We start from the raw sequence: 110,612 nt of genomic DNA on the forward strand, positions 1-110,612 counted from the left end.
GTGAACTTGCCGCCGTGGCAACTCCCTGGCCAGAGCGCATTGAGCGGGTTCAGGAGCCGGGAGCTGACGGAAGGTGGGGGCAACAGTGCGGCGGGCCGATCGAATCATCTGATCCTGGACGATACGGCCGAAAAGATCCAGGTGCAGCTCAAGAGCGATCACCAGAGCTCAAGCTTGAGTTTGGGAGCGATCACGCGCATCGAGGACAACGCGGGGCGCAAGGACCCCAGGGGTGAGGGGTTCGAGCTGCGCACGGACGCCCATGGCGTGCTCAGGGCGCAGGACGGGATGCTCATCACGACCGAAGGCCGCCCCGATGCGGCCCGCCACGCCAAGGACATGGGCGAAACCATCCAACGCCTGACGAGCGCACGCGACCAAATCGAAGGCCTGGCCGAAGCGGCCCGCACAGCCGAGGCCCAGGACGGCAACGACGACCAGTCCACCGTCGCCCAGGCCATCAAGCAGCAGAACGACGACCTCCGGGGCCACGGCAGTCCATCGACCGAAGGCTGCTTCCCCGAACTGGCCGCACCGCATCTCGTGCTCGCCAGCCCCGCAGGCATTGCAGCCACGGCGACCACTCACCTGCACGCGCACACCGGCACGCACATCCAGCTCACCAGCGCCGGCCACACCTCCCTGAGCGCCGCCCAGCGCATCCTCGCCAGCGTGACGGAAGGCATGCGCATCTTCACGCTCAAGAGCGGCATCAAGGCCTTTGCCTCGCAAGGCGACATCCGCATCGAAGCGCAAAGCGACGCCATCGAGGCCACGGCCTTGAAAGACATCGACATCGTGAGCACCGAAGACACGGTCTACATCACCGCCAAGAAGAAGGTCACGATCAACGGCGGCACCAGCTTCAGCGAATGGAGCGAAGGCGGCATCCGGCACGGCACGTTGGGCACATGGATCGAACATGCCGCGATGCATGGAACGCCGGGGTCGGACAAGAAGCCGGGGCCCACGGCTCAGAGCGTGTGTTGGGAGTGCCTGGCACGTGCCGCACGTCAGGCCTCGCCCGTGGCGCCCCGCGTTTGACAAGACCGACACCGATGGAAATTCCAGCGTACGAACGCGAGGCGTTCGAGGACGAGATTTCGCAGACCATCGCACAGGACATCGGCAGTTTTTCCCGCCTCGCGCGCCAGACGGGCCAACGTTGTCACGCACTGGTGAACGCAGGCCAATGCGGGGCGGTCGAAGAAAACCGGCAAGAAGATGGGTGGGCGGCGCGTCTGGTGGCGCAATACCAACTCGACGCGATGCCCTTGTTCCTCCATACGCAAGAAGCAGACGCGGCCGGCGTCGGTCCTTGGCTGATTGAACTGCCACCCATGCCCACATCGCCAGGCGCAGCCCCATGGTTGTATGACCTCGCACGCGGTGCAGGTGCCGTGCAGGCACTCAGTCTCGTGGCGTCGCCACTGCGGTCGATCACGCTGGCCGCGCATCTTCGCAGTTGGCTCGACGCCGTGATACCCGCGGACCCGGCTCTCGACGACGACGAGGCCGTCGGCGCCGTGCTTCGCTGGTTCGATCCGCGCATCGGCTTCGACATGGTGGCCCGTTGGCCCGACGACGCTCGACAAGACTTCTTGAGCGCGTTCACCTGGGCAGGATGGAGCGCCGAATTCCATCCGCGTGGTCTTCGGTGCAGCAAACCACATGCGCCTCAAGGTGCCGCACGCACCAAGCCCTTGCAATTGGACAAGGAACTGCTGCTCGCCATGGCTCCGCTCAATCGGGCCGATGGGCTCCTCGCCCATGTGCACGACCGTTTCGGGTCGCGAGCGTTCGAGCACATCGCCCCTGCCTTGCAGCGGTGGATCGCTCTCGATCAGCTTCAAGCCGTGCAGCAACTCGGCCTGACCGATTTCGAGGACTGGGTCACGCTGCTGCACCGGTCATTGAGCCTGCACCCCGAACTGCCGTACTTGCCTGGCCTTGCAGGAAGCCTGGTCGACGCGCGAGCTGCGGGGCGCACGCTCGCCCACGTGCTTGAAGCGCAGCCCGCCAAGTGGTGGCAACAACAACAGAATGCCGCGCCTCACATGTGGGCCCAGTGGACGTCTTGCTTTCTCGCGCCATTGCAGGCGCGACGCAGCACTCCCGATGCCGCCCATGCATTTTCCACGCTGTTTTCGGCCGCGCTGCCCACCGCCTGACGCCGACATCTCCCCACTCGCCTCACCCCAGATCGATCCGTCATGCCCTACCAACCCAAGCCCGGCGTCTGCGACTGTTCCGAAACGCCGCTGCTCGAAGAAGAAGCCGTCATCCTGTTCCCTAGCCTGGGCACACCTTTGCTGTTGGCCCCTGGCCAGGTCAAGGCCAGTATCTTCATCGCCGCGCCTTCCAGCATGCGCAGCAAGGCCAAGGCGGCCGTCCCGACCGGTGAAGCCGTCGAGATGTACAGGCTTGTCGACCAGCATCTGCGTGTGGTCGACCTTGCAAGCAAACAGGAAGCCGAGCAGGCCGAGGGGTCGACACAAACCGGCACTCTTTTCGGAGATGGCACGGCATGTGCTGCCGCAAAACCTTGCATCAAGGCCTGGCTCGTTGGCGCTTTTGGACCTGGGGCGCTCGTCAGCGATCGACACGGCCGTCCCTTCGCCACCATCGCCCCCGCAGCGGCCCAGATCTACACCAAGGTGCAGGACATCTATGAGATCGAACTCGACTTGTCAGCACCGCCCTTCGCCGATCTGCAGACGCCCGGCGCCATGAAAGGCCTCGCCTGGATGATCCGGTTGGGCGCCGAAGACAGGAAGCTTGAGGCCTTCAAAGGCGTCAAGTACGCCGAGGCCCAAGACCTTGCCATCGCACGCTTCCTGCAACAGCAGGCCACGCGTGATCCCTGGCACTTCGACAAGCTCCACGAATTCGCCATGCCGCCGCCCGATGTCCCCTTCAGCTGGAGTAAGCCGGGCCAGAGCCCTGAGCTGGACACCCTGCTCAAGAGCTGGCACCCCGTCAAGCGCATGACCAAGCCGCGGCTCAAGCTGGGGCATCTCTCCGACGTTCATATCAACGTGCGCCAGAACGCCATGGGCCGCAGCGATGCCAAAGTGCTCGAGGAGGCCGACGCGGCCTGGAACCGGCCCGTCGGCAGCAAGGTTTGCAACAGCTTCGAGGCCCTCAAGAAGCTGTTCGAGACGATGGCCACGGGCAGCGACCGGGTCGATGCCGTGCTCCTCACGGGAGACCTGATCGACTACAACCGCAACTTCAATCCCATGGCAGAACCCGGTGGCCCGGGCAGGATCGGCGAGCAGTGGAAAGCCTTCAACCTGCTGGGCAACGTTTTCGACAAGGAAAAAGGCCGCCGCCTCTATCCGAGGGGCCTGGACGACATGATGGTCTTCAGCCTGGTGCGCGAGATGTACCGCAACCCCAAGTACCAGTTGCCCATCATCATGACCAGCGGCAACCACGAGGCCTACCAGGTGCCCTACGGCATCAGCGCACGCGTGGAGGCGGGTGACCGGCACAACTGGGCGTTCATGCTCGGCGTGCTCGAGACGACTACGCCCAACAGCCGCGACGCACGCAAGCGCATGGAAGAGAACGCCCGCACGTCCTGGCCCGACGGCAACGTTCCGGCAGAGGCCCGACGGGCACAACGAGCCCTTGCGCAGCCCGATGCCGTGGAGCGCCACCGCACCCAATTCGAAGCGGCGAGCGCCTGGACGCGCGGCAAGGCCAATGAAGGCATGAGCCGCGACCACAACATGACCATCTACGAGGCTTGTCTCGCCTATGGCCCCACCTACGGTCACGCATTGACGGGGTACAACTTCGACGGCGGCCAGTTCGACTGGTTCTATGCGTTGTTCACGCCGCTCGCGGACGTGGTCTATGCCTACGGCGCGGACAGCACCGACAAGCCGGGCGCCAACGCCGGACAAGTGATTGCAGCGCTGGGCTGGGGCATCGACGAAAACTTCAAGAACCTGCTGGGCGTTGCCGAGGCGGGAGTAGACCGCCAAGGGTCAGGAATACTCCCGCGTGCCACCGAGTCCTTCAGCCATGACCAGCTGAAGCTGCTGACACAGGCTCGAAGCTACAAGGCCGCGAGCGAGAGCACGCTCACCGTTGCCACGCACTTCACCATCGTGAGCTTCGATGAACCCGAGCCCTACAGCAACGTGGCCAAGAAGAAGGACCGGGTCTTCTTCCACCCCCGCGACGGCGCCACCGGTGTCTGGGGCATGAAGGCGGCGCTGAACCACGTCAACGTGGGCACTTGCGAAAAAAACCAGGCCACCTACCTGGCCCAATACGTTCAGCCGATGGGGCAGGCGAAGACCGGCCCCAACCCCAAGGTGGATTGGCATCTGTCGGGCCACAGCCATCGCTCGGGCGTCTACAAGCTCGGTTGGGACCCTCGTGGCATCTACGCGTCAGACGGCTGGCGCGTCGAGGTGCGAGAAGCCAAGGACCCAGGCATCCACAACACCCAAACCGTCAAACCGAACACCGTGACGGCGCTGATCGTCTCCAGCTGCGGCGGACCCATCGGCTACCAGAACCTGGACGGCGAACTCAGCGCCTGGACTGGCCGGCCACCCGCGGGGACCGCGCTCGATCCCGCGACGGGTGAGATCCGGCAGGTGAAGACCGATCGGTGTCACATCCAGGGCGAATTTCAAGGGAAAGGCTTCAACGAAAAGCCGCGGTTGGCGGTGGCACTCGACTACCTGCACGCCATGAGCGGCTTGCCCAAGAAAGGCAACATTCGTGTGCCATTGCGCTTCAAGCCTGAGTACTTCGGCAAGAGCGGTCAGCTGGAACTGGTCTTGAGCGAGCAAGTACGCAAGCTGGGGTGTGTGACAGAAGTGAAGTTGTGGGTGTTCGACAAGAACAACCCAAAGCGTCCCGACGGTTCGCGCGGCGAAACCAAGACCTGGCATCTCATCGCGCCCAGCTTGAAAGGCACCACACTGAGCTTCAAGGATGAAGACACGGCAATGCTGTTGTCGATGATGAGTTCCAAGACGGTGAGTTCCAACGGTGCCTTGGCGATGGCGTGGAGTCCCCGATCAGTGGTCGAGAACCACCCCAATACCGAATACGTGACGCTCCGCCAGCGACTGGTTCAGGCTTTCTGCGAAGTGACGCTGAAAGAACCCAGCCCCACTGACGCAGGCGAGAACTGGGCCAAAGACATGCTCCATGCGGACCCTTGGGTGTTTCCTCTGGACATCGCACTCATTGACGGCAACGTGAACATGGGCGGGTTCAGCCTGGACAAGTCGAACCCGGCGCGTCCGAAGAACGCTGTGTGGCACTTTGGACGACCGATGGGAGAGCGTGGGGAAGTGCCGGATTGGGAATTTCTGTCTGACAACTTTGGAAGCAAGGGATACATCCCTGCCATCAGCGCCATCAGGCTCAATCGCCGATGACCGACTCTCCGACCCGTCGAAGCACCCTTTGCACACTGGCGCTTTTCGCCGCCTCCGCCTTGACCGGATGCAACATGACCTCCAAACGAAACATCAGAACCTTCGGCAAGGCCTTTGCCCACCTCAAGGACCCGGCACTTCGCACCAGGGAGAACGGTCATTCTCTGCTTGTCGTCGACGGCGCTGAATTCAGCGGCGAGAGGTTTGAAGGGATGGATTGGCACAACGTCCTCTTCAAAAACTGCGATTTTGTCGGCGCCTATGAGATCAACCCAAAGACAGCAACCAATGTCCGCTACGAGGACTGCCGATTTTCTGGAATTCTGAGCTATGGCGTGACGACGAACGTGCATTTTCTACGCTGCGCCTGGGTCGGGAACTCGGTCATGTTTGCAGAGAAGGGAAGCAAGTCCACCGTTTTTGAGGAGTGCAATTTCGCAGGGACAAGCGCAAACCGCAATCACCAGGGCGCAGTGGGATCAGACGGCGAAGCGGAATTCGTGCGATGCAGATCGAAGTGGTTCGCGTGGACCGGGAACAAAAGACTCTCGATCACGGACTGCACATGCGAAGACGTCACCATATTGACCGACAGCATCGGCAACAGCGGCGAAGAATTTCTGTACGCCACCGCTCGTATCGAGGGCTCCAAGCTTCGCGGCACTTCTAAGCTGGTGGCGGCCAATCTCCAATCTCTCACCATCCGCGACACCGTCATCGACACACTCGACTTGACCGGCGCCACCATCAAGGAAGAACTGCTGATGGAGCGCGTGCGCGGCGGCAGCGTCGAGGCGATCGTCAAAGGCGCCAAACGCCTCGCCGTGCGAGACAGCCAGTTCACTCCTCCCACATCCGGCGGACGGTTCGTTTTCAGTCTCGCAAGCAACGATGCCCAGGAGGTGCTGATCGAGAACACCGCCATTCTTGGAGACAACATCCTCGTGGACATTGGCGGTGGCCCGCAGACCGAGTCCCTTGTTTTTCGAAAGAGCAAGTTCACCCGGCTTGACCTGCAGTACGCCCATGCGACGCATCTGCTTCTGGAGGAATTCGAAGCGAACTCCGTGCGCTTGAACGACGCACGCATCGGCAAGCTGGAAATGCGCTCGGCTGTCTTTGCCTTGACCCTGGACCTGTCCAACACCCAGGTCCACGAATTCAAGAAGACTGGTGGCACCGACTTGAAGAAGCTGGGCAGTCTCAAGCTCGACGGATCCAACATCAAGCTGCCGCAATGAACCGTCCCCACGCGAGAAAAATAGGCAAGTACAAGCTCGCCGGCTGCCACATCGGACCGACATGACCGGCTGCTTTACAGATCCATTTCTCCTTCTTCTATGCGGCATCCCATGGCTTCTTCTTGGGTTGCTAGTCGGTGGCACCGTGCTCGGGTTCAAGATGGCGCGAAACAAGGCGGGATTTGCGAGTTTTGCAGGCGCTCTGATCTTCATCATCTGCCTGCTTTGTGCTTCTGTTCTTCTTTGGGGCACCCTCCTGATCTTCAGCAAGGATCTGTCGTTCGGCAGCAATTGGATGGGCACTCGATAGCCGGTGCTCTGTGGCCGCACCCACGGCCACGTCTTCCCCGCTGCGTGCCTACGCCGAACGAATTGCCTTCGCAGCACGCGGCGCGTACCCTTGGTTATTTGCTGCACGCATCCTGACCATGACACGCATTGCCGAACGCCTCCACGCTCTGGGTCTCATCCTTCCCCCGCCGGTCACGCCACCTCCCGGCGTCCTCCTCCCCTTCCAATTCGTTCGCCTCATCGGCCGGCGCGCCATCATCTCGGGCCACGGCCCGTTGAATGCAGATGGCAGCATCGCCGCGCCACTCGGCAAGCTCGGCGCCGAGTTGACCGTCGAGCAGGGCTACGCCGCAGCGCGCCTCACCGCACTCGCGATGATCGGCAGCCTGCAGCGCGCGCTCGGAGACCTGGACCGCATCACCGCATGGACACGCGTGTTCGGCATGGTCGCTTCGGCGCCTGGCTTTCAGCAGCAGCCAGCGGTGATCAATGGGTTTTCCGACCTGATCCTCGAGCTCTTCGGCCCTGAGGTCGGTGCGCATGCGCGCAGCGCGGTGGGCATGGCGGAGCTGCCTTTCGGCATCCCGGTGGAGATCGAGGGCGAAGTCGAGTTCGACGCGTGAGCGCCGACGCAACGCGTTGGACCCTGCGCCGCGCAAACGCCGACGACGTGGCGGCCGTCACCGCGTGCGCCGTCGAGGCTTTCCGCACCTACATCCCACGCCTGGGCCTTACACCGAGGCCAATGACACGCGACTACGCCGAGGCCGTCGCGCACCTGCAGGTCTGGGTGGCCGAGCGGCCGGAGCAACAGATCGGCGCGGCACTGCTGCTCGACGTGACCGACGAAGGCTTCCTGATCGACGTGATCGCCGTGCACCCCGACCACCAGGGCAGCGGCGCGGGCCGCGCGCTGCTCGAACTGGCCGAACGCGAAGCGCTGCGCCAGGGCCACGCGTCGATCTACCTGTTCACGAACGAGAAGATGACCGAGAACCTCGCGCTCTACCGGCGCATCGGCTACGTCGAGTACCGGCGCGAATCCCTCGACGGGCGCACGCGCGTCTATCTGCGCAAGCCACTGCCGGCCGCATGAAATCTCAGGCGTCGTCGCCGAAGGTCACGCTCACGCGCAGGCCGGTCGGCTCGGCGGCTTCGAGCCGCAACTCGGCCCCCAACAGCTCGGCATAGCGCGCCACGATCGACAGCCCCAGCCCCGCGCCCTGCCCCAGCTTCTGGCCCGCGGGCCCTTGTGCCCAGCGTTGCATCAGGTCGCGCTGCGCTTCGATCGGAATGCCGGGCCCGTCGTCGATCACGCTCAGCGTGCGGCCCGCAAGCTCGACGGTGATGGTGCGTCCGCCGTAGCGCAGCGCGTTGTCGATCAGGTTGTCGAGGATGCCCTCCACCAGGGCTTCGTTCGCAAGCACCGTCACGCCGCCCTCGTCGAGGCCGCGTGCGCCCAGGTCGACGCCGCGCGCATCGGCACGCGCAAGATGCCGCAGCACGGTCTGTTCGGCCAGCATGTCGAGCTGCACAGGCGTGCGCTGCAGGTCGGTGCGCGCCTCGTCGGCCAGCGCCAGGGCGAGCAGCTGGTCGATCAGGTGGCTCGCGCGCGCCTGCCGCTCGGACACGCGCGTCAGCTGTTCGCGCCACACGCCGGTGTCGTGCTGCGCGAGCCCGTACTCGGCCAGGGCGCGGATGCCGGCCAGCGGCGTGCGCAGTTCGTGCGCCACGTTGCCGACGAACTCACGTTGCGCGCGCACGCTGTAGCGCAGCCGGTCGAACAGCGCGTTGACGGCATCGCCCAAGCGCTGCAGCTCCTTCGAGGTCTGCGCCACGGTCACCGGCGAGAGGTCGCGCACATCGCGCGTGTCGAGGGCGCGCTGCAGTTCGCCGAGCGGTCGCAGGTCGCGCCGGATGCCATGCCAGAGCCACACGGCCAGCAACACCAGCAGCAGCACCTGCGGTGCCATGGCATAGAACAGCAGCCGCTGCACGAGCGCCGCACGGCTGAGCGTGGTCTGCGCCACGATCACGCGGTAGGGCACGTGCAGGCCGGGCTCGGCGTCGTGGTCGAGCACCACGGCACGCAGCACCTGGCCGGCGTAGTCGATGTCGGAGAAGCGGTAGCGCGAGCTTTCGCCCGGCAGGGGCGCCTTCAGGTCGGGATCGCCCGAGATCGTCGTGCCGTCGAGCCGCTGCACCGAGAAGTAGACCTTGTCGGTCTGGTCGAACAGCACGGTCGCCACCTCGCGCGGCGTCAGCAGCAGCTCGATGCCGCGCTCGCCGGCCTGCACGTTGGCCGACAGCGCATAAGCGTCGTCGAGCATGCCACGGTCGAAGGCCTGCTCGGAGAAGTAGTTGGCGATGACCAGCGCGATCACCGCGCCGGTCATCCAGGTGAGCGCCAGCGGCACCAGCACGTTGCGCAGCACGCGCCGCGTGAGCGAAGGTGCAGTGCGCGTGACCGGTGGGGTGGCCTCGCTCACGGGTCGCTTCTCACACCTCGGCTTCGAGCAGGTAGCCGATGCCGCGCAAGGTGCGGATGCCCGCGCCCGAGCCGAGCAGCTTCTTGCGCAGGCGCGAGATGAAGGCCTCGAGCGCGTTGTCGCCCAGCGATTCGTCGAAACCCGAGAGCTTGTCCGACAGCGCCCGCTTGCTCACGGTGCGCCCCGGCGGGCTCATGAGTTCCCACAGCACCTCGAACTCGCGCGCCGGCAGGTCCAGCGGTGCGTTCGCGACCGCGAAGCGCCGCGCCTTGCGGTCAAGCTTGAGCTGGCCGAGCACCACGATGTCTTCGGTGCCCTTGGCGCGCCGCACCAGCGCGCGCAGCCGCGCCTCCACCTCGGCGAGGTCGAAGGGCTTGCCCAGGTAATCGTCGGCGCCGGCGTCGAGCCCGGCGATGCGTTCTTCGGTGCGCCCGCGCGCCGTGAGCACCAGCACCGGCGTGCGGTCGCCGCGCGCACGCGCCTGTCGCAGGGCCGTGAGGCCGCTCGCCAGGCCGCTGGTGGGGCTGGCGGTGGCGGGCAGGTTGAGGTCGAGCAGCACGGCGTCGAAGGGCTGCACGCGCCACAGGTGGTCGGCGTCTTCGACGTTGGTCGACACGTCGACCCGGTGGCCGGCGTCGGCGAGGCTGCGCAGCATCACGTCGCGTAGCACGGTGTCATCTTCCACAAGCAGGATTCGCATGGTGAGTGAATGAGTGGTGGGTGATTTGTTGGTCTGCCCTGGCGATGGACGCGTCAGCGGCCGGTCAGTCGCTCCCCGCGATAAACGCGACATGAGCATACGACACACCTCCCGATGAGTGCACGCGATCCCTCCGATCCCTTGAGCCTGGTGTCCCCCGCCGTGCAGCGCACCGCGGTGGTCCTGCTCCATGGTTTATGCAGCACGCCTGACGAGTTGCTGACCGTGCAATCGACCCTGCAGCGCCACGGGTATGCGGTGCAGCCGCTCTGCATCGCGGGCTACTCGTTCGACGCCGCCGCGCCGCTGCAGAAGGCCGTGCCCTTCGAGCGCTGGCTCGACACCCTCGAAGCGCACGTGAAGACGCTGCGGCGCACGCACGACCGCGTGATGCTGGTCGGCATCTCCGCGGGTGCGTCGCTGGCGCTGGGCGGCGCGATCCGTTGCGGGCGTGAGGTGGATGCATTGGTACTCATGTCGACCACGCTGCGCTTCGACGGCTGGGCCGTGCCGCGCACGCGCTTTTTGCTGCCGCTGGCCTTCTACACGCCGCTGGGCCGCCTCTGGCAGTACCGCGAGCGTCCGCCCTACGGCGTGAAGAACGAGCGCGTGCGCACCTGGATCGAGCGCGAACTGCGCCATCGCCAGGTCTCGCGCGCCGGCAGCGCGGTGATCGGCGTGAGCCACCTGCGCGAGCACGACCGGCTGATCCGCCACGTGCGGCGCCGGCTGGACCAGGTGCAGTGCGAGCAGGTGTTGGCGCTGCATGCGCGCGAGGACGAGGTGGCCAGCCTGTCCAACCTCGACCTGCTGGTGCGCGGGCTGCGCTGCGCCTCGCTGCGCACCGTGGTGTTGAACAACAGCTACCACATGATCAGCATCGACAACGACCGCCAGCAGGTCGTGCGCGAGACCCTCGCCTTCGCCGAGACCGTGGCCCACGGCCCGGTGCCCGAACCCGTGTTCCGCGCCCGCGGACTCGTTCTCCACGCCTGACCCCAGGCCCGACCGAAAGGAACCCGACCATGTCGTCCTCTCCCACCTTCAACAGCATCGCCACCATCCTCGAGACCGACTTCCGCGTGGAACGCGCGAACATCTCGCCGGCCACCGCGCTGTCGGACCTCGGCCTCGATTCGCTGGCGCTCATGGAGTTCGTCTTCGCGGTGGAAGACGCCTTCCACCTGCGCATTCCCGAAGACCGGCTCGACCCGCGCGAAGCAGGCATCACGCTGCAGCGCCTGTGCGAGGTGATCGATGCCGAAGGCGAAGCAGCCGCTGTCCGCAGCGAGCCCATGGCAGCAGCGGCATGAGCAGCGGCGCCGCCCATGCCGTGCTGGCGGCCACCGCCACGGCCCACACCGCCGCCGCGCCCGTGCACGTGAGCGGCCTCGGCTTCGTCACGCCGCTCGGACGCAGCATCGAAGCCTTCGACGACGCACTGTTCGCCGGCCGCTCCGCGGTGCGCGCGCAGACGCTCGAGATCCCCGGCATGGACCCGATGGCGATCGCTGCCGCCACCTGCGACTTCGACGCCAGCGGCGTGCGCAGCGCCTCGCGCCTGCCGCTGGACCGCGGCACCGCGATGGCCCTGGCCGCCGCACAGGATGCCGCGGCCGATGCAGGGCTCGACCTCGACGCCATCGACCGCGACCGCCTCGGCGTCTTCTGGGGCAGCGGCCTGGCCGGCGCCGGCACCTTCGATGCCACCACGCGCGCGCTCTACGGCGAGCAGCGTCGCATGCGCCCCACCACCGTGCTCACCGTGATGCCCAACGCCGCGGTCGCCGAACTGGCGCTGCACTTCGGCGCGCGCGGCGCGGCGCTGGCGTATGCCTGCGCCTGCGCTTCGTCGGCGGTGGCGATCGGCGAAGCCATGCGCGCCATCCGCGGCGGCTGGATCGACATCGCCATCGTCGGCGGCCACGACGCGATGCTCACGCCCGGCGTGATGGCCAGCTGGCACGCGATGCGCGTCATGGCGCCACCGCCGGCCGATGCACCCGCCACCGCCTGCCGACCGTTCTCGGGCGACCGCGCGGGCTTCGCCATCGGCGAGGGCGCGGCGGCGCTGGTGCTCGAATCGGAAGCCCATGCGCGCGCCCGTGGCGCCGGCGCGCAGCCCTTCGTGCTCAGCGGCTACGCCAGCAACTGCGACGGCACGCACATCACCAACCCCGACCCGGCCGGCCAGGTGCGCGCGATGCGTGCCGCGCTGCGCGACGCCGGGCTCGTGCCGTCGGACATCGGCCACATCAACGCCCACGGCACAGCCACGAGCGCGGGCGATGCCGCCGAGGCCGCGTCGATCGGCGAACTCTTCGGCGACGCCGCACCGGTCAGCGCGACCAAGGCGATTCACGGCCATGTGCTCGGCGGCGGCGGCGCCATCGAACTCGTGGCGGCGCTGCGCGCACTGGCCCGCGAGACCCTGCCGCCCATTGCCCACCTGCACACGCCGGATGCCGCATTCGGCAACGTCGACTTCGTGCGCGGCGCGGCGCGCGAGGCGCAGGGGCTGCGCCATGTGCTGTCGAATTCCTTCGCCTTCGGCGGCACCAACGCGGTGATCGTGGCGAGCCGGCGCTTCCCGGAGGGCTGAACTTCGGGGGAGGAAAAAAGCGGGGCGGTTGTCAGCACCGCCTTGCCATGGCTATGCTCGGCCGCATCCATCCTTGCGGACCTCATAGAAGAAGCGCGACATGCCCCTGCACCGCCTCGCCACATCCTCCGATTTCGACACCGTCTTCGATCTCTACATGCACGAGCGGGTCGTGCCCTATCTGGGCTACGACCCGATGCCGCGCGGCGACTTTCGCCCGATCTTCCAGGGCTTGCTCGACAGCGGTGCGTTCTTCATCTTCGAAGTGGATGGCCAGGTCGCCGGCTTCTACCGCGTCACACGCTATCCGGGCCGCGCGCAGCATGTGGCGAGCCTGGGCACGCTCGCGGTCGATCCCACATTGCATGGCCGCGGCGTCGCGCAGACCATGGTGACCGACGTGCTCGCTCGGCTGAAGGCCGAAGGCGTTCGCCGCGTCGAGCTGATGGCCGAGAGCGACAACGCCACGGCCCTGCGTTTCTATGCCCGGCTGGGCTTCGTGCAGGAAGGCACGCTGCGCCAGTTCTACCGCCGGGCCGGTGAAGCGGACTTCGTCGACGAGCACCTGATGGCGCTGCTGTTCGACTGATCCGCGGTTCGGTCAGTGGTGTTGTGGGTGCTTGGGCTTCCAGCGCCGCAGCAACAGCGCATTGGCCATCACGCTCACGCTCGACAGCGCCATCGCCGCACCGGCCACCACCGGGCTCAGCAAACCGAAGGCTGCTAGCGGGATGCCGGCCACGTTGTAGGCAAAGGCCCAGAACAGGTTCTGCCGGATCTTCGCCACCGTGCGGCCCGAGAGTTCGAGCGCTTCGGCCACGAGCGCGAGGTCGCCGCGCATCAGCGTGATGCCGGCCGCTTCCATCGCCACATCGGTGCCGCCGCCCGACGGCGCCATCGCGATGCCCACGTCAGCCGCGGCGAGCGCCGGCGCATCGTTCGCACCGTCGCCGACCATCGCGACCACATGGCCGTTCTTGCGCAGCGCGCTCACCTGCTCGGCCTTGTCGGCCGGCAGCACGTCGGCGCGCACGTCCTCGGCCGGAATGCCCAGGCGCGCGGCCATCGCCTGCGCCGCGCGCAGGTTGTCGCCCGAGATCATCACCACGCGCAGGCCACGACCGCGCAAGGTGCGGATCGCTTCGGCAGCCTGCGGCTTCGGCTCGTCGGCGAAAGCCAGCAGCGCCTGCACATGCGCGGAGCCGGCGTCGTCGAAGCGCAGCAGCGCGGACACCGTGGCGCCTTGCGACTGCAGGCGTTCGATGTCGGCCTCGGCCGGCATCGCATCGAGTTCGCGGCACCAGCGCAGGCTGGCGATGGCCCAGGTCGCGCCGTTCACTTCGCCGCGCACGCCGCGCCCCGGCATCGCCTGCATCGCACCGAGCGGCGGCGCCTGCACGCCGCGGTCGGCAGCGGCAGACAACACGGCGCGTGCGAGCGGATGCTCGCTGCCGCCTTGCAGGCTGGCGGCCGTGGCGAGCAGGTCGTTCTCCTTCGCCAGCGCACCGGCCGCGGGCAGCAGCGCCGTGAGCACCGGGCGGCCCACCGTCAGCGTGCCGGTCTTGTCGAAGGCTACGGTGTCGACGCGGTGTGCAATTTCCAAAGCCCGCGCGTCCTTGATGAGGATGCCGTGCTTCGCGGCCACGCCCGTGCCCGCCATCACCGCGACCGGCGTCGCGAGGCCCAGCGCACACGGACAAGCGATCACGAGCACCGCCACCGCATGGATCAGCGCGGTCTCGACGCCGGCGCCCGCGACCATCCAGCCCGCGAAGGTGACGAGCGCGATCAGCAACACCACCGGCACGAACACCGCCGCCACCTGGTCGACCATGCGCTGGATCGGCGCCTTGGCGGCCTGCGCGTCTTCGACCAGCCGGATGATGCGTGCCAGCACGCTTTCGGCGCCGACCGCGCGCACCTCGATGACCATGCGGCCGTCGCCGTTCACCGCGCCGCCGGTCAAGTTGTCGCCGGGGTTCTTGGCCACCGGCAGCGGTTCGCCCGTGAGCATCGATTCGTCCACCTCGGACTGCCCTTCGAGCACACGCGCATCGGCCGGCACGCGCTCGCCGGGACGCACGGCGAGCCGGTCGCCGACCATCACGTCGGCCAGCGGCACGTCGCTTTCCTTGCCGCGTGCGTTGATCAGGTGCGCCACTTCGGGCCGCAGTTGCTGCAGCGCGCGGATCGCCGAAGTGGCCTGGCGCTTGGCGCGCGCCTCGAGCCACTTGCCCAGCAGCACCAGCGTGATCACCACCGCCGAGGCTTCGAAGTACAGGTGCGGCACCATGCCGTGCCCCGCATGCTCGCCGGTGGCGGCGCGCCACCACAGCCACAGCGAGAGGCCGAAGGCCGCGCTGGTGCCCAGCGCCACCAGCAGGTCCATGTTGCCGGTGCGGGCCTTGGCCGCGTGCCAGCCCGCGCGGTAGAAACGCGCGCCGAGCCAGAACTGCACCGGCGTCGCGAGCAACAGCTGCACCCAGGGCGGCAGCATCCAGCTCTGGCCGATCAGGTCGCCGAGCATCGGCGCCATCAGCGGGATCGACAGCGCCAGGCCGACGGCCACGGGCATGAAGCCGTGCCAGGGCGACATCGCGGCCGCTTCGTCCTGCGCGGTGCTTTCGGCACGCGGTTCGTAACCGGCGGCGCGCACGGCACGGCGCAGCAGCAAGGCCATGTCCTCGCCGCCGGTGGCCACGATGCGGGCCGACTCGGTCGCGAGGTTGACGCTCACGTCCTGCACGCCGGGCACGTTCTTGAGCGCGCGCTCCACGCGCATCACGCACGAGGCACAGGTCATGCCGCCGACCGAGAGGTCCAGCGTGGCGGCGGCCGATGAAGGTTGGGGCTGAATGTGTTCCATGGTCCCGAGGCTAAAGCCTGACACCATGGCAAGGTCAAGCGCGGATTGCTTAAAGCCCTTGGCTGGACATTGACATCGTGAGAGGGTTGAAACTGGCGTTGTCCCCGATTCGGGTGTTCAATCCTTCCACCCTTCATTCATTCCCACAAGGAGCAACGACGATGAGCCAGAAATTCCAGGTCTCCGGCATGAGCTGCGGCCACTGCGTGGACGCAGTGCAAGACGCAGTACAGACGGTCGATCCGCATGCGCAGGTCACGGTCGATCTCGAAACCGGCCATGTGGACGTGTTGAGCCAGCAGCCGCGCCAGGACATCGTGGCCGCGATCGAGAACGCCGGCTACACCGTTCAATGACGACGGCGACCTCCGCCCCCGGCCGCCAGGTCGCCATCGGCGAGGCCGCGCGGTTGTCGGGCGTGTCGGCGCGCATGGTCCGGCATTACGAAGGCCTGGGCCTGCTGCCGGCGGTGGCACGCACCGAGAGCGGCTACCGCCAGTACAACGACGCCGACATCCACACGCTGCGCTTCATCAAGCGCTCGCGCGATCTCGGGTTCTCGATGGAAGAAATCGCCGAACTGGTCGGCCTGTGGCACAACCGCCGCCGCGCCAGTTCGAGCGTGAAGCGCATCGCGCAAAAGCACCTGGGTGAACTGGAACAGCGCATCGCCGACATGCAGTCGATGCGCAGCACGCTCGCGCACCTCGTGCATTGCTGCCACGGCGATGCGCGGCCCGACTGCCCCATCCTCGACGACCTGAGCCAGGTCTAGAGTCCAGGGACTCCCCCAGGCTTCGCGCACTTCGTGTCGCTGCGCCAACCCCCTCGCCGGGGGCGATACCGGTGGCCCGGCAAAGCCGGTTCCACGGTATCCCTGGAAAAAATCAGGCGTTTTTAACCAGCGACAGGACCTGGCTCGTGTCCAGCGTGCGTGCCCGTTCCTTGATCGCCGGCAGGTACTGCGTCTGCAGGCCCTGCCCTTCCTTCACCACGTTCGAGAACGCGTCCTTCAGCATCTGCGTGGAAAGCGTGCGCCCGCCCGCGTAGTAGCGCTTGGCCACGTGGCCCAGCGCATAGGTCGACGCGAAGCTCATGCCCGAGCTCACGGCCTGCTTGCCGAGACCGCCCAAGAGGCCGCCGCCGACCTTGCCCAACAGGCCGCCGAGCAGCTTGCGCCCGGCCTGCTCCAGGTACTGCGAGGTCAGGCCCACGCCCACGGTGGCCAGGAAATCCTTGATGTGGCCGGTGTCCAGCTGGTAGCCGTGCGCCTGCCCGATGCGGTAGACCAGCTTCATCTGCAGCGGAATGATCGCCATGGTCGACAGCGTCTCGGGCAGCAGCTCGAGCGCGCCGTTGAGGATGGCGGCGTTGAGGATCGCGCGGTCGAGCTCGGTGCTGTCGGGCGCCTGCGGTGCCGCGGGGGTTGCCGCCGCTCCGGCCGTCACCGCCACCGCCGCCGGCACCGCGGCGGCAATGTCTTCCGCCCGCTGCGAGAACTGCGCCGCCGAGGCGTCCAGGCCCAGCGAGCTGCGCACGTCCATCAGGAAGAGCCGCTCCGGCTCCGACTGCACGCCGTCGGCGTCGCACATGCACACCGCCATCTCGTACGCGAGCTGGCGCGACTCGGCGCTTTTCAGCTCGCCGGCCACCGACGCCAGCGACACCCGCTTCATGAGCACGTCCTGGTAGATCGTCGGCAGGTTCACGCCGTCGGCCTGCGACAGGCCCTCGGCGATGCGCTTGATCTCGGCGCGCTCGCGTTCGTGCTTTTCGCCGTCGACGAAGGCCGCCAGCAGGCTCAAAGTGACGATCGCTTTTGTTTCAGAAGGTGTCATGTTCGAGATTTTTCGTCATGTGAAGGAGCGGATTGGGTCCGCGCCGCGCCCGAAGGTTCCTCCGTGCGTTCTCCCCACAAAACTGGGGCAACTCTGTGGATAACCCCGGCACTGCTCTGTAGGGGTGTTGCAAGTCATTGATTTGCAAGGGAAATCTACAACCTGCTCAATTAACAGGCAATGAATTTCTCGACCCGAAAACCGTCTTTCGCAGAATTGGCGAAGGCTGTCAAAGGACAACTCTGGGGAGAGTTTTTGCACAAGCCATCGGTTATCCACAGGGCCGGCGGGTTACCCCATGTTGTCCAAGTTGCGGGTACACCACGGAAGCGCGGGTGCGCACAGTGACGCGGGCATGACAAGTCGTTGTCACGTCAAGGAAAAAGTGACCTTTCCACAGACGGGTGCGACCCTTATCTACTACTACTAATTTGAATAAGAAGAATAAGAAGACAGGAAGAGGAAAAGCCGCGCCCGAAAAAAAAGCCGCGAAAGGCCGCGCCGGTCCCCGGCGCCTCGGGCGAAAAACCGGGCACGGGTCGTCCGTGGCCCTCGCTAACATCGCCGGATGAGCTTCAAACCCCGGATCCTGATTGCCGAAGACGAATCGGGCATCGCCGACACGCTCCAGTACGTTCTGAGCAGCGACGGCTTCCAGCCGGTCTGGTGCGCCACGGCCGAAGAAGCCATCGCGCAGTTCGCGCAGGAACGCCCCGCGTTGGCCATCCTCGACATCGGATTGCCCGACCTGAACGGCTTCGAGCTCTTCAAACGCCTCCAGGCGCTGAATCAGTCGATGGGCGGCCCGGAGGTACCGATGGTGTTTTTGACGGCCCGCAGCGACGAAATAGACCGCGTGGTGGGCCTCGAACTCGGTGCGGACGACTACATTGCCAAGCCGTTCTCCCCCCGGGAATTGGTCGCCCGGGTGAGAACCATCCTGCGGCGCAGCGCCAGAAACGGCTCAGGAAGCCCGCCAGCCGCCGCAGCGCCGATTCATGGGGTACCCCATCAAAACGCGCCGGCGCCGCCTCCAGCGGCACCACAGACCCCTGCAACGCCCTTTTCGCTCGACAGCGAGCGCATGCAAATCCGTTACTACGGACGGCTGCTGGAACTCTCGCGCTACGAATACGGCCTGCTGAAACTCATGGTCCAGCGCCCGGGGCGCGTGTTCACGCGCGACGAACTGCTGCAACTCGTCTGGGACGACGCCAGCGACAGCTTCGACCGCACGGTCGACGCGCACATCAAGACGCTGCGCGCCAAGCTCAAGACCATTGCGCCGGAGGTGGAGCCGATCCGCACCTTGCGCGGCACCGGTTACGCGCTGCACGAAGATCTGCCTGCCAGCAAGGAATGACGCGGCGCACGCGGATCTTCATCGGCATCCTGCTGATCTACACGGCGGGCATCGCTTTCCTGCTGTACCGCGTCGTCTCCGACATCGACCCGCGCTACCGCGAGTCGGCCGAGGAATCCTTGGTCGAGACCTCGCAGCTCATGGCCAGCCTGGTCGAGCAGGACGTGATCGCCGGCGCCATCAACACGGCGCGGCTGGAGCCGCTGTTTCGCAGCGTCTACACGCGCGAGTTTTCGGCCCAGATCTACAACCTGCACAAGAGCCGGGTCGAGCTGCGCGTGTACGTCACCGACCGCACCGGCCGCGTGATGTTCGATTCGCTCGGCCGCCACCTGGGCAACGACTACTCGCAGTGGAGCGACGTGAAGCGCACGCTCGGCGGCCTGTACGGCGCGCGCACCTCGCGCGACGTCGACGGCGACCCGCGCACCTCGGTGATGTACGTCGGCGCACCGATCCGCTGGAACGACGAGATCGTCGGCGTCGTCAGCGTCGGCAAGCCGGTGCAGAGCTTCGGCCAGTTCGTCGAGGACGCGCGCGTGCGCACCATCTGGGTCGGCGTGGGGTCGGCGCTGGCGCTGCTGCTGCTCACCGTGATCGTCTCGGTCTGGCTGGTGCGGCCCTTCGGCCTGATCCGCGACTACTGGACCTGGGTGCGCGCACAGCGCAGCCTCAGCCTGTCGCGCATGGCAAGGCGTGCCGTCGACGCGGTGCGCACCGGCTTCGGCGAAATGCGCGACGCGCTCACCGGGCGCAACTACGTGGCCGACTACGTGCAGACCTTCACGCACGAAGTGAAGAGCCCGCTCTCGGCCATCCGCGGCGCGGCCGAGCTGCTGCAGGAACCGCAGATGCCGCACGACCAGCGCGAACGTTTCCTGAAGAACATCGAACGCGAAACCCAGCGCATCCAGGAAATCGTCGACCGCATGATGGAGCTCACCGCGCTCGAGACGCGGCGCACCCTCGACCGCACCGAACCCGTGGCGCTGGGCCCGCTGATCGAAGACATTGCCGCCAGCGCGCAACCCGCCGCGGGCCGGCGCGGCATCCAGCTGATCGTGAACATTCGCGAGCCTGCGCGCGTCGAGGGCGATCCGTTTTTGCTGCGCCGCGCGATCAGCAACCTGCTTGACAACGCGCTCGACTTTTCACCGCCCGACAGCGAGGTGCTGCTGACGCTGGAAACCACAGCGCGCCTGGCGCGCATCAACGTGCGCGACCACGGCCCGGGCATCCCGGACTACGCGCAGGACAAGGTCTTCCAGAAGTTCTATTCGCTCGCCCGGCCGCACAGCCAGAAGAAGAGCACGGGGCTGGGGCTGGCGTTCGTGAAGGAAATTGCGACGCTGCACCGGGGCCGCATCGACCTGGGCAACGCGACGCGTGGTGGCGCTGTGGCGACGCTCACGCTGCCGCTGCTGTCAACGCATCACTGACCCACGAGCACGCGGTAGGCCTCGCGCGTCTCGGGGCTCACGGCCTCGAGCAGCTGTTCGTACGAGGTCTGGTGCCGCGCCAGCATGCGCGCCGAGGCCACGGCCTTCGATTTGCAGAACCAGTGGCAGGTGTGCTGCATCAGGAACAGCTCGGCCGACATCGTGAAGGCCTTCGATTTCGGCGACCGGCCTGCCGCATTTTTCGCCACGCCCGCGATGCCGCGCGCATGAATGCGCAGTGCTTCGCGCAGGTCGAAGCTGGCGGAAGGGAACAGCGTGGTGGCGAACGGCAAGGCCACCGGCAGGCGGCTCACGCGTGTGTCCGCTTCGGGTTCGCGCGCCAGTTCGGCGGCGAAGGTTTCGAACTGGGCGGCGAGTTTTTCCTCGGTGGCGTCGAGCAGGTGCCAGATCTGCTGGCGGCGCTCGGCGTCGTCTTCACCGAGGCAGCGCAGGTAGCCCTGGGTCAGGCTCTCCATCAGCTTTTCGATCTGGTAGCGGCCCAGATGGCGACCGAGCAGCGCGATGCGCTGGCGCTGTTCCTTGGACTTGAGGATGTAGAAGCCGGCGGCGATCAGGGCCACCAGGGTGAGGATTTCCATGGATGCGAAAAAAGGGGAGAGACAAAAAAGAAGCGGGGGCCGCGGTACCAAGTGTAGGCACCGCGCGTCCCCCGCGTCCTTGGGTGATCTCGCCGCTGGCTAGCGGAAGAAATCAAGAATGCGGTTGCGTTCCTCGGGCGGTGGCGGCGCACCGATCGGCGGGCCCGTCAGCACTTCGACCGGCTGTATCGGCTGCTCGGCGCTTTCCAGGCCCAGGCTCGCCACGTTGTGGCCCGGCGTGAAGTCGTCGAAGTACCACTCGCCGTCGACGTTGACCACGCCGGGCGGTTCGGCCGGCAGGGTCACGGGCACGCCGCGCAGCGCCGACTGCATGTAGCCGATCCAGATCGGCAGGCTCAGGCTGCCGCCAGTCTCGCCGCGCACGCCGAGCTGGCGCGGCGTGTCGTAGCCGACCCAGGCGATGCCCACGCGCGTGGGCTGGAAGCCCGCGAACCAGGTGTCGAAGGAGTCGTTGGTGGTGCCGGTCTTGCCGAACAGGTCGTCGCGCTTGAGCGCCTGGTAGGCCTTGAAGCCGGAGCCGCCCTTGACCACGCTCTGCAGCAGCGATTCCATGATGAACGCGTTGCGCGCGGGAATGGCGCGGCGGCTTTCGTCGAGCACCGGGGGCTCGGTTTCCATCAGCACCTTGTCCTTGAGGTCGGTCACGCGGGTCACGAGGTACGGGTTCACGCGGTAGCCGCCGTTGGCGAACACCGAATAGCCCACCGCCATCTGCATCGGCGTGACCGAGCCGGCGCCCAGGCCCATCGGCAGGTTGGCTGGGTGCTTGTCCTTGTCGAAGCCGAACTTGGTGACCCAGTCTTGCGCATAGGGCGCGCCGATCGACTGCAGCACGCGCAGCGTGACGAGGTTCTTCGACTTCATGAGCGCGTTGCGCAGCGGCATCGGGCCTTCGAAGCCGCCGTCGAAGTTCTTCGGGTCCCAGGGCTGGCCGCCGTTGGCGGCGGCGTCGAACACCAGCGGTGCGTCGTTCACCACGGTGGCGGGCGTGAAGCCCTTTTCGAGCGCGGCCGAGTAGATGAAGGGCTTGAAGCTCGAGCCCGGCTGGCGCCAGGCCTGCGAGACGTGGTTGAACTTGTTCTTGCCGAAGTCGAAACCGCCGACCAGCGCCGTGATGGCGCCCGTGCGCGGGTCCATGCCGATGAAGGCGCCCTCCACTTCGGGCAGCTGCGTGATCTCCCAGGTGTTCTTGGGCGTCCTGGCGACGCGGATCACGGCGCCGCGGCGGATCTTGATGTTCGGCGGCGCCTTCGCGGCCAGGCCGGACTGCGCGGGCTTCAGGCCCTCGCCCGAAATTTCGAAGGCTTCGCCGTTGGCGCGCACCACGGTCACTTCCTTGGCGCTGGCTTCCAGCACCACGGCCGAGATCACGTCGCCGTTGTCGGGGTGCTCGGCCAGGGCTTCGTCCACCGCCTCGTCGATTTCCTTCTGGCCGCTGGCCGGCAGGTCGACGAACTTCTCGGGGCCGCGGTACACCTGACGGCGCTCGTAATCCATGATGCCCTTGCGCAGCGACTTGTACGCCGCCGCCTGGTCGGCCGCGATCAGCGAGGTGTAGACCTTCATGCCGCTGGTGTAGATGCTGTCGCCGTACTGCGCGTACATCATCTGGCGCACCGTCTCGGCCACGTACTCGGCATGCAGGCGGTTCGGGTCGGCGGCGTCGCGCAGGTGCAGTTCTTCCTTCTTGGCCTCAGCCGCCTGTTCGGCGGTGATGAAGCCGGTTTCGTGCATGCGGTCGATCACGTAGAGCTGGCGCGCCCGCGCGCGGCGCGGGTTGGCCACCGGGTTGTTGGCGCCGGGCGCTTTCGGCAGGCCGGCGAGCATGGCGGCCTCGGCGATGGTCACCTGCTGCAGCGGCTTGCCGAAGTAGGCCTCGGAGGCGGCGGCGAAACCGTAGGCGCGGTTGCCCAGGTAGATCTGGTTCAGGTAGATCTCCAGGATCTGGTCTTTGCTGAGCTGCTGCTCGAGCCGGAAGGCCAGCACGATCTCCGACGCCTTGCGGCTGAGCGTGCGCTCCGAGCTCAGGTAGACGTTGCGCGCCACCTGCATCGTGATGGTCGAGGCGCCCTGCTTGCGTCCGCCCTTGAAGCTGGCCACGGCCGCGCGCGCGAAGCCCTTGTAGTCCACGCCGCCATGGTCGTAGAAGCGCGCGTCTTCCACGGCCAGCACGGCGTCTTTCATGACCTTCGGAATGTTGGCGAAGGGCGTGAGGTTGCGGCGCTCCTCGCCGAACTCGCCGATCAGCGAACCCTCGGCCGTGTACACCCGCAGCGGCAGCTTGGGCCGGTAGTCGGCCAGCTCGGAAATGTCGGGCAGCTTCGGGTAGATGGCGACCACCCCCACGATGGCAGCGCCCAGCAGCGCAACGGCGCCGGCACCGGCCGCGATGGCGCTCCAGCCGGCGATGCGTTTCCACGGGAGCTGGCGCAGCGCACCGGCGGGTTGGGAAGGGCGAGGTTCTTGGGACATGGGATGGGGGCTAGCGAAGAGGTTGGAGCCGTGGCGCGCGCGGGCGTTCCGTCACCCGGGGATCGAGCGCGCCGCGCCGCACGCCTTCCAGCGCGCAGTGCATGGCATCGAAATACTTGTCGTGGTCGTAGGCGATGAGCAGCAGGTCCACCCCGGCGTCGAGTGCGCCCAGCGTGGCGTTGCAAAGACCTCGGTTGTAGGCCCCGCCCATCGTGAGGTCGTCGGTGACGAGCAGGCCCTGAAAGCCCCATTCGCCTCGAATCACCTGCTGCACGATTTTGCGTGAGAAAGAGACCGGCGCGTCCGCGTCGAGTTCCCCAAGGATGACATGGGCCAGCATGATCGCGGCATCCGAATGTTTCGACACGTCTTGAAACGGCTTCCAGTCGCGCGCGGCCAGGCGGGCCACGGGCGTGCGCAGTTCGGCACCCATGTGGTGCGTGTCCTCGGTCACGCTGGCCAGGCCGGGAAAGTGCTTGAGCGTTCCGCGCACCCCAGCCGATTCAAGGCCTTGCTCGTAAGCGAGCGCCACCTGCGCGGTGACGTCGGGGTCGCTGGAAATGGCGCGTTCCTCGATGCGGGTGTGCAGGTCCCAGCGGCCCGGGGCGCGGCCGGGACGCAGGTCGACCACCGGGCTGAAGTTCAGCGTGATGCCCAGCGCGGCGAGCGCCCCGCCCTGCTGCGCGCCGTAGGCGCGGGCACGTTGCAACAGTTCGTGTGCGGGCACGTCGGCCTCCAGCAGGCTGGCGAGTGCCGGCTGGCGGGGCACCATCGGCGACAGGCGCGAGACGCCGCCGCCTTCCTGGTCAGTCGCGACCACCAGCGGCGGCAGGCCGGCCGCGAGCCGCAGCGCCTGCAGGCTGGCGATTTCCGCGCGCAGGGTGTCGGCGCTGCGGCCCTTCACGTTGCGGCCGGTGACGAAGATGCCGCCGATCAGGCCCCGGCGGACCAGCTCGCGCAGGTCGCTCGCGTCGTCGTAGCCGACGATGAAGCGCGCACCCAGTGCCTGCGCCACCGGGCCCGAGGCTGCGTTCACTTCCAGCCGGTGCTGGCGCGAGGCCAGCTCGTGGCCCAGCGCCGTCAGCGTCGCGCCCACCACCAGGGCCAGCGCCACGACTCGGCGCGCACCGCGTGCGCTGCGCCAGGCGATCGCGGCGGCGGCGCACAGCGCGGCGAGCAGCAGCGGCAGCTCTTCCTCGCGCAGGAAGCGCAGATGCGGGTCCTTCAGGTGCCAGGCCCAGGCGCACAGCACGGCCAGCAGCAGCCAGCCGAGCACGCCGGGGAGGGCGCGCAGCAGTCTCATGCGTCCACCGTGGCCGCTGGCGCCGCCTCGTTGCGGCGCGACAGCGCATACCAGTCGACCTTGCGCGTCACCAGCATCAGCGTGGCCAGCATGCCGAAGATCAGCAGCGCGCCCAGCAGCAGCGCATTGCTTTCCGAGGCCAGCAGGCCGTAGAGCGCGCCGTACAGCAGCGCCACGAAGGCGGCGAACGACAGGCCGCGTTGCCAGCCGCCGAGCACCGCGCTGAAGTACACGGCCAGCAGCGCCACGCTCGCACCGGCCGCGCCCGCGTAGGCCATCCAGAAGGCGAACTTCTCCGACAGCGCGAGCAGCAGCAGGAAGAACAGCGCGATCGACAGGCCCACCAGCCCGTACTGCACCGGGTGCAGGCGCAGCTTGCGGAACAGCTCGAACATGAAGGCCGCCATCAGCACCAGGCCGATGAAGAGCGCGCCGTACTTGCCGGCCCGCGTGCTCATCGAATACACGTTGACCGGCTGCGCGAGCGACACGTCGAAGGTCTGCAGCGGGCCCGAGGCATGGCGTGGCGGGGGCGCCGTGCGCACGACGGCCGCCGCGGCGTTCTGCGCGGCATCGCCTTCGCTACCCCACAGGCCGGCGCGCACCTGCTCGCGCGCCGTGGTCACGAGCGAGGACACGCGCCAGTGCGCGTCGAAGCCCTGCGGCGTCACCTCGCGCTGCGTGGCCAGGAAGCGTCCGCCGAAGCTGGGGTGCGCCCACGGGGAACGCAGGTGCGCGGTGGTTTCCTCGGCGATCGGCACCATCGAGAGCGTGTCCTGGCCCACCAGCGAGAGCTTCATGTCGAAAGTCAGCGGTTTGCCCGTCTGCCATGCGGCGAGCGCGGCGCCCGAGAGCGGCGCGTGGATGCCGTCGGCATAGGTGGCGTTGTCGGGCAGGCCGGGCACGCGCTGGCGAAAGCGCAGCGCTTCGCCTTCGATGGTGAGCGCGGGCGAGCCGTCGAGGCCGCGCAGGTCGCTCACGTGAAAGGCGATCAGCGGCGGGCGGAACTCGATCGACGAATCGCTTTCGCTGTGCGGCACGGCGCGCGGGTCGAAGCCCGCGAAGCCGCCGTCGAGCGCGGCCGTGAGCGTGTAGAACGGAATGCGGAAGATGCCGCGGTAGCGCTCCTGCGTGGCCATGCTGCCTTCGATGTTCAGCTTGTCGGGGAACACGGCGTGCGTCATCTCCTTGCTCTGCGGGGCCTGGCCGATCACCTTGCCCTGCGCGTCGCGCAGCGGCTCCATCCAGCGCTCCACATACGGCACCAGCAGCACGGGGCCGACCATGGTTTGCGGCCCGGCATAGGACGCGGCCAGTTCGCGCGCGGCCTCCTGCTGGCTTTCGCCGCGGGCGTGGTTCAGGTCGTCGATGCGCGCCAGCGGAATGCACAGCACCAGCAGCAGGAAGAACAGGCCGGCCACCTTGACCAGCACCGAAGCCTGCAGGGCCTTCAACAGTTGAAGCATGGGTTTCTCCCCTCTCTTGCGGGTTTTTTCGTGATGAGGCGCCGATGCTCTCCGGCCGATCCGAAGGCCGTATGAAGCCGCCGCGCCGCGCACTTCACACAGACTTCACACAGCGGCGCATCCGGTTGTGGCGACTTCAACGCGCCTTCCAACTGCCTTCTCGCACGCTCACGACAGTGAGGGCCGTGCAAGTTCGCACGCAGAAGGACACCCGCCATGGACACCCCCACCACCCCACGCCCCGGCCGTTGGCTCTGGCTCGCCACCGTGAGCCTGGCCACCGTGGGTTTCATCGCCATGGGCGCCCGCCCGGTCCACGCGCAGGAAGCGCCCGCCGGTCCGCGCCTGAAGACCGAGAGCCCGTACTTCTTCGTCAAGAGCGACGACCCCTCGGTCGATCGCCTGCCGCTGAAGGGCACCGAGGTCTCGGTCAAGATTTCGGGCGTGATCGCCGATGTCACGGTCACGCAGACCTACCGCAACGAAGGCCAGCGCGCCATCGAGGCGAAGTACGTGTTCCCCGGTTCCACCAAGGCGGCGGTGAGCGGCCTCAACGTGCGCCTGGCCGACCGCCTGATCACGGCGCAGATCCGCGAGAAGCAGCAGGCGAAGATCGAATACGACACCGCCAAGAAGGAAGGCAAGACCGCCGCGCTGCTCGAGCAGCACCTGCCCAACGTGTTCCAGATGAACGTCGCCAACATCCTGCCGGGCGACGACGTGAAGGTCGAGCTGCGCTACACCGAGCTGCTGGTGCCGCAGTCGGGCAACTACCAGTTCGTGTTCCCGACCGTGGTCGGGCCGCGCTACAACAGCCCGCAGTCGGAGAACGCACAGGCGAAGTGGCCGGCGCAGCCCACGCTGCGCGCCGGCGTGGCACCGAGCACGAGCTTCAAGCTCACGGCGAGCATCGACACGCCGATGGGCCTGAAGGAAATCCGCTCCGCCACGCACACCATCGACGTGAAGAAGCGCGACGAAGACCAGCACGCCGACATCACGCTCGGTGCCGACGGCCGCCCCGCCGACAACCGCGACTTCGTGCTCGACTACCGCCTGGCGGGCGAGAAGATCGAGTCGGGCCTCATGCTCTACAAGGGCCAGGGCGAGAACGCAGAAAACTTCTTTCTCGCCATGGTCGAGCCGCCCAAGGCCGTGACCGCCAGCGCCATCTCGCCGCGCGACTACATCTTCGTGGTCGACATCTCGGGCTCGATGCACGGCTTTCCGCTCGATACCGCCAAGACCGTGCTCGAGCGCCTGATCGGCGGCCTGCGCCCCAGCGACACCTTCAACGTGCTGCTGTTCTCGGGCAGCAACAAGATGCTGTCGCCGCAGTCGGTGCCGGCCACGCGCGCCAACATCGAGCAGGCGCTCGCCACCATCAAGAACTACAGCGGCAGCGGCAGCACCGAGCTGATCCCGGCGCTCAAGCGCGTGTACGCCGAACCCAAGGCCACGAACGTGTCGCGCACCGTGGTGGTGGTGACCGACGGCTACGTGACGGTCGAGCGCGAAGCCTTCGAGCTGGTGCGCAACAACCTCTCCAAGGCCAACGTGTTCGCCTTCGGCATCGGCTCGTCGGTGAACCGCAGCCTCATGGAAGGCATCGCGCGCGCCGGCATGGGCGAGCCCTTCATCATCACCGACCCGGTGCAGGCACCCGAGCAGGCCGCGCGCTTTCGCCGCATGGTGGAGTCACCCGTGCTCACGAACGTGAAGGCCACCTTCGGCGGGCTGGACGTGTACGACGTGGAGCCGCAGGCGCTGCCCGACGTGCTGGGCGAGCGCCCCGTGATCGTGTTCGGCAAGTGGCGTGGCGAGGCCAAGGGCCGCGTGATCATCGAAGGCCAGGCCGCCACCGGCCCGTACCGCGAGGAAGTGCGCATCACGCCGCAGACGCGCCAGGACACCGCCGCGCTGCGCACGCTGTGGGCACGCCACCGCATCCAGAGCCTGAGCGACCAGGAAGCGCTCGAGGGCAGCGCCGCCTTCAAGGACCGCATCACCGAGCTGGGCCTGAAGTACAGCCTGCTCACGCAGTACACCAGCTTCATCGCGGTGGACAAGGTGGTGCGCAACGTGGCGCCGCAGAACAGCGTGGACGTGAACCAGCCGCTGCCGATGCCCCAGGGCGTGAGCGACCTGGCACTGGGCGCCGAGGTGCCGAGCACGCCGGAGCCGGAAACGCTGGGCGCGATCGCCGTGGTGCTGTCGATGCTGGCCATGCTGCGCCGCCGCGCGCGCCGCAACGATCCGCGCCGCTTTACTGCTTGAACACAGGACGCACGACCATGTCTCTGGCAACCCTGGCCCACCACCATCCGCGCGTCGTGGACTGGGCCATCCGCATCGACCGCACGCCGGCCTTCGGCTGGCTCGCGCTGCAGTGCGCCGCGCTCGCGCCCACCTGGGCCTGGATGGCGCGCCGCCTGCAGGACGGTTCCGACGATCCGCTGGGCCTCGTGGCGCTGGTCACCCTGGCGGCGCTGGCCTGGCAGTGCCGGCGCGAGCTGCGCGCCTCGCCGCGCCTGGGCTGGCTGGCGCTGGCCGGAGCCGGCACCGTGCTCGCCACGCTGCTGCGCACGGGGCTCGGTGGCCTGCCCGCGCTGCCGCCGCTGGCCTCGGGCCTGGTGGCGGTGCTGTCGCTCGCGGCCGGGCTGCTGGCCTTCCTGCCGCGTGGCGTGGCGGCGCTGCCGGTGGCCGGGCTGTCGGTGCTGGCGCTGCCGCTGCTGTCGTCGCTGCAGTTCTACGCCGGCTACCCGCTGCGCGTGGTGACGGCCGAGGCCAGCCGCTGGCTGCTCGCGCCGGGTTTCGAGGTGGCGCGCGAAGGCGCGACGCTGATGGTCGACGGCCGCCTGGTGATCGTCGACGCGCCCTGCTCGGGCGTGCAGATGGTGTGGCTGGGCTATTTCACGGCCTGCGCGGTCGCGCTGTGGGCGCGGCGCAGCGACCGCGCCTTCCTGCGCCGCCTGCCGGCGGTCGGCCTGCTGGTGCTGGCCGGCAACATCGTGCGCAACAGCGTGCTGATCGCCTGCGAAGGCGCCGGCCACGCGCTCGCGCCCTGGGCGCACAACGCGCTGGGGCTGGTGCTGCTGGCCGTGGTGTGCGGCGCCATCGCGCGCCTGATGGTGCCGGCGCGCGTGGCGCCGCGCATCGAGCTCGAACGCCCGCTGCCGGGCCTGATCACCGCCGAAGGAGGCCGCCGTGTCGATACCGTTCGTTGAGCGCTGGTTCGCCAACCATTTCATCAACCGCGTGGGCCACAAGAGCGCGTTCGCGCTGGCGATGCTGCTGTGCGTGCTCTGGTCGGCTGCGGCGGCGCTGCGCGCGCCCGCTGAAGAGGCTGACGCCGTGGGTTCCCACGAATGGCCCAGCCAGTGGGACGGCGTGCCGCTGCGCCCGCTGGCGCTGAGCGAGGTCGAGCAGCGCTTTGCCGATCGCTTTCCGGGCGCCATCGGCCGCATGACCGACGGCCAGCAGACGCTGGTGATGCGCGCCGTGAACCGGCCCACGCGCATGCTGCATCCGGCCGCCGACTGCTACCGCGCGCTGGGCTACCGCATCAAGCAGGCGCGGCTGGAACGCGACGCGCAGGAGCGGATGTGGCGCTGTTTTGTGGCGCAACGGCACGGTACGGCAAATTTCCGCGTCTGCGAGCGCATCGTCGACGCCCAAGGCACGGCTTTCACCGACACTTCGGCTTGGTACTGGGCGGCGGCCAGCGGCCAGTCGCACGGTCCGTGGCAAGCTGTCACCGTGGCAAGACCGATGTGATGAGAACGTGTTTGTGAAGAAGACCCTGAGATTCGTGATTTACGGGCTGCTGGCCCTGGTGCTGACAGCCCTGGTGGCTATCTTCCTGATAGCCAAGATCGCCCTTGCCCCCTCCGCGGGCGAGTGGAGCACCACGGTCAAGGCCGGTCCGCTCGACTTCGAGGTCGGCGTGCCGACTGCGGTGCGCCTGGCCACCTCGTCCTGGTTCGCGCCGCGGCTGAACGGCCACGCGCTGGACACCCGCTTCGGCACCGTGCATTTCACCTGGGACGACAAAACCGGCCAGCAGCAGATGCGCTGCGCGCCGTGCAGCGCCGACGTGCCTGCGCTCGGTACACAGCCCATCAAGGTCGAGCGGCTGGTGGCCACCGTGCGGCGCGACGGCAACACGCTGGCCGGCACCTTCGAGGCCACGCCGCAGGCAGCCGACAGCAACGCCCTGCTGCAGGGCACCTGGACCGGCCGCCTGGCGCCGAAGAACCTGCAACTCGACGTCCGCGTGCAGGACGCGCCCATCGCCCGCTGGTATGCCGTGCTGGTGCCGGCGCTGCCCGAACTGCAGCGCGCCCGCATCGGCGGCACGCTGGCGCTGCAGGCGCAGCTGCTGCTGCCCGACGCCACCTTCGCGGTGCAGCCGGCCATCAGCCAGTTCACCGTCGAGGGGCTTGGCACCGAGGCCATGCTGGGCGCGCGCACCAGCTGCGGCCCGTCGGCCAAGCTGGCCAACGACAGCTGGCTGGCGCGCGCCGTCATCGCGGCGGAAGACCAGCGCTTCTTCAGCCACGCCGGCTACGACCTGACCGAGATCCTCGCCTCGATCGACCACAACCAGAAGCCCGGCCAGACCCGGCGCGGCGGCAGCACGCTCACGCAGCAGCTGGCCAAGCTGCTGGTCACCGGCAGCGACCGCACGGCCGAGCGCAAGCTGCGCGAGCTGCTCTACGCGGTCGAGATGGAACAGACGCTGGGCAAGGCCCGCATTCTGCAGCTGTACCTCGACAACGCCCCGTGGGGCGGCAACCTGTGCGGCGGCGAGGCCGCGGCGCGGCGCTACTTCAAGCGCAGCGCGCGCACGCTCGAGCCGGCGCAGGCGGTCTGGCTCGCGGCCATGCTGCACAAGCCGCAGGCCGTGCTCGAGCAATGGCGGCGCGACGGCCAGATCGATCCCGACCGAACCAAGTGGGTGGCCGAGAGCGTGCGCGGCATCAGCCGCAACCAGCGCGAGGCGCTGCTCAAGAGCGTGGCCGCGGCCAAGTACGCGCCGCCGGAAGCCGTGCAATGAGCATTGCCCCGCACGACATCGAAGCCATCGAGCGCGCCACCGTCGCGGCGGTCGCACCCGAAGCCTGCGAGGAACTCGACGGCTGGCTGCTGCCCTTCGACCGCGGCACCGTCAAACGTGCCCGCTCCGCCGTGCCGCTGCACCGCGACCCGGTCGAGCCCGCCACGCTGGACCGCATCGAAGACCGCTGCGACAGCCGCCAGGTCGCGCCCGCGCTGCGGCTGGCCGACGCTGCCTGCTTCGACACGCTGCGCGCCGAACTCGCCCGCCGGCATTACGTGGCCGACAGCCCGATCTGCGTGCAGACCGGCTTGGCACGGCGCATGCGCGACCTCGTCGCGGCGGACGTGCGGCTGGCCGATGTCGACGCGACACCCGACCCGGCCTGGGCCGCGCTGTTCCTCGGCGAGGGTTTCGACCCGGTCGATGGCGTGCACCGCGTGCGCTCGCTGTCGCGCGCCACGGGTTCGCTCTTTGCGAGCGTGCGCGAAAACGGCGCCACCGTGGCGGCCGGCGCCATGGCCTTCGGCCACGGCTGGGCCAGCGTGCATGGCATGCGCACCGAACAGTCGCAGCGCGGGCGCGGCCTGGCCGGGCGCGTGCTCGCCGGCCTGGCGCAGGCGGCACTGGCGCGCGGCGTCGAGCGCGTATTCCTGCAGGTCGACGCGCAGAACCAGCCGGCGCTGGCCCTGTACCGCCGCGCGGGCTTCGAGACGCGCTGGCAGTACTGCTACTGGCAGCGCCAGCAGTGGCCGCGCTGAGCTGAACCCCACCGGCAGTGGGCGCCCCCACCGGTGGCGCGGTCGGGGCTTTGGTGCCACCATGGGCGGCATGACGAACGTTCATGCCCACCACCACCCCACCGATCCCGTCGCCACCCCGCGCGGCATCGACCACATCGTGGCCGGTGTTTCCACCAGTGACGGCGACGGCGTCAAACTCACCCGCGTGCTGCAGCAGCCGCTGCAGAAGCGGCTCGACCCCTACCTGATGCTCGATGCCTTCGGCAGCGACAACCCGGGCGACTACATCGGTGGCTTTCCGAACCACCCGCACCGGGGCTTCGAAACGGTCACTTACATGATCGCCGGGCGCATGCGCCACCGCGACAGCGCGGGCCACGAAGGCCTGCTCGAGAACGGCGGCGTGCAATGGATGACGGCCGGCCGCGGCCTCGTGCACAGCGAGCTGCCCGAGCAGGAAGAAGGCCTGATGGAAGGCTTCCAGCTGTGGCTCAACCTGCCGGCGAAGGACAAGATGCGCGAGCCCTGGTACCGCGACATCCAGAGCCACGAGATCCCCGAGTTCACCACCGCCAGCGGTGCGCATGTGCGCGTGATCGCCGGCACCAGCCACGGCGTCGTGGGCGCGGAGCAGCGCGCGCACACCCAGCCGCTGTACCTGGACATCACGCTGCCGCCCGGCGCCGAGTTCGCGCAGCCGCTGCCGCCCGACCACAACGCGTTGGTCTACGTGTTCCGCGAGTCGCTGTGGATCGCGGGCAGCGAGGTGCCGACGCGGCGCATGGCCATCCTGGCGAACGACCCCGGCAGCGACGGCACGGTGCTGCGCGCCGGCGCCAGCAACCACAGCCCGGCGCGCGCGCTGCTGATCGCCGGCAAGCCGCTGAACGAGCCCATCGCGCAGTACGGCCCCTTCGTGATGAACACACAGGAACAGATCAAGCAGGCGGTGCACGACTTCCAGAACGGCAAGCTGGGTTGAGCCTGTGGTCGCTCGCCTGCCGCAAGTCGGCGCGACGTTCGGTTCGCGCCGGCAAGCTGCAGGCGCCCGACCGCGGGTTGAAGGCGCCCCGGCCCAAATAAGTCACGCTGCAGGCGGCAGGACCGCGCTGCGGTTCATGCTTCTTTACGCACGCTCACGTTCGGCTCACGGACGCGTTACAGAGACGTTCCACACTTCGTCTCACCCGCTGCCCTTTGGTGGCGGACTTCTTCGAAAGGAAGCGACTCTCATGATCTCTCTTCGCCAACGCATCGTCTGGGCCAGCCTGCTGGGTTCGGCCGCCCTCGCCTCTTCGGGTGCCTTCGCTCAGGCGCCGGCCGCCACCACGCCGTCGACGGCCGCACCCACGGCCGCCACGGCCCCCGCCGACGCCACCGCCGCACCCAAGGCGCAGCACCAGCGCATGGACCCGGCCCAGCGCATGGAGCGCATGAAGGAGCACCGTGCCAAGCGCATGGCCGCGCTGAAGGACAAGCTCAAGCTCACCAGCGCCCAGGAAGGCGCGTGGAGCAGCTTCACCGAGGCCAGCCAGCCGCCGGCCGGTGCCGCCCGCCCGCAGCGCATGGACCGCGCCGAGTTCGCGAAGCTGACCACGCCCCAGCGCCTGGAGCACATGCAGGCCCGCCAGGCCGAGCGCAGCGCCCGGTTCGCCAAGCGCGCCGAAGCGACCAAGACCTTCTATGCCGCGCTGACGCCCGAGCAGCAGAAGACCTTCGACGCCGAGACCGCGAAGTTCGCGGGCCACGGCCATCGCTTCCATCGCGGTGGGCATGAAGGCCACCACGGTGCAGCGCCTGCCAAGAGCTGACGACCGGGCGGCCGGCTGAAGGGAGCCGGCCTCCAGGAAAGGGCAGGAAAAAGCCCGCGATGCCTTGCGCATCGCGGGCTTTTTCGTGGGCGGGCGCGGTGTTACTGCGGCGTGCCCGTCTTCTCGGTCGGGTTGGTCGGCACCGCCGGGCGTTCGCCCGGCTGGCCGAAGCGCGGCTTCACGTGCTGCGCCTCGGCGCGCACCTCCGCGCGCGAGCGCTCGCCGGTGGGCGACGGCATCGCGTTGGGCTGGTGGTTCACGGTGGTGCTGGCCTCGCCCTTGGGCACCACGCTGTTGGCGTTGTTGCGGTTCTGCGCGCGGGCCTCGGCCTTCACGGCCTCGCGCGAGGCGGGCATCGCGCTATCGCCCGCCATCGGTTCAGCAGGTGCCGGCTTCTGGGCCTGTGCGGTGCCGGCGCCCAGCAGGGCGGCGAGCAGTGCGGCGGGGATCGTCAGGCGTTGCAGGGTGGTCATCATGGAATGCTCCTTTCGGGAGATGAAGAAAAGGCAAAGCGCGAGTGCTTGTCCAGTGAGTGGGATGGCATCGGCTTTGAAATCACCGTAGGAGCCTCGTTTCGGGCGCTGTGTGGGGGGGCGGCAGGCCTGCCTGTAGGAGCCCGCCGCCCTTGCGTGAAAGGCACGCGAAGAAGGTGGCGCGTTCCTACAGTCGGCGCGGGCGCGGCCACGTACAACGACAGCACCGATGTCCTCTTCCCCTTCTTCTGCGCTGCCTGAGCCGGCCCTGGCCGCCCCGCCGACCTCGCTCAAGGTCATGACCGTGAACACCCACAAGGGCTTCACGGCGCTCAACCGCCGCTTCATCCTTCCGGAGCTGCGCGATGCGGTGCGCACCGTGGGCGCCGACGTGGTGTTCCTGCAGGAGGTGATGGGCACGCACGCGCGCCATTCGCGCACCGTGAACAACTGGCCCGAGGCGCCGCACTACGAATTCCTGGCCGACACCATGTGGCCGCAGTTCGCTTACGGGCGCAACGCGGTGTATCCGAAGGGGCACCACGGCAACGCCGTGTTGTCGAAGTTTCCGATCGTGCATTTCCGCAACCACGACGTGTCGGTGAGCGGCCCCGAGAAGCGCGGCCTGCTGCACTGCGTGCTGCGCCTGCCCGGGCGCACGGTCGACGTGCATGTGATCTGTGCGCACCTCGGGCTGGCCGAGGCGCACCGTCAGCAGCAGCTGGAACTGCTGTGCCACATCGTGCGCGACGAGGTGCCGGCCGACGCGCCGCTGATCGTCGCGGGCGACTTCAACGACTGGCGCGCCCGCGCGCACGACGTGCTGGCCGAAGGCGCGTCGCTGCGCGAGGTGTTCGTGCATGCCCACGGCCGCGCCGCGCGCACCTTTCCGGCGCGCCTGCCGCTGCTGCCGCTGGACCGCATCTACGTGCGCAACGCGGGCGCGCACGCGCCCGTGGTGCTGCCGCGCCGGCCCTGGTCGCATCTGTCGGACCACGCCCCGCTGGTGGCGGACATCGACCTGTGAGCACCGAGGCCCCCATGCGTGACACCCCCGAGCGCGCCGGCCACTGGACCGGCGGCAACCGCATCGACCTGCTGGAGAACGGCGAGGAATTCTTTCCGCGCGTGTTCGAGGCCATTGGCGCGGCGCAGCGCGAAGTGATCATCGAGACCTTCATCCTCTTCGAGGACAAGGTGGGCCTGGCGCTGCACGCGGCCATGCGCGCGGCGGCGCAGCGCGGCGTGAAGGTCGACCTGATGATCGACGGCTTCGGCTCGCCCGACCTCTCGCGCGAATACCTCGAAAGCCTGGCCACGGCGGGCGTCAAGGTGCGCGTGTTCGACCCGGGCCAGCGCTTCCTGGGCCAGCGGCTCAACGTGTTCCGCCGCATGCACCGCAAGATCGTGGTGGTCGACGGCGAGCGCGCTTTCGTGGGCGGCATCAACTACTCGGCCGATCACCTGCTCGACTTCGGCCCCAAGGCCAAGCAGGACTACGCGGTCGAGCTGGCGGGGCCGATCGTGGCGGAGATCCATCAGTTCGTGCTGCGTGCCATCGCGGTCGGCGGCAAGGGCGTGGGCTGGTTCCGTCGAAGGCTGAAGCAGGCGCCGCCCGTGTCGCAACTGCAGGCCGCGGCGGGCGAGGCCGACGCGATCTTCGTCACGCGCGACAACCGCCGCCACACCAACGACATCGAGCGCCACTACCGCGCCGCGATCCGCGCCGCGCGCGAGCGCATCGTGATCGCCAACGCGTACTTCTTTCCGGGCTACCGGCTCATCAAGGAGCTGCGGCGCGCGGCGCGGCGCGGCGTCGATGTCCGCCTCATCCTGCAGGGCGAGCCCGACATGCCGATCGTGAAGACGGCCGCCGGCATGCTGTACCACCACCTGCTGCACGCGGGCGTGCGCATCTACGAGTACTGCGACCGCCCGCTGCACGGCAAGGTCGCGCTCATGGACGACCGCTGGAGCACCGTGGGCTCGAGCAACCTCGACCCGCTGAGCCTGTCGCTGAACCTCGAGGCCAACGTGGTCGTGCGCGACACCGCGTTCAACCACCTGCTGTGGGAGCGCATGGACCATCTCATGCAGCACAGCTGCAAGCAGATCGGCCCGGACGACCTGGCCAGCGAGTGGAGCGGCTGGCGGCTGGTGCGCAGCTTCTTCGTCTTCCACTTCTTGCGCTGGTACCCGTCGTGGTTCAACCGCCTGCCACGCCACGTGCCGCGTCTCACGCCGGCCGAGGCGACCGACCTGATGGCGCAGCAGAAGAAGCGCGCCGGCGACGAAGGCACGGCGCGCACGGAGACCGCATGAGCGCCTCGCTCGCGCTCACGCACCGGCCCTGGTGGCCATGGGTGCGGCGCGTGGCGATCTGGGCCTTCTTCGGCGGCATCGCCTGGCTGCTGCTGAAGCAGGCGCGCACCATCGACTGGGCCGAGGTGTTCGCTGCGCTGCGCGCGCTGCCGGCTCTCACGCTGCTCGCGGCCGGCGCGCTGGCCGCCGCCAGCTTCGCGCTCTACAGCACCTACGACCTGCTCGGGCGCCACCTCACGAAGCACCGGCTCGGCGCGGGCACCGTGGTTGGCGTGACCTTCATCAGCTACGCCTTCAACCTCAACTTCGGCTCGCTGGTGGGCGGCGTGGCCTTTCGCTACCGGCTGTACTCGCGCCTGGGGCTCGGCAACGAGACCATCACGCGCGTGCTGGGCTTCAGCATGCTGACCAACTGGCTCGGCTACCTCGTGGTGGCCGGCGCAGCGTTCTGCTTCTGGCCGATGGCGCTGCCGCCCGACTGGAAGATCGACGGCGGCGGCTTGCGCCTGCTCGGCGCGGTGCTGCTGATGGTGTCGCTGGCGTACCTGGCGCTGTGCGCGTTCTCCGATGGCCACGTCTGGCGCGTGCGCGGCCATGCGCTGCGCACGCCGGGCTTGCCGATGGCCTTGCTGCAGCTGGCGCTGTCCTGCGTCAACTGGTCGCTCATCGGCGGCGTGATCTGGGTGCTGCTGCAGGGCGAGGTCGGGTATCCGCAGGTGCTCGCGGTGCTGCTGGTCGCGGCCGTGGCGGGCGTGGTCACGCATGTGCCGGCGGGGCTCGGCGTGCTCGAGGCGGTGTTCGTCGCGCTGCTGGCGCACCAAGTGGCGGAAACCCGGCTGCTGGGCGCGCTGCTGGCCTACCGCGCGCTGTACTACCTGCTGCCGCTGGCCGTGGCGCTGGTCGCCTACCTCGTCACCGAGGCGCGTGCACGGCGCTTGCGCGCAGATGCCGGCAACAACCACAACAAACGTTAAATATTGCCCGCAGAAAGCAATCGATCGGTGAAATGACGGTCAGGAATTGTTGCACTGCAACAATTTTCACTTTGCAGGCCTATAGTGCCCCTCTGTTCCCCTACGTGCCCTCTTCCCATGTCGTCCTTCAGTACCACCGCCCGCGTGGCCAGCCCGCTGATGCAATGGGTCGACCTGGCCCTCAAGACCCACGAAACCCTGCTGTCGTCAGGCACGGTGATCCGCATGCGCACCGAGCGCATCGCGAGAGCCGGGCTTACGCCCAGCGCCGCCGATCTCGCAGAATTTCAGCTGATGGGCCACGAAAAGCTCGCCGCGGCGAGCGAATCGGGCCTGGCGATGGCGAAGCAATGGCACAGCAGCCAGGCCTCGCTGGCCCAGCGCGCGTGGCAGCAATGGCTGCAGGGCACCACCGCCCTCTTCTCGCTGGCCGGCAGCTTCACGCCGGCCCAGGCGGCCACGCATGGCGACGCGCTCGTGCAGGCCACGGCGCGCGGCGCCAGCACGGCGGGTCAGCTCACGGGTGTGGCGGTGCGCATTGCGCGCGAAGGCCTGAAGCCGATCCACGCCGCCGCCACCTCGAACGCACGGCGGCTGCTGGCCGAACTGCAGGCCTGACGCCGCTGCGTTTCAGGGTGGCGCCGGGACCAGCGTCACCAGCGTGATTTCCGACGGCGCGCCGAAACGCTTCGGCGGCCCCCAGTAGCCGGTGCCCCGGCTCACGTAGATCCACATGTCGTGCAGCCGGTGCAGGCCGGCCGTGAACGGCTGCTGCATCGGCACGAACAGGTTCCACGGGAAGAACTGGCCGCCGTGCGTGTGGCCCGACAGCTGCAGCTGGTAGCCGGCCGCGGCCGCCACCGGTGCGCTGCGCGGCTGGTGCGCCAGCAGCACGCGCGTGTGGACCAGCGGCGGCGCGTCGTACAGCGCCAGATGCGGATCGCTTGCGTGCGCGGCATCGAAGTGGCCGGCGGTGAAGTCGGTCACGCCGGCCAGCACCAGGGCGCTGTCGAACAGCTCTTCGTCGGTCTGCGCGCCGCGCACGTTGCGCGTCTGCAGCACCACGTGTTCGTTCAGCAGCACCTTCAGTCCGAGGCGGCGCAGCTCGTCGATCCAGGCATGCGCGCCCGCGTAGTACTCGTGGTTGCCCGTGACCACGAAGGTGCCGTGGCGCGCGCGCAGGCCCGCCAGCGGCGCGATGTGCTCGCGCAGTTCGGGCACGCTGCCGTCCACCAGGTCGCCGGTGATCGCGATGGCGTCGGCGCCGAGCCCGTTCACCGCATCGACGATGCGCTGGATGTAGCCGCTGCGGATCGTCGGACCCACGTGGATGTCGCTGAGCTGGGCGATCGTGAAGCCGGCCAGCGCCGCGGGCAGGCCGCGAATGGGCACGTCGACCTGCTTCACGCCGGCCGTGCGACGCGCGTTGACGAAGCCGATGAGCGACACGCCCGTGGCCAGCGCCAGCACCGCCAGCGCACTCCAGGGCCCGACCTTGTCCCAGGGCACCAGCAGGCCGCCGAGCGCGCTCGCGAGCCAGGCCAGCAGCAGGCCGAAGTCGCGCACCAGCGTCAGGATGAACAGCGAGGAGAACCAGCCCATGCTGATCAGGCCGATCCAGTGCAGCGTTTCGCCCGCGGGCTTCGCCTTGCGGCCGGCCTTCTGGCTGCGCGACACGAACGGTAGCGGCATCGTGACCGCCGACACCGCCAGCAGCACGAGCGCGAGCGGCCACGCAGGCGTGAGCGACGCCAGCGCGGGCAGCAGGCGCAGCGCGATGTAGACGTGCAGCAGCGCGGTCAGGACGCTCAGGGGACGGATCGGCATCAGGGCGGGGGAGGCGCGGGCATGGCCCGGGACACGTCATCTGCAAGGCGCATGCCGCGCATTCAAGGCGTCGAAAGCTGCCTGGGTCGCTATTTTTTCTATAGCGCAAGGCAACCGGATAGCGGGCGTTGGGGCGCCGCGGGCGTGACGGTTCGGTGTCCGTTGCGGCGCGGTGCCGCTGTGCTTACCGCACCGTGCGCGTGCCGGCGGAGGCCATGTCGGTGCCCGCCGGCCATTCGAACACGGCCTTGGCCGGCGCGCCCAGCGACACCTGCAGCGTTTGCTTGAGCGTCTGGCCGCCGATGCGAGCCTCCACTTCATAGCGGCCCGGCTCGAGCCGCGCCACCATGAACGGTCCGCCCGAGACCACGTTGTTGAGCAGCGCGGTGCCGTGGCTGTCGCGCACGGTGACATGCACGCCGGCCGCGAAGTCGGCGCGGCGCCCGTCCTTGATCGCGAATTCGAAGCTCGCGGGCCAGCGCGGCGACACGGTTTCCATCAGCTGCGCCTCGTCCCGGCCGATGCCGCCGCTCATGTACTCGACGCCGTGCGCCATGAGGATCGGCGGGTTCACCGCGGCCTGGGCCGGCTGCGCCGAGAGCGCACCGCCGAGCAGCACGAGCAAGGCGGCGCCCGTCGCCGCGGCGATGGGCCGCGCGTGCGAGAACAGAAACAGGGGGGTGGTGGTGGTGAGAGACATCGAAGCCTTCCTTTCCGGGCGGTGGTGGCGACAGGCCACTCAGGAAAGCACTGTGCCGGGCACGACTTAAGGAAAACTTAACGGCGCGCGGGCCGCAGCGGCCCGCGCCGGGTCAGCGCGCGGAAGTCTGCGCCAGCGCCTGCGTCTGGGGCAGCGGCGGTGCGATCGAGGCCATGTCGAAGTTCGACGGCCAGACGAACGAGGCGCGCGCCGGGATGCCGGCGATCACGACCAGCTGCTGCGTGAGCGTGAGCCCGCCCAGCGTCACGTCGACGTCGTAGGCGCCCGGCTCGAGCCGCGCGAGCATGTAAGGCGCCTGGGTCTGCACCTGCATCACCGTCTGGCCTGTGTATTTCTGGCGCACCTGAATGTCCGCCTTGGCCGGGAAGCCGGCCTGCTGCGCGCCCTTGCCGTCGTTCACGCGGAAGTCGATGGTCGCGGCCCATCGCGGCGCGACCATTTCCAGGAAGGCGGCCTCGCCCTTGGCGGCGCCGCCGCACATGTATTCGATGCCCTGCGCGACCTGGATCGGCGGGTTCGAGAACGCATGGGCCGGCGACACGGCCCCGAGGAAGGCCGCGGCGATCGATGCGCCGCCCAGAACCAGTGCCGCCACGGGCTGTTGGAAACGCTTGGGGTTCATTGCTCTGTGTGTCCTCGATCTTGCGTGACAGGAAATCCGTCAGGAATTTTGCTTAGCAAGAGTCGGGCTAGATATAGCGTTTACGAGGAAGCTTCTGCGTTGCGCAGGTGAATGCTATTGTTTTCATAGCTGGTGACGCCCGTGTGACGGGCCTCATTCACACTTTTCGGGAGCCTTTCATCGGAAACCCTGAGACGGGGCTCGAGACCGCCCAGTGACGGACCCCTCACCGAGTCGGCGCAGCCCTCGCGTGGCGTGGGTCCACCGTGGCCCCTGGGTCTGCGAAATCTTCAGCCTCCATTGCTCGTGATGAATCGGCAACAAAAGACGGAAGTTGAGCGCAATTGACTGGGCATACCCTAGCTATTGAAGGCGGTACAAAGAAATTAGGCTCGGCCTTTCCTCCAAAGCGCTCAATCCAAATGCCTCATCCAAATCGCCGATTCATTGTTCTGTTGATGGGTTTTGGACTGGCCGCCCAAGCCGCTGCACAGCAGTCCGCGCCTGCCGCCGCGCCGATCCGCATCGGCGTCATCGGCCCTTTCACGGGGCCATCGGCCGATTTCGGCCTGCCCATGCTCAACGGCGTGAAGATGGCCGTCGACGAAATCAATGCCGTGGGCGGGTACCTTGGCCGCTCGCTCGAACTGGTGATCAAGGACGACCAGGCCAATCCGGACATCGGCCGTTCGCAATCCCAGGCCCTCGTCCATGAAAAGGTGGTCGCCACCATCGGCTTCTGCAACACCGGTGTGGCGATGAATTCACTGGCAGTTTTCAATGACGCGAAATTGCCGCTGATCGTGCCCTGCGCCACCGGCTCGCCGCTGACCTCGACCTATCCGCCGGCCACGAGTTATGTGTTTCGCACCTCGCCCAAGGACAGCATCCAGGCGCCTTTCGTGGTCGACGACCTGCTGGCGCGGGGCTGGAAGCGGGTTGCCGTGCTGCACGACACCACCGGCTATGGCGAGGCGGGCGTGAAGGATGTGGAGAAGGCGCTGGCGACCAGGAACCTCAAGCCCGTGTACGTGGGCCGCTTCCAGCTCGGCGTGAAAGACCTGACGAAAGAGCTGTCGGAGGCCAAGGCGGCCGGCGCGGACGTCATCTTCAGCTACACCGTGGGCCCCGAAAACGCCGTCATCGCACGCGGCCGGCAGGCCCTGAACTGGAAGGTGCCGCAGGTCGGCGCCTGGCCGCTGTCCTTCCCATCGTTCATCGACGGCGCGCGGGAGGCCGCCGAAGGCGCGTTGATGGCGCAGAGCTTCATCGCCGAGCCCAGCAACGAGCGCCGCTCGTCGTTTCTGTCCAACTACGTGCGCAAATTCAACACCAGGCGCATTCCGGTCCCGATGGCCGCCGCACAGGCGTACGACGCCACGTACCTGCTGGCCCATGCGATGTTCAATGTGCCCAGTGGCAAGCTCGAAGGCCCGTTCATCAAGGCCTCGCTCGAGCAGCCCAAGCGGCCGTACTACGGCGTGGTCACGACCTACGACAAGTCGTTCTCGGAAAACGACAAGGACGCGCTGTCGCCCAACATGCTGGTGATGGGCGTGGTGCGCAATGGGCAGATCACCTTCGCGTACCCGGAGGACGCGAAGCGCAACCTGTTCGTGCAGCGCAAGCAGTAAGAGGAGCCAAAAAAAAGGGGCGCTTGCAGGCGCCCCCTTGGTGAACAGCGCGACACCACCGGTGCCGCGCCATCGATCGATCAGACGTCGATGTTCGACGCGCGCAGCGCGTTCTGCTCGATGAACTCGCGGCGCGGTTCCACCTCGTCGCCCATCAGCATCGTGAACACGCGGTCGGCTTCGATCGCGTCGTCGATCTGCACGCGCAGCAGGCGGCGCACGGTCGGGTCCATGGTGGTTTCCCACAGCTGCTCGGGGTTCATCTCGCCCAGACCCTTGTAGCGCTGGCGCGACGTGGCGCGCTCGGCTTCGCCGATCAGCCACTTCATGGCCTGGCGGAAGTCGTCGACCTTTTCTTCCTTGGCGCGTTCGCCCTCGCCGCGCTTGACCAGCGCGCCTTCTGCGCTCAGCAGGCCGCGGAAGGTGTTGGCGGCCTGCGCGAGCGCGTCGTAGTCGGCGCCGTGCACGAAGTCCTGCGAAATCACGCTGGACTTGATGTTGCCGTGGTGGCGGCGGCTGATGCGCAGCAGCGGCTTGTCGGTGCGGGCGTCGAACTCGCTGCTCACCTCGGCCGGCACGCCGGTCGTGTTGAGCTCGCGCAGCTTGGCCTGCAGCGCGACGGCCGAGGCCTCGGCGGCGGACGGCGTGTCGAGATCGAGCGCCACGCCGTCGGCGATGGCGCGCAGCGCTTCGGCGTCCATGAAGTTGCGCAGGCGCGCAATCACGGCCTCGGCCACCTGGTGCTTGCGCGCCAGCTCGGCCAGGGTGTCGCCCGAGAGCGTCGTCGAGGTGGCGCCGCCGGTGTCGATGCTCGCGTCTTTCAGTGCGACCTTGAGCAGGAAGGCGTCGAGCGCGGGGCCGTCCTTCAGGTACTGCTCTTCCTTGCCGACCTTCACCTTGTACAGCGGCGGCTGCGCGATGTAGATGTGGCCGCGCTCGACCAGCTCGGGCATCTGCCGGTAGAAGAAGGTGAGCAGCAGCGTGCGGATGTGCGCGCCGTCCACGTCGGCGTCGGTCATGATGATGATGCGGTGGTAGCGCAGCTTGGCGACGTTGAAGTCGTCCGCGCCGCCGCCCGCGGTGGTCGCGCCGGCGCGGCCGATGCCGGTGCCGAGCGCGGTGATCATCGTCAGGATTTCGTTGCTGGTGAGCAGCTTCTCGTAGCGCGCCTTTTCGACGTTCAGGATCTTGCCGCGCAGCGGCAGGATGGCCTGGAACTTCCGGTCGCGGCCCTGCTTGGCGGAGCCGCCGGCGGAGTCACCCTCCACCAGGTAGACCTCGCACAGGGCGGGGTCCTTTTCCTGGCAGTCGGCCAGCTTGCCGGGCAGGCCCATGCCGTCGAGCACGCCCTTGCGGCGCGTCATTTCGCGGGCCTTGCGGGCGGCTTCGCGGGCACGGGCGGCCTCGACGATCTTGCCGCAGATGATCTTGGCGTCGTTCGGGCGCTCCTGCAGGTAGTCGGTCAGCAGGCGGCCGACGATGTCTTCCACCGGCGCGCGCACTTCGCTGGACACCAGCTTGTCCTTGGTCTGGCTCGAGAACTTGGGCTCGGGCACCTTCACGCTCAGCACGCAGCACAGGCCTTCGCGCATGTCGTCGCCGGTGACCTCGACCTTCGCCTTTTTCGCGAACTCGTTCTCTTCGATGTACTTGTTGATGACGCGGGTCATCGCGGCGCGCAGGCCGGTGAGGTGGGTGCCGCCGTCACGCTGCGGGATGTTGTTGGTGAAACAGAGGACCTGCTCGTTGTAGCCGCTGTTCCACTGCATCGCCACCTCGACGCCGATGTGCGTGCCGGGGATGCCGCCGTAGGTATCGGCCGGCTTTTCGCCCGCTGCGTAGAACGAGTTCGGGTGCAGAACGGTCTTGCCCTTGTTGATGAACTCCACGAAGCCGCGCACGCCGCCGGCGCCGGAGAAGTCGTCTTCCTTGCCGGTGCGCTCGTCGAGCAGGCGGATGCGCACGCCGTTGTTCAGGAAGCTCAGCTCGCGCAGGCGCTTGCTCAGGATCTCGTAATGGAAATCGTTGTTTTCCTTGAAGATTTCCGTGTCGGGCAGGAAGTGCACTTCGGTGCCGCGCTTGTCGGTGTCGCCGATGATCTTCATGGGCGAGACCTCGACGCCGCTCACGGTCTCGAGCAGGCGGTTCTGCACGAAGCCGCGGCTGAATTCGAGCTCGTGGATCTTGCCTTCGCGGCGCACGATCAGGCGCAGCTTCACGCTCAGTGCGTTCACGCACGAGACGCCCACGCCGTGCAGGCCGCCCGAGACCTTGTAGCTGTTCTGGTTGAACTTGCCGCCGGCGTGCAGTTCGGTGAGCGCAATCTCAGCGGCCGAGCGTTTGGGCTCGTGCTTGTCGTCCATCTTCACGCCGGTCGGGATGCCGCGGCCGTTGTCGGTGACGGAGATCGAGTTGTCGGAGTGGATCGTGACGACGATGTCGTCGCAATGGCCCGCCAGCGCTTCGTCGATGGAGTTGTCGACCACTTCGAACACGAGGTGGTGCAGGCCCGTGCCGTCGGAGGTGTCGCCGATGTACATGCCCGGGCGCTTGCGCACGGCTTCCAGACCTTCGAGGATCGTGATCGAGCCTTCGCCGTAGCTGGTGTCGGCGGGGACGCCTTCGGGCGCCACGATCTGGATTTCGGGGGTATAGACCGGCTCGGTGTGCGGCACGTCGGGCTTGTTCTCTTCTGCACTCATTCGGATATTCCTCTGTCTCTCACGGGTTTCCCGTGATTTTTCGGGCTCTCAAAAGCTCAATTCGCCGCCTCTTGAAAGCGCAAACCCGCGGGGGGCCGCGGGTTGTGTGCGCAAGGCGCTGTGTCCTGGGGGGTCTAGATGCGCATCGGCATCACGACGTACTTGAAAGATGCGTTCTCGGGGATGGTTAACAAGGCCGAGCTGTTGGAGTCGGCCAGGTCCAGCTTGACCATGTCCTGGTCCATGTTCGACAGCGCGTCGATCAGGTAGGTGACGTTGAAGCCGATTTCGATGCTGTCGCCGCCGTAGTCGATGTCGAGCTCGTCCTGGGCTTCTTCCTGCTCGGCGTTGTTCGACGCGATGCGCAGCGTGCCGGGCTCGATGTTCAGGCGCACGCCCTTGAACTTCTCGCTGGTCAGGATGGCGGTGCGCTGCAGGCTGGCCAGCAGCGGTGCACGGCCGAGCGTGACGGTGTTCTTGTGGTTCTTGGGAATCACGCGGTTGTAGTCGGGGAACTTGCCCTCGACCAGCTTGGTGACGAACTCCATGCCGCCGAAGCTGAACTTGGCCTGGTTGTTCGCGAACTGCATCTCGATGGCGCCTTCGGCGTCCGACAGCAGGCGCTGCATTTCGAGCACGGTCTTGCGCGGCAGGATCACTTCCTGGCGCGGCACTTCGACGTCGAGCAGGGCCGACGAGAACGCCAGGCGGTGGCCGTCGGTGGCCACCAGGCTCAGCTGCTTGCCTTCGGCCACGAACAGGATGCCGTTCAGGTAGTAGCGGATGTCGTGCACGGCCATCGCGAACGAAACCTGCGAGAGCAGGTCTTTCAGCGTCTTTTGCGGCACGCTGAACACGGGGCCGAAATTGGCGGCTTCCTGCACCAGCGGGAAGTCTTCGGCGGGCAGCGACTGCAGCGTGAAGCGGCTCTTGCCACCCTTGAGCACCAGCTTGCTCGCGCTCGATTCGAGGCTCACGGTCTGGTCGGCCGGCATGGTGCGCAGGATGTCGATCAGCTTGCGCGCACCGATGGTGGTCGTGAAGTTGCCCTCGTCGCCACCGAGTTCGGCGGTGGTGCGGATCTGGATCTCGAGGTCGCTGGTGGTCAGCTGCAGCTGGCCGCCGGTCTTGCGGATCAGCACATTGGCCAGGATCGGCAGGGTATGACGCCGTTCCACGATGCCGGCCACCGACTGCAGCGCGGCAAGAACTTTGTCTTGGGTTGCCTTCAAAACGATCATGTCTTCTTCCTCTTCTCTTATCTCTTTGAATCAGCTTTCAGGACGCCATTCTCCGCTGTCGCGAGGGGCGTTCTTGATGACATTCGGCTTCAGCCTTTGAGGGTCTGTTCGAGGACGTGCAGCTGCTGATTGAGTTCGGTGAGCTGCTGGCGCTCGCCCGAAATCTTGCGCACCGCGTGGAGCACCGTCGTGTGGTCGCGACCGCCGAACAGCTCGCCGATTTCCGGCAGGCTCTTCTGCGTGAGCTCCTTGGCCAGGTACATCGCGATCTGCCGCGGCCGCGCAATGCTGGCCGGGCGTTTCTTGCTGTACATGTCGGCGACCTTGATCTTGTAGTAGTCGGCCACCGTCTTCTGGATATTTTCGACCGAGATCTGCCGATTCTGGATCGACAACAGGTCGCGCAGCGCCTCGCGCGCCAGGGCGATCGAGATCTCCTTCTGGTTGAAGCGCGAGTACGCCAGGATCTTGCGCAAGGCGCCTTCGAGCTCGCGCACGTTGGAGCGCACGTTCTTGGCCACGAAGAAGGCGACTTCCTCGGGCATTTCAGTGCCTTCGACGCGGGCCTTGTTGATCAGAATGGCCACGCGCATCTCGAGCTCGGGCGGCTCGATCGCCACCGTGAGGCCCGAATCGAAGCGCGACACCAGCCGCTCGTGGATGTCGGCCAGCCCCTTGGGGTAGGTGTCGCTGGTCATCACGATGTGCGACTTCTTGGCCAGCAGGGCCTCGAACGCGTTGAAGAACTCTTCCTGCGTGCGGTCCTTGTTGGCGAAGAACTGCACGTCGTCGATCAGCAGCAGATCGAGCGAGTGGTAGCGTTCCTTGAACTCATCGAAAGTCTTGCGCTGATAGGCCTTGACCACATCCGACACGAATTGCTCGGCGTGGATGTAGAGAACTTTGGAATCGGGCCGGTCGGCCAGCAGCCGGTTACCCACCGCATGCATCAGGTGGGTCTTGCCCAGGCCGACGCCACCGTAGATGAAAAGCGGGTTGTAAAGATGGCCCGGCATGCCGGCCACGTGCATCGCCGCAGCGCGCGCCATGCGGTTGGCCGTGCCCTCGACCAGGGTGTCGAAAGTGAGCCCCGAATTGAGGCGGTTCTTGAAGCCGGCGGCAACGGGCTCTTCGCCCGGACCGGCCACGTCGCGTGGCACATCCGTTTCGGCCAGGACGGCCATAGGGGCAACACGGACGGGGGCTTCACGCGGAGCGAGCGCTAACTCGATGGCGACCGGCTGGCCGTACATCTTCTCGGCCATGGCCGCGATCTTGCCCGCGTACTGGGCACGGATCCAGTCGAGCTTGAAGCGGTTGGCCACGAACACTGTCATGCGCGAAAGGTCGTCGGCGACCTGCGCGTGGAGGGGCTTGATCCAGGTATTGAACTGCTGCTCGGACAGCTCCTGCGCGAGCTGGTCGACGCAGGCTTGCCACAGGCTTTCGCCGATGCCGTCAGTCGACATGGGTGCTTGAAAAAGTGAGGGAACCTTCGGGCATTTCTTGTATAGGTATTGTGGATATTCTCTGCTGGAAGGCGCCGGGCATTCTAACTTGTCAAAACCTTATCCACATGCTGCAGTGCACATGGAAAGGCCCGCAAATGCAGTCGAAGATTGTTCCGGCGGCCAATGTTTGCGATAATTGCGGGTTTCCCTGAAAAGCCTTCATAGCGTCTTTCGGGGGCCATCCGAAACTCGCTCCCCCAGCGCTCGTCGGGTTTGTGCATGCCTTCATGCGGAAACCGGCGCAAACAGGGAATCAGGAAACCATCATGAAACGCACTTACCAAGCATCCAAAGTCCGCCGCGCCCGTACCCACGGCTTTCTGGTCCGCATGAAGACCCGTGGCGGCCGCGCCGTGATCAACGCACGCCGCGCCAAGGGCCGCAAGCGCCTGGCCGTCTGACGGCACCTCACCTGCCGTTGTCAGCCGCCGATACGTCCGCGCAGGCTCTTGCAGCCCCAGCGCCTGGCCCCGCCAGCAGCGACGTACGCGGCCCGGCTTCCATGCAGCGGCTCAAGACCCGCGCGCAATTCCAGGCCGTCCTCGCAGGTGCCACCGTGGCGCGCACTGCCCATTTCGCATTGCACCGCTGTGCGCTCGATGCTTCTGCGTCGGGCGCTGCTTCGCTGTTTCCGTCCGATGAGGTCTGGCTGGGCGCCATGGTGCCCAAGCGCTGGGCACGCCGCGCGGTGACGCGCAACGCCATCAAGCGCCAGATCTACACCGTGAGCGCCGCGCCTGGCGTTGCTTTGCCGCGTGCCGCGCACGTGGTGCGTCTGCGCGCCGGTTTCGATCGCAAGGTATTCGTGAGCGCCTCTTCGGACCAGCTCAAGGCCGCCGTGCGCGCCGAGCTCCAGCAATTGCTGGCGCGCGCCGGCCGCCCGCCGGCACCGGCCGGCCCCTCCCCTGCACGCGCTCCCGCATGAAACGCCTGTTGATCGGCCTCGTGAAGGCCTACCGTCTGCTGCTGAGCCCCTGGCTCGGCCAGTCGTGCCGCTTCACGCCGACCTGCTCCGTGTATTCGATCGAGGCGCTGGAAGTGCACGGCGCGCTCAAGGGCAGCTACCTGACTCTGCACCGCATCGCGCGCTGCCAGCCCTGGTGCCAGGGCGGCCACGATCCGGTTCCACCGAAATCACAGCGTCGCACTGAGCGGTCAGGCTCGCTGTTTTCGTCTCTTCTCTCCTCCGACAAGAAGTCTTCGTCATGAACGATATCCGCCGCACGATCCTGTGGGTGATTTTTGGTTTCTCGCTCGTGCTGCTGTGGGACCAATGGCAGGTCTTCAACGGCAACAAGCCGACCTTCCTGCCGTCGACCAAGCCCGCCGTCACGGCACCGGCTGCCGGTACTGCCACGAACAACGGCGTGCCGACCGCGGCTGCCGCAGCCGGCGGCACCGCAGGTGCCGTGCCCACGCAGGCGGCCCCGGCCGCGCCGCGCGAGCAGGTCGTGGTGACCACCGACCTGTTCAAGGCGACGATCGACAGCGAAGGCGCCACGGTCAACCACCTCGAACTGCTCAAGTACGACGAAGCCGACCGCACCAAGCGCGTCGTGCTGTTCGAGAACGGTTCGCCCGCCACGCGCTACGTGGCGCAGACCGGCCTGCTGAACCCCGTCGCCGGCGAAGCCTTCCCCAACCACCTGACGGCCATGACGCCGAAGGCCGGTCCGCGCGCGATGGCCGACGGCCAGAACACGCTCGAAGTGAGCTTCGAAAGCGCCCCCGTCGGCGGCCTGAAGTACATCAAGACCTACGTGTTCAAGCGTGACGACTACGTCATCGGCGTGCGCCACGAAGTGGTCAACGTGAGCGACCAGCCGCGCGACGCGCAGCTGTACATGCAGCTGCTGCGCCACGGCACCGTGGCCGCCGGCACCATGTTCGGCACCAACACCTTCACCGGCCCGGCCGCGTACACCAACGAGAAGAAGTTCCACAAGCTCGACTTCAAGGACATCGCCAAGGGCAAGATCGAGCCGCCGCCGCCGGCCAACGACGGCTGGATCGCGATGGTGCAGCACTACTTCGCGTCGGCCTGGCTGCTCAAGGGCGACCCGGCCAGCGAACAGCTGCGCCGCGAATTCCGCGTGAAGGACCTGGGCGACAACCTCTTCACCGTCGCCATGGTGGCCACGCTGCCGAAGATCGCCCCGGGCGCCACGCAGGTCGTGAACAGCGCGCTGTTCGCCGGCCCCGAAGAAGAAAAGAAGCTCGAAGCCATCGCCCCTGGCCTGGACCTGGTGAAGGACTACGGCATCTTCGCGATCATCTCCAAGCCGCTGTACTGGCTGCTCACGCAGCTGCACGGCATCCTGGGCAACTGGGGCTGGTCGATCGTGGCGCTGGTGGTGCTGCTGAAGGCGGCCTTCTACTGGCTCAACGCCAAGGCCTACGCCAGCATGGCCAAGATGAAGGCCATCAACCCCAAGATCATGGAAATGCGCGAGCGGCTGAAGGACAAGCCGCAGGAAATGCAGCAGGAAATGATGCGGATCTACAAGACCGAAAAGGTCAATCCGATGGGCGGCTGCTTCCCGATCGTGATCCAGATTCCGGTGTTCATTGCGCTGTACTGGGTGCTGCTGTCGTCGGTTGAAATGCGCCACGCCCCGTGGATCGGCTGGATCACCGACCTCTCGGCACCGGACCCCTGGTACATCCTGCCGATCGTGATGACGGCCACCTCGCTGTTCCAGACCTGGCTCAACCCGACGCCGCCCGATCCGATGCAGGCCAAGCTGATGTGGATCATGCCGCTCGCGTTCAGCGTGATGTTCATCTTCTTCCCGGCCGGCCTGGTGCTGTACTGGATCACGAACAACGTGCTGTCGATCGCGCAGCAGTGGTTCATCAACAAGCGACTGGGCGTGCTGGGCAAGTAAGCCAGCCGGCCTCCGCCACCCGCAAAGGGCCGCATCCGCGGCCCTTTGCTTTTTGCTGAAAGAATCGCGCTGTCATGACCCTCGCCCGCACCACCGATCCCATCGTCGCCATCGCCACCGCCCCGGGGCGCGGGGCGGTCGGCATCGTTCGCGTGTCGGGCGCCCGGCTGGCGCCGCTGGTCCAGGCGCTGTGCGCCCGCGCCCTCAAGCCGCGCGAAGCCACCTACCTGCCCTTTCGCGATGCGCAGGGCGAGCCGGTCGACCACGGCCTGGCGATCCACTTCCCGACGCCGCATTCCTACACCGGCGAAGACGTGCTCGAGCTGCAGGCGCATGGCGGCCCGGTCGTGCTGCAGCTGCTGCTGTCGTGCTGCCTCGAGGCCGCGGCCGAAGTCGATCCGGCCTCCGGCCGCCCGCGCCTGCCCGGCCTGCGCGTGGCCGAGCCGGGCGAGTTCAGCCAGCGTGCCTTTCTCAACGGCAAGATCGACCTGGCGCAGGCCGAGGCCATCGCCGACCTGATCGACGCAAGCACCGAGGCGGCCGCGCGCAGCGCCGGGCGCTCGCTGTCGGGCGCGTTCTCGCGCGAGATCCACACGCTGCGCGACGCGCTGATCCATCTGCGCATGCTGGTCGAGGCCACGCTCGATTTCCCCGAGGAAGAGATCGACTTCCTCCAGAAAGCCGACGCGACCGGCCAGCTGCAGCGGCTGCAGGCGCAACTGGCGGCCGTGCAACAGCGCGCCAAGCAAGGGGCGTTGCTGCGCGAAGGCATCAAGGTGGTGATCGCGGGCCAGCCCAATGCGGGCAAGAGTTCGCTGCTCAACGCGCTGGCCGGCGCCGAGTTGGCCATCGTGAGCGCCATCGCGGGCACCACGCGCGACGTGGTCTCGCAGACCATCCAGATCCACGGCGTGCCGCTGCATGTGGCCGACACCGCCGGCCTGCGCGACAGCACGGACGAGGTCGAGCAGATCGGCGTGGCGCGCGCCTGGGGCCAGATCGAAAGCGCCGACGCCGTGCTGTTCCTGCACGACCTGACGCGCGCTGGCCAGCCCGACTACGCCGCCGCCGACGCCGAGATCCTGGCCGGCCTGCGGCGCAAGCTGCCGGCGAGCGTGCCGGTGCTCGATGTGTGGAACAAGCAGGACGCGGCGGCGTCGGCCGCGCCGCCGTCCGAAGGCATCGCGTTGTCCGCCAAGACCGGCGCGGGCATCGAGGCGCTGCGCGACCAGTTGCTGGCGATGGCCGGCTGGCAGGCCGTGCCCGAAGGCGTCTACCTGGCACGCGCGCGCCACGTGCAGGCACTGGCCCGTGTCGAGACGCACCTCGCGCTGGCGGCAGCCCACCTGGCGGCTCAGGCCCAGCTGCTCGACCTGCTGGCCGAGGAGCTGCGGCTGGCCCAGAACGCGCTCAACGAGATCACCGGCGAGTTCGGCGCGGACGACCTGCTGGGTGTCATCTTTTCGCGCTTCTGTATCGGGAAATAGCGACACATGCCTGCGCTTCGCTGGCGAAAGCGTAAACAGTTGTAGCCGAACCTCGGGGCCTTCGCGGATACTTCGGATCACTTGCGGGGGTCGAGAAAAACATGTCCATCCAGAACCTGAGCCGCGCCATCGCGGAGAACCTGAGCGCCGATGCGTTCGCGCTGACCTTGAGCGTCGCGCAGTGGGACACGCTCGCGGGTTATCTGCAGCCCATCGAAACCAGCATCGGCGACGTGCTGATCTCCCAAGGCACGCACGACCGCTCGGTGTTCTTCATCGAAAGCGGCGCCATCAGCGTGCACCGCGTCAGCAGCAAGGAGCAGATGCGCCTGGCCGTGCTGTCGCCGGGCTCGGTGGTGGGCGAAGGCTCGTTCTTTTCGCGCGAGCCGCATGCGGCGAATGTCGTGGTGACAGGTGCGGGGCGCGTGTGGCGCCTCACCGCCGTGCGGTTTTCCGAGATGTCGAACCGTCAGCCCAACATGGCGCTGGACATCGCGATGGCGCTCGGCGCCGTGATCGCCAAGCGCATGGCGCACCGGTCCAAGCGGGTGGCCGTCACTTGAGCCTTCCAGCTTGCCGCGCGCTGCCAGCCGCCGCACAACAACAAGAACAAGTCTTCGTTTCCGATCCTGAGAATTGCTGGTGAGCCATGGCCTTGATCTGCCCGGTCTGTGACGCGGACAACCGCGACGGTGCCAATTTCTGCAGAAGCTGCGGTGGCCGGCTGTCGGCCGCCGACCGCGTGCCGCCTCCGGCGCCCAGTCCTGCCGACCGCGAATGGGCCACCACCGCGCCCGCCCAGTTGCGCGCGCCGACCATTCCTGCGCCGCTGTTCGACCCTGCCGAGTCGAAGCGCGCGTCGTCGCCTGCGTCCAACGGCTGGATGCCCGAGCCGCCACCCCCACCGCCGCCGGCGGATGAACGAACCGTGATCGTGGCGCCGGGGCGCGCAGGCGCGGCATCGTCCTTGCCTCCGTCCCCGCGGGCCGACCGGCCCAAGACGCGGATCAAGGTCAAGCGCATCAAGCCGCCCGAACCGGTGCTGCGCCCGCGCGGCATCGGGCTGTGGCTGGGGCTGCTCGCGGTCGCGCTGCTGCTGGTCGTCGCGGGCTGGCTGGGCTACGGGACCGGCAGCAAGGCGCCCGAACCCGCCGTGGCACCGCCTCCTGTCGCCGCGCCGTCGCCCGCTGCGACGCCACCGGTGGTCGAAACACCGCCTGTCGCGACCGAGCCTGCGCCGCCCGTGGCCGAAGCTCCCCCCGCGGAGGCGGTCGCCGAGCCGACGGAAGCCGCACCCAAGCCGACGCCCGTCGCGAAGCCGCGCAAGCCGGTGACGCCTGCAGCACCAGCGCCCCAGGCCCCAGCCGCCGCAGCGCCTGTGGCTGCCGCGCCTGCCCCTGCGCCCGCGACGCCCTCCCCACCGGCCGACCCGCAGGCCCAATGCGGCGACCGCAACTTCATCGCCAAGGCGCAATGCATGGCGGCCCAGTGCGTGAAGCCCGAATACAAGTCGCACGCGCAGTGCGAAGCGGTGCGCCGTCAGCAGCGCATCGACGAAGAAAAGCGCAACCCGTCGCTCTTGAACTGAGCGCGCGCCCGCGCCGGCCGCCTCAGCCCTTTTGCAGCCGCTCGATGGCAATCGCCAGCGCGGCGGGTTTGCCCGACAGCACCAGCGTGTCGCCGTCCGACAGCAGCGTGTCGTCGTCCGGCACGCGCGCCTGACCGTCCTGCCGGCGCAGGTTGGCCACGCGCACGCCCAGCGTCGGCAGCGCCATCCGTCCCAGCGTCTGGCCGATGGCGCGTGCGCCCGGCGTGAGCGTGAAGCTGTTCAGGCGCTCGTGATCGATCTCGTCGGCGTTGTCGTCGTCGGCGCCGTGGAAGTAGCCGCGCAGCAGGTTGTAGCGCGCGTCGCGCTGGTCCTGCACCACGCGGATCACGCGCCGCATCGGCACGCCGACCAGCGCCAGCGCATGGCTGGCGAGCATCAGCGAACCCTCGATGGCTTCGGGCACCACCTCGGTCGCGCCGGCGGCTTGCAGCTTCTCGAGGTCGTGGTCGTCCTGCGTCCGCACGATCACCGGCACGTGCGCCGCGTGGGCGCGGGTGTTGGCCAGCACCTTCATCGCGCCCCCCACGTCCAGGTAGGTGACGACCACCGCGCTGGCGCGCGCCAGGCCCGCGGCCATCAGCGCCTGCAGCCGCGCCGCGTCGCCGAACACCACCGAATCGCCGGCCGCAGCGGCCTGGCGCACGCGGTCGGGGTCGAGGTCGAGCGCCATGTAGGGGATGCCTTCGCGCTCCAGGATGCGCGCCAGGTTCTGGCCGCAGCGCCCGTAGCCGCAGATGATCACGTGCTGCGCGGTGTTGATGGTCTTGCGCGCGATGCTTGTCATCTGCAGCGACTGCTGCAGCCAGTCGCTGGCCACCAGCTTGCGCACGATGGCGTTGCTGTACATGATGATGAAGGGCGTGGCCAGCATCGACAGCACCATCGACGCCAGCACCGGGTTGGCCAGCCACGGCGGCAGCAGGTTGCGGTCCTGCGCGAGCGCCAGCAGCACGAAACCGAACTCGCCGGCCTGCGCCAGGTACAGGCCGGTGCGCAGCGACACGCCCGAGGTGGCGCCCAGCACCCGCGCCAGCACCGTCACCAGCCCCAGCTTGAACAGCAGCGGCACCAGCAGCAGCACGGCCACCAGCAGCCAGCGTTCGACCACGATGTGCCAGTCGAGCGACATGCCGACGGTGATGAAGAACAGCCCCAGCAGCACGTCGTGGAAGGGGCGGATGTCGGTCTCGACCTGGTGCTTGTATTCGGTTTCCGACACCAGCATGCCGGCGATGAAGGCGCCCAGCGCCAGGCTCAGGCCGGCCAGCTCGGTCAGCCAGGCCAGGCCCAGCGTGATCAGCAGCACGTTCAGGATGAACAGCTCCTCGCTGCGCCGCCGCGCCACCAGCGTGAGCCACCAGCGCATGATGCGCGGCCCGCCGTACAGCAGCACGCCGATGAGGAAGGTGGCCTTCACCAGCGCGAAACCCAGCGCCTTGGCCAGCGCCTCGGGCGGCGCGCCCAGGGCGGGAATCAGCACCAGCAGCGGGACCACGGCCAGATCTTGAAAGAGCAGCACGCCCATCACGCGCTTGCCGTGCTCGCTCTCCAGTTCGAGCCGCTCGGCCATCAGCTTGACCACGATGGCGGTGCTGCTCATGGTGAGCGCACTCGACAGCGCCAGCGTGGTCTGCCACCCCAGCTGCCAGGCCGGCGGCAGCTGCGTCGCGATCAGCAGCGCGCCGGCGGTGGCCAGCGCCATGGTCAGCAGCACCTGCGCCATGCCCAGCCCGAACACGTGCTTGCGCATGGCGCGCAGCTTGGGCAGGCTGAACTCGAGCCCGATCACGAACATCAGGAACACCACGCCGAATTCGCCCAGGTGGCGGATGCCTTCGGAGTTCTGCGCCAATGCCAGCGCATGCGGGCCGATGAGCACGCCGGCCGTCAGGTAGCCGAGCATCGGCGGCAGCTTGAGCGACCGGCAGGCCACCACGCCGATCACCGCGGCCAACAGATACAACAGCGTGAGATCGAACGAAGACATAGGCGCCGATGCTAGAGCAATGTCCGTGCCCCGGGCTTCCCCGGGCCATGTGATCGCCGACCGCGCCCGCCTCGTAAAATCCGGCGATGAGCTCCCGCCCCGCCCCGACCCACGTGGTCGACCCCGAAGCCATCCTGGCCCGGGCACGCGTCACATTCGACATCGAAGCCGAAGCCGTCCTCGGCCTGAAGGCCCGCGTCGGTCCGAGTTTCGTCGAGGCCGTGCGCAAGATCCTCGAAGTGCGCGGCCGCGTGGTCGTGATGGGCATGGGCAAGAGCGGCCATGTCGGCCGCAAGATCGCCGCCACCCTCGCCTCCACCGGCACGCCCGCGATGTTCGTGCACCCGGCCGAGGCCAGCCATGGCGACCTTGGCATGATCAAGGCGGTCGACCTCGTGCTGGCCATCTCCAACAGCGGCGAGGTCGACGAACTCACCGTGCTGCTGCCGGTGGTCAAGCGCCAGGGCGTGCCCCTGATCGCCATGACCGGCCGCCCCGACTCCACCCTGGCGCGCCATGCCGACATCGTGATCGATGCCGGCGTCGCCAAGGAAGCCTGCCCGCTGAACCTCGCGCCTACCGCGAGCACCACCGCGCAGATCGCCATGGGCGACGCACTGGCCGTGGCCCTGCTCGACGCGCGCGGTTTCGGCTCCGAGGATTTCGCGCGCTCGCACCCCGGCGGCGCGCTGGGCCGCAAGCTGCTCACCCACGTGAGCGACGTCATGCGCTCGGGCGACGAAGTGCCGTGCGTGCCGCCGGCGGCCACCGTCAGCGAGCTGATGCGTGCGATGAGCATCAAGGGCTTCGGCGCCGCCGCGGTGGTCGAGCCCGACGGCCGGGCGCTGGGCATCTTCACCGACGGCGACCTGCGCCGCCTGATCGAGGCCGGCGCCGACCTGCGCACGCCCAAGGCGGCCGACATCATGCACCGCGACCCGCGCACCATCCGCGTCGACGCGCTGGCGGTGGAGGCGGCCGAACTCATGGAGCAATGCGGCATCACCCGCCTGTTCGTGATCGACGGCGCGGGGGTGATCGTCGGCGCGGTGAACACCAACGACCTGATGCGCGCGAAGGTCATCTGATGCCGCTTGATTTCCAGGCCGAGACCCTGCTGGCCGCGCAAGATGTGCGCATCGTCTTCTTCGACATCGACGGCGTGCTGACCGATGGCGGCGTGTACTTCACCGAGCACGGCGAGACGCTCAAGCGCTTCAGCATCCTCGACGGCTACGGCCTCAAGCTGCTGCGCAAGGCCGGCATCACGCCGGCCGTGATCACCGGGCGCGACTCCAAGCCGCTGCGCGTGCGGCTCGAGGCGCTGGGCATCGAGCACGTGCGCTACGGCACCGAGGACAAGCTGCCCGCCGCCGAGGCCATGCTGAAGCAGCTCGGCTTCACCTGGGCGCAGGCCGCCGCCATCGGCGACGACTGGCCCGACCTGCCGGTGCTGACCCGCGTCGGCTTCGCCGCGGCGCCGGCCAACGCGCACGCCGAGGTGCGCGCCGTGGCGCGCTACGTCACCACCGCGCGCGGCGGCGAAGGCGCGGCGCGCGAATTCTGCGACCTGCTGTTGACGGCCTGCGGCCAGTACCGCCCGCTCCTCGACGCTGCCTTGGGCCCCCGACCATGAGCCCGCAGCTGCGACGCGCCTGGAACCTGACGCGCGATGTGCTCGACCGCACCACCATCTACCTGCCGATCATCCTGATGGCGGGTGTGGCGCTGGGCACCTACTGGCTGGTGCGCAATGCGCCCAAGCTGCTGGAGCCCACCGCCAAGGCGGCGCCCACGCACGAGCCCGACTACTTCATGCGGGACTTCGTCATCAAGAACTTCCTGCCCAACGGCGACCTGCGCAGCGAGCTGCACGGCACCGAGGGACGGCACTACCCGGACACCGACACCATCGAGGTCGACCAGGTGCGCATGCGCTCGGTGTCGCCCGAGGGGCTGGTGACGCGCTCGTCGGCGAACCGGGGCCTGTCGAATTCAGACGGCAGCGAGATCCAGCTGTTCGGCAATGCGATCGTGATCCGCGAACCGACGGTCAGCGCGAGCGGCAAGGCCACGCCGCGGCTGGAGTTCCGTGGCGAGTTCCTGCATGCGTTCCTCGACACCGAGAAGGTGCAGTCGAACAAGCCGGTCACGCTCATCCGCGGCAGCGACCAGTTCACGGGCGATACGCTCGACTACGACAACCTGAGCGGCGTGGCCAACCTCACGGGCCGCGTGCGCGGTGTGCTGGTGCCGTCGGCCGCGGCGGGCAAGCCGCGCTGAGCGGCTGCCACACAAGAACAAGTTCCCGGGAGACGATCCACGCATGACCACCGCCGCACCGCTCGTCTTCATCACCGGCGCTTCCAGCGGCATCGGCCAGGCCCTGGCCGCGTCTTTCTACGACGCGGGCTACCGGCTGGCACTGGTTGCGCGGCGCACGGGCGAGATCGACACCTGGGCGACGGGCCGCCAGCTGGACGCGGGCCGCTACGAGGTCTACGGCGCCGACGTGGCCGACACCGACAGCATCGTGGCCGCCGGCGCCGACTGCGTGGCGCGCCAGGGCGTGCCCGACGTGGTGATCGCCAACGCCGGCATCAGCATCGGCATCGACACGGCCGAGCGTTCGGACCTCGACGTGCTGGCGCGCACCTTCGCCGTCAACAACGTGGGGCTGGCCGCCACCTTCCATCCCTTCGTGCAGGCCATGGTGAAGCGCGGCAGCGGGCGGCTCGTGGGCATCGGCAGCGTCGCCGCCATCCGCGGGCTGCCGGGGCACGGCGCCTACTGCGCGAGCAAGGCCGGCGTGGTGGCGTACTGCGAGAGCCTGCGCGGGGAACTGCACAACAGCGGGGTGAAGGTCGTCACGCTCTGCCCTGGCTACATCGACACGCCGCTCACGCAGGGCAACCGCTACGGCATGCCCTTCCTCATGCAGCCCGAAGACTTTGCGGCCCAGGCGCTGCGCGCCATCGAGGCCGGCACCAGCTACCGCGTGATTCCGTGGCAGATGGGCGTGGTCGCCAAGGTCATGCGCCTGCTGCCCAATGCCGTGCTCGACCGCGCGGTGCAGGGGCGGGCGCGCAAGAAGCGCAGCGGCGAAGCCTGAACGCCACGGCACCGAACGCAGGCAAAGAAAAAGGCTCCCGAGGGAGCCTTTTCTGTGTGTGTGCCGCGGGGCACGCGAAGAGGTGAACAGGGTTCAGTAACCACCGTTGCCGCCGCCGCCGTAGCCGCCGCCACCGCCGCTGCGACCACCGCCGCCACCGCCACGGGGACCTGCGCCGTAGGGGCTGCGGAAACCGCCATCGCCACCACCGCCGCCGCCACCCGAACGACCACCACCGCCGCCGTAGCCGCCGCCACCGCCGGAACGGCCACCGCCGCCACCACCGTAGCCGCCACCACCGCCGCCGCCGTAGCCACCGCCACCACCGCCGCCATAACCACCACCACCGCCGCCGTAGCCGCCACCGCCGCCACTGCGGGGGGGACGTGCTTCCATGGGACGTGCCTCGTTGACGACCACGCTGCGACCACCCAGGGGCTGGCCGTTCATGCCGTTGATGGCGGCCTGTGCTTCCGCGTCACTGCCCATCTCGACAAAGCCGAAGCCCTTCGAGCGACCCGTGTCGCGCTCCATCATGACCTTGGCGCTGGTCACTGCGCCGAACTGGCCAAAGGCCTGTTCGAGATCACCGTCGCGCACCGAGTAAGGCAGGTTGCCGACGTAGAGTTTGTTGCCCATCAAGGGACTCCTATAAACACATCAAGAAAAGCGATGGAGTCCCGAAAGCATCACTCAAACGAGAGCCGCCGAGCCGCGCGAAACTGACCGATCACCGAATTGCTCCCGCCCAAAATCAAGAGGGAGGCTCGTGCATTATGGGTGAAATATCAAAAAAGCAAGCAGGAATTTGCGTCTTGAGGTAGCACCTTTTGAAAGCAATAGAAGTTAGCGCACGCCTACCTATTTGAGCCGGGGGAATTGACGATGCGGCTACAATTGGCGGGTCATTGGGGAGTAGCCGCCTTCCGCATACGAGAAGGGCCCGCGTCAACAGACTTGTCCTTGCCCCACGAGGACATGGCGCGTGCAGTGAACACACCTGGCGAGACCTTTGACCGCACAACTTCGGGAATATGGCCGAAGGTGTTGTGCGGTCAATTGCGTCCTTCGGCCCAAGGAACCCCACATCCATCATGGAAGCTTTTCTCGTTGCAACGGGCGTGGTTGCGCTCGCCGAAATGGGCGACAAGACCCAACTCCTGGCCCTTTTGCTGGCCGCGCGTTTCAGGAAACCCTGGCCGATCGTGCTCGGCATTTTTGTCGCCACGGTCATCAACCACGCGCTGGCCGGCGCGGTCGGCAACTACATCACGCGCTGGCTCGGCCCCGAGGTGCTGCGCTGGATTCTGGGCGGCTCGTTCATCGCCATGGCGGTCTGGATGCTGATTCCCGACAAGCTCGATGAAGACGACGCCCCGGGCGTTTCGAAGTTCGGCGTCTTCGGCACCACCGTGATCGCCTTCTTCCTGGCCGAGATGGGCGACAAGACCCAGATCGCCACCGTCATGCTCGCCGCCCGCTTCACGCAGGACTACGCCTGGGTCGTCGTCGGCACCACGCTGGGCATGATGCTGGCCAATGCGCCGGTCGTCTGGCTGGGCGACAAGATCGTGCGGCGCGTGCCGATCAAGCTGGTGCACGGCATCTCGGCGGCGATCTTCCTGGTGCTGGGCGTCATCATGATCGTCGGCTGGTAGCAGGAAAAAGTCACGGGGCTATACTTGCCCTGCGCCGATTTGCTTCAGCTTGCGGGCGCTTTATAAATTCTGCTAAAGACGGCTGCCGAACCCGGCTCGTTTTTGGCGAGGCCGGGTTTTTTCATTCATGTCGTCGCCATCACCTTTGGTCGTCACTCCGCAGTCGATGCAGTTCGCAGGCCCGCTGGCCCTGCGCAGCGGCGCTTCGATCAGCGGCTACACGCTCGCCTACGAAACCTACGGCACCCTCAACGTCGAGCGCAGCAATGCGGTGCTGGTGTGCCATGCGCTCAATGCTTCGCACCACGTCGCGGGCGTGTACGAGGGCCAGGCCCGCTCCGAGGGTTGGTGGGACAACATGGTGGGCCCGGGCAAGCCGCTGGACACCGACCGCTTCTTCGTGATCGGCGTCAACAACCTCGGCTCCTGCTTCGGCTCGACCGGCCCGATGCACGTGAACCCCGCCAACGGCCGCGTCTACGGCGCCGACTTCCCGGTGGTCACGGTCGAAGACTGGGTCGACGCCCAGGCCGCGCTGCTCGACGCGCTCGGCATCCAGACGCTCGCGGCCGTGATGGGCGGCAGCCTCGGCGGCATGCAGGCGCTGTCGTGGACGCTGCAGTACCCCGATCGCGTGCGGCATGCCGTGGTGGTGGCCAGCGCGCCCAACCTCACGGCCGAGAACATCGCCTTCAATGAGGTGGCACGCCGCGCCATCGTGACCGACCCCGACTTCCACGGCGGCCACTTCTACGAATACGGCGTGATCCCCAAGCGCGGCCTGCGCATCGCCCGCATGATCGGCCACATCACCTACCTGAGCGACGATGTGATGAACGCCAAGTTCGGGCGCCTCCTGCGCAGCGCCGTCGAAGGCGAAGTGGCGGGGCTCGACTACCGCTATTCCACGCAGGACGTCGAGTTCCAGATCGAAAGCTACCTGCGCTACCAGGGCGACAAGTTCAGCGAGTACTTCGACGCCAACACCTACCTGCTGATCACCCGCGCGCTCGACTACTTCGACCCCGCGCGCCACCACGGCGGCCAGCTCAGCACCGCGCTGGCACAGGCCACGGCCAAGTTCCTGCTCGTGAGCTTCAAGACCGACTGGCGCTTCTCGCCCGCGCGCAGCCGCGAGATCGTGAAGGCGCTGCTCGACAACCGCCGCAACGTGAGCTACGCCGAGATCGACGCGCCGCACGGCCACGACGCCTTCCTGCTCGACGACGTGCGCTACATGGGCGTGGTGCGCTCGTACTTCGAACGCGTCGCCAAGGAATTCCAATGAGCGACCTTGCACACCAACGACTGATCGCCGAGCTCGTGCCGAAGGGCTCGCGCGTGCTCGACCTGGGCTGCGGCGACGGCGCCCTGCTCGACCTGCTGCAGCGCGAGCGCGGCTGCACCGGCTACGGCGTGGAGATCGCGGACGGCAACGTGCTGCAGTGCATCCGCCGCGGCGTCGACGTGATCCAGCTCAACCTCGACGAAGGCCTGGCGATGTTCGACGACGCCACCTTCGACGTCGTGCTGCAGATCGACACGCTGCAGCATCTGCGCAATGCCGAGGTCATGCTGCGCGAGACCGCGCGCGTGGGCCGCTTCGGCATCGTGGCCTTTCCCAACTTCGCGCACTGGCCCAACCGCCTGAGCGTGGCGCGCGGGCGCATGCCCGTGACGCGCCGCCTGCCCTACCAGTGGTACGACACGCCCAACATCCGCGTCGGCACCTACAAGGACTTCGAGGTGCTGGCCGGCAAGAACAACCTGCGCGTGCTCGACGCCTTCGGCCTGCAGAACGGGCGCGACGTGCGCTGGCTGCCCAACGCGCGCGCCAGCACGGCGGTGTTCAAGTTCGAGCGGGGCGGCTGAGCACGCCGCCCTCGCACCGCACGGACATCGGGTCGGAATGAGCTTCACGCTCGCGCAGCCGGTTCACAGCGAACTGCTCATCAAGAAAAGCCGCTTCATCGGCTGCGTGCAACCGGTGCCCGACCGCGCGGCCGCGCTGGCGGTGGTGGCCTCGCTGCGCGCCGAACACCCTGGCGCCGCACACGTGTGCTGGGCCTTGATGGCCGGCGGCCAGTCGGCGGCGAACGACGACGGCGAGCCCGGCGGCACGGCCGGACGCCCGATGTTGGAGGTGCTGCGCCACCAGCAGGTGGAAGGCGCGCTCGCCACGGTGGTGCGCTACTTCGGCGGCGTGAAGCTCGGCGCCGGCGGGCTCGTGCGGGCCTACACCGACGCCGTGGCCCAGGCCCTGCTCGGCGCCACGCTGGTGCCGCTCGTGCGCCAGCGCCAGCTGCAGTGCGCCGTGCCCTATGCGCTCGAGGGGCTGGTGCGGCGCGAGCTGGCCGCCATCGGCGCGGTGCTGGAAGACGTGCAGCACGGCGACGACGTGCGCTTTGCCTTCGCGCTGCCCTCGCCGGAGGCCGATGCCTTCATCGCGCGACTCGACGATGCTGCGCAAGGGCGCGTCGTCTGGCCGACGGCGTGAGCCGCTTCGCCGGCGCCTTGCCTGGCGTCGGCTCTGTTGCCAGGGCGAGCACGCCGCGCGAGGCGAGCGCGATCGGCTCCGCCAGATCGTCGTCGACGCTGCGCCGCGTCATCTCGGCCGTCACGATGCCGGTGGGCACGGCCAGCACGCCCCAGCCCAGCAGCATCATCACGGAGGCGATCGCGCGGCCCAGGTCGGTCTTGGGCACGAGGTCGCCGAAGCCGACCGTGGCCATGGTGGAGATCGCCCAGTAGATCGCCACCGGAATGCTGGTGAAGCCGTGCGTCGGGCCTTCGACCACGTACATCAGCGTGCCCATCACCAGCACCACGAGCATCACGAAGCCCACGAACACCGTGATCTTGCGACGGCTGGACGCCACGGCCTGCACCAGCGCGCGGTACTCCACCGAATAGCGCGAGAGCTTGAAGATGCGGAACACGCGCAACAACCGCAGGATGCGCACATCGATCAGGTAGGCCAGCTCCGGCGCGAAGGCCACGAGAAAGGTCGGCAGCAGCGCCAGCAGGTCGATCACGCCGTAGAAGCTCAATGCGTAGCGCAGCGGCTTGTTCACGCAGCACAGCCGCGCGATGTACTCCAGCGTGAAGAGGATCGTGAACACCCATTCGAGGGCATTGAACAGTGGGCGCCACTGGTCGCGGATCGACTGCACGCTGTCCAGGATGACGACCAGCACGCTCATCACGATCACCGCGATCAGCGTCAGGTCGAACCACAGGCCGGCGGGCGTGTCGGCCTCGAAGATCACGGTGAACAGCTTGCGGCGCCAACCACTCGCCGGCTTGTCGAACCGCGAGTCGGTGGCAGCGGGCGTGGACAGGGCTTCGATGTTCGGGCGGATCAGGCGGGTCATGCGGGCATTGTCAGGGGGCCAGGCGACTTATTCAGTTACGCTTCTTGCGCAATGAAGTGCCGCATGCCGCGAGCGCCTTCTTACGATAGTCCCCTTTCTTGAGGAGCTCCCCTTTGGCCACACAGTCCCCCTTTTTCGGCAAGCGCGATCGTGACACCGACTCGCTGACGTCCCGTCCCGCACCGCTGGTCGGTTCGGGCACCAATCTCTCGGGCACTCCCGTCAATCCCTCCTCGTTGACCGCGCAGGCCGGCCTGGCCCCGGTGGCCGCCGCTCCCGCCGTCAAGGAAGGCGGCAGCAAGCTCACCGTCGGCCCGAACATCAAGCTCAAGGGCGTCGAGATCACCGATTGCGACACGCTCGTGGTCGAAGGCCTGGTCGAAGCGACCATGGACTCGCGCCTGATGCAGATCGCCGAACAGGGCGAGTTCAAGGGCTCGGCCGAAATCGACATCGCCGAGATCCGCGGCGTGTTCGACGGCAACCTCACCGTGCGCGAAAAGCTCGTCATTCACTCGACCGGCAAGGTCACCGGCAAGATCCGCTACGGCAAGATCGTGATCGAAGAAGGCGGCCAGCTGTCGGGCGAAATCAGCTTCGGCGCCAAGGCGTCGTAAGCCAGCCCATGCAGGCCGCCCTCAGGCGGCCGGCGGCTTCCATCCCAGGCGCTCCAGCAAGGCACCGGCCGCGGCCGGTGCCTTTTCTTTGGCGCCGTTGATGAAGTACACGAACACGTCGCGCGCCTTCGGTGCAGCGGCCCAGCCCTGTGCGCGCTCGGCCCAGGTGTCGAGCGCCTTCGGCCCGTAGCCGGTCTTGAGCTTGGCGTCGGCCATCATGAGCCGCGCATAGGCAACGTCGCCTTCGGGCTCCTCGAAGGACGGAAACTTGTCGGCGTCGGTGAACACGGTCGACACCTTGTGTTTCTTCGCGAGCGCCTTGTAGGCGGGCGTGATGAAGCTCTCGTGGCGCACGTCCATCACGTGGCGCAGCACGCGGCTGCCCTCCTTCTTGGGCAGCAATTCCAGAAATGCCTCGAAGTCTTCGGGGTCGAACTGCTTGGTCGGCATGAACTGCCAGACGATCGGCCCGAGCTTGTCGCCCAGCTCGGCCACGCCGCTGTCGATGAAGCGCTGGATCGACTCGCCTGCGCTCGCCAGCACCTTGCGGTTGGTCGTGAAGCGCGAGGCCTTCATCGAGAACATGAAGTCGTCCGGCGTGTCGTCGTGCCACTTGCGGAAGGTCTCGGGCTTGAAGGTGCTGTAGTAGGTGCCGTTGATCTCGATGGCGCTCACTTGCCGGCTGGCGTAGTTCAACTCCTTCGCGTGAGCGAGGCCCTTGGGGTAGAAGTTGTCGCGCCAGGGCTCGAAGGTCCAGCCGCCTATCCCTGCCTTGATCCGCGTCGATGTTGCCTTGCTCACATTGCGCTCCGGGTTTTGAGATCGCCCGCACTCTACGCGCGCTCGCCGCGAGGCGCAAAATGCGTTTTTTCGTCCCCGCGGAGAACCCCCCGATGAACGCCCCCCTGCACCGTGAAATGCCCGCCGGCACGCTCGACGCGACGCGCGCCCTCTCTGATGTCACCGCCCAGTGGGACGGCGACATCGTCAAGCAACTCACCGACTACATCGCCATTCCCGCCAAGTCGCCCGGCTTCGACAAGGACTGGTCGGCCAACGGCTACCTGGAGACCGTGCTGCGCAACGCCGCGGCCTGGGTCGAGGCGCAGAAGGTCGAGGGCCTGAAGCTGGAAATCGTGCGCCTCGAGGGCCGCACGCCGGTGCTGTTCTTCGAAGTGCCGGCCACCGGCACCAACATGGCCGAGACCGTGCTGATGTACGGCCACCTCGACAAGCAACCCGAATTCACCGGCTGGCGCAACGACCTCGGCCCGTGGACGCCCAAGTACGAGAGCGGCCTGCTCTACGGCCGCGGCGGCGCAGACGACGGCTACGCCGTGTACGCCAGCGTGGCCGCGCTGCAGGCGCTCAAGGCCCAGGGCGTGGCGCACCCGCGCATCGTCGGCCTCATCGAGACCTGCGAGGAAAGCGGCTCCTACGACCTGCTGCCCTATGTCGACGCGCTGCGTCCGCGCCTGGGCGAGGTCGAGCTGGTGATCTGCCTGGATTCGGGCGCCGGCAACTACGACCAGCTGTGGCTCACGACCTCGCTGCGCGGCATGGCCAGCGGCACGCTCAAGGTCGAGGTGCTGACCGAAGGCATCCACTCGGGCGACGCCTCGGGCCTCGTGCCCTCGAGCTTCCGCATCATGCGGCAGGTGCTCGACCGCCTCGAAGACAGCGCCACCGGCCGCCTGCTGCCCGCGAGCTTCCATTGCGAAGTGCCGGCCGACCGGCTGGCACAGGCCAAGGCCACCGCGGCCATCCTCGGCGACGAGGTCTACAAGCGCTTTCCGTGGGCGCACTACGACTGCGGAGGCTCGACCATGTTCGCGCTGCCGACCACCACCGACCCGGTCGAGGCGCTGCTCAACCGCACCTGGAAGCCCACGCTGTCGGTCACCGGCGCCGAAGGCTTTCCGGCCCTGAAGGATGCGGGCAACGTGCTGCGCCCCTACACCGCCTTCAAGCTCTCGCTGCGCCTGCCGCCGCTGGTCGATGCGGCCGAGACGGTGCAAAAGCTCAAGGCCCTGCTCGAAGACAACGCGCCCTACCAGGCGCGGGTGACCTTCGAAAGCGGTGGCGGCGCCACCGGCTGGAACGCCCCCACCATCACGCCGTGGTTCGAGGACGCGCTCAACAAGGCCTCGCGCGCGCACTTCGGCGCGTCGTGCGGCTACATCGGCCAGGGCGGCACGATCCCGCTGATGAACATGCTGAGCGCCGGCTTCCCGACGGCGCAGATGATGGTCTGCGGCGTGCTGGGCCCGAAGAGCAACGCACACGGTCCCAACGAGTTCCTGCACGTGCCCTATGCCAAGAAGCTGACGGCCGCCGTGGCCGAGGTCATCGCCGCCCTGCCGGTGGCGCACCGCGCTGCGGCTGCGGAGCCGGTGGCGGCTTGAGCGCCGCGCCGGGCCGCCCCAAGCAAGCGCGCTCCCGCCTGGCGGGAAGGCGCGCAGCGCCAAGGGTGCACCAATGAACGACGCGCTGCCCCTGCCGCACCGCGTGTCGCTGTCCACGCCGGACGGCGAGACGCTGGCGCTGCGGCGGCTGCCCGCCGCCGGCAGGCCCCGCGCCGTCGTGGTCGTGGTGCACGGGCTGGGCGAGCATGCGGGGCGCTATCACGGCCTCGCCAAGCAGCTGCATGCCTGGGGCTTCGCGGTCTGGGCGCACGACCACCACGGGCACGGCGAGTCCACCGGTGCGCGCGGCGGCCTGCCCAGCGAGCTGCGGCTGGTCGACGATCTGGCCCTGGTGATCGACGACGCGCGCCGCGAGAACCCCGGCGTGCCGCTGGTGCTGCTCGGCCACAGCCTGGGCGGCCTGGTCGCCGCGAGCCTGGTGGCGCGCGGCGTGCGGCCGGTCGATGCGCTGGTGCTGTCGTCGCCGGGGCTCGACCCGGGGCTGAACGGGTTCCAGAAGATGCTGCTGGCCGTGCTGCCGCGCATCGCGCCCAACCTGCGCGTGGGCAACGGGCTCGACGACAAGTACCTCTCGCACGACCCGGTGGTGGTGCAGGCCTACCGCGACGATCCGCTCACGCACGACCGCATCGGCAGCCGGCTGGCGCGCTTTCTCGCGTACGAAGGTGCCACGGTGCAGCAGCACGCGGCGCGCTGGCCGGTGCCCACGCTGCTGATCTACGCGGGCGACGACCGGCTCGTGCGGCCGGCTGCCAGCCGTGCCTTCGCGGCGGCCGCTGCGCCCAGCGGCAAGGTCGAGGCGAAGTGCTTCGACACGCTGTACCACGAGCTGTTCAACGAGCTCGATGCGGAGCCCGTGTTCGACACGCTGCAGCGCTGGCTCGACCGGCGGTTTCCGGCGGCGGCTGTTTCGGCGCGCGTGGCCTGAGGCTCAGGCCTTGGCCACCGGCGTGCGCCGGCGTTGCGTCTGCGCGAGCCAGAGCAGCGCGGCGCCGGTCAGCGCCACCGGCACCAGCGAGCCGTAATTCAACAGCTGCCAGCCCTGTGTGGTCACCAGCACGCCCGAGGCGAACGAGGTCAGCGCCAGCGTCGCGAACACGCAGAAGTTGAGCGCGCCCTGGGCGCGGTCGCGCTCCTCGGCCGTGTAGGCCGTGAGCGAGAGCGTCGTGCTGCCGGTGAACAGGAAATTCCAGCCCACGCCCAGCAGGAACAGCGCCACCAGGAAGTGGTGCAGCGCCACGCCCGACAGTGCCACCACGATGCAGCCGAGGTTCAGCGCCAGCCCCACCCCCATCACCGGCAGCGTGCCGAAGCGGCGGATCAGGTGGCCGGTGAAGAAGCCCGGCGCGAACATGCCGATCACGTGCCATTCGAGCACCAGCGCCGCATCGGAAAACGGCAGGCTGCAGATCTGCATCGCGATCGGCGTGGCAGCCATCAGCAGGTTCATCACGCCGTAGCTCAGGGCGCCCGCGGCGGCCGACACGATGAACACGGGCTGGCGCATGATCTCGCCCAGCGACCGGCCGCCGGCCGCTTCCTTGCGGGTCGGTGACGGCGGGAATTCGATGAAGCGCATCACCGCCATCGAGAGCAGCGCCACCGCCGCCAGCGCGATGTAGGCGCCGGCGAAGGGCACGGAGAGGGCGTCGCGCGTGAAGGTCGCCAGGTTCGGCCCCGCCACCGCGCCGATCAGGCCGCCGGCCATCACCATCGACACGGCCTTCTCGCGCCAGGCCGGCAGCGCCAGTTCGGCTGCCGCGAAACGGTAGAGCCCGGCGTTGGCGTTGTAGTAACCCGCGACCACGGTGGCGAAGCACAGCAGCCAGAAGTTCTTGGAGGACGCCGCGTAGGCGCACAGCAGCGCCGAGCCGACCGCCACCGCCAGCCCGATCTGGAACGAGCCGCGGCGGCCGAAGCGCTGCTGCGTGCGTGCCACCAGCCCCGTGCTCAGCGCGCCGCCCACCACATAGCCCATCACAGGCAGCGTCGCCATCCAGCCCTGCGGCGCGATGCCCAGGCCCACGAGACCGTTGATGGCGATGAAGGTGACGTTGTTGGTCAGGAGCAGGCCCTGGCAGATGGCCAGGAGCCACAGATTGCGATTCATGGGGCGCGGTTCTACGCGATTGGGCGACGAAGGCAAGGCGCCGGCCAAAAAAAAAGCGCCCTCGCGGGCGCCGGAATTCTGAGAATGAAATTCGCCGGGTGGCAGGTCAGGTCGGCTTGTTGCCTTGCAGCAGGCCGCTGAGCGAGCCCAGCAGGTCTTCATGGTTGCCGAGGCCTTGCTCGGGCACCTTGCCCTGCGGCGTGAGCTGGTTGATGAGGGCCGGCAGCATGGTGGCCAGCATCGGCAGCAACATTTGTGCGTTGATGCCGAGTTTGGAAGCGATGGCAGCGATCGTGTCGCCGCCCAGCGCGTTCTGCAGCTGATCGCCCGACACCGGCTTGTTTTCACCGTTGCCGATCCACGAGCCGATCACGTCGCCCATGCCTGCCTGCTCGAATTTCGAGACCATGCCGCCGAGGCCGCCCTGCCCGCCGTTATTGGCAAGCAGGCCGCCCAGGGCGCCGGCGAGGCTTCCGAGATCTCCCAATCCCCCGAGGCCACCGCCTTGCGGTTGCTGCTGTTGTGCAGCGCCTCCAAGCACCTGACCGAGTACCGAATCGAGCAAACCCATGACCATTCCTTGTTGTGTGACAGAAACGCTCACATTTTCCAATGTGGCGACCCGCTCGCCGAAAGTGGCCGCGCCACTTTCGAACTGGCAACGTGACAAATTACTTGCTGCGTGCCGCGCGTTTCGGCAGGAGCGCGGGGCTGATGCCCTGCACACCGACCAGGCCGAGCACGGTGACGAGCGAATTCTGCGCGCCTTTCCATGCATCTGTCACGTCAATCGACTCGGCCAGCGAGTGAAATCCGCCCGACTTGCCGCCGCCGCCGATGATGATGGCCGGGATGCCCAGCGAAATGGGAACGTTCGCATCCGTGCTGCCGCCGCGCAGCAGCGTCTTGTGGCCAAAAGCACTGTTGGCGCGCGTGGCGGCTTCGACGATCACCGAGTCGGGCGGCGTGCGGCCACCCGGGCGGTCGCCGATCAGCTTGGTGCTCACGCTCAGGCTGCTCACGTTCCAGCGCTTGTTCTCTTCCGCCACGGCCTCGTCGAGTGTGGCGAGGATCTTCTTCTCGGTCTCGAGCAGCGAGGCCATGTCGTCCGAGCGGATGTCGATGGCCATGCGCGCATCGGGCGCGATGGTGTTCACCGAGGTGCCGCCGCCCACGGTGCCGACGGTGAAGGTGGTCTTGGGGAAGCTCGGCGTGCGCACGTCGGCGATCTTGGCGATGGCACGGCCCATGCCGTGGATCGCGCTGGGCACCTGGCCGAAGGCGCCGAAGCTGTGGCCGCCCGGGCCCTTGAAGGTGACTTCGTAGCGATGGCTCGCGGTGCCGAGCACCAGCACGTGGCCGTCGGGCGAGGGCTCCAGGCCCACCATGCCGTCGATGTCCAGGTGGTCGCGGAAGATGGCCTTCATGCCGCGCAGGTTGCCCAGCTCTTCCTCGCCGACGTTGGCGACGATCATCAGGTCGCCCACGGTCTGGATCTTGTTGTCGTTGAGCACCTTGAGCCATGACAGCAGCACCGACAGGCCCCGCGTGTCGTCGCCGATGCCGGGCGCGAAGAGCTTGCCGTCGCGCTCCTTCACCTTGACGTCGGTGCCGGCGGGAAAGACCGTATCGAGGTGCGCCGAGATCAGCAGCTTGGGGCCGTGGCCCGTGCCCTTGCGCAGGCCGATCACGTTGCCTTCGGCGTCGATCTTCGCGTCGGGCAGGCCGAGGGCTTTCAGGCGTGCCAGGAAGGCTTCGGCGCGCTTCTGTTCCTTGAAGGGCGGCGCCTCGATCTCGGTCAGCGTCTTCAGTTCTTCGACCGTGCGTTCGTGGTCGGCCTTGACCGATTCCAGCAGCTTGCGGATCGCGGGCGAAGCCATGAGCTGGGTGTAGGCCTGGTCGACCGCGGGGCTGACCTGCGCCGGCGTGGGCGCGACAGCCTGGCTCTGGGCGTGGACGACGGGCATGGCGCACAGCGCGGCCAGAACGAGAGGGGCGAGACGAAACGCGCGGGATGAACGAGGCATGAGGGAGCGGTCCTTCCGGGAGGCGGATTGAACAAGGAAAAGGAAGCGGCCATTGTTCCGCAGGCGCTTGGTTCGCGCCTCGCGGAAAACCCCCCGCAACGGCTCAGGCGCCGATGAGCGACACCAGCGCTGCGAGCGCGGCGGTTTCTGCGCGCAACACCCGTGCGCCGAGCGTGGCCGGCGCGAAGCCGCGCGCGATGGCGTCCTGTTCCTCGGTGGCGCTGAGGCCGCCTTCGGGCCCGCTCAACACGAGCGCGGATTGCGTGGTCGGGGTGTTCGCAGCCACGGCGGCGACGGCACGCGTGCCGTCGGCCAGGCTCAGCACCAGGCGCGTCGCCGAAGCGTCGGAGGGGGCAGCGCTGCCGAGCCATCCCGCGAAAGACTGCACCGGATGAATCACCGGCACGCGGTTGCGACCGCACTGCTCGCAGGCCGCGACGGCGATGGCTTCCCAGTGCGCCCGCTTCTTCTCGGCGCGTTCGCCCGACAGGCGCAGCACGCCGTGCGCCGTGGCCAGCGGCTGGATGCTGGTCACGCCGAGTTCGGTGGCCTTTTCGACCAGCCAGTCCATGCGCTCGTTGGCCGGCATGCCGACCGCGAGGTGCACGGCGCGGGCTGCTTCGCGCTCCACCGGCGTGTGGGCACCGACCGCCACGGCGACCTCGCTGCGGCCCATGCGCTCGACCGTCGCGGCGTACTCGCCGCCTGCGCCGTCGAACAGGGTGAGGGTGTCGCCGGGCTGCATGCGCAGCACCTGCACATGGCGCGCGGCGCCCGGCGGCAACGCCAGGCTGGCGCCGGCGGTCAGCGGCACGGAGCAGTGAAAACGGGGCATGCTATGAAATCAGGAGCTGACAGCGCCCGTGGTGCGGGCGCTACAGCGATTTTCTTTTTCGGATTTTTTCAGTTTCTCTTCAGACTCGGCCGTAGGCGAAGCCGGTGACGGCCGTGGTGCCCTCGACCTCGTCGATCACGCGCAGCAGCGGCTTCAGCTCGATGTAGCGGCTGGCGGTGGCGCGGATGTAAGCGATGAAGCGAGGTGTGTCGGCCAGGTAGCGCGGCTTGCCGTCGCGCAGCGTCAGGCGCGCGAAGATGCCGGCCACCTTGAGGTGGCGCTGCAGGCCCATCCATTCGACCGCGCGGTAGAAGGCGCCGAAGTCTTCGTCGACCGGCAGGCCGGCCTTGCGTGCGGCGGTCCAGTAGCGGATGGTGATGTCGAGCACGAACTCCTCGTCCCAGCTGAGGAAGGCATCGCGCATCAGGCTGGCGATGTCGTAGGTGATCGGGCCGTAGACGGCGTCCTGGAAGTCGAGCACGCCCAGCGGCTGGCCGGCATCGCTGCCCACCATGAGGTTGCGCGGCATGAAGTCGCGGTGCACGTAGACGCTCGGCGACGCGAGGTTGTTCTCGACGATCAGCGCGAAGGCGCGGTCCAGGCGTTCCTTCAGCTGGCCTTCGACGGCCACGCCGCGGTGCTTGCCGATGTACCACTCGGGAAAGAGCGCCAGTTCGCGCTCGAGCAGGGCCCGGTCATAGGGCGGCAGCACGCCGGGCTTGGAGGCCAATTGCCAGCGAATCAAAGCGTCGATGGCCTGGTCGTAGAGCGGCCGGTTGGCGTCGGGATGGGCCGGGTCGATCACGTCGAGCATGGTCTGGCGGCCCAGGTCGTCGAGCAGCAGGAAGCCGTGGTCGCGGTCCCATTCGAGCACCTGCGGCGCGGTCACGCCGGCCTCGGTCATCAGCTGTGCCACCTGCACGAAGGGGGCGCTGTTTTCCTTGTCGGGCGGCGCATCCATCACGATGCGCGTGCCGCCGTCGGTGGTGTCGAGGCGGAAGTAGCGGCGAAAGCTCGCGTCGGCCGAGGCCAGCCGGACGGTGTCCGGGCGCAGTTGGCGGGTGCCGGCGATGCCGGCCAGCCAGCCTTGGAACGCTTCGGCCCGCTGCGGATCTGTCCAGAGAATGGCCTGGTCGGGGTGTGGGGTCGTGGACGCCGGGGTCGAAGGTGCTGTCATGGATAATCAATTCTACAAATCCGCCTGGCGCGGCACCCCTTCCCAAGGCCGATCCGGCCGGGCGGGGTGGCTGCCGGTCCCCGCAACCCGCCGGCCTGCCGCGCCGTCCCCGACGATCTTTCGTTCCGAATCGATGCCTACGACCCCACGCGCCGCCTTGCGACGTTTGAGCCCGCCGCTGCCACTGGCCGTGCTGTCGCTGGCGTTGTTGCACGCGCATGGCGCCTTCGCCCAGCAGGCCGGCGTCCTCGACGGACCGCTCACGCTGAAGCGCACACCGCTGCTCACCGAGACGCTGACGCCCGTGCAACGCAGCCAGCTGCCCAGCCTTGTCACCGGCGACCGCATTTCCGGTCGCCCCGACCTGGAGACCGTGATCGAGGGCAACGCCACGCTGCGCCGCGGTCCGGTCGCCATCACGGCCGACCGCCTCGAGTACTACCAGCCCGACGACCGTGCCAAGGCCACCGGCAATGTGCGGGTCAACCAGGCCGGCAACGTGTACGAAGGCCCCGAGCTGGAACTCAAGCTCGAGACCTTCGAGGGCTTCTTCAACAACGTGCGCTACCGCTTCCTCGCGACCGGTGGCCACGGCGAGGCCGAGCGCATCGACTTCGTCGATTCCAACGTGTCCATCGCGCGGCGCGCCAGCTACACCACCTGCCGCCGCGAAGACTTCCCCGGCTGGATGCCGGCCTGGCTGCTGACCGCCGCCACGCTGACCACCGACACCGAGGAAAACGAAGGTGTCGCCATCGATGCGCGCATGAGCTTCATGGGCATCACGACGCCGCCGATCCCGCGCGTGACCTTCCCGCTGTCCAACGAGCGCAAGAGCGGCCTGCTGCCGCCGACCATCGGGCTGGACAACACCAACGGTTTCGAGGTCGCGCAGCCTTACTACTGGAACATTGCGCCCAATCGCGACGCCACCTTCACGCCCACGCTGATGAGCAAGCGCGGGCTGAACCTGGCCAACGAATTCCGCTACCTCGAGAAGGACTACAGCGGCAGCATCCGCCTGGACCTGATGGGCAGCGACCGCCTCGTGGGCCAGCGCTACAACGAGGCGCGTGCCGAGCAGCTGCAGAAGCTGAACAACGGCGAGATCGCGCTCAAGGACCTGAACTTCGGCAAGCCGCCCGACAGCAGCAAGCGCTGGGGCCTGTGGCTCAACCACCACCACGACTTCGACGCCAAGGCGCTGGGGCTGGATTCGCTGTCCGCCAACGTCAACATCAACCGCGTCAGCGACAACGACTACTGGCGCGACTTCACGCGCACGCCGACGCTGGCGCAGCGCCAGCTGCCGAGCGAAGGTTCGCTGAACTGGACCAAGGGCGACTGGAGCGGCGCCGTGCGCGCCCTGCGCTACCAGACGCTGCAGTACAACCTGTCGCCGGTCGTGCCGTCGTACGACCGCGTGCCGCAGATCACGGCCAACTACGCCAAGTACGACTGGCACGGTTTCGACGTCTCGCTGAACACCGACTACTCGCGCTTTCGCGTCAACAGCATCATGGCCGGCCAGCCCGGCTTCGACCTCAATCAGCAGTCGCAGCCCGACGGCGACCGCGTGTTCGCGCAGGCGGCGATCAGCCGGCCGTTCCTCACGCCGAGCTCCTTCGTCATCCCGAAGCTGCAGCTGCACGCGACCTCGTACAACTACTACCTGCCGCAGTCGTCTATTCCGAAGGTGTCGGTCAACGGCATCGATTACGTGAACGGGATGCCGTACAACCAGAGTCAGCTGTACTTCTTCCCGACCTCGTCGAACCGCGTCGTGCCGACCTTCAGCCTGGACAGCGGCCTGGTCTTCGAGCGCGACGCCAACTACTTCGGCCGCGCCTTCCGCCAGACGCTGGAGCCGCGCGCGTACTACGTGTACACGCCGTACCGCAACCAGAGCATGCTGCCGAACTACGATTCGGCCGCCAACGACTTCAGCTTTGCGACCATCTACACCGAGAACGCGTTCTCGGGTGCGGACCGCATCTCGGACACCAACGCGCTCACGCTGGGCGTCACGTCCCGCCTGATCGACCCGGGCACCGGCGTGGAAGCCGTGCGCTTCGGCATCGCGCAGCGCTTCCGCTTTGCCGACCAGAAGGTCACGCTGCCGGGCGTCGCGCCGGTCACCGACCGCACCAGCGACCTGCTGCTGGGTGCCCAGATCAACTGGACGCCCAAGTGGAGCCTGGACACGCTGCTCCAGTACAACCCCGATTCGCGCCGCTCCACGCGCAGCGCGATCAGCGCGCGCTACAACCCGGGCCCGTACCGCAACCTCAGCGCCGCCTTCCGCTACCAGGCGCCGAGCACGCCCACGGCCACCGACGGCAACAAGTCGATCGACTTCGGCTGGCAATGGCCGCTCAACGACCTGTGGGGCGACAAGGGCAAGGACCTCGGGCCGGGCAAGGGCGAAGGCGGCGGACGCTGGTACGCCGTGGGCCGCCTCAATTACAGCCTGCAGGACAAGAAGCTCACGGACGGCGTGCTCGGGGTCGAGTACGACGGCTGCTGCTGGATCAGCCGCGTGGTGCTGCAGCGCATCACTACCGGCCAGGTGACGGCCAACACCCGCATCATGTTCCAGCTCGAATTCGTCGGTTTCTCCAGCATCGGATCGAGCCCGATGCAGGCGCTGCGACAGAACATCCAGCGCTACCAGCCGCTGCGTCAACCGACCGAAGCCCCGAGCCGCTTCACCAATTACGACTGAAACGACGACCGTTCACGCCATGAAACACATCCGTTCCCTCATCACCCTGGGTTGCCTTGCGGCCATCGCCGCGACGGCGGGCGCACAGGGCTTTCGTTCCGGCAGCGGCATCACGGACATCATGCGCGCCGGTCCCCGGATCATTCCGCCGGCGGCCCGCCCTGCCGCCGGCCCCGCGGCGGCGCCGGTGCAGCGCTCGGCCGAATACATCGTGGCGCTGGTCAACTCCGAGCCCATCACCAACACCGAGGTGCAATCGCGTGTCACGCGCCTGATCCGCGAGAACCCGGACGCCGAGCGCGTGCCGCGCGCCGAACTCACGCGCCTCGTGCTGGAGCGCCTGATCACCGAGCGCGCGCAGCTGCAGCTGGCGAAGGAAAACGGCATCAAGGTCGACGACGTGGCGATCGACCAGGCCGAGCAGACCGTGGCGCGCCAGAACGAGATCAGCCTCACCGAACTGCGCAGCCGCGTGGCAGCCGAGGGCATCTCGCCGCGCGAATTCCGCAACGACCTGCGCGACCAGCTGCTGCTCACGCGCCTGCGCGACCGCGAGGTCGAATCGAAGGTCAAGGTCAGCGACACCGAGGCCGACGAGTACCTGCGCGACCAGCGCGAGAGCGCCGTCAAGAACAACGCGCTGCTCAACCTCAACATCGCCCAGCTGCTGGTGGCCGTGCCAGAGAACGCCACCGACGCGCAGCTCGCTGCCGCACAGAAGAAGGCCACCGACCTCGCCCAGCGCGCGCGCAGTGGCGAAGACTTCGCCAAGCTGGTGCGCGAGAACTCCGACTCGCCCGACCGCGCCAACGGTGGCGCGCTCGGCCTGCGCAGCGCCGACCGCTACCCGCCGGCGTTCGTCGAGGCCACGCAATCGACCGCAGTGAACGGCATCGCCGGGCCCGTGCGTTCGGGCGCCGGCTTCCACGTGCTCAAGGTGCTGACCAAGGCGCAGGTGGGCGCGTCGGATGCATCCATCACCCAGACCCAGGTGCGCCACATCCTGCTGATGAACGACCCCAAGCGCACGACCGCGCAGGCGGTGGCACAGCTGCAGGAATTCAAGCGCCGCGTGCAGTCGGGCACCGCCGACTTCGCCGGCCTGGCGCGCGACAACTCGCAGGACGCGAGCGCCAAGGAAGGCGGCGACCTCGGCTGGTCGCGCCCCGGCCAGTTCGTGCCCGAGTTCGAGGAAGCCATGGACCGGCTCACGCCGGGCCAGATCAGCGACCCTGTGGTGTCGCGCTTCGGCGTCCACCTGATCCAGGTGGTCGGCCGCCGCGAAGCCAAGCTGAGCCAGTCGGAGCAGCGCGAAGCCGCGCGCGCCGCGCTGCGCGAACAGCGCGTCGAAGAAGCCTTCACCACCTGGGTGCAGGAAGTGCGCGCGCGCGCCTACGTCGAATTCCGCGAGCCGCCGCAGTCCTGATGGCAGCGGCAACGTCTTAGGCCGCGATGGCACAGCACATTGCGAGAAAGCGGTTCGGACAGCACTTCCTGTCCGACGGCGGGATCATCGACGGGATCGTGCAGGCGATCGCGCCGCAGCCCGGCGATGCGATGGTCGAGATCGGGCCGGGGCTCGCGGCGCTCACGCAGCCGCTGGTCGAGCGGCTCGGCCGGCTCACGGTCATCGAGCTCGACCGCGACCTGGCCAAGCGGCTGCGCGAGCATCCGCAGCTGGATGTCATCGAGTCCGACGTGCTCAAGGTGGACTTCGCCGAACTTGCGGCCAAGGCCGCGCCGAAGCCGCTGCGCGTGGTCGGCAACCTGCCCTACAACATCTCCACGCCGATCCTGTTCCATCTGCTGGGCTACGCCCACCTGATCGCCGACCAGCACTTCATGCTGCAAAAGGAAGTGATCGACCGCATGGTGGCCAAGCCCGCCACGTCGGACTACAGCCGCCTGAGCGTGATGCTGCAGTGGCGCTACGACATGGAGAACGTGCTGTTCGTGCCGCCCGAGAGCTTCGATCCGCCGCCGCGCGTCGACAGCGCCGTGGTGCGGATGGTGCCGCTCGCGCAGCCGCCGGCGGTCGATGCGGCGCGGCTCGGCGAGATCGTGCAAGTGGCCTTCAGCCAGCGGCGCAAGATCCTGCGGCACACGCTGGGCAGGTGGCTGGAGACGCACGGCTTCGAAGGAGAGTTCGACCCGCAGCGCCGCGCCGAGGAGGTGCCGGTGGCCGAATACGTCGCACTGGCCCAAGCCGTTCCCCCATGAAAAAAGCCCGTCGATGACGGGCTTTTTTCTTTTCCAGGGTGCCACCGATCCGGCTTTGCCGGTCGGTAGGCGCCGCCCCCGGAAGGGGGTTGGCGAAGCGACACGAAGTGCGCGCAGCCTGGGGGTGAGCCTGGTTACGCGGCGGCCAGCCAGTAGCCCGCGTTGAAGGGGCTGCTCATGCGCAGCGCCAGGGGCGACACGTCGACGAGCTTGTCGGTCGGCATTTTCTCGCCGGCCGGCTCGGTGCTGGCGGCGGGCGTGGCCGCAGCGGCTGCCGTGGCGGTGGTGTTGACTTCGATGCCATCGAGGGTTTCAGCGGTCGGCTGAGCCTCGTTCGCCCGTTCTGCTTGGCTGGTAGATGCAGAACGGGCTACAGAAAAGAATAGAAGCAGCGGAACGGGACCTTGCGATCGCCCCAGTAGTCCGAAGCGTCGCGGAAGATGTCGAGCAGTTGCTCGCGCGCTTCCTTGTCGAACTTGGCGTTGGCCGGGATCTGTTCGAGCACGATGACGAAACCAGGCTGCGGGCCCGATTTATGCAACGGGTCGGTCATGCAGTCGTACAGCGCGTCGAAGTTCTTGCCGAAGTGCGCCGGGAAGGTGAACTGCTGGGCAATCAGGTCGAGCACGTCCTGCTTGGTCTGGGCGTTGCCCAGGTTGGCGTACAGGAAGTGCTGGCCGGCCGCGTTGGCGGCATCCTGCAGGTCGTTCACGCGGAACGCGCGGATCGATTGCACGATGTTCGGGCGTACGGCTCGAAGGGATAAGGTCATATCCGCTGGTCTTTCCATAGTCATCATCATCTCGTCGGGGCGCTTCGGGGCGCCGCTCAGGTCGTTGTCATCGCTCATGGCGCAATCCGTCTGAAACTCGCATAGTGGTCTGCCGTGTACCAGCAGGCCTCGGGCGCTGTGCGCTGCTCGCCACCGCAAACGATCCGCCGGGCACCGCGGTTGCGCGCGCCGGGCGTTGGCACCGTGTATTCGCGGTAATGCCCGCGGCGTGCCGCTGGCAGGATGCGTTCGCGATTGCCGAATACCGTGCCGTCTTTGTCGTACCGGAAGGGGCCACCGTCAAGGATGGCCTGGTAGGTTCGCTGGCCCTGGACCGGGAGATCGGTCAGGGCAATCGAGGCCTCGGAGGACGTTTTGTCGGCCCCGAACCATCCGCGGGCCTCGGCCCCCGTCGTCAGAGCCACCAGCATCAAGCTGGTGAGCGCAAACTTAGTGACAGAGGACGTGATCGAGGCGTAAGCCGCCATGGGGCACCACAAGAAAAGAGCGGGGGGTTCGAATTGCGCTCAACCTCGGGGTTAACCCGCAAATTCAAGCCCGCGAGTGTGCACCACGCTGGCGAAAATAGCAAGCGACTGCCCAAAGTTTGAGCAGTCGCGGGGACGGAAAGCGACGCCTTAAGTTGGCGTCCACTCTCGCCAAATGGCCTATCTCTCGGCGTTTGCGTCGGCCACTGTCAAGGCCGTCATGTTCACAATGCGGCGAACAGTCGCGCTCGCCGTGAGAATGTGCACAGGTTTGGCCGCGCCGAGCAGAACCGGGCCGATGGCGATGTTGCCGCCGGCTGCGGTCTTGAGCAGGTTGTAAGAAATGTTGGCGGCGTCGATGTTGGGGAACACCAGCAGGTTGGCGTCGCCCGCGAGCGCGCTATGTGGCATGACGACCGCACGCTGCTTGCTGTCCAGGGCCACGTCGCCGTGCATTTCGCCATCGACTTCGAGCCAGGGCGCCTGCACGCGCAGCAGGTCGAGCGTCTTGCGCATCTTGACGGCGCTGGGCTCGTTGCTGGTGCCGAAGTTGGAGTGCGACAGCAGCGCGGCCTTCGGCTTGAGGCCGAAGCGCATCATTTCCTCGGCCGCCATGGTCGTGATCTCGGCCAGTTCCTCGGGCGTCGGGTCGTAGTTGACGTGCGTGTCGACCAGGAACACCTGGCGGTCGGGCAGCAGCAGGCCGTTCATGCAGGCGTACACGGGCACGTCCTGCGGGGTGCTGGCGCAACCGCCGGGGCGCTTGCCGATCACCTGGTCGATGTAGTGCAGGTGGATCAGCGTGGTGCCCCAGGTGCCGCAGATCATGCCGTCGACCTCGCCCTTGTGCAGCAGCATGGCGCCGATCAGCGTGAGGCGGCGGCGCATCTCGATCTTGGCGGTCTGCACCGTCTGGCCCTTGCGCTCGGTCATGCGGTGGTAGGTCTGCCAGAAGTCGCGGTAGCGGTGGTCCTGCTCGACGTTGACCACGTCGTAGTCGAGCTCTTCCTTCAGGCGCAGGCCGAACTTCTCGATGCGCTGGGCGATGATGGCCGGACGGCCGATCAGCGTCGGGCGCGCCAGGCCTTCGTCCACCACGATCTGCGCGGCGCGCAGCACGCGCTCTTCTTCGCCCTCGCAGTAGGCCACGCGCTTCTTCGGTGCGCGCTTGGCGGCGTCGAAGATCGGCTTCATGGTGGTACCCGAGGCGTAGACAAAGCTCTGCAGCTTGTCGCGGTAGGCGTCCATGTCCTTGATCGGGCGCAGCGCCACGCCGCTTTCCTCGGCGGCCTTGGCCACGGCCGGTGCGATCTTCATCATCAGGCGCGGGTCGAAGGGCTTCGGAATCAGGTATTCGGGGCCGAAGCTCAGCTTTTCACCGGCGTAGGCGGCGGCCACGCGTTCGCTCTGCTCGGCCTGGGCCAGCTCGGCGATGGCGTGCACCGCGGCAATCTCCATCTCGTCGGTGATGGTGGTGGCACCCGAGTCGAGCGCGCCGCGGAAGATGTACGGGAAGCACAGGACGTTGTTGACCTGGTTCGGGTAATCGGTGCGGCCCGTGGCCATGATCACGTCGTTGCGCACCGCATGGGCGTCTTCGGGCGCGATCTCGGGGTTCGGGTTGGCCAGCGCGAAGATCACCGGCTTGGGCGCCATCTTCGCGACCATTTCAGGCTTGAGCACGCCGCCGGCCGACAGGCCGAGGAACACGTCGGCGCCGGCGATCACTTCCGACAGCTTGCGCATGTCGGTCTTCTGCATGTACTGGCGCTTGTCGTCGTCCATCAGCTCTTCGCGGCCTTCGTAGACCACGCCGGCCAGGTCGGTGACGAACACGTTTTCGCGCTTCAGGCCCACCTTGAGCAGCAGGTTCAGGCAGGCCAGCGCCGCGGCGCCCGCGCCCGAGGTGACCAGCTTCACTTCGGCGATGTTCTTGCCGGCCACCTTCAGGCCGTTCAGCATGGCGGCCGCCACGGTGATGGCCGTGCCGTGCTGGTCGTCGTGGAACACCGGGATCTTCATGCGCTTGCGCAGCTCGCGCTCGACGTAGAAGCAGTCCGGGGCCTTGATGTCTTCCAGGTTGATCGCGCCGAAGGTGGGCTCCAGCGAGGCAATGATCTCGACCAGCTTGACCGGGTCCTTCTCGTCGATCTCGATGTCGAACACGTCGACGCCGGCGAATTTCTTGAAGAGAACGCCCTTGCCTTCCATCACCGGCTTGGAGGCCAGCGGGCCGATGTCGCCCAGGCCCAGCACGGCGGTGCCGTTGGAAATGACACCCACGAGGTTGCCGCGCGAGGTGTACTTGAAGGCGTTGGCCGGGTCCTTGACGATTTCCTCGCAGGGTGCGGCCACGCCGGGCGAGTAGGCCAGCGACAGGTCGCGCTGGTTGACCATCTGCTTGGTCGCCGCGATGGCGATCTTGCCGGGGACGGGAAACTCGTGGTACTCGAGGGCGGCACGGCGCAACAGGGCGCGCTTGTCTTCCGGGGTGGGGGTCGAAGGGGACGATGCGGTCGAATCGGACATGTGCCGTTGCTCCTGGTGGCGCTTCTTCTGGGGGCGCCGATTGTAGACCTCGGTCCATTCCGCCCTACGCCGCATGGCCGGTGGCAGGCATGACCAAAAGCACGGGGCGCCGTCAAAGCCCTGTGGCAATATGTGCGGCTGGGACAAAACCCGACAACATCTCGAGAGGAACGACCATGGCCCTGATGGATTTCATCAAGAAACAGTTCATCGACATCATCCAGTGGACCGAGTCCGGCGATGGCACGCTGGCCTGGCGTTTCCCGATGGCCGAGATGGAAATCCAGAACGGCGCCTCGCTCACCGTGCGCGAATCGCAGATGGCGGTGTTCGTCAACGAAGGCCAGGTGGCCGACGTGTTCGGCCCCGGCATGTACAAGCTCACGACGCAGACCCTGCCCGTGCTCACGTACCTGAAGAACTGGGACAAGCTCTTCGAATCTCCCTTCAAGAGCGACGTCTATTTCTTCAGCACCCGCCAGCAGGTCGACCAGAAGTGGGGCACGCCCCAGCCGATCACGATCCGCGACAAGGACTTCGGCGCCGTGCGCCTGCGCGCCTTCGGCAACTACAGCTTCCGCATCGGCGATCCGAAGCTGTTCCACACCGAAATCTCCGGCACGCGCGACATCTACTCCGTGGCCGACCTCGACGGCCAGCTGCGCGGGCTGGTGCTGCAGAACATCAGCAACGCCATCGCGTCCAGCGGCCTGCCCTTCCTCGACCTGGCGGCCAACCAGATCCAGTTCGCGCAGGCGCTCGCCGCCCAGCTGGTGCCCGAGTTCGAGAAGATCGGCATCAAGCTCGAGAACATCACGGTCCAGAACGTCTCGCTGCCTGAAGAGCTGCAGAAGATCCTCGACCAGAAGATCGGCATGGGCATGGTCGGCAACGACATGGGCAAGTTCATGCAGTACCAGACGGCGCAGGCCATCCCGAAGTTCGCCGAAGGGGCGGCCGGTGGCGGCGGCATCGCGGGCGACGCGATGGGCCTGGGCGCCGGCGTGGCGCTCGGCCAGGTGCTGGCGCAGAACCTCGCGCAGGGCCTGAGCCCCAATGCGGCGGCCCAGGCCGCGGCCACGACGCAGCAGCCGGCCGTGGCCGTGGTGAGCGCCGCCGACGTGATGACCACGCTCGAGAAGCTCGGCGAACTCAAGACCAAGGGCATCCTCACGCAGGAAGAGTTCGACGCCAAGAAGGCCGAACTGCTGAAGAAGTTGGTCTAACCCCCAGGCTTCGCGCACTTCGTGTCGCTTCTCCTTCCCCCTTGCAGGGGGCAACACCCACGGCCCGGCGAAGCCGGCTCCGTGGTGTTTCCCGCAGTTGCATCCGTCGCTTTTCCAGGCTGCCATGGCTGAGGAAACCGGCTCCCAACGCTACTACCGTGCGCCCTGCCCCGGCTGCGGCGCGCCAGTCGAATTCCGCTCGGCGCAATCGACGCACGCGGTCTGCCCGTATTGCCAGAGCACCGTCGTGCGCCAGGGCGACACGCTCGCGCGCACCGGCAAGATGGCCGAACTGTTCGACGACTTCAGCCCGCTGCAGCTGTTCGCCGCCGGCCGCATCCAGGACAAGCCCTTCACGCTGATCGGCCGGCTGCAGTACACCTACCCCGGCGGGCGCTGGACCGAATGGATCGCGTCGCTCGACGGCGACCGCACCGGCGTGCTCAGCGAGGACAACGGCGCCTACGTCTTCGCGCTGCCCTTCGACCTGCAGCGCGCCGCGCCGCCGCCCGCCGACCTGCGCGTGGGCGCCACCACCGCCTTCGCCGGCCAGAGCTACACCGTCGCCTCCAACGAACAGGTGGCGCTGACCTCCGCGCAGGGCGAGTTGCCGCACCTGCCCGCGCTCGGCCAACCGTTCGCGATGGTCGAGCTGCGCAACGACAAGGGGCTGGTGCTCAGCATCGACTACGGCACCGCCCCGCCCACCGCGTACCTCGGGCGCTCGGTGCAACTCGACGACCTGCAGCTCACCGGCCTGCGCGACGAATCCGCGAAGGACGAAAAGGGCCGCAGCTTCAACTGCCCCAACTGCGGCTCGCCCGTCACGGTCAACCTGGCCGACAGCAAGAGCATCACCTGCGGCAACTGCCACAGCATCATCGACCTGTCGCAAGGCATCGGCGGCGAGCTCAAGCACGCCGAACAGAACGAGCCGGTGCGCCCGCTCATCGCGCTGGGCAGCATGGGCCAGCTGCAGGGCGCGCAGTGGCAGGTGGTGGGCTTCCAGCACCGCATGGGCCAGGAGCCCGGCGACGACGAGCAGTTCGGCTGGGACGAGTACCTGCTGTACAACAAGAAGCGCGGCTTCAGCTTCCTGGTCGATGCCGAAGACGGCTGGAGCATGGTCAAGCCGACCACCGGCGCGCCCGTGATGGCCGAGAACGGCAACACCGCCACCTACCTCAACAAGCGCTACCAGCAGCAGTACGCCTACAACGCCGAGACCACCTACGTGGCCGGCGAGTTCTACTGGCAGGTCGAGCGCGGCCAGAAAACCTTCAACCGCGACTTCGCCAGCGGCGGCGCGCTCCTCTCGATGGAGCGCTCGGCCAACGAGCTGACGTGGTCCTCGGGCAGCAAGATCGACAGCGGCGCGGTGGCCACGGCCTTCAAGCTCGACGCCAAGAAGGACCTGTTCTCGCGCGGCGACGCGCTGCCCGTGAGCGCCGCGTCGGGCATGGGCTGCGGCACGATCATCCTCGTCATCGTGGTCATCCTCTTCGTGCTGATCCTGATGAGCAACTGCAGCGGCGGCTCCTCGAGCGGGTACCGCAGCTCGGGCGGTTCGTACGGCGGCTACTCGAGCGGCGGCGGCCACAAATGACGAAGATCGCGCGCAGGCGCTGCGGCTCTCTCACATCTCTCTTTATTGCTACGACTGGAGGTCCCCATGGGAATTGAATGGCTGAAACCGGGCGTGGTCCTCGGATCGCTCGTGTATGCGCTGATCGGCGTGGTGGTCTTCTGGGTCTGCTTCCTGATCATCGACAAGATCACCCCCTATGACCTGTGGGGCGAGATCGTCGAGAAGCAGAACATGGCGCTGGCGCTCGTCGTGGCCGCCATGTGCCTCGGCATCAGCGTCATCGTGGCTGCAGCCATCCATTGAGCGACGCGGCCCTGCCCGCGCGCACCCCGGATGCGCGGGGGCCGCAACCCGTCGAGATCGCGCTGCTCGCCAGCGTGTTCGTGGTCGCCGCGTGCGGCCTGGTCTATGAACTGAGCGCAGCCGCGCTGAGCTCTTACCTGCTCGGCGACTCGGTGCTGCAGTTCAGCACCATCATCGGCACCTACCTGTTCGCCATGGGCGTCGGCTCGTGGCTCTCGCGCTACTTCGACCGGCAGCTGCCGGCGCACTTCCTTCGCATCGAACTGCTCGTGGCGCTGATCGGCGGCGCGCTGCCGGCGATCCTGTTCCTGGCCAACGCCTACGTGCCGGGCGCGTTCCGGCTGCTGCTGTACGGCCTCGTGGTGGTGGTGGGCACGCTGGTGGGGCTCGAGATCCCGCTGGTGATGCGCATCCTCAAGCGCAACATCGTGCTCAAGGACCTCGTGTCGCAGGTGCTGACCTTCGACTACCTGGGCGCGCTCGCCGTGTCGGTCGCGTTCCCGCTGATCCTCGTGCCGCAGCTGGGCATGATCCGCACCGGCCTGCTGTTCGGCGTGATGAACGCCGCGGTGGCCGTGTGGGCGCTGTGGCTGTTCCGCCATGAACTGCGTCGCGCCGGCGCGCATGCGGTGGCCTGCTTTCTCACGCTGGCCGCGCTCATCGGCGCCTTCTGGGGCGCCGACCACATCACCACGCTGGCGGAAGACAAGTTCTACCAGGACCGCATCGTCTTCAGCGCCAGCTCGCCCTACCAGCGCATCGTGGTCACGCGCGGCGCGCTGGGCCACCGGCTGTTCCTGAACGGCAACCTGCAGTTCGCCGAGCGCGACGAGTACCGCTACCACGAGGCGCTGGTGCACCCCGCCATGGCCGCGCATGGCGCGCCCAAGAAAGTCGCCGTGCTCGGCGGCGGCGACGGCATGGCGGTGCGCGAGATCCTTAAGTACCCCTCGGTCGAGTCGGTCACGCTGGTGGAGCTCGATCCGAACATGACGCAGCTCTTCACCACGCACGAGACGCTGGCCGCGCTCAACGGGCATGCGCTGTCGTCGCCGAAGGTGAAGATCGTCAACACCGACGCGTTCCAGTGGCTGCAGCAGGAGGGCGACACCTTCGACGTCATCGTGGTCGACTTTCCCGATCCGACCAACTTCGCCATCGGCAAGCTCTACACCAACAGCTTCTACGCGCTGCTCGACCGGCGCCTGTCGGCCAGCGGCTACGCCGTGATCCAGACCACCTCGCCGCTGGTCGCACGCAAGAGCTATTGGACCGTGGCGACCACCATCGAGTCGGTCGGCCTGAAGGCCACGCCGTACCACGCGCACGTGCCGAGCTTCGGCGAGTGGGGCTACATCATCGCGAGCCATCGGCCCTACCGGCTGCCCGATGCGCTGCCGGGCGGCATGCGCTTTCTCACGCCGGCGACGCTGCCCCTGATGTTCGACTTTCCGCTCGACATGGCGCGCGTGCCGACCGAAGTGAACCGCCTGTCGAACCAGACCCTCGTCACCACCTACGAACAGGAGTGGGGCAAGGTCATGGCGCACTAGCCGCGGCATGCAACGGCGCGACTTCCTCGGCGTGGCAGGTGCGGCGGGCGCCCTGGCGCTGGCCGGCTGCGAGGCGCCGCCACCGCCCATCGAAGGCGGCTTCACCGGCATCGATGTCGCGCGCGGCCACGCCATGCGCGACGCCACGCTCAAGTCGCAGGCCCCGGCCACTGTCAGGCGCACCCGCGTCGTCATCGCCGGCGGCGGTGTTGCCGGCCTGGCGGCCGCACGCGCGCTGCGTCTCGCGGGCATCGACGACTTCGCGCTGCTCGAACTCGAAGACACCGCCGGCGGCAACGCGCGCGGCGGTTCGGTCGGCGGCATCGCCTGCCCGCTCGGCGCGCACTACCTGCCCACGCCCGGCGACGACGCGCACGAGGTGCAGGACCTGCTCGAAGAACTCGGCCTGCGCCGCCGCGTGGCCGGCCGCTGGACGTATGACGAGCGCCACCTCTGCCACAGCCCGCAGGAACGCCTCTTCTTCCGCGGCGAATGGCAGGACGGGCTGCTGCCCGTGCACGACGTGGGCGCCGGCACGCAGGCGCAGTACCGCCGCTTCGCGCAGCGCATCGACGCGCTGCAGCACGCCGCCCACTTCGCCATTCCCACGCTGCGCTTCGCCGTCACGCCCGAACTGCTCGCGCTCGACGCCGTGCCCTTCGCGGGCTGGCTCGACCGCGAAGGCTTCGACGACGCCCACCTGCGCTGGTACCTCGACTACTGCTGCCGCGACGACTACGGCGCCGGCATCGCGCAGGTGTCGGCCTGGGCCGGCATCCATTACTTCGCAAGCCGGCACGGCTTTCATGCGCCCGGCGACGCCAGCGGCAGCGTCAATGACACCAACCCCGACCGCGACGGCGTGCTCACCTGGCCCGAAGGCAACGGCTGGCTCACGAAGCAGCTGGCCGCGCCGCTGGGCGCGCGCCTGCACACCGGCCAGGTCGTCACGCGCATCGCCGAAGGGCGCGCGGGCGTCGAGGTCGATGCGTGGGATGCCGCGTCGAAATCGATGGTGCGCTGGCAGGCCGAGCGCTGCATCGTCGCGCTGCCCGTCTTCATCGCCGCGCGCGTGGTCGAGAACCCGCCGTCGCTGCTGACGAGCGCCGCCGCGCACGTGCGTTACGCCCCCTGGCTGGTCGCCAACGTGCACCTGCGCGGCCCGCTGGCCGACCGCGTTGGCGCCGCGCCGAGCTGGGACAACGTGATCTACGGCACGCGCGGCCTCGGGTATGTCGATGCGCGCCACCAGACGCTCGACCCCACGCCGCGCGGCACCGTGCTCAGCTGGTACCGCCCGCTGGGCCCGAGCGGCTACGACACCGGCGACGGCCGGCAGTTGCTGCTCGAGCGCCCGTGGACCGCATGGCGCGACGAGCTGCTGGCCGAGCTGTCGGTGCCACACCCCGACCTGCCGGCACTCGCCACGCGAGTCGAGATCACGCGCTACGGCCACGCCATGTCGATCCCGCGGCCGGGCCTGCTCGCGCACATCGGCGCGCACGGCGACCGCGTGGCCGCGGGCCGGCTGTCGTTCGCGCACGCGGACTGGTCGGGCTATTCGATCTTCGAGGAAGCCTTCACGCGCGGCCACCTCGCCGGAGCCAGCGGCGCATGAAGACGCTGGTGCTCGGCGGCTACGGCAACTTCGGTGCGCGCATCAGCCGCGCGCTCGCGCAGGACCCGGGCATCGAATTGTGGGTCGGCGGGCGCGACCTCGAACGGGCCACGGCCTTCGCGCAATCGCTGGGCGGCAATGCGCGCGGTGTGCGCGTCGATGCGCAGTCGCCCGATCTCGCGCAGGGGCTGGGCTTCCTGGGCGTCGACCTCGTCATCCACACCGCGGGCCCGTTCCAGGGCCAGGACTACCGTGTGCCGCAGGCCGTGGCGGCCGCCGGCGCGCACTACATCGACCTGGCCGACGGCCGGCGCTTCGTCTGCGAATTTCCCGCCGCGATGGACGCCGCCTTCCGCAGCGCGGGCCGCACCGCCGTGGCCGGCGCCAGCACCGTGCCCGCGCTGTCGTCGGCGGTGGTCGACCACCTCGCCGCCGGCTGGCAAGGCATCCGCAGCATCGACATCTGCATCGCGCCGGCACAGGGCGCACCGCGCGGCGAAGCCACGCTCGCGGGCGTGCTCGCCTACTGCGGCGCGCCGATCCGCGTCTGGCAGGGCGGCCGGTGGACCGAGCAACCCGGCTGGGCCCATCCCGCGAAGGTGCAGTTCGCGCGCATGAAGCCGCGCCGCGGCGCCTTGTGCGACATCCCCGACCTCGAGCTCTTTCCCACGCGCTACGCCGGCGTGCAGTCGGTCATGTTCCGCGCCGCGCTCGAAGTCGGCCTGACCCAGCACGCCTTCGCCTTCCTGGCGTTCCTGCGCCGCACAGGCCTGCTGCGCGCACCGCAGACGCTGGCGCCGCTGCTGCACGCGACGGGCGGCGTGTTCGATGCGTTCGGCACCGCGCTGGGCGGCATGGTGGTGCGCGTCGAAGGCACCGATGCGCACGGCGCCATCGCGCGCCGCGCCTGGCACATCGCGGCGGACGACAACCACGGCCCCGAGATTCCCTGCATGGCCGCCATCCTGCTGGCCCGCCGGCTCGCGCGCGGCGAGGCGTTGCCGACGGGCGCGCACGCCTGCGCCGGCCTGCTCACGCTGCCCGAGTTCGACCCTGAGTTCGCGCGCTGGGGCATGGTGACGGATGTGATCGACGAAGGCGAAAGCGCAGCAGGCCATGGCACACCAGCGCTTTGAATTCGACATGCCGGCGCCGGCCGACGTGGTCTTCGATGCCTTCCACTATCACGTCTGGCGTGCGCGCTGGGACTCGCTGGTCGGCAACGCCCGCGTGGTGGGCGGCGCGCCCTGCCCTTTCGTGGGCGCGGAAACCGAGAACACCGGCGGCGGCTGGTTGCGGGGCCTGTCGATGCGCACGCGCTTCGTCACGTTCGACCGGCCTCATGTGGCCGCGGCGTCGATGGTCGGCCGTTCCTTTCCTTTCAGCCGCTGGGCCGCATCGATGCGGCACCGGGACACACAGCCTGGTCAATCGGTGCTGATCTACGTCTACACCATCGAAGCCGGACCGAAAGCCTTGCGCTGGCTGCTGGAGCCCGTGGTGGCCCAGGTCTTCGCGCGGCAGACACAACGGCGTTTCGCCCGCATGCGCGACTTTCTCGCGGGGCATGCGGACGAGGTCGTTCGGTGGCAACGGGCACAGCATGGGAGCGATGCGGCATGACAAGGACGCGTGACGACGACCGCCTGCTGCGCCTGAGCCTCGTCGTCGTCTGGCTTGTCACCGCCGTCGCCAGCATCGTCGAACTCGACGGCCAGAGCCGGCGCGTGCTGGCCGACGCAGGCATCGCCTCGCCGCCGTGGCTGGTGCAGGCGCTGATCGTCGGCGGTGCGGCGGCCGATCTTGCGATCGGCCTGGCGCTGTGGCTGCGGCCCGGCCGCACCGTCTACCTGGCCGCCTTCGCGCTGATGCTCGCCATGACGCTCGTGGCGACCGTGCTGCAGCCGGACCTGTGGCTGCACCCGCTCGGCCCGCTGCTCAAGAACCTGCCCATTGCCGCGCTGCTCTGGCATCTGTACCGACGCGCCACGCCATGAACACCTACCTCGTCCTCAAGTGGCTGCACATCGTCTCCAGCGTGTTGATGGTCGGCACGGGGCTGGGGTCGGCCTTCTACATGTTCTTTGCCAACCGCAGCGGCAGCGTGCCGGCGCAGGCGGTGGTGAGCCGGCTGGTGGTGCGGGCCGATTGGTGGTTCACCACGCCCACCGTCATCCTGCAGCCGGTCACCGGCTTCGCGCTGGCGCACCTGGCGGGCTGGCCGCTGTCGACGCCGTGGCTGGCGCTGTCGTTGGGGCTGTTCGCGTTCGCGGGGGCGTGCTGGCTGCCGGTGGTGTGGCTGCAGATCCGCATGGCGGCCCTGGCGGCGCAGGCGCACCACGAGGCCACGCCGCTGCCGTCGCTGTATCTGCGCTATCAGCGCTACTGGGAACTGCTCGGTTACCCGGCCTTCGTGGCCATGGCCATCGTGTTCTGGCTGATGGTGAACAAGCCGCAGCTGTCGTTCGTCTGAGCGGATGTCACGGCGGCGTCACGCCTGCCCGGCAAGGTCACGCGTTTTCGACTGAAAGCTTTTTCGTTCATGACGCGCTTCGCTTCCCTCTCCCTGGTCGCCTTGGCCGCTGCCTTCGCTTGCGGCGGCGCTGTGGCCCAGACCGCCTTCCCCGCCACGCTCGCCGGCCACGCCGTGCTGCCTGCGCAGAGCTTCGTCGCCGCACCGAAAGACGCGCCGGCCGACCTGCAGGTGAGCGGCAAGTTCACCTCGGGCAAGCGCGTCGAGGCGCTGGGCACCGTCGAAGGCCTCTCGGCCGGCCGTGGCACCGGCGTGTCGGTGCCCTTCAAGGGCCAGCCGCTGCAGGGGCACTCGGGCATCAAGAAGATGGACGACGGCTCGTTCTGGATCCTCACCGACAACGGCGCCGGCGCGAAGGCCAATTCGCCCGACTTCATGCTCTACCTGAACCACTACAAGGTGGACTTCAAGAGCGGCAAGTTCAATCGCATCAACACCATCTTCCTGCACGACCCCGACAAGAAGGTGCCGTTCCGCATCGTTCACGAAGGCACGAAGCAGCGCTACCTGACGGGCTCGGACTTCGATCCCGAGAGCTTCCAGTTCGCTGGCGGCGCGCTGTGGATCGGCGAGGAGTTCGGCCCCTTCCTGATCAAGGCCGACCTGAAGGGCAAGGTGCTCGCGGTGTTTGATACGCAGGTCGACGGCAAGATCGTGCGCTCGCCCGACCATCCGGCGGTCACCACGCCGGGCGCACCGGGTGGTGCGGTCGATTTCCAGATCAAGCGCTCCAAGGGCTTCGAAGGCATGGCGTCCTCGAAGGACGGTAGCAAGCTGTATGCACTGCTCGAAGGCCCGGTGTGGAACGCCGAGACCAAGGACTACGAGAAGCTCGACGGCAAGGAAGCGCTGCGCGTGCTGGAGTTCGACGTCGCAACCGAGAAGTGGACGGGTCGGCACTGGAAGTACGTCCTCGAAGCCAACGGCCACGCCATCGGCGACTTCAACATGATCGACGGCACCACCGGCCTCATCATCGAGCGCGACAACGGCGAAGGCACGAGCGACAAGGCCTGCCCCGAAGGCCAGAAGCGCACCGACTGCTTCCACGACATCGCGAAGTTCAAGCGCGTCTACAAGGTCGAGCTGAGCGACGCGAACGTGGGCGGCGCGGTGCGCAAGATCGGCTACATCGACCTGCTGAACATCGCCGACCCGAACAAGCTCGCGCGCAAGCCGCTCAACGACGGCGTGCTCAAGTTCCCGTTCTTCACGATCGAGAACGTCGACGTGGTCGATGCCACGCACATCGTGGTCGGCAACGACAACAACCTGCCGTTCTCCAGCAGCCGCGAGCCGAACAAGGCGGACGACAGCGAGCTGGTGCTGCTCGAAGCCGGCGCGCTGCTGCAGGCGAAGTAAGGCGTACGGCGGCGCCCGCCTTTCAAGGCCCCGCTCGCGGGATGGGCGGGGGCGAGAAAACCAAGAAGATGAGTATGATTCTCATTCTCCAGGTTTCTCCTCTCCCTCTGTCCCATGAATTTCCGAACGACCTTGCACGTCGTCCGGCGCCCGTCGTGAGCGCCGGCCTCCGCTACCGGATGGGCGTCGCGTCGCGGGCCGTCGCCGCCATCGCGGGCGGTTACGGCGTCGCCGCGCTGTCGGCCGCCGTGCTCGCGCTGGGCCTGCCCGCTCTCTTCGGCATGGCGCGCAGCGAAGCGGCGCTGACCGGCACGCTGGCCTCCTTCCTCGTCTACGCGGTGGCCGTGATGTGGGTCTTCGCGGCCCGCTCGGCGTGGCGCGCCTGGACCGGTCTTGCCATCGCGGCGGCGCTGCAGGGCCTGCTGTTGCTGCTGTGGACCCAGGGCGGCGGAGGTGCCGCATGAAGGAAGGATTCCGCCAGTCGATGGCCTGGCTGCACACCTGGTCGGGCCTGCTGGTCGGCTGGGTGCTCTTCATGGTGTTCGCGGCCGGCACGGCCTCGTACTTCAAGGACGAGATCACCTTCTGGATGAAGCCGGAGCTGCACGCCATCTCGCACGGCACCGTGACCCAGCCGGTCGCGGCCGAGAACGCGGTGGCGTACCTGGAGCGCAACGCGGGCAATGCAGCGCGCTGGTTCATCACCCTGCCGACCGCACGCGAGCCGTCGGTCGGCGTGCTGTGGATCAAGCCGCCGCCGCCGGCCGGTTCGCCGCCGGTGGAGCGGCGCCGCGGCTTCGACCGCGCCGCGCTCGACCCGGCCACGGGCCAGGCGATCACCGCGCCGCGCGAGACGCGCGGCGGCGAGTTCTTCTACCGCCTGCACTTCGACCTGCACTACATGCCCGCGATCTGGGCGCGCTGGATCGTCGGCTTCTGCGCGATGTTCATGCTGGTGGCGATCGTCAGCGGCATCGTCACGCACAAGCGCATCTTCAAGGACTTCTTCACCTTCCGTCCGAAGAAGGGCCAGCGCAGCTGGCTCGACGCGCACAACGTCACCGCCGTGCTTGCGCTGCCGTACCACGCCATGATCACCTACACCGGGCTGGTCACGCTGATGTTCATGTACATGCCGTGGGGCCCGCAGGTGGCCTACAAGGCGCACGGCGGCACCGACACCTTCTTCGCCGAAGCCATTCCGGGCGGCTTGCGCACGCAGATCAAGCCCTCGGGCACGAAGGCGGCGCTGGCACCCCTCGCGCCCATGGTGGCGCAGGCCACGGCCCACTGGGGCGGCGCGCCCGTGGGCCGCATCCTGGTGCACCAGCCCAACGACGCCAACGCCGTGGTCTCGCTCGCGAGGGCCGAGGGCCGGCACCTGTCGTACGAACAGCCCTCCATGCAGTTCAACGGCACGACCGGCGCACTCATCGGCACCTTCGGCGACGTGCCCAAGGCCGCGGCCGAAACGCGCGGCGTGCTCTACGGCCTGCACATCGGCCGCTTTGCCGATCCGCTCTTGCGCGCGCTGTTCTTCGTCTCGGGCCTGGCGGGTTGCCTGATGGTGGCCACGGGCCTCTTGCTGTGGGCCGTGAAGGAACGCCAGAAGTACGCCAAGACCCTCAAGCAGGGCGGTCGCATCGGCTTCGGCCTGCGGCTGGTCGACGGGCTGAACCTCGGCGCCATCGCGGGCCTGCCCGTGGCGATGGCTGCCTTCTTCTGGGCCAACCGCCTGCTGCCGGTCGACGTGGCCGGCCGCAACGAGGCCGAGATCCGCTGGTTCTTCATCGTCTGGGGCGCTACCGCCGTGCTGGGCCTGCTGCGCCCGACCCTGCGCATGTGGCAGGCGCAGCTCGCGCTCGGCGCGCTGCTGTTCGCGTTGCTGCCGGTGCTCAACGCCTTCACCGGCCCCGCGCCGCTCACCGTGAGCCTGCGCAGCGGGCCGAGTTCGGTGGCGGGCTTCGACCTCGTGGCGATCGCGCTCGGCCTGGGGCTGGCGGGCGCGACCTGGCTGGTGGAGCGCAAGCGCCGCAAGGCGCTGGCCGCGCCGAAGAAGGCCGTCAAGCCGCCGCCGACCGAGCTCGCTGCGTCGGGCCAGGGGTCGTGATGCCGCTGCTCGGTTTGGTGTTCGCGGCCTCGCTGGCCGGCTTCTGCGCGCTGAGCCTCGCGATGGACCGCCACAGCGAAGACGTCTTCGGCCGCGGCCACACGCCGGGCGCCTGGCGCCGATGGCTGCAGCTTGGGGGCACGGCGCTGCTGTGCCTGTCGCTGTGGGCCAGCCTGGAGGCGGCGGGCGGGTCGGTGGGGTGGGTGTTGTGGCTCGGGGCGTTGACTGCGGCGGCGCTGGCGACGGTCGGGTTGTTGAGTGGGTTGCCGCACCGTTTTCTGCGCATTGCCATGGGCGCCGCGGTGCTCGCGATCGGGCAGGCGCTGTTCTGCGCGCTGCCCGCCTGATTCGCGCTCAGGCGCGCATCAACGCCTCGATCTCATCCGCCTTCACCGGCACCCCCCGCGAAATCAGTTCGCAGCCCGTGGCCGTGACGATCGCGTCGTCCTCGATGCGGATGCCGATGTTGTGGAATTTTTCGGGCACGCCATCGCCGGGCCGCACGTAGATGCCGGGCTCCAGCGTCAGCACCATGCCGGGGTGCAGGATGCGGCTCGGGCGGTTCTTGATGAGCTCGTTGGACAGCGGGTCCTTGCGCTCGCTCACCTCGCCCACCTGCGTGGGCTCGACGTAGCTGCCGCAGTCGTGCACGTCCATGCCCAGCCAGTGGCCGGTGCGGTGCATGTAGAACTGGAAGTAGGCGCGCGAGTCGATCACGTCGTCGACGCCGCCGACCTTGTTGCCGTCGAGCAGGCCCAGATCGAGCATGCCCTGCGCCAGCACCTTCACGGCCGCGTCGTGCGGGTCGTTGAAGCGGTTGCCGGCCTTGGTGGCGGCGGCCGAGGCGTCCTGGCTGGCGAGCACCAGGTCGTACAGCGCGCGCTGCGGGCCGCTGAACTTGCCGTCGGCCGGGAAGGTGCGGGTGATGTCGCTGGCGTAGCCGTCGAGTTCGCAGCCGGCGTCGATCAGCACCAGCTCGCCCTTGCGCACGGGCGCGGCGTCGGCGCGGTAGTGCAGCACGCAGGCGTTGGCGCCGGCCGCGACGATGGAGCCGTAGGCCGGGTACTGCGAACCGCCCAGGCGGAATTCGTGCAGCAGCTCGGCGTCGAGGTGGTACTCGCGCACGTCCTTGCCCTCGCGCAGCATGCGCGCCGACAGCTGCATCGCGCGGATGTGGGCGCGGGCGCTGATCTGCGCGGCGCGGCGCATGATGTCCTGCTCGTGCGCGTCCTTCACGAGGCGCATCTCGTCGAGCGGGCCGCACAGGTCGCGCTGCTCCTCGGGGCACAGCGCGCCGTAGCGCACGCGCGCACGCACCGACTGCAGCCAGCCGTCGATGCGGGTTTCCAGGCCCTTGTGGGTGGCGAAGGGGAACCACACGGTCGAGCGGTTCTCGAGCAGCTTCGGCAACTTCGCGTCGAGGTCGTTCACCGAGAAGGCCTCGTCCACGCCCAGCGCGGCGGGGGCGGCGTCGGGGCCGAGGCGGTAGCCGTCCCAGATCTCGCGCTCCAGGTCTTTCGGCGCGCAGAACAGCGTGGCGCGGCCGTCGCCCGCCAGCACCAGCCACGCGTTCGGCTCGGTGAAGCCGGTCAGGTAGTAGAAGTAGCTGTCGTGGCGGAACAGGAAGTCGCTGTCGCGGTTGCGCTGGCGCTCGGGCGCGGTGGGAACGATGGCGATGCCGTCCTTGCCCAGTTGCGAAGCGAGGCGCGCGCGGCGCTCGGCGTAGATCGTGGTGTCATTGAGCATGGGATTTCACTTTCGATACGGTGCAAGTCCGGGGTCCGCGGGTACCAGATGCCGCCATGGGAACACATCCTGCGCAAAGTGGCTGACGTAGCCGCCGATCGTTGACTGGATGACCATGAATTGCAGCCGCTGCCGCACGCCCTGCAGCTGCTGCAGCTGGGCCAAGTCGAGGCAGGTGTTGCGCAGTCTCAGCACGCGCAGCTGTGCGCCCATGGGGCTGCGCAGCAAGGCTTCGTAGTCTTCGAAGGCCGTGATGCCGCCGGGGGCCCGGTCGGCCGGCCACGCCATCTGCTGCTCGGTGGATTCGGAAAAATCCAGCAGCGTGAGGCCCGGCAGCTGCGTCGCCGCGGCAAGGTGGCGAATGAAGTTCTGCGTGTCGAAATGGGCGCCGACGCACAGGCTGGTCAGTTGCGGCAGCGGCACGGCGAAGAAGTCGGCGTTCGGCGCGTTCGGCACCGTCAGTTCGCTCAGGTGCGGCGTCTTGCGCACCCAGCGCGCGATGTCGCCGCCTTCCTCGAGGATGCCGTCACTGGTGCAGACGAGCGACTGGTTGTGGTCCTCGGGCTGCGTCGGCTTGATGAACAGCGAGCGCAGGCGGGGAAACATCACCGCGCCCTCGAGCAGCGGCGTGAACATCCATTCGCGCGAGCCGTTGGCGCCGCTGTCGGGGCCGCTGAACGACAGCGAGGTGATGCAGTCGGCCACGTCCTGCCGGCTCAGGCAGGCGAGCGTTTCGTCGAAGGCGTCGCCCCAGGTGTCGCCGAAGTACTCGACGTGCCAGCCCTGGCGCATGGGCGCGAGGCTCAGGCGCGTGAAGTCGCTCACGTAGAGCGGCACGGCCAGCGGGTCTTCGGGCATGCCGTCGTTGCGTTCGGCGGCGGTGGCCAGGGCCAGGTCCTGCAGGCGCTGCGGCAGCAGGCGCAGGGCGTCGGGCAGCGGCGCGAGCGTTGTCATGCGCCCGCTGCCGGCGCGACCCCGGCGTTGAGTTGCTGCAGGCGCTGCGGCGTGCCCACGTCGGTCCAGTCGCCGGTGTAGAGCTCGGCGCTCGCCTGCTGGTTGTCCATCGCGGCGCGCAGGATCGGTGCCAGTGGGGCCTTGATGCCGTCCGGGTTGCCGGCCGGGATGTCGCAGTACGGCGGCGCAAACAGCGCGGCGCGGTACAGGCCGATGGTCGAGAAGGTGTACTTTTCGGCCGCGTGGTTCAGCGCGAGCCCGTCGGCCGAGAGGCCGAAGTCGCCCTTGAGGTTGTGCGCCGGGTTCGGCACCAGCCACAGGTGGGCGAGCTTGCCGCTGGCCAGGAAGCGGTCGACGGCGGCCTGGGTGAAGCGAAAGCCGGGCGCGAACACGTCGCCGGCCGCGACCCAGAACACCTCGCCCAGCAGCGGCAGCGCGCGCACGATGCCGCCGGCCGTTTCGAGCGCACCGCCGAAGTCGCGGCCCTCGTCGGAATAGGAGACAGACAGCGCACCACGCCCGTCCAGCACGGGGCTCGCGCCGAACCGGGCGGCGACCTGTGCGCCCAGCCAGTCGGTGTTGACCACCAGCTCGGTGAAGCCGCCATCGGCCAGCGCTTCCATCGGCCACTGCATCAGCGGCTTGCCGCGCACTTCGAGCAGGGGCTTGGGCGTGACGTCGGTCAGCGGCCGCATGCGCTCGCCGCGGCCGGCGGCCAGGATCATCGCGCGCACCGCCATCACCGCACCGACCCGGCCACACGGCCGCGTTGCAGTTCGTTGCGCTCGCTGTGGCGGGGCTGGAACAGCGCCACCAGGCAGGCCATCAGCGCATGCGCCTTGGCCGAGTGGTCGGCGCCGAAGTTGCACACGTACACATCGAGCGTCACGCCGCGCTGCTCGGGCCAGGTGTGGATGCACAGGTGCGATTCGGCCAGCAGCAGCGTGGCCGTCACGCCGCCCGGCCCCTGCGGCGTGGCCGGAAAACTGTGGACCAATTTGCCCACGGCCTGCAGCCCGGCGGCCGTCACGGCTTTGGTGCAGACCTCGCCGAGCGCGCGCCCGTCGGTGAGCCATTGGAGGCCGCATTGGCAGTCGTGGAGATCGGCGGTGAGGTGCAGCCCTTGCATGGGGGGCAACTCTAGCAGCCGGGCCTGCGACACAAGAGAGCATCAGCGGGGTGTTGGCCCTGTATCGAGGCCGGGCGCGGCTCGCCCGGTAAAATCTCGGGTTCTCCCGTATCCCCCACCCACCCTTTTCCCCCGAAAGCCCACTGCCCATGGCAAACCAAGCCCTGATGGCCAACGCGATCCGCGCGCTGGCAATGGATGCCGTTCAACAAGCCAATTCCGGACATCCGGGCGCACCGATGGGCATGGCCGACATGGCCGTCGCCCTGTGGGGCGAGCACCTGCGCTACAACCCCGCCAACCCGCATTGGTTCGACCGCGACCGCTTCGTGCTGTCCAACGGCCACGCCTCGATGCTGATCTACGCGGTGCTGCACCTCACGGGCTACGACCTGCCCCTGGCCGAACTCAAGAACTTCCGCCAGCTGCACAGCAAGACCGCCGGCCACCCCGAAGTCGACGTCACCCCCGGCGTCGAGACCACCACCGGCCCGCTGGGCCAGGGCATCACCAATGCCGTGGGCTTCGCGCTGGCCGAGAAGCTGCTCGCCGCCGAGTTCAACCGCAAGGACCTGGCCATCGTCGACCACCACACCTACGCCTTCCTGGGCGACGGTTGCATGATGGAAGGCATCAGCCACGAAGCCTGCGCCCTCGCCGGCGCCTGGCACCTGAACAAGCTGATCGCCCTGTACGACGACAACGGCATCAGCATCGACGGCCAGGTCAAGCCCTGGTTCATCGACAACACCGAAGAACGCTTCAAGGGCTACGGCTGGAACGTCGTCGGCCCCATCGACGGCAACGACGCCAAGGAAGTGGCCAAGGCCATCGCCAAGGCCAAGAAGGAAGCCACCAAGCCCACGCTGATCGTCTGCAAGACCACCATCGGCAAGGGCAGCCCGAACCGCGCCGGCACCGCCAAGGCGCACGGCGAGGCGCTGGGCGCCGAAGAAATCAAGCTCACGCGCGAAGCCATCGGCTGGCCCTACCCCGTCTTCGAAATCCCGGCCGAGGTGTACGCCGACTGGGACCACAAGGCCGAAGGCGCCAAGACCGAAGCCTCCTGGAACGACACCTTCGCCGCCTACACGGCCGCGTACCCCGAACTCGCCGCCGAGTTCACGCGCCGCATGAAGGGCGAGCTGCCCAAGAACTTCCACCAGGTCGCCTTCGACACCGTGGTCGCCGCCCACACCAAGGGCGAAACCGTGGCCAGCCGCAAGGCCAGCCAGCTCGCGCTCGAGGCCTTCACGGCCGCGCTGCCCGAAATGCTCGGCGGCAGCGCCGACCTCACGGGCTCCAACCTCACCAACACCAAGAGCACCGCCGCGCTGCGCTTCGACGCCAAGACCGGCGCCGTCGTGCTGAACGCGCCCGCCGCACCGCTGGTGCCCCAGGGCGGCGAGGACGAAGCGGCACAGGGCGATGCCGTCGAGCCGCCGCACGGCGAGATCGGCCGCCACATCAACTACGGCGTGCGCGAATTCGGCATGGCCGCCATCATGAACGGCGTGGCGCTGCACGGCGGCTACATCCCCTACGGCGGCACCTTCCTCACCTTCAGCGACTACAGCCGCAACGCCATCCGCATGGCCGCGCTCATGAAGCGCCGCGTGGTGCACGTGTTCACGCACGACTCCATCGGCCTGGGTGAAGACGGCCCGACGCACCAGTCGATCGAGCACGCCGCCTCGCTGCGCCTCATCCCGAACCTGGACGTCTGGCGTCCGGGCGACACGGCCGAAACCGCCGTGGCCTGGGCTGTCGCATTGCAGAACGCCACGCGCCCGACCGCCCTGCTGCTGAGCCGCCAGAACATCGCCTACGCCGCCAAGAGCGACCTGGGCGACATCAGCCGCGGTGCCTACGTGCTGTCCGAGCCCGAGAACGTCGGCCTCAAGAACAAGAAGACGGCAGCGGTCATCATCGCCACCGGCTCCGAAGTGCAGCTCGCGCTGGCCGCCCAGAAGCTGCTGGCCGACAAGAAGATCGCCGTGCGCGTGGTGTCGATGCCCTCGACCACCACCTTCGACCGCCAGGACCTGGCCTACAAGAAGGCCGTGCTGCCCAAGAAGATCCCGCGCGTCGCGGTCGAAATGGGCTGCACCGACGGCTGGTGGAAGTACGGCTGCGCGGCCGTGGTCGGCATCGACAGCTACGGCGAGTCGGCCCCCGCGCCCGTGCTGTTCAAGCACTTCGGTTTCACGGCGGAGAACGTGGCCGCCACCGTGGAAGCGGCCCTGCGCGACTGAGCGTCGCGCGGTTCGTCCTCTTCCCGTCCGATCAAAAGTTTTTCAACCTTAGGAGCAAGTCAGATGGCTATCAAACTCGGTATCAACGGCTTCGGCCGCATCGGTCGCAACGTGCTGCGCGCAGCCGTGCAGAACTTCAAGAACGACATCGAAATCGTTGCCATCAACGACTTGCTCGAGCCGGAATACCTGGCCTACATGCTCCAGTACGACTCGGTGCATGGCCGCTTCAAGGGTGAAGTGACGGTCGAAGGCAACACGCTGATCGTCAACGGCAAGAAGATCCGCCTCACGCAAGAGCGCGACCCGTCGCAGCTCAAGTGGAACGAAGTCGGCGCCGACATCGTGCTCGAGTCGACCGGCCTGTTCCTCACAAAGGAAACCGCGCAGAAGCACATCGACGCAGGCGCCAAGAAGGTGATCCTGTCGGCACCGTCGAAGGACGACACCCCCATGTTCGTCTACGGCGTGAACGACAAGAAGTACGCCGGCGAAGCCATCATCAGCAACGCCAGCTGCACCACCAACTGCCTGGCCCCGCTGGCCAAGGTGCTGAACGACAAGTGGGGCATCAAGCGCGGCCTGATGACCACCGTGCACGCCGCCACCGCCACGCAGAAGACTGTGGATGGCCCGAGCAACAAGGACTGGCGCGGCGGCCGCGGCATCCTGGAAAACATCATTCCTTCGAGCACTGGCGCTGCCAAGGCCGTGGGCGTGGTGATCCCTGAGCTGAACAAGAAGCTCACCGGCATGAGCTTCCGCGTGCCGACCTCCGACGTGTCGGTGGTCGACCTGACCGTTGAACTCGTCAAGGACGCCACCTACGCCGAGATCTGCGCCGAAATGAAGGCACAGAGCGAAGGCGCACTGAAGGGCGTGCTGGGCTACACGGAAGACAAGGTCGTCGCCACCGACTTCCGCGGCGACCCGCGCACCTCGATCTTCGACGCCGAAGCCGGCATTGCGCTGGACGGTACGTTCGTGAAGCTCGTGAGCTGGTACGACAACGAATGGGGCTACTCGAACAAGTGCCTCGAGATGGTGAAGGTCGTGTCGAAGTAAGACTTCGCGGCTCCCACGAAAAACGCGCCCTCGGGCGCGTTTTTTATTGGGCGATGGGAACGATCGGGGCCGCTCAGCGCAGCTTCTCGTTGCGCCGAATCTCGCTGCTGAGCTGCGCCGTCATCCGCGTGGCGGCGCGCCGTGCGGCCAAGCCGTAGTCGCCGTTGAACTCGCCGAACTCCGCCGTGCCGTTGCCGACCGCGCGCACGCGCGTGACTTCGGCGCCCGCGGTGTCGGTGACCACGCAGGCCACCTCGGCCGTGAACGCGGTGGGCGGCCAGGTGATCCATGAGGACGAACTCGAATCGGTCTTGATCTGCGGCGTGAACACCAGCGACACGCCCGCCGCTTCGTTCGCCTTGGCATCGCCCGCGGTGCGCAGCACGACGACGTTGCGGTAGACCCCGCGCAGCGCATCGCGGATCGATTTTTCGAGGTCGCGGTACGGGTAGTAGCTCACGCGGTCGCCGCTGCCGCCGGCGGTGGTCACCTGCAGGTCGCGCTGTGCGTCGGTCATCACGTAGGCCACCTTCTTGGGAATGAGGTGGGCGGGCGACCGGGGCGGTGCGGTCTCGGTGATCATCGTGATCGGGTGGGAGCAACCCGCCAGCAGCATGGCGGTTGCCAATGCTGCGGCCAGCCGGGGTGTCAGGGAAGAAAGAAGCGACATGGTGCGTCCCCGGCCTTACTGCGCAGACGGCGCGATGGCCGCGACGAATTGCGGATCGGCATACACCTGCCGCAGCAGCGCCCGCACCAGCCGCGGGTACGCCGCCTGTCCGGCGGGCACGGCCACGATGTTGGCGTAGCTCGAATCGAAGGCGATCTCGCCGCGGTAGGTCTTGCGCAGCGTCTGCGCGGCGTTGCGCGTGACGGTGACTTCGACGTCCATGCGGCCGGAGCCGTTGACCACGCCCAGGTCGAGTTCGTTGACGAGGATGCGCGCCGCGATGCGGGTCGGCGCCTTGGGGTCGTAGATCGAGATCTCGCCCAGGTCACGCATCAGCGCGTCTTCGAGGTACTGGGCGAAGGTGCCGCTGGGCGACACCAGCCTGGCGCGGCGCAGGCGAAGGGTGTTGAGGGCGTCATTGGGGTCCGTGGGCTGCACCTTGCCCACCGCGACCTTGCCGGGGTTGTGCGCCTCGAGCCGGTCGAGCGCCTCGTAGTCGGCGGCATAGGGCGGTGCGCCGAGCTGTGCGCAGCCGGTGGCCAGTGCCGCCAGCAGGAGCGCGCCAGTGCGCCAGCGCAGACCCTGCGGTCTGAAGACGATCGCCATGTCTTGAACTCCCTCGTCCGAGATGTCTTCTTCTCCCCGGCGCGAGGGTAGCAGGCATCGCGCCGCGCGCGAAGACTGCGGCGGCGCGGCCGGCTCAGATCGGCTCGAGCACGTGGATGCGCTTGCTTTCGGTGAACTCCCTGGTCTGGGCGCTGAAGGCCGCCATGTGCGGCGCGACCCCGTGGGCCTGCAGGGCCGGGAGCGAGGCCCACTTCTCGATGACCACGAAGGTGTCGGGCCCGAAGCTGGCCTTCGACGGCGGAATGCCCTGTGCGTCGATCGTGGCCCCGTACTCGATGCAGCCCTCTTCGGCGAGCACGGCGGCGCGGTTGGCCTTGAAGGCTTCGAGCAGACGGGCGCGCTGGCCGGGCTTGGCGGTGATGACGGCAACGACTTGGATCATGGAACAGGGTCTCCGTTGAAGTGAGGTGATGCGGTGAAGGGAACGACCGAATCTACGAGATCGCGCACGGTCGCACAGGTCCGGTGGGCGACAAGGCGCCAGCCGGCCGGCGCATGCACACGCCGCATGCGAGAGTTACCGGCGAGACACACACTCGCCCCGCCGCTGTCGCGCCGAGGTCATAGGATCGGGTCATCTTCCGCATCGACCTGCCTTTGCCATGTTCATCGTCACCCTGACCTACATCCGCCCGCTCGAGGAACTCGACGCTCTGATGGATGCGCATGTCACCTGGCTCAAGAAGCACTACGCCAGCGGCCTGTTCGTGGCCTCGGGGCGCCAGGTGCCGCGCAAGGGCGGTGTGATCCTCGCGCGCTCGGGCGACCGCGAGGGGCTCGAGGCGGTGCTGGCGCGCGACCCCTTCGTGCAGGGCGGCGTCGCGCGCACCGACGTGATCGAGTTCATCCCCAGCATGACCGCGCTGAGCGTCGAGGTGCTGCGCGGCTACTGAAAGCCGCGCAGCCTCGGAAGCCGATCAGGCCCCCGGCACTTCCTCTCGCCCGTCCGGGTGCCGCGCAAAGCGCGCAGCCTCGGCCCCATGCACCGGCGCCGGGTCGGCCCAGGGCCAGCCACCGAACTGCGTGCGACGGTAGTCGGCCATCGTCTGGGCGATCTCGGCCTGCGTGTTCATCACGAACGGGCCGTACTGCGCCACCGGCTCGCCGATCGGGCGGCCCTGCAGCAGCAGGAACTCGCCGTCGCCCTCGGGGCCGTTGCACAGTTCCACGGCCGCGTCGGCGCGCAACTCGATGGCTGCCGGCCCGTCCACGCGCCGGCCCGCCACCTGCGCGGTGGCGCCCTTGAAGAAATACAGCATGCGTCGCGTGCCCTCGCCCGTGGCGGGCGGCAGCGTCCAGCGCGCGCCGGGCGTCATGCGCAGCGTCCAGATCGCGAGGTCGGCACCCGCCTGCGCGGCCCACGAATCGGGCGGCGGTGCGAGCGGATCAATGGCCGCCTGGGCTTGTGCGTCATCGGCGCCGAAGCGCCCGGCGATCACCGCCACCTCGGTGCGACCGCCCTGCGCGTCGTCCGAGGCGAAGCGCGGAATCGCCTCCGACCAGAACATCGTGAAGTGCGGCTCGGCCATCTTGTTCCTGGCCGGCAGGTTGAGCCAGATCTGGAACAGCTCCAGCGGGTTCGGTGCGCCGGCGTCCAGCAGCGGGAACATCTCCGAATGCACGATGCCCTTGCCGGCCGTGAGCCACTGCACGTCGCCGCCGCCGAAGCGCGCCGTGGCGCCCAGCGAGTCGGAATGGTCGATCAGGCCCTTGCGCACGATGGTCACCGTCTCGAAGCCGCGGTGCGGGTGCGACGGAAAGCCCGGCACCGTCTCGCCGTGGTACATGCTCCAGCCGTCCTTGCGGCTGAAGTCCTGGCCGATCTGGCGGCCGGCCAGCGAGGCCTCGGGGCCCATGCGGCCGTTGGCCTTCGGGTACGCGTCGTCGTGGTAGACGCAGAACAGGAAGGGGTCGAGGGTCTGCCACGGGAAGCCGAGTGGCTGGACCTGGACGATGGGAGACGGGCTGTTGCTCTTGCTGTTGTCGTTGCTGTCGGACATGTCGGGACTCCTGGGTGGGGTGGGCACGGCCGCCATGCGGGCTGTGCCTGAACCAGGAATATCGGGGCGCCGCCGCCTTTCGGTAGGTGCCTTCCGCGCAACGATCAAGAGCGCATATGGAACGATGGGCATCGTCCGGCCCGGTATCACTGCCCCGGCATCACGGCGTTCGGGTCCATGTAGACCAGTTCCCAGATGTGGCCGTCCAAGTCCAGGAAGCCGTGGCCGTACATGAAGCCGTAGTCCTTCGGCTCGCGCGGCGTCGTGCCGCCGGCGGCCACGGCCTTGGCGACCAGTTCGTCGACCTCGGCGCGGCTCTCGCACGACAGGCACACCAGCACTTCGTTCTCCTTGCGGGTGTCCGTGATGCCCTGGCTCGTGAAGGTCTTGAAGTAGTCCTCCATCAGCAGCATCGCGTGGATGCTGCCCTCGTGGATGACCATGCAGGCGGCGTTGGCGTCGGTGAACTGCGCGTTGAAGGTGTAGCCCAGCGCGCCGAAGAACGCCTTGCTCTTGTCGAGGTTCCGGACGGGGAGGTTCACGAAGATCTGCTTGGTGGCCATGGTGTCTTTCCTGTGTCTATGAGGGGTAGATCGGGTGTTTGCCGACGTCTTGTGTACGCCGTCCACAAAAGATAACAAAGAAAATGGACGGTGTCCACATTATTTTTCGATCCACCGGAATCGGCCGGCACCACGTCGCTTTGGGGGAAAAAGAGCGGGCATCATGAACACCATGGAAATCGAGTTCAAGTTCTGCATTCCCCCCGACCGCCTGAAGGCCGTCGAGGCCGCATTGCGGCGCGGCGCCATCGTGCGCACGCGCCTCCAGGCCCGTTATTTCGACACCGCCGACCAGCGCCTCGTCGCCGACGGCATGGTGCTGCGCCTGCGCAAGGAGGGCCGGCGCTGGGTGCAGACCGTCAAGGCCGCCGGCGACAACGCGCTGCACCGGCTCGAGCACAACATCGACCTGGGCACCGGCGCCGCCGCGCCCGCCATCGACCCCGCGCGCCACGCCGGCACGCCCGTCGGCGAGCGGCTGGCCCGCCTGCTGCAACCGGCCGATGGCGCTCCGGTGCCGCTGGTCGAACGCCAGTCGACCGACATCGTGCGGCTCACGCGCGACCTGCGTGTGAGCGGCCCGGGCGGCGCCGTCGTCGAGATGGCGCTCGACGTCGGCAAGGTCGTCGTGCACGCGGGCACGCCCGCGCAGCGCACCTCGCCCGTGTGCGAGCTGGAGCTCGAACTCAAGAGCGGCGATGTGCAGGGGCTCGTGGCGCTTGCACGGCGCTGGTCGCAGCAGCACGGCCTGTGGTTCAGCACCGTCTCGAAGGCCGAGCGCGGCATGCGCCTGCTGGCCGAGCAAGAGACCGTGCCGGCTATCAAGGCCGAAGCGCCGCGCTTCCCGGCCCACGGCCTCGACGGCCGCACCCTCCAGCAGGCCGTGGTCGCATCGTGCCTGGACCAGATGCTGCCCAACGCCAGCGAGATCGCCGCGGGCAGCACCGACGAAGAACAGATCCACCAGCTGCGCATCGGCATCCGCCGCCTGCGCACCGCGCTGCGCGAACTGGCGGGGCTCGATGCCGACACGAGCCGCTTCGACGCCGCCACCTGGGAGCCGCCGCTGGTCGACGCCTTCCGCGCGCTCGGCGAACTGCGCGACCGCGAACAGGTCGTGAAGCTCGCGCAGCCGCGGCTGCGTGAAGCGGGCGCGCCGGAGGTCGATCCGTTGGCGGGCGATGCCGACGGTGCTGCTGCCGCGCCGGCACTGACACCCGGCGACATCGTGCGCGCCGCGGCGTTCCAGGACGTGCTGGTGTCGCTGATCGGCTTCACTGCTGTCGCGCCCGCTCCGGAGTCGACAAGCCCGGCACCGCTGACTGCCGACGAGGCCCGCCAGCAGCTGCGCGAACGGCTCCAGCGCCTGCACAAGCAGGCGGTGCGCGACGGCCGGCGCTTCGAATCGCTCGATACGGAAAGTCAGCACCGCGTGCGCAAACGGCTCAAGCGCCTGCGCTACCTGGCGGAGTTCGTGGCGCCGTTGTTCGCAGAGGCGGACGGCGGCAAAAAGAAGAAGGACGCAGCCGAGCGCTACCTGAAAGCCCTGCGCCCCGCGCAGGACGCGCTGGGCGAGTTCAACGACGAGGCCGTGGCGCTCGCGCTGTACCGCGAGGTCGCATCGCGCGACCCGCGTGCGTGGTTCGCGGTCGGCTGGTTCAGCGCGCGCCGCGCGGCGGGTGCGAAGGCGTGCCGCAAGGCGCTGGAGACGATCGGCGAGGCGCCGAGGTTCTGGAAGAAATCCTAGCGGTTGTGCTCAATCGTCAAGGGCAAGCGCCAGTTGTTGCGAGCCTGGCAAAGCCGGATCGATCCGCCGGTCTGCCAGCTTCTTGGCGGCTACACCTGCTCCCCAGGCAAAGAGGGCGAGCCATGCGAGCCAAGCTGCAAACAGGCACAAGAGCACGGCCGACCACCGCTGCTCCTTCACCGTACTCTTTACAAACGCGGGAAAGCCGGCGTCCTTCAAGACGCCGCACAGCGCTTTCACCTCGACCTCGGAAAACGAGGTGCGGGCCCCGATGTCACCTGCAATGTTGGTGCAGTCCGAAGCCCTTAGCGAGGCTGTTTGCAGTGGCCATGCCGCCGTGATCTCCGTCGCAGTCGCCAGAAACAGCCGCCCAGTTGCCTTGAGAGAAAGAAGCGCGCGATCCGTGGGCAGGCTCGCCACGCTCAAGGCAAACACCGCAACCGCAGCAACGAAGCCTGCCAGCCGCGCGGCTTGGCTTGCGCGTCCTGGCAGCTTGTGTTCCTTGACTTGCCGAAGTTCAGCGTCAAAGAGTTCGCCGCAATGCCGAAGTGTCCTCATCTGCACGTCGTTGTGCTTCGCCCACTGAATGAGCTGATGGGCTTCCGTCAGGCTGGCCACAGGAATACCGGCGAACAGGCGGAAAGAAACCAGGCTTGTCTGCTCGTCGACGAACGCACGGACTTCTGGATCCGTGATTTCCTGTTTGCCATGCACCAACTGCCAAAGCCGGCGAATCAGTACATGGCGGGACTCTGTGCGCCAAATGACCCAGACGAACGCTGCGCCGATCAGGATCGGAGCAGCGATGCTGAAGAAACTGGAAATTTCGGAGACCGTGGCGAAATCCATCGCTCAACAAGGCTCAGTGATGGTGCCCGTGCGCCCCATGCACATGCCGGTGCTCGATCTCCACCGGCAGCGCCGCGCGCACGTCCGTCACCTGCAGGCTGAACTTCAGTGCCTTGCCGGCCCAGGGGTGGTTGCCGTCGAGCAGCACGACCGGGCCCTTGATCTTGGTCACGGTGAACACGTGCTCGGTGCCGTCGTCGAGCCGGCCCTGCAGCTGGCCGCCGACCTTCACGCCGGGCGGGAACTCGGTCTTGGGAATGGTGCGCACCAGCGCCTCGTCGCGCAGGCCGAAGGCGTCCTCGGGCGCGAGGTTCAGCGTGGTCTGGTAGCCCTTTTCCTGGCCGTCGAGCGCCTGCTCGATCTTGGGCAGGGTGTTTTCGTAACCGCCATGCAGGTAGGCCATCGGCTCGGGGCTGGCTTCGATCAGCTTGCCCTGGGCGTCGGCGACTTTGTACTTGAGGGTGACGACGGTGTCTTTTTCGATTTTCATGGCGGGCATTTTCTGTGGAAATCGATCCGTGGCTGAAGTCAGGTCATCCGCGCCCGCCACACATCCGGCAACGCCTCCTCCTCCCGCAGCTTCTGCGTCACCATCCCGATGAACGCCGACACCGCCCGCGGCAGGTGCTTGCGGCTCGGGTAGACCACGCTGAGCCCGTGCCCGGTGCGCTGGTACTGCGGCAGCACCGGCACCAGCCGCCCGGCTTCCACATCGAGCCGCCCCATGGCCGGCGGCAGCAGCGCGATGCCCAGGCCGGCGATGGCGGCTTTGCGCAGTGCCTGCGCGGTGTTGCCGCTGAAACGACCGCCGACCTGCACTTCTTCTTCCTTCCCCTCGGGCCCGGTCAGGCGCCAGGTGGTGCGGCCGCTGGGGTGAGCGGGCGTCACGCAGTCGTGGTCGGCCAGTTCGCCCAGCGTGGCGGGCGTGCCGCGCGTGGCCAGGTAGGCGGGGCTGGCGACGAGGCCGTCGGTGCGCGGGCCGAGCAGCTGGCGGGCGACGTACCCCGAGTCGGCCAGCGCGCCGCCGCGGAAGGCGATGTCGATCTGCTCGGCGATCAGGTCGGCCTTGGCGTCGCTGAGCACGAACTCGACGCGCACCAGCGGGTACGTGGCCAGGAAGTCGGCCACCCAGGCCATGGGGAAGAAGTCGAAGAAATCGGCCGTGGCCGCCACGCGCACGCGGCCGCTGGGTTCCTGGCTGCCGGTGATGAGCGCCTGCCCGGCCTCGACCAGCCCGTCGACCGCCTCGGCGCACTGTTCGTGAAATGCCTGCCCGGCGCCGGTGAGCGTGAGCTTGCGGGTCGATCGCTGCAGCAGCCGGGTGCCGAGCTGCGCCTCCAGCTGCTGGATGCGCCGGCTCACGGTGTTGGGCGGCAGGCCCAGCCGGCGGCCGGCCTCGGCAAAGCTGCCGTGGCGCACCACCTGCACGAAGACGGCGATGTCGTTGAGGTCGAGCATGGCGGGGCCTATTCCTTCTGTTGGTGGACGAGTGCAATCCGACTCTACCGTCTAGTCGATCAATGCGTGCGTGCCTAACCTTCAGTCCATGGCCTAGCGGCCTTCGACCATCCCCATTCCATTCAGGAGCACGCACCTAATGACCGCACCACAACAACCCCGCATCGGCATCATCCTCGGCTCCACCCGCGAAGGCCGCTTCGGCGAAAAGCCCGCGCACTGGATCCACGAGATCGCGAAGCAGCGCACCGACCTGGCCTTCGAGCTGGTCGACCTGCGCGAGCACCCGCTGCCCTTTTTCAACGAAGCCGGCGCGCCCGCCTGGGGCCCGGTGAAGAACGAGGCCGCGCAGCGCTGGCAGGCCAAGCTGGCCACGTTCGACGGGCTCATCATCGTCACGCCCGAGTACAACCACGGCCCGAGCGCGGTGTTGAAGAACGCGATCGACTGGGCCTACAAGGAGTTCATCCGCAAGCCGATCGGCTTCGTGGGCTACGGCGGCGTGGGCGCGGCGCGCGCGGTGGAGCAGTTGCGGCTGGTCGCGGTCGAGATGCAGATGGCGCCGGTGCGCCACGCGGTGCACATCGGCATGGTCGAGTTCCTCGGCATCTGGCGGCAGGGCAAGTCCTTCGACGACTTCCCGCACCTGGCGCAGTCGGCCACGGGCCTGCTCGACGACATGGCGTGGTGGACCCGCGCACTGAAGACCGCCAGGGAGGCCGCATGACCACCGCTGTTGCCACCGACACCCGCGCCATCGTCTACCGCACGCGCGGCGCGAAGCACGGGCCGATCACGCGGCTCATGAGCCCCGGCGACCTGGGCGAATACCTCAAGCCCTTCGTGTTCCTGGACCTGTTCGGCTTCGATGTCGACGGCGGCCACAAGGGCTTCGGCTTGCACCCGCACTCGGGCATCGCCACGCTGACGTGGCTGATCGAAGGCGACACGCTGTACGAGGACACGACGGGCGAACAGGGCGTGCTGCACGGTGGCGGCGTCGAGTGGATGCGCGCCGGCAACGGCGTGTGGCACACGGGCGCACCGGCGCCGGGCGTGACGCGCGTGCAGGGCTTCCAGCTCTGGGTGGCGCTGCCGGCCGCCGAGGAAAACGCGCCCGCGCAGAGCATCTACCTCGCGCCCTCGCAGGTGCCGCAGGAAGGCCCGGCGCGCGTGCTGCTCGGGCGTTATGGCGCGGCGCAGAGCCCCATTCCGGCGCCCTCGCCGATGAACTACCTGGCCGTGCAACTGAAGGACGGCGAGCGCTGGCGCTACACGCCGCCCGCCGGCCACACGGTGGGCTGGGTCGCGGTGAATGCGGGCCGGCTCGACGCGGGCGACGGCACCGGCGGCCTCATCGGCACGGGCGAGCTCGCGGTGTTCGAGGAGTCCGGCGCGGCCATCGACGTCGTGGCGCAGGGCGACACGGCCTTCGTGCTCGGCTCGGCGGTGCCGCATCCGCACGAGCTGG

General features: G+C 68.0%; 106 protein-coding genes and 1 riboswitch (1 of these 107 running past the window's edge). Of the genes, 67 read left to right on the top strand and 39 right to left on the bottom strand.

Annotated elements, in window-relative coordinates; all coding sequences use genetic code 11:
• The 7 genes from AC3WQM_RS22765 (at position 1) to AC3WQM_RS22795 (ending at position 8,042) form a co-directional block, all read left to right on the top strand.
• Positions 1–1,044 carry a DUF2345 domain-containing protein gene (locus AC3WQM_RS22765; RefSeq protein ID WP_492681897.1) on the top strand — a complete coding sequence of 348 codons (1,044 nt, stop codon included), beginning with the start codon at positions 1–3 and terminating at the stop codon, positions 1,042–1,044.
• A 14-nt stretch (positions 1,045–1,058) separates the two neighbouring features.
• Positions 1,059–2,171, top strand: a complete 1,113-nt coding sequence (locus tag AC3WQM_RS22770) for a DUF4123 domain-containing protein (protein ID WP_492681899.1) — start codon at positions 1,059–1,061, stop codon at positions 2,169–2,171.
• 42 nt (positions 2,172–2,213) lie between these two features.
• The gene (locus AC3WQM_RS22775; protein WP_492681901.1) at positions 2,214–5,414 is read left to right on the top strand and encodes a metallophosphoesterase; all 3,201 of its coding nucleotides are present in this window, start codon (positions 2,214–2,216) and stop codon (positions 5,412–5,414) included.
• The gene (locus AC3WQM_RS22780) at positions 5,411–6,655 is read left to right on the top strand and encodes a hypothetical protein (RefSeq protein WP_492681903.1); all 1,245 of its coding nucleotides are present in this window, start codon (positions 5,411–5,413) and stop codon (positions 6,653–6,655) included. The genes AC3WQM_RS22775 and AC3WQM_RS22780 overlap by 4 nt, the downstream gene beginning before the upstream one ends.
• Before the next feature lie 61 nt (positions 6,656–6,716).
• The gene (locus AC3WQM_RS22785; protein ID WP_492681905.1) at positions 6,717–6,965 is read left to right on the top strand and encodes a hypothetical protein; all 249 of its coding nucleotides are present in this window, start codon (positions 6,717–6,719) and stop codon (positions 6,963–6,965) included.
• Between the two features lie 118 nt (positions 6,966–7,083).
• Positions 7,084–7,569, top strand: coding sequence for a RidA family protein (locus AC3WQM_RS22790; RefSeq protein WP_492681907.1), 486 nt, complete (start codon positions 7,084–7,086; stop codon positions 7,567–7,569).
• Positions 7,566–8,042 (top strand): GNAT family N-acetyltransferase, encoded by a 477-nt coding sequence (locus tag AC3WQM_RS22795; protein ID WP_492681909.1) that lies wholly within the window; start codon positions 7,566–7,568, stop codon positions 8,040–8,042. Before AC3WQM_RS22790 ends, AC3WQM_RS22795 begins: the two co-directional genes overlap by 4 nt.
• A 4-nt stretch (positions 8,043–8,046) precedes the next feature.
• Here AC3WQM_RS22795 and AC3WQM_RS22800 read toward each other — a convergent pair whose 3' ends face one another.
• Both AC3WQM_RS22800 and AC3WQM_RS22805 read right to left on the bottom strand, forming a co-directional pair.
• Positions 8,047–9,435 (bottom strand): sensor histidine kinase, encoded by a 1,389-nt coding sequence (locus AC3WQM_RS22800; protein ID WP_489060402.1) that lies wholly within the window; start codon positions 9,433–9,435, stop codon positions 8,047–8,049.
• A 10-nt stretch (positions 9,436–9,445) separates the two neighbouring features.
• Positions 9,446–10,135, bottom strand: coding sequence for a response regulator transcription factor (locus AC3WQM_RS22805; RefSeq protein WP_056574813.1), 690 nt, complete (start codon positions 10,133–10,135; stop codon positions 9,446–9,448).
• A gap of 114 nt (positions 10,136–10,249) precedes the next feature.
• Here AC3WQM_RS22805 and AC3WQM_RS22810 point away from each other — a divergent pair, with 114 nt between their 5' ends.
• From AC3WQM_RS22810 to AC3WQM_RS22825, 4 genes are all read left to right on the top strand, one after another.
• A complete protein-coding gene (locus tag AC3WQM_RS22810) occupies positions 10,250–11,131 on the top strand; it encodes an alpha/beta hydrolase (RefSeq protein ID WP_492681911.1) in 882 nt (293 codons plus the stop codon).
• Positions 11,132–11,160: 29 nt separating this feature from the next.
• The gene (locus AC3WQM_RS22815) at positions 11,161–11,448 is read left to right on the top strand and encodes a phosphopantetheine-binding protein (protein WP_492681913.1); all 288 of its coding nucleotides are present in this window, start codon (positions 11,161–11,163) and stop codon (positions 11,446–11,448) included.
• Positions 11,445–12,737: a beta-ketoacyl-[acyl-carrier-protein] synthase family protein gene (locus tag AC3WQM_RS22820; protein WP_492681915.1), complete on the top strand. Its 1,293-nt coding sequence runs from the start codon at positions 11,445–11,447 to the stop codon at positions 12,735–12,737. Before AC3WQM_RS22815 ends, AC3WQM_RS22820 begins: the two co-directional genes overlap by 4 nt.
• Before the next feature lie 100 nt (positions 12,738–12,837).
• Positions 12,838–13,326, top strand: a complete 489-nt coding sequence (locus AC3WQM_RS22825; RefSeq protein ID WP_492681917.1) for a GNAT family N-acetyltransferase — start codon at positions 12,838–12,840, stop codon at positions 13,324–13,326.
• 12 nt (positions 13,327–13,338) lie between these two features.
• On the opposite strand, the gene AC3WQM_RS22830 is transcribed toward AC3WQM_RS22825, so the two are convergent.
• The gene (locus tag AC3WQM_RS22830) at positions 13,339–15,603 is read right to left on the bottom strand and encodes a heavy metal translocating P-type ATPase (RefSeq protein WP_492681919.1); all 2,265 of its coding nucleotides are present in this window, start codon (positions 15,601–15,603) and stop codon (positions 13,339–13,341) included.
• A gap of 161 nt (positions 15,604–15,764) precedes the next feature.
• Here AC3WQM_RS22830 and AC3WQM_RS22835 point away from each other — a divergent pair, with 161 nt between their 5' ends.
• Both AC3WQM_RS22835 and cueR read left to right on the top strand, forming a co-directional pair.
• Positions 15,765–15,959, top strand: coding sequence for a heavy-metal-associated domain-containing protein (locus AC3WQM_RS22835; RefSeq protein ID WP_192194276.1), 195 nt, complete (start codon positions 15,765–15,767; stop codon positions 15,957–15,959).
• Positions 15,956–16,378, top strand: a complete 423-nt coding sequence (cueR, locus tag AC3WQM_RS22840; RefSeq protein WP_492681921.1) for a Cu(I)-responsive transcriptional regulator — start codon at positions 15,956–15,958, stop codon at positions 16,376–16,378. Before AC3WQM_RS22835 ends, cueR begins: the two co-directional genes overlap by 4 nt.
• Positions 16,379–16,490: 112 nt before the next feature.
• Here cueR and AC3WQM_RS22845 read toward each other — a convergent pair whose 3' ends face one another.
• A complete protein-coding gene (locus AC3WQM_RS22845) occupies positions 16,491–17,441 on the bottom strand; it encodes a YcjF family protein (protein ID WP_492681923.1) in 951 nt (316 codons plus the stop codon).
• A gap of 568 nt (positions 17,442–18,009) precedes the next feature.
• Here AC3WQM_RS22845 and creB point away from each other — a divergent pair.
• Together creB and creC are read left to right on the top strand one after the other, a co-directional pair.
• Entirely contained in the window at positions 18,010–18,804 is a 795-nt protein-coding gene (gene creB / locus AC3WQM_RS22850) for a two-component system response regulator CreB (protein ID WP_492681925.1), read from the top strand.
• On the top strand, positions 18,801–20,243 hold the full coding sequence (creC, locus tag AC3WQM_RS22855; RefSeq protein WP_492681927.1) for a two-component system sensor histidine kinase CreC: 1,443 nt from the start codon (positions 18,801–18,803) through the stop codon (positions 20,241–20,243). The genes creB and creC overlap by 4 nt, the downstream gene beginning before the upstream one ends.
• On the opposite strand, the gene AC3WQM_RS22860 is transcribed toward creC, so the two are convergent.
• From AC3WQM_RS22860 to creD, 4 genes are all read right to left on the bottom strand, one after another.
• Positions 20,237–20,842 (bottom strand): hypothetical protein, encoded by a 606-nt coding sequence (locus AC3WQM_RS22860; protein ID WP_492681929.1) that lies wholly within the window; start codon positions 20,840–20,842, stop codon positions 20,237–20,239. The genes creC and AC3WQM_RS22860 overlap by 7 nt on opposite strands.
• Positions 20,843–20,941: 99 nt before the next feature.
• Complete coding sequence (locus AC3WQM_RS22865; protein ID WP_492681931.1) at positions 20,942–23,335, bottom strand: penicillin-binding protein 1A; 2,394 nt, start codon at positions 23,333–23,335, stop codon at positions 20,942–20,944.
• Positions 23,336–23,345: 10 nt separating this feature from the next.
• Complete coding sequence (locus tag AC3WQM_RS22870) at positions 23,346–24,638, bottom strand: glycoside hydrolase family 3 N-terminal domain-containing protein (protein WP_492681933.1); 1,293 nt, start codon at positions 24,636–24,638, stop codon at positions 23,346–23,348.
• Positions 24,635–26,104 carry a cell envelope integrity protein CreD gene (gene creD, locus AC3WQM_RS22875; protein ID WP_492681935.1) on the bottom strand — a complete coding sequence of 490 codons (1,470 nt, stop codon included), beginning with the start codon at positions 26,102–26,104 and terminating at the stop codon, positions 24,635–24,637. Before creD ends, AC3WQM_RS22870 begins: the two co-directional genes overlap by 4 nt.
• Before the next feature lie 216 nt (positions 26,105–26,320).
• Here creD and AC3WQM_RS22880 point away from each other — a divergent pair, with 216 nt between their 5' ends.
• From AC3WQM_RS22880 to AC3WQM_RS22910, 7 genes are all read left to right on the top strand, one after another.
• The gene (locus tag AC3WQM_RS22880) at positions 26,321–28,381 is read left to right on the top strand and encodes a VIT and vWA domain-containing protein (protein WP_492681937.1); all 2,061 of its coding nucleotides are present in this window, start codon (positions 26,321–26,323) and stop codon (positions 28,379–28,381) included.
• Positions 28,382–28,398: 17 nt separating this feature from the next.
• Positions 28,399–29,331: an exosortase Q gene (xrtQ, locus tag AC3WQM_RS22885; protein WP_492681939.1), complete on the top strand. Its 933-nt coding sequence runs from the start codon at positions 28,399–28,401 to the stop codon at positions 29,329–29,331.
• Positions 29,312–29,881: a hypothetical protein gene (locus AC3WQM_RS22890; RefSeq protein ID WP_492681941.1), complete on the top strand. Its 570-nt coding sequence runs from the start codon at positions 29,312–29,314 to the stop codon at positions 29,879–29,881. The genes xrtQ and AC3WQM_RS22890 overlap by 20 nt, the downstream gene beginning before the upstream one ends.
• Before the next feature lie 34 nt (positions 29,882–29,915).
• Positions 29,916–31,163, top strand: a complete 1,248-nt coding sequence (locus AC3WQM_RS22895; protein ID WP_492681943.1) for a biosynthetic peptidoglycan transglycosylase — start codon at positions 29,916–29,918, stop codon at positions 31,161–31,163.
• Positions 31,160–31,924 (top strand): GNAT family N-acetyltransferase, encoded by a 765-nt coding sequence (locus tag AC3WQM_RS22900; protein ID WP_492681945.1) that lies wholly within the window; start codon positions 31,160–31,162, stop codon positions 31,922–31,924. Before AC3WQM_RS22895 ends, AC3WQM_RS22900 begins: the two co-directional genes overlap by 4 nt.
• A gap of 70 nt (positions 31,925–31,994) precedes the next feature.
• Entirely contained in the window at positions 31,995–32,888 is an 894-nt protein-coding gene (locus tag AC3WQM_RS22905; protein ID WP_492681947.1) for a pirin family protein, read from the top strand.
• Positions 32,889–33,138: 250 nt separating this feature from the next.
• The gene (locus AC3WQM_RS22910) at positions 33,139–33,717 is read left to right on the top strand and encodes a Spy/CpxP family protein refolding chaperone (protein ID WP_489060437.1); all 579 of its coding nucleotides are present in this window, start codon (positions 33,139–33,141) and stop codon (positions 33,715–33,717) included.
• A gap of 101 nt (positions 33,718–33,818) precedes the next feature.
• Here AC3WQM_RS22910 and AC3WQM_RS22915 read toward each other — a convergent pair whose 3' ends face one another.
• Positions 33,819–34,193 (bottom strand): serine/threonine protein kinase, encoded by a 375-nt coding sequence (locus AC3WQM_RS22915; protein WP_492681949.1) that lies wholly within the window; start codon positions 34,191–34,193, stop codon positions 33,819–33,821.
• Between the two features lie 226 nt (positions 34,194–34,419).
• On the opposite strand from AC3WQM_RS22915, the gene AC3WQM_RS22920 reads away from it, so the two are divergent.
• From AC3WQM_RS22920 to AC3WQM_RS22935, 4 genes are all read left to right on the top strand, one after another.
• Complete coding sequence (locus AC3WQM_RS22920) at positions 34,420–35,217, top strand: endonuclease/exonuclease/phosphatase family protein (RefSeq protein WP_492681951.1); 798 nt, start codon at positions 34,420–34,422, stop codon at positions 35,215–35,217.
• A gap of 14 nt (positions 35,218–35,231) precedes the next feature.
• Positions 35,232–36,512 carry a cardiolipin synthase ClsB gene (clsB, locus tag AC3WQM_RS22925; RefSeq protein ID WP_492681953.1) on the top strand — a complete coding sequence of 427 codons (1,281 nt, stop codon included), beginning with the start codon at positions 35,232–35,234 and terminating at the stop codon, positions 36,510–36,512.
• Positions 36,509–37,486, top strand: a complete 978-nt coding sequence (locus AC3WQM_RS22930) for a lysylphosphatidylglycerol synthase domain-containing protein (RefSeq protein ID WP_492681955.1) — start codon at positions 36,509–36,511, stop codon at positions 37,484–37,486. Before clsB ends, AC3WQM_RS22930 begins: the two co-directional genes overlap by 4 nt.
• Before the next feature lie 117 nt (positions 37,487–37,603).
• Entirely contained in the window at positions 37,604–38,104 is a 501-nt protein-coding gene (locus AC3WQM_RS22935; RefSeq protein ID WP_492681957.1) for a polyhydroxyalkanoate granule-associated phasin, read from the top strand.
• A gap of 12 nt (positions 38,105–38,116) precedes the next feature.
• Here AC3WQM_RS22935 and AC3WQM_RS22940 read toward each other — a convergent pair whose 3' ends face one another.
• The 3 genes from AC3WQM_RS22940 to AC3WQM_RS22950 all read right to left on the bottom strand — a co-directional run bounded on the left by AC3WQM_RS22940 (position 38,117) and on the right by AC3WQM_RS22950 (position 40,656).
• On the bottom strand, positions 38,117–39,313 hold the full coding sequence (locus tag AC3WQM_RS22940) for a metallophosphoesterase (protein ID WP_492681959.1): 1,197 nt from the start codon (positions 39,311–39,313) through the stop codon (positions 38,117–38,119).
• 184 nt (positions 39,314–39,497) lie between these two features.
• Entirely contained in the window at positions 39,498–40,013 is a 516-nt protein-coding gene (locus tag AC3WQM_RS22945; protein WP_492681961.1) for a hypothetical protein, read from the bottom strand.
• Positions 40,014–40,125: 112 nt separating this feature from the next.
• Positions 40,126–40,656 (bottom strand): hypothetical protein, encoded by a 531-nt coding sequence (locus AC3WQM_RS22950; RefSeq protein ID WP_492681963.1) that lies wholly within the window; start codon positions 40,654–40,656, stop codon positions 40,126–40,128.
• Between the two features lie 458 nt (positions 40,657–41,114).
• Between AC3WQM_RS22950 and AC3WQM_RS22955 the strand changes: the two genes are divergently transcribed.
• Entirely contained in the window at positions 41,115–42,290 is a 1,176-nt protein-coding gene (locus AC3WQM_RS22955; protein ID WP_492682303.1) for an ABC transporter substrate-binding protein, read from the top strand.
• 80 nt (positions 42,291–42,370) lie between these two features.
• Here AC3WQM_RS22955 and gyrB read toward each other — a convergent pair whose 3' ends face one another.
• The 3 genes from gyrB to dnaA form a co-directional block, all read right to left on the bottom strand.
• Positions 42,371–44,992 carry a DNA topoisomerase (ATP-hydrolyzing) subunit B gene (gyrB, locus tag AC3WQM_RS22960; RefSeq protein ID WP_492681965.1) on the bottom strand — a complete coding sequence of 874 codons (2,622 nt, stop codon included), beginning with the start codon at positions 44,990–44,992 and terminating at the stop codon, positions 42,371–42,373.
• Positions 44,993–45,126: 134 nt separating this feature from the next.
• Positions 45,127–46,233: a DNA polymerase III subunit beta gene (gene dnaN, locus AC3WQM_RS22965; RefSeq protein ID WP_099794246.1), complete on the bottom strand. Its 1,107-nt coding sequence runs from the start codon at positions 46,231–46,233 to the stop codon at positions 45,127–45,129.
• Between the two features lie 89 nt (positions 46,234–46,322).
• Entirely contained in the window at positions 46,323–47,702 is a 1,380-nt protein-coding gene (dnaA, locus tag AC3WQM_RS22970) for a chromosomal replication initiator protein DnaA (RefSeq protein WP_489060450.1), read from the bottom strand.
• Positions 47,703–48,010: 308 nt separating this feature from the next.
• Here dnaA and rpmH point away from each other — a divergent pair, with 308 nt between their 5' ends.
• The 7 genes from rpmH to AC3WQM_RS23005 all read left to right on the top strand — a co-directional run bounded on the left by rpmH (position 48,011) and on the right by AC3WQM_RS23005 (position 53,707).
• Positions 48,011–48,145, top strand: coding sequence for a 50S ribosomal protein L34 (gene rpmH / locus AC3WQM_RS22975; protein WP_007834827.1), 135 nt, complete (start codon positions 48,011–48,013; stop codon positions 48,143–48,145).
• Between the two features lie 101 nt (positions 48,146–48,246).
• Positions 48,247–48,669 carry a ribonuclease P protein component gene (locus tag AC3WQM_RS22980; RefSeq protein ID WP_489060452.1) on the top strand — a complete coding sequence of 141 codons (423 nt, stop codon included), beginning with the start codon at positions 48,247–48,249 and terminating at the stop codon, positions 48,667–48,669.
• On the top strand, positions 48,666–48,953 hold the full coding sequence (yidD, locus tag AC3WQM_RS22985) for a membrane protein insertion efficiency factor YidD (RefSeq protein ID WP_099794243.1): 288 nt from the start codon (positions 48,666–48,668) through the stop codon (positions 48,951–48,953). Before AC3WQM_RS22980 ends, yidD begins: the two co-directional genes overlap by 4 nt.
• Positions 48,950–50,632, top strand: coding sequence for a membrane protein insertase YidC (gene yidC / locus AC3WQM_RS22990; RefSeq protein WP_492681967.1), 1,683 nt, complete (start codon positions 48,950–48,952; stop codon positions 50,630–50,632). The genes yidD and yidC overlap by 4 nt, the downstream gene beginning before the upstream one ends.
• A gap of 74 nt (positions 50,633–50,706) precedes the next feature.
• On the top strand, positions 50,707–52,119 hold the full coding sequence (gene mnmE, locus AC3WQM_RS22995) for a tRNA uridine-5-carboxymethylaminomethyl(34) synthesis GTPase MnmE (protein WP_492681969.1): 1,413 nt from the start codon (positions 50,707–50,709) through the stop codon (positions 52,117–52,119).
• 101 nt (positions 52,120–52,220) lie between these two features.
• On the top strand, positions 52,221–52,682 hold the full coding sequence (locus AC3WQM_RS23000) for a Crp/Fnr family transcriptional regulator (RefSeq protein WP_489060455.1): 462 nt from the start codon (positions 52,221–52,223) through the stop codon (positions 52,680–52,682).
• An 86-nt stretch (positions 52,683–52,768) separates the two neighbouring features.
• Complete coding sequence (locus AC3WQM_RS23005; protein WP_492681971.1) at positions 52,769–53,707, top strand: zinc ribbon domain-containing protein; 939 nt, start codon at positions 52,769–52,771, stop codon at positions 53,705–53,707.
• A 22-nt stretch (positions 53,708–53,729) separates the two neighbouring features.
• Here the strand turns inward: AC3WQM_RS23005 and AC3WQM_RS23010 are convergent, their stop codons facing one another.
• The gene (locus AC3WQM_RS23010) at positions 53,730–55,715 is read right to left on the bottom strand and encodes a monovalent cation:proton antiporter family protein (RefSeq protein WP_489060457.1); all 1,986 of its coding nucleotides are present in this window, start codon (positions 55,713–55,715) and stop codon (positions 53,730–53,732) included.
• Between the two features lie 86 nt (positions 55,716–55,801).
• Here AC3WQM_RS23010 and AC3WQM_RS23015 point away from each other — a divergent pair, with 86 nt between their 5' ends.
• From AC3WQM_RS23015 to AC3WQM_RS23030, 4 genes are read left to right on the top strand one after another with little or no spacing between them, the layout of a single operon-like run.
• The gene (locus AC3WQM_RS23015) at positions 55,802–56,803 is read left to right on the top strand and encodes a KpsF/GutQ family sugar-phosphate isomerase (protein WP_492681973.1); all 1,002 of its coding nucleotides are present in this window, start codon (positions 55,802–55,804) and stop codon (positions 56,801–56,803) included.
• Entirely contained in the window at positions 56,803–57,351 is a 549-nt protein-coding gene (locus tag AC3WQM_RS23020; RefSeq protein WP_062473615.1) for a KdsC family phosphatase, read from the top strand. Before AC3WQM_RS23015 ends, AC3WQM_RS23020 begins: the two co-directional genes overlap by 1 nt.
• Positions 57,348–57,998 carry an LPS export ABC transporter periplasmic protein LptC gene (lptC, locus tag AC3WQM_RS23025; RefSeq protein WP_180288610.1) on the top strand — a complete coding sequence of 217 codons (651 nt, stop codon included), beginning with the start codon at positions 57,348–57,350 and terminating at the stop codon, positions 57,996–57,998. Before AC3WQM_RS23020 ends, lptC begins: the two co-directional genes overlap by 4 nt.
• 43 nt (positions 57,999–58,041) lie before the next feature.
• Positions 58,042–58,827: an SDR family oxidoreductase gene (locus tag AC3WQM_RS23030; RefSeq protein ID WP_492681975.1), complete on the top strand. Its 786-nt coding sequence runs from the start codon at positions 58,042–58,044 to the stop codon at positions 58,825–58,827.
• A 93-nt stretch (positions 58,828–58,920) separates the two neighbouring features.
• Here AC3WQM_RS23030 and rbp read toward each other — a convergent pair whose 3' ends face one another.
• Positions 58,921–59,466, bottom strand: a complete 546-nt coding sequence (gene rbp, locus AC3WQM_RS23035; RefSeq protein WP_492681979.1) for an RNA-binding regulator — start codon at positions 59,464–59,466, stop codon at positions 58,921–58,923.
• Positions 59,467–59,720: 254 nt separating this feature from the next.
• Positions 59,721–59,912, top strand: a riboswitch (yybP-ykoY riboswitch).
• A 9-nt stretch (positions 59,913–59,921) separates the two neighbouring features.
• Between rbp and AC3WQM_RS23040 the strand changes: the two genes are divergently transcribed.
• The 4 genes from AC3WQM_RS23040 to AC3WQM_RS23055 all read left to right on the top strand — a co-directional run bounded on the left by AC3WQM_RS23040 (position 59,922) and on the right by AC3WQM_RS23055 (position 62,982).
• Positions 59,922–60,485 (top strand): TMEM165/GDT1 family protein, encoded by a 564-nt coding sequence (locus tag AC3WQM_RS23040; protein ID WP_492681981.1) that lies wholly within the window; start codon positions 59,922–59,924, stop codon positions 60,483–60,485.
• A 127-nt stretch (positions 60,486–60,612) separates the two neighbouring features.
• Entirely contained in the window at positions 60,613–61,773 is a 1,161-nt protein-coding gene (gene metX / locus AC3WQM_RS23045; protein WP_492681983.1) for a homoserine O-succinyltransferase MetX, read from the top strand.
• Complete coding sequence (gene metW, locus AC3WQM_RS23050) at positions 61,770–62,357, top strand: methionine biosynthesis protein MetW (RefSeq protein ID WP_062473606.1); 588 nt, start codon at positions 61,770–61,772, stop codon at positions 62,355–62,357. Before metX ends, metW begins: the two co-directional genes overlap by 4 nt.
• A gap of 37 nt (positions 62,358–62,394) precedes the next feature.
• A complete protein-coding gene (locus AC3WQM_RS23055; protein ID WP_492681985.1) occupies positions 62,395–62,982 on the top strand; it encodes an IMPACT family protein in 588 nt (195 codons plus the stop codon).
• Here the strand turns inward: AC3WQM_RS23055 and AC3WQM_RS23060 are convergent.
• A complete protein-coding gene (locus tag AC3WQM_RS23060) occupies positions 62,927–63,859 on the bottom strand; it encodes an ion transporter (protein ID WP_492681987.1) in 933 nt (310 codons plus the stop codon). The genes AC3WQM_RS23055 and AC3WQM_RS23060 overlap by 56 nt on opposite strands.
• Before the next feature lie 113 nt (positions 63,860–63,972).
• Here AC3WQM_RS23060 and AC3WQM_RS23065 point away from each other — a divergent pair, with 113 nt between their 5' ends.
• Positions 63,973–64,476: a bactofilin family protein gene (locus AC3WQM_RS23065; protein WP_099794230.1), complete on the top strand. Its 504-nt coding sequence runs from the start codon at positions 63,973–63,975 to the stop codon at positions 64,474–64,476.
• A gap of 21 nt (positions 64,477–64,497) precedes the next feature.
• Here the strand turns inward: AC3WQM_RS23065 and AC3WQM_RS23070 are convergent, their stop codons facing one another.
• The gene (locus AC3WQM_RS23070; RefSeq protein WP_492681989.1) at positions 64,498–65,277 is read right to left on the bottom strand and encodes a DUF72 domain-containing protein; all 780 of its coding nucleotides are present in this window, start codon (positions 65,275–65,277) and stop codon (positions 64,498–64,500) included.
• A 92-nt stretch (positions 65,278–65,369) separates the two neighbouring features.
• On the opposite strand from AC3WQM_RS23070, the gene AC3WQM_RS23075 reads away from it, so the two are divergent.
• Both AC3WQM_RS23075 and AC3WQM_RS23080 read left to right on the top strand, forming a co-directional pair.
• Complete coding sequence (locus tag AC3WQM_RS23075; RefSeq protein WP_492681991.1) at positions 65,370–66,881, top strand: M20 family metallopeptidase; 1,512 nt, start codon at positions 65,370–65,372, stop codon at positions 66,879–66,881.
• A gap of 73 nt (positions 66,882–66,954) precedes the next feature.
• Positions 66,955–67,830 carry an alpha/beta hydrolase gene (locus AC3WQM_RS23080; RefSeq protein WP_492681993.1) on the top strand — a complete coding sequence of 292 codons (876 nt, stop codon included), beginning with the start codon at positions 66,955–66,957 and terminating at the stop codon, positions 67,828–67,830.
• Between the two features lie 3 nt (positions 67,831–67,833).
• Here the strand turns inward: AC3WQM_RS23080 and AC3WQM_RS23085 are convergent, their stop codons facing one another.
• The 5 genes from AC3WQM_RS23085 to AC3WQM_RS23105 form a co-directional block, all read right to left on the bottom strand.
• Positions 67,834–69,012 carry an MFS transporter gene (locus AC3WQM_RS23085; protein WP_492681995.1) on the bottom strand — a complete coding sequence of 393 codons (1,179 nt, stop codon included), beginning with the start codon at positions 69,010–69,012 and terminating at the stop codon, positions 67,834–67,836.
• 106 nt (positions 69,013–69,118) lie between these two features.
• A complete protein-coding gene (locus AC3WQM_RS23090; RefSeq protein WP_070063350.1) occupies positions 69,119–69,583 on the bottom strand; it encodes a YidB family protein in 465 nt (154 codons plus the stop codon).
• A 100-nt stretch (positions 69,584–69,683) separates the two neighbouring features.
• The gene (locus AC3WQM_RS23095) at positions 69,684–71,039 is read right to left on the bottom strand and encodes a M20/M25/M40 family metallo-hydrolase (protein ID WP_492681997.1); all 1,356 of its coding nucleotides are present in this window, start codon (positions 71,037–71,039) and stop codon (positions 69,684–69,686) included.
• Between the two features lie 103 nt (positions 71,040–71,142).
• On the bottom strand, positions 71,143–71,874 hold the full coding sequence (locus AC3WQM_RS23100) for a 16S rRNA (uracil(1498)-N(3))-methyltransferase (RefSeq protein WP_492681999.1): 732 nt from the start codon (positions 71,872–71,874) through the stop codon (positions 71,143–71,145).
• Positions 71,875–71,953: 79 nt separating this feature from the next.
• Entirely contained in the window at positions 71,954–73,051 is a 1,098-nt protein-coding gene (locus AC3WQM_RS23105; RefSeq protein ID WP_492682001.1) for an aminoglycoside phosphotransferase family protein, read from the bottom strand.
• A gap of 133 nt (positions 73,052–73,184) precedes the next feature.
• Here AC3WQM_RS23105 and AC3WQM_RS23110 point away from each other — a divergent pair, with 133 nt between their 5' ends.
• Genes AC3WQM_RS23110 through rsmA form a run of 3 tightly spaced genes read left to right on the top strand, consistent with a single transcriptional unit; the run spans position 73,185 to position 77,996 of the window.
• On the top strand, positions 73,185–75,776 hold the full coding sequence (locus tag AC3WQM_RS23110; RefSeq protein WP_492682003.1) for an LPS-assembly protein LptD: 2,592 nt from the start codon (positions 73,185–73,187) through the stop codon (positions 75,774–75,776).
• 19 nt (positions 75,777–75,795) lie between these two features.
• Positions 75,796–77,202 carry a peptidylprolyl isomerase gene (locus AC3WQM_RS23115; protein WP_492682005.1) on the top strand — a complete coding sequence of 469 codons (1,407 nt, stop codon included), beginning with the start codon at positions 75,796–75,798 and terminating at the stop codon, positions 77,200–77,202.
• Positions 77,203–77,228: 26 nt separating this feature from the next.
• Positions 77,229–77,996 carry a 16S rRNA (adenine(1518)-N(6)/adenine(1519)-N(6))-dimethyltransferase RsmA gene (gene rsmA, locus AC3WQM_RS23120; RefSeq protein WP_492682007.1) on the top strand — a complete coding sequence of 256 codons (768 nt, stop codon included), beginning with the start codon at positions 77,229–77,231 and terminating at the stop codon, positions 77,994–77,996.
• Positions 77,997–78,366: 370 nt separating this feature from the next.
• On the opposite strand, the gene AC3WQM_RS23125 is transcribed toward rsmA, so the two are convergent.
• The 3 genes from AC3WQM_RS23125 to AC3WQM_RS23135 all read right to left on the bottom strand — a co-directional run bounded on the left by AC3WQM_RS23125 (position 78,367) and on the right by AC3WQM_RS23135 (position 81,785).
• Complete coding sequence (locus AC3WQM_RS23125) at positions 78,367–78,792, bottom strand: barstar family protein (RefSeq protein ID WP_095747788.1); 426 nt, start codon at positions 78,790–78,792, stop codon at positions 78,367–78,369.
• A 50-nt stretch (positions 78,793–78,842) separates the two neighbouring features.
• The gene (locus tag AC3WQM_RS23130; protein WP_056574987.1) at positions 78,843–79,256 is read right to left on the bottom strand and encodes a guanyl-specific ribonuclease; all 414 of its coding nucleotides are present in this window, start codon (positions 79,254–79,256) and stop codon (positions 78,843–78,845) included.
• Between the two features lie 180 nt (positions 79,257–79,436).
• Complete coding sequence (locus tag AC3WQM_RS23135; protein ID WP_095948384.1) at positions 79,437–81,785, bottom strand: NADP-dependent malic enzyme; 2,349 nt, start codon at positions 81,783–81,785, stop codon at positions 79,437–79,439.
• 176 nt (positions 81,786–81,961) lie between these two features.
• Between AC3WQM_RS23135 and AC3WQM_RS23140 the strand changes: the two genes are divergently transcribed.
• The 13 genes from AC3WQM_RS23140 (at position 81,962) to AC3WQM_RS23200 (ending at position 94,425) form a co-directional block, all read left to right on the top strand.
• Positions 81,962–83,011, top strand: coding sequence for an SPFH domain-containing protein (locus AC3WQM_RS23140; RefSeq protein ID WP_489060484.1), 1,050 nt, complete (start codon positions 81,962–81,964; stop codon positions 83,009–83,011).
• Positions 83,012–83,135: 124 nt separating this feature from the next.
• Positions 83,136–84,617, top strand: coding sequence for a DUF4178 domain-containing protein (locus AC3WQM_RS23145; RefSeq protein ID WP_492682009.1), 1,482 nt, complete (start codon positions 83,136–83,138; stop codon positions 84,615–84,617).
• Between the two features lie 66 nt (positions 84,618–84,683).
• Positions 84,684–84,902 carry a DUF350 domain-containing protein gene (locus AC3WQM_RS23150; protein WP_489060488.1) on the top strand — a complete coding sequence of 73 codons (219 nt, stop codon included), beginning with the start codon at positions 84,684–84,686 and terminating at the stop codon, positions 84,900–84,902.
• Complete coding sequence (locus AC3WQM_RS23155) at positions 84,899–86,455, top strand: polyamine aminopropyltransferase (protein WP_492682011.1); 1,557 nt, start codon at positions 84,899–84,901, stop codon at positions 86,453–86,455. Before AC3WQM_RS23150 ends, AC3WQM_RS23155 begins: the two co-directional genes overlap by 4 nt.
• Before the next feature lie 7 nt (positions 86,456–86,462).
• Complete coding sequence (locus tag AC3WQM_RS23160) at positions 86,463–88,073, top strand: FAD-dependent oxidoreductase (RefSeq protein WP_492682013.1); 1,611 nt, start codon at positions 86,463–86,465, stop codon at positions 88,071–88,073.
• Complete coding sequence (locus tag AC3WQM_RS23165; protein ID WP_492682015.1) at positions 88,070–89,209, top strand: saccharopine dehydrogenase family protein; 1,140 nt, start codon at positions 88,070–88,072, stop codon at positions 89,207–89,209. The genes AC3WQM_RS23160 and AC3WQM_RS23165 overlap by 4 nt, the downstream gene beginning before the upstream one ends.
• Positions 89,190–89,696: an SRPBCC family protein gene (locus AC3WQM_RS23170; protein ID WP_492682017.1), complete on the top strand. Its 507-nt coding sequence runs from the start codon at positions 89,190–89,192 to the stop codon at positions 89,694–89,696. The genes AC3WQM_RS23165 and AC3WQM_RS23170 overlap by 20 nt, the downstream gene beginning before the upstream one ends.
• The gene (locus AC3WQM_RS23175; RefSeq protein WP_492682019.1) at positions 89,693–90,070 is read left to right on the top strand and encodes a DoxX-like family protein; all 378 of its coding nucleotides are present in this window, start codon (positions 89,693–89,695) and stop codon (positions 90,068–90,070) included. The genes AC3WQM_RS23170 and AC3WQM_RS23175 overlap by 4 nt, the downstream gene beginning before the upstream one ends.
• Positions 90,067–90,546 (top strand): DUF2269 family protein, encoded by a 480-nt coding sequence (locus AC3WQM_RS23180; protein ID WP_492682021.1) that lies wholly within the window; start codon positions 90,067–90,069, stop codon positions 90,544–90,546. Before AC3WQM_RS23175 ends, AC3WQM_RS23180 begins: the two co-directional genes overlap by 4 nt.
• A 69-nt stretch (positions 90,547–90,615) precedes the next feature.
• Positions 90,616–91,968, top strand: a complete 1,353-nt coding sequence (locus AC3WQM_RS23185; RefSeq protein WP_492682023.1) for an esterase-like activity of phytase family protein — start codon at positions 90,616–90,618, stop codon at positions 91,966–91,968.
• A gap of 155 nt (positions 91,969–92,123) precedes the next feature.
• Positions 92,124–92,432: a DUF3649 domain-containing protein gene (locus AC3WQM_RS23190; RefSeq protein WP_370680729.1), complete on the top strand. Its 309-nt coding sequence runs from the start codon at positions 92,124–92,126 to the stop codon at positions 92,430–92,432.
• Positions 92,429–94,078 carry a PepSY-associated TM helix domain-containing protein gene (locus AC3WQM_RS23195; RefSeq protein WP_492682025.1) on the top strand — a complete coding sequence of 550 codons (1,650 nt, stop codon included), beginning with the start codon at positions 92,429–92,431 and terminating at the stop codon, positions 94,076–94,078. The genes AC3WQM_RS23190 and AC3WQM_RS23195 overlap by 4 nt, the downstream gene beginning before the upstream one ends.
• The gene (locus AC3WQM_RS23200; RefSeq protein ID WP_492682027.1) at positions 94,078–94,425 is read left to right on the top strand and encodes a DUF3325 domain-containing protein; all 348 of its coding nucleotides are present in this window, start codon (positions 94,078–94,080) and stop codon (positions 94,423–94,425) included. The genes AC3WQM_RS23195 and AC3WQM_RS23200 overlap by 1 nt, the downstream gene beginning before the upstream one ends.
• 7 nt (positions 94,426–94,432) lie before the next feature.
• On the opposite strand, the gene AC3WQM_RS23205 is transcribed toward AC3WQM_RS23200, so the two are convergent.
• The 4 genes from AC3WQM_RS23205 to speD are packed head-to-tail and all read right to left on the bottom strand — an operon-like array spanning position 94,433 to position 97,907.
• Positions 94,433–95,824, bottom strand: a complete 1,392-nt coding sequence (locus AC3WQM_RS23205) for an aminopeptidase P N-terminal domain-containing protein (protein ID WP_492682029.1) — start codon at positions 95,822–95,824, stop codon at positions 94,433–94,435.
• 6 nt (positions 95,825–95,830) lie between these two features.
• A complete protein-coding gene (locus AC3WQM_RS23210; RefSeq protein WP_492682031.1) occupies positions 95,831–96,778 on the bottom strand; it encodes a hypothetical protein in 948 nt (315 codons plus the stop codon).
• Positions 96,775–97,503: a nucleotidyltransferase family protein gene (locus AC3WQM_RS23215; RefSeq protein ID WP_492682033.1), complete on the bottom strand. Its 729-nt coding sequence runs from the start codon at positions 97,501–97,503 to the stop codon at positions 96,775–96,777. Before AC3WQM_RS23215 ends, AC3WQM_RS23210 begins: the two co-directional genes overlap by 4 nt.
• A 14-nt stretch (positions 97,504–97,517) precedes the next feature.
• Positions 97,518–97,907: an adenosylmethionine decarboxylase gene (gene speD, locus AC3WQM_RS23220; protein ID WP_489060511.1), complete on the bottom strand. Its 390-nt coding sequence runs from the start codon at positions 97,905–97,907 to the stop codon at positions 97,518–97,520.
• 149 nt (positions 97,908–98,056) lie between these two features.
• Between speD and AC3WQM_RS23225 the strand changes: the two genes are divergently transcribed.
• On the top strand, positions 98,057–100,162 hold the full coding sequence (locus tag AC3WQM_RS23225; RefSeq protein WP_492682035.1) for a transketolase family protein: 2,106 nt from the start codon (positions 98,057–98,059) through the stop codon (positions 100,160–100,162).
• A gap of 63 nt (positions 100,163–100,225) precedes the next feature.
• Positions 100,226–101,227, top strand: a complete 1,002-nt coding sequence (gene gap, locus AC3WQM_RS23230) for a type I glyceraldehyde-3-phosphate dehydrogenase (RefSeq protein ID WP_056575024.1) — start codon at positions 100,226–100,228, stop codon at positions 101,225–101,227.
• A 73-nt stretch (positions 101,228–101,300) separates the two neighbouring features.
• On the opposite strand, the gene AC3WQM_RS23235 is transcribed toward gap, so the two are convergent.
• The 3 genes from AC3WQM_RS23235 to AC3WQM_RS23245 form a co-directional block, all read right to left on the bottom strand.
• The gene (locus AC3WQM_RS23235; protein ID WP_492682037.1) at positions 101,301–101,897 is read right to left on the bottom strand and encodes a hypothetical protein; all 597 of its coding nucleotides are present in this window, start codon (positions 101,895–101,897) and stop codon (positions 101,301–101,303) included.
• Between the two features lie 15 nt (positions 101,898–101,912).
• Complete coding sequence (locus tag AC3WQM_RS23240; RefSeq protein ID WP_492682039.1) at positions 101,913–102,503, bottom strand: hypothetical protein; 591 nt, start codon at positions 102,501–102,503, stop codon at positions 101,913–101,915.
• Between the two features lie 94 nt (positions 102,504–102,597).
• Positions 102,598–102,906 carry a putative quinol monooxygenase gene (locus AC3WQM_RS23245; RefSeq protein ID WP_159279119.1) on the bottom strand — a complete coding sequence of 103 codons (309 nt, stop codon included), beginning with the start codon at positions 102,904–102,906 and terminating at the stop codon, positions 102,598–102,600.
• 220 nt (positions 102,907–103,126) lie between these two features.
• Between AC3WQM_RS23245 and AC3WQM_RS23250 the strand changes: the two genes are divergently transcribed.
• Positions 103,127–103,417, top strand: coding sequence for a YciI family protein (locus tag AC3WQM_RS23250; RefSeq protein ID WP_062473524.1), 291 nt, complete (start codon positions 103,127–103,129; stop codon positions 103,415–103,417).
• A 24-nt stretch (positions 103,418–103,441) separates the two neighbouring features.
• On the opposite strand, the gene AC3WQM_RS23255 is transcribed toward AC3WQM_RS23250, so the two are convergent.
• Positions 103,442–104,524, bottom strand: a complete 1,083-nt coding sequence (locus AC3WQM_RS23255; RefSeq protein ID WP_492682041.1) for a pirin family protein — start codon at positions 104,522–104,524, stop codon at positions 103,442–103,444.
• A 146-nt stretch (positions 104,525–104,670) separates the two neighbouring features.
• Complete coding sequence (locus AC3WQM_RS23260; protein WP_489060522.1) at positions 104,671–105,087, bottom strand: VOC family protein; 417 nt, start codon at positions 105,085–105,087, stop codon at positions 104,671–104,673.
• Positions 105,088–105,250: 163 nt separating this feature from the next.
• Here AC3WQM_RS23260 and AC3WQM_RS23265 point away from each other — a divergent pair, with 163 nt between their 5' ends.
• The gene (locus AC3WQM_RS23265) at positions 105,251–106,834 is read left to right on the top strand and encodes a CYTH and CHAD domain-containing protein (protein WP_492682043.1); all 1,584 of its coding nucleotides are present in this window, start codon (positions 105,251–105,253) and stop codon (positions 106,832–106,834) included.
• A 9-nt stretch (positions 106,835–106,843) separates the two neighbouring features.
• Here AC3WQM_RS23265 and AC3WQM_RS23270 read toward each other — a convergent pair whose 3' ends face one another.
• The 3 genes from AC3WQM_RS23270 to AC3WQM_RS23280 are packed head-to-tail and all read right to left on the bottom strand — an operon-like array spanning position 106,844 to position 109,141.
• On the bottom strand, positions 106,844–107,683 hold the full coding sequence (locus AC3WQM_RS23270; RefSeq protein ID WP_492682045.1) for a DUF6216 family protein: 840 nt from the start codon (positions 107,681–107,683) through the stop codon (positions 106,844–106,846).
• A 13-nt stretch (positions 107,684–107,696) separates the two neighbouring features.
• Entirely contained in the window at positions 107,697–108,173 is a 477-nt protein-coding gene (locus AC3WQM_RS23275) for an FKBP-type peptidyl-prolyl cis-trans isomerase (RefSeq protein ID WP_062473516.1), read from the bottom strand.
• A 38-nt stretch (positions 108,174–108,211) separates the two neighbouring features.
• Entirely contained in the window at positions 108,212–109,141 is a 930-nt protein-coding gene (locus AC3WQM_RS23280; RefSeq protein WP_492682047.1) for a LysR family transcriptional regulator, read from the bottom strand.
• A gap of 139 nt (positions 109,142–109,280) precedes the next feature.
• On the opposite strand from AC3WQM_RS23280, the gene AC3WQM_RS23285 reads away from it, so the two are divergent.
• A complete protein-coding gene (locus AC3WQM_RS23285; protein WP_492682049.1) occupies positions 109,281–109,868 on the top strand; it encodes an NADPH-dependent FMN reductase in 588 nt (195 codons plus the stop codon).
• Positions 109,865–110,612: the 5' portion of a pirin family protein gene (locus tag AC3WQM_RS23290; protein ID WP_492682051.1), read on the top strand. The gene runs 107 nt beyond the window's last position; only the first 748 of its 855 coding nucleotides appear in the window; its start codon is at positions 109,865–109,867; its stop codon lies off the right edge, out of view. The genes AC3WQM_RS23285 and AC3WQM_RS23290 overlap by 4 nt, the downstream gene beginning before the upstream one ends.

This window comes from Variovorax sp. FW301-JW7 (assembly GCF_058788795.1).

Excerpts from the sequence above, each read along its gene's own strand:
- AC3WQM_RS22770 (WP_492681899.1), top strand. The coding sequence starts at position 1,059 with ATGGAAATTCCAGCGTACGAACGCGAGGCGTTCGAGGACGAGATTTCG.
- AC3WQM_RS22775 (WP_492681901.1), top strand. The coding sequence starts at position 2,214 with ATGCCCTACCAACCCAAGCCCGGCGTCTGCGACTGTTCCGAAACGCCG.
- AC3WQM_RS22780 (WP_492681903.1), top strand. The coding sequence starts at position 5,411 with ATGACCGACTCTCCGACCCGTCGAAGCACCCTTTGCACACTGGCGCTT.
- AC3WQM_RS22785 (WP_492681905.1), top strand. The coding sequence starts at position 6,717 with ATGACCGGCTGCTTTACAGATCCATTTCTCCTTCTTCTATGCGGCATC.
- AC3WQM_RS22790 (WP_492681907.1), top strand. The coding sequence starts at position 7,084 with ATGACACGCATTGCCGAACGCCTCCACGCTCTGGGTCTCATCCTTCCC.
- AC3WQM_RS22805 (WP_056574813.1), bottom strand. The coding sequence starts at position 10,135 with ATGCGAATCCTGCTTGTGGAAGATGACACCGTGCTACGCGACGTGATG.
- AC3WQM_RS22810 (WP_492681911.1), top strand. The coding sequence starts at position 10,250 with ATGAGTGCACGCGATCCCTCCGATCCCTTGAGCCTGGTGTCCCCCGCC.
- AC3WQM_RS22815 (WP_492681913.1), top strand. The coding sequence starts at position 11,161 with ATGTCGTCCTCTCCCACCTTCAACAGCATCGCCACCATCCTCGAGACC.
- AC3WQM_RS22820 (WP_492681915.1), top strand. The coding sequence starts at position 11,445 with ATGAGCAGCGGCGCCGCCCATGCCGTGCTGGCGGCCACCGCCACGGCC.
- AC3WQM_RS22825 (WP_492681917.1), top strand. The coding sequence starts at position 12,838 with ATGCCCCTGCACCGCCTCGCCACATCCTCCGATTTCGACACCGTCTTC.
- AC3WQM_RS22830 (WP_492681919.1), bottom strand. The coding sequence starts at position 15,603 with ATGGAACACATTCAGCCCCAACCTTCATCGGCCGCCGCCACGCTGGAC.
- AC3WQM_RS22835 (WP_192194276.1), top strand. The coding sequence starts at position 15,765 with ATGAGCCAGAAATTCCAGGTCTCCGGCATGAGCTGCGGCCACTGCGTG.
- cueR (WP_492681921.1), top strand. The coding sequence starts at position 15,956 with ATGACGACGGCGACCTCCGCCCCCGGCCGCCAGGTCGCCATCGGCGAG.
- AC3WQM_RS22845 (WP_492681923.1), bottom strand. The coding sequence starts at position 17,441 with ATGACACCTTCTGAAACAAAAGCGATCGTCACTTTGAGCCTGCTGGCG.
- creB (WP_492681925.1), top strand. The coding sequence starts at position 18,010 with ATGAGCTTCAAACCCCGGATCCTGATTGCCGAAGACGAATCGGGCATC.
- creC (WP_492681927.1), top strand. The coding sequence starts at position 18,801 with ATGACGCGGCGCACGCGGATCTTCATCGGCATCCTGCTGATCTACACG.
- AC3WQM_RS22860 (WP_492681929.1), bottom strand. The coding sequence starts at position 20,842 with ATGGAAATCCTCACCCTGGTGGCCCTGATCGCCGCCGGCTTCTACATC.
- AC3WQM_RS22865 (WP_492681931.1), bottom strand. The coding sequence starts at position 23,335 with ATGTCCCAAGAACCTCGCCCTTCCCAACCCGCCGGTGCGCTGCGCCAG.
- AC3WQM_RS22870 (WP_492681933.1), bottom strand. The coding sequence starts at position 24,638 with ATGAGACTGCTGCGCGCCCTCCCCGGCGTGCTCGGCTGGCTGCTGCTG.
- creD (WP_492681935.1), bottom strand. The coding sequence starts at position 26,104 with ATGCTTCAACTGTTGAAGGCCCTGCAGGCTTCGGTGCTGGTCAAGGTG.
- AC3WQM_RS22880 (WP_492681937.1), top strand. The coding sequence starts at position 26,321 with ATGGACACCCCCACCACCCCACGCCCCGGCCGTTGGCTCTGGCTCGCC.
- xrtQ (WP_492681939.1), top strand. The coding sequence starts at position 28,399 with ATGTCTCTGGCAACCCTGGCCCACCACCATCCGCGCGTCGTGGACTGG.
- AC3WQM_RS22900 (WP_492681945.1), top strand. The coding sequence starts at position 31,160 with ATGAGCATTGCCCCGCACGACATCGAAGCCATCGAGCGCGCCACCGTC.
- AC3WQM_RS22905 (WP_492681947.1), top strand. The coding sequence starts at position 31,995 with ATGACGAACGTTCATGCCCACCACCACCCCACCGATCCCGTCGCCACC.
- AC3WQM_RS22910 (WP_489060437.1), top strand. The coding sequence starts at position 33,139 with ATGATCTCTCTTCGCCAACGCATCGTCTGGGCCAGCCTGCTGGGTTCG.
- AC3WQM_RS22915 (WP_492681949.1), bottom strand. The coding sequence starts at position 34,193 with ATGATGACCACCCTGCAACGCCTGACGATCCCCGCCGCACTGCTCGCC.
- AC3WQM_RS22920 (WP_492681951.1), top strand. The coding sequence starts at position 34,420 with ATGTCCTCTTCCCCTTCTTCTGCGCTGCCTGAGCCGGCCCTGGCCGCC.
- clsB (WP_492681953.1), top strand. The coding sequence starts at position 35,232 with ATGCGTGACACCCCCGAGCGCGCCGGCCACTGGACCGGCGGCAACCGC.
- AC3WQM_RS22930 (WP_492681955.1), top strand. The coding sequence starts at position 36,509 with ATGAGCGCCTCGCTCGCGCTCACGCACCGGCCCTGGTGGCCATGGGTG.
- AC3WQM_RS22935 (WP_492681957.1), top strand. The coding sequence starts at position 37,604 with ATGTCGTCCTTCAGTACCACCGCCCGCGTGGCCAGCCCGCTGATGCAA.
- AC3WQM_RS22940 (WP_492681959.1), bottom strand. The coding sequence starts at position 39,313 with ATGCCGATCCGTCCCCTGAGCGTCCTGACCGCGCTGCTGCACGTCTAC.
- AC3WQM_RS22945 (WP_492681961.1), bottom strand. The coding sequence starts at position 40,013 with ATGTCTCTCACCACCACCACCCCCCTGTTTCTGTTCTCGCACGCGCGG.
- AC3WQM_RS22950 (WP_492681963.1), bottom strand. The coding sequence starts at position 40,656 with ATGAACCCCAAGCGTTTCCAACAGCCCGTGGCGGCACTGGTTCTGGGC.
- AC3WQM_RS22955 (WP_492682303.1), top strand. The coding sequence starts at position 41,115 with ATGGGTTTTGGACTGGCCGCCCAAGCCGCTGCACAGCAGTCCGCGCCT.
- gyrB (WP_492681965.1), bottom strand. The coding sequence starts at position 44,992 with ATGAGTGCAGAAGAGAACAAGCCCGACGTGCCGCACACCGAGCCGGTC.
- dnaN (WP_099794246.1), bottom strand. The coding sequence starts at position 46,233 with ATGATCGTTTTGAAGGCAACCCAAGACAAAGTTCTTGCCGCGCTGCAG.
- dnaA (WP_489060450.1), bottom strand. The coding sequence starts at position 47,702 with ATGTCGACTGACGGCATCGGCGAAAGCCTGTGGCAAGCCTGCGTCGAC.
- rpmH (WP_007834827.1), top strand. The coding sequence starts at position 48,011 with ATGAAACGCACTTACCAAGCATCCAAAGTCCGCCGCGCCCGTACCCAC.
- AC3WQM_RS22980 (WP_489060452.1), top strand. The coding sequence starts at position 48,247 with ATGCAGCGGCTCAAGACCCGCGCGCAATTCCAGGCCGTCCTCGCAGGT.
- yidD (WP_099794243.1), top strand. The coding sequence starts at position 48,666 with ATGAAACGCCTGTTGATCGGCCTCGTGAAGGCCTACCGTCTGCTGCTG.
- yidC (WP_492681967.1), top strand. The coding sequence starts at position 48,950 with ATGAACGATATCCGCCGCACGATCCTGTGGGTGATTTTTGGTTTCTCG.
- mnmE (WP_492681969.1), top strand. The coding sequence starts at position 50,707 with ATGACCCTCGCCCGCACCACCGATCCCATCGTCGCCATCGCCACCGCC.
- AC3WQM_RS23000 (WP_489060455.1), top strand. The coding sequence starts at position 52,221 with ATGTCCATCCAGAACCTGAGCCGCGCCATCGCGGAGAACCTGAGCGCC.
- AC3WQM_RS23005 (WP_492681971.1), top strand. The coding sequence starts at position 52,769 with ATGGCCTTGATCTGCCCGGTCTGTGACGCGGACAACCGCGACGGTGCC.
- AC3WQM_RS23010 (WP_489060457.1), bottom strand. The coding sequence starts at position 55,715 with ATGTCTTCGTTCGATCTCACGCTGTTGTATCTGTTGGCCGCGGTGATC.
- AC3WQM_RS23015 (WP_492681973.1), top strand. The coding sequence starts at position 55,802 with ATGAGCTCCCGCCCCGCCCCGACCCACGTGGTCGACCCCGAAGCCATC.
- AC3WQM_RS23020 (WP_062473615.1), top strand. The coding sequence starts at position 56,803 with ATGCCGCTTGATTTCCAGGCCGAGACCCTGCTGGCCGCGCAAGATGTG.
- lptC (WP_180288610.1), top strand. The coding sequence starts at position 57,348 with ATGAGCCCGCAGCTGCGACGCGCCTGGAACCTGACGCGCGATGTGCTC.
- AC3WQM_RS23030 (WP_492681975.1), top strand. The coding sequence starts at position 58,042 with ATGACCACCGCCGCACCGCTCGTCTTCATCACCGGCGCTTCCAGCGGC.
- rbp (WP_492681979.1), bottom strand. The coding sequence starts at position 59,466 with ATGGGCAACAAACTCTACGTCGGCAACCTGCCTTACTCGGTGCGCGAC.
- AC3WQM_RS23040 (WP_492681981.1), top strand. The coding sequence starts at position 59,922 with ATGGAAGCTTTTCTCGTTGCAACGGGCGTGGTTGCGCTCGCCGAAATG.
- metX (WP_492681983.1), top strand. The coding sequence starts at position 60,613 with ATGTCGTCGCCATCACCTTTGGTCGTCACTCCGCAGTCGATGCAGTTC.
- metW (WP_062473606.1), top strand. The coding sequence starts at position 61,770 with ATGAGCGACCTTGCACACCAACGACTGATCGCCGAGCTCGTGCCGAAG.
- AC3WQM_RS23055 (WP_492681985.1), top strand. The coding sequence starts at position 62,395 with ATGAGCTTCACGCTCGCGCAGCCGGTTCACAGCGAACTGCTCATCAAG.
- AC3WQM_RS23060 (WP_492681987.1), bottom strand. The coding sequence starts at position 63,859 with ATGACCCGCCTGATCCGCCCGAACATCGAAGCCCTGTCCACGCCCGCT.
- AC3WQM_RS23075 (WP_492681991.1), top strand. The coding sequence starts at position 65,370 with ATGAACGCCCCCCTGCACCGTGAAATGCCCGCCGGCACGCTCGACGCG.
- AC3WQM_RS23080 (WP_492681993.1), top strand. The coding sequence starts at position 66,955 with ATGAACGACGCGCTGCCCCTGCCGCACCGCGTGTCGCTGTCCACGCCG.
- AC3WQM_RS23085 (WP_492681995.1), bottom strand. The coding sequence starts at position 69,012 with ATGAATCGCAATCTGTGGCTCCTGGCCATCTGCCAGGGCCTGCTCCTG.
- AC3WQM_RS23090 (WP_070063350.1), bottom strand. The coding sequence starts at position 69,583 with ATGGGTTTGCTCGATTCGGTACTCGGTCAGGTGCTTGGAGGCGCTGCA.
- AC3WQM_RS23095 (WP_492681997.1), bottom strand. The coding sequence starts at position 71,039 with ATGCCTCGTTCATCCCGCGCGTTTCGTCTCGCCCCTCTCGTTCTGGCC.
- AC3WQM_RS23100 (WP_492681999.1), bottom strand. The coding sequence starts at position 71,874 with ATGCCCCGTTTTCACTGCTCCGTGCCGCTGACCGCCGGCGCCAGCCTG.
- AC3WQM_RS23105 (WP_492682001.1), bottom strand. The coding sequence starts at position 73,051 with ATGACAGCACCTTCGACCCCGGCGTCCACGACCCCACACCCCGACCAG.
- AC3WQM_RS23110 (WP_492682003.1), top strand. The coding sequence starts at position 73,185 with ATGCCTACGACCCCACGCGCCGCCTTGCGACGTTTGAGCCCGCCGCTG.
- AC3WQM_RS23115 (WP_492682005.1), top strand. The coding sequence starts at position 75,796 with ATGAAACACATCCGTTCCCTCATCACCCTGGGTTGCCTTGCGGCCATC.
- rsmA (WP_492682007.1), top strand. The coding sequence starts at position 77,229 with ATGGCACAGCACATTGCGAGAAAGCGGTTCGGACAGCACTTCCTGTCC.
- AC3WQM_RS23125 (WP_095747788.1), bottom strand. The coding sequence starts at position 78,792 with ATGACTATGGAAAGACCAGCGGATATGACCTTATCCCTTCGAGCCGTA.
- AC3WQM_RS23130 (WP_056574987.1), bottom strand. The coding sequence starts at position 79,256 with ATGGCGGCTTACGCCTCGATCACGTCCTCTGTCACTAAGTTTGCGCTC.
- AC3WQM_RS23135 (WP_095948384.1), bottom strand. The coding sequence starts at position 81,785 with ATGTCCGATTCGACCGCATCGTCCCCTTCGACCCCCACCCCGGAAGAC.
- AC3WQM_RS23140 (WP_489060484.1), top strand. The coding sequence starts at position 81,962 with ATGGCCCTGATGGATTTCATCAAGAAACAGTTCATCGACATCATCCAG.
- AC3WQM_RS23145 (WP_492682009.1), top strand. The coding sequence starts at position 83,136 with ATGGCTGAGGAAACCGGCTCCCAACGCTACTACCGTGCGCCCTGCCCC.
- AC3WQM_RS23150 (WP_489060488.1), top strand. The coding sequence starts at position 84,684 with ATGGGAATTGAATGGCTGAAACCGGGCGTGGTCCTCGGATCGCTCGTG.
- AC3WQM_RS23160 (WP_492682013.1), top strand. The coding sequence starts at position 86,463 with ATGCAACGGCGCGACTTCCTCGGCGTGGCAGGTGCGGCGGGCGCCCTG.
- AC3WQM_RS23165 (WP_492682015.1), top strand. The coding sequence starts at position 88,070 with ATGAAGACGCTGGTGCTCGGCGGCTACGGCAACTTCGGTGCGCGCATC.
- AC3WQM_RS23170 (WP_492682017.1), top strand. The coding sequence starts at position 89,190 with ATGGCACACCAGCGCTTTGAATTCGACATGCCGGCGCCGGCCGACGTG.
- AC3WQM_RS23175 (WP_492682019.1), top strand. The coding sequence starts at position 89,693 with ATGACAAGGACGCGTGACGACGACCGCCTGCTGCGCCTGAGCCTCGTC.
- AC3WQM_RS23180 (WP_492682021.1), top strand. The coding sequence starts at position 90,067 with ATGAACACCTACCTCGTCCTCAAGTGGCTGCACATCGTCTCCAGCGTG.
- AC3WQM_RS23185 (WP_492682023.1), top strand. The coding sequence starts at position 90,616 with ATGACGCGCTTCGCTTCCCTCTCCCTGGTCGCCTTGGCCGCTGCCTTC.
- AC3WQM_RS23195 (WP_492682025.1), top strand. The coding sequence starts at position 92,429 with ATGAAGGAAGGATTCCGCCAGTCGATGGCCTGGCTGCACACCTGGTCG.
- AC3WQM_RS23200 (WP_492682027.1), top strand. The coding sequence starts at position 94,078 with ATGCCGCTGCTCGGTTTGGTGTTCGCGGCCTCGCTGGCCGGCTTCTGC.
- AC3WQM_RS23205 (WP_492682029.1), bottom strand. The coding sequence starts at position 95,824 with ATGCTCAATGACACCACGATCTACGCCGAGCGCCGCGCGCGCCTCGCT.
- AC3WQM_RS23210 (WP_492682031.1), bottom strand. The coding sequence starts at position 96,778 with ATGACAACGCTCGCGCCGCTGCCCGACGCCCTGCGCCTGCTGCCGCAG.
- AC3WQM_RS23215 (WP_492682033.1), bottom strand. The coding sequence starts at position 97,503 with ATGATCCTGGCCGCCGGCCGCGGCGAGCGCATGCGGCCGCTGACCGAC.
- speD (WP_489060511.1), bottom strand. The coding sequence starts at position 97,907 with ATGCAAGGGCTGCACCTCACCGCCGATCTCCACGACTGCCAATGCGGC.
- AC3WQM_RS23225 (WP_492682035.1), top strand. The coding sequence starts at position 98,057 with ATGGCAAACCAAGCCCTGATGGCCAACGCGATCCGCGCGCTGGCAATG.
- gap (WP_056575024.1), top strand. The coding sequence starts at position 100,226 with ATGGCTATCAAACTCGGTATCAACGGCTTCGGCCGCATCGGTCGCAAC.
- AC3WQM_RS23235 (WP_492682037.1), bottom strand. The coding sequence starts at position 101,897 with ATGTCGCTTCTTTCTTCCCTGACACCCCGGCTGGCCGCAGCATTGGCA.
- AC3WQM_RS23240 (WP_492682039.1), bottom strand. The coding sequence starts at position 102,503 with ATGGCGATCGTCTTCAGACCGCAGGGTCTGCGCTGGCGCACTGGCGCG.
- AC3WQM_RS23245 (WP_159279119.1), bottom strand. The coding sequence starts at position 102,906 with ATGATCCAAGTCGTTGCCGTCATCACCGCCAAGCCCGGCCAGCGCGCC.
- AC3WQM_RS23250 (WP_062473524.1), top strand. The coding sequence starts at position 103,127 with ATGTTCATCGTCACCCTGACCTACATCCGCCCGCTCGAGGAACTCGAC.
- AC3WQM_RS23255 (WP_492682041.1), bottom strand. The coding sequence starts at position 104,524 with ATGTCCGACAGCAACGACAACAGCAAGAGCAACAGCCCGTCTCCCATC.
- AC3WQM_RS23260 (WP_489060522.1), bottom strand. The coding sequence starts at position 105,087 with ATGGCCACCAAGCAGATCTTCGTGAACCTCCCCGTCCGGAACCTCGAC.
- AC3WQM_RS23265 (WP_492682043.1), top strand. The coding sequence starts at position 105,251 with ATGAACACCATGGAAATCGAGTTCAAGTTCTGCATTCCCCCCGACCGC.
- AC3WQM_RS23270 (WP_492682045.1), bottom strand. The coding sequence starts at position 107,683 with ATGGATTTCGCCACGGTCTCCGAAATTTCCAGTTTCTTCAGCATCGCT.
- AC3WQM_RS23275 (WP_062473516.1), bottom strand. The coding sequence starts at position 108,173 with ATGAAAATCGAAAAAGACACCGTCGTCACCCTCAAGTACAAAGTCGCC.
- AC3WQM_RS23280 (WP_492682047.1), bottom strand. The coding sequence starts at position 109,141 with ATGCTCGACCTCAACGACATCGCCGTCTTCGTGCAGGTGGTGCGCCAC.
- AC3WQM_RS23285 (WP_492682049.1), top strand. The coding sequence starts at position 109,281 with ATGACCGCACCACAACAACCCCGCATCGGCATCATCCTCGGCTCCACC.